127 protein-coding genes and 1 tRNA gene (1 of these 128 running past the window's edge) are annotated in these 115343 nt (G+C 46.6%); 82 read left to right on the top strand and 46 right to left on the bottom strand.

The annotated features are described in order from the left end of the window. Positions 1-353, bottom strand: partial view of an NAD+ synthase gene (locus NWE92_00640; GenBank protein ID MCW4028143.1) — the 5' portion only. 463 nt of this gene lie to the left of the window's left edge; 353 of the gene's 816 nt are visible here — the first part of the coding sequence; the start codon lies at positions 351-353; its stop codon lies beyond the left edge, outside the window. Positions 354-478: 125 nt separating this feature from the next. Here NWE92_00640 and NWE92_00635 point away from each other — a divergent pair, with 125 nt between their 5' ends. The 4 genes from NWE92_00635 (at position 479) to NWE92_00620 (ending at position 5323) form a co-directional block, all read left to right on the top strand. Continuing rightward, the gene (locus NWE92_00635; protein ID MCW4028142.1) at positions 479-745 is read left to right on the top strand and encodes a hypothetical protein; all 267 of its coding nucleotides are present in this window, start codon (positions 479-481) and stop codon (positions 743-745) included. A 14-nt stretch (positions 746-759) separates the two neighbouring features. Beyond that, positions 760-1512 (top strand): geranylgeranylglyceryl/heptaprenylglyceryl phosphate synthase, encoded by a 753-nt coding sequence (locus NWE92_00630; GenBank protein MCW4028141.1) that lies wholly within the window; start codon positions 760-762, stop codon positions 1510-1512. Positions 1513-1590: 78 nt separating this feature from the next. After that, positions 1591-5013 carry a DNA polymerase II large subunit gene (locus NWE92_00625; protein ID MCW4028140.1) on the top strand — a complete coding sequence of 1141 codons (3423 nt, stop codon included), beginning with the start codon at positions 1591-1593 and terminating at the stop codon, positions 5011-5013. 133 nt (positions 5014-5146) lie between these two features. After that, positions 5147-5323, top strand: a complete 177-nt coding sequence (locus tag NWE92_00620; protein MCW4028139.1) for a hypothetical protein — start codon at positions 5147-5149, stop codon at positions 5321-5323. Here NWE92_00620 and NWE92_00615 read toward each other — a convergent pair. Next, positions 5320-5607: a nucleotide pyrophosphohydrolase gene (locus NWE92_00615; GenBank protein MCW4028138.1), complete on the bottom strand. Its 288-nt coding sequence runs from the start codon at positions 5605-5607 to the stop codon at positions 5320-5322. The two genes, NWE92_00620 and NWE92_00615, sit on opposite strands and share 4 nt — an antisense overlap. Before the next feature lie 191 nt (positions 5608-5798). Between NWE92_00615 and NWE92_00610 the strand changes: the two genes are divergently transcribed. After that, positions 5799-5969 carry a preprotein translocase subunit Sec61beta gene (locus tag NWE92_00610; protein MCW4028137.1) on the top strand — a complete coding sequence of 57 codons (171 nt, stop codon included), beginning with the start codon at positions 5799-5801 and terminating at the stop codon, positions 5967-5969. 26 nt (positions 5970-5995) lie between these two features. On the opposite strand, the gene NWE92_00605 is transcribed toward NWE92_00610, so the two are convergent. After that, the gene (locus tag NWE92_00605) at positions 5996-6295 is read right to left on the bottom strand and encodes a hypothetical protein (GenBank protein ID MCW4028136.1); all 300 of its coding nucleotides are present in this window, start codon (positions 6293-6295) and stop codon (positions 5996-5998) included. Between the two features lie 246 nt (positions 6296-6541). Between NWE92_00605 and NWE92_00600 the strand changes: the two genes are divergently transcribed. Next, complete coding sequence (locus NWE92_00600; protein MCW4028135.1) at positions 6542-8350, top strand: DUF2070 family protein; 1809 nt, start codon at positions 6542-6544, stop codon at positions 8348-8350. 1 nt (position 8351) lies between these two features. Here NWE92_00600 and NWE92_00595 read toward each other — a convergent pair whose 3' ends face one another. Together NWE92_00595 and NWE92_00590 are read right to left on the bottom strand one after the other, a co-directional pair. Continuing rightward, positions 8352-8894 carry a hypothetical protein gene (locus tag NWE92_00595; GenBank protein MCW4028134.1) on the bottom strand — a complete coding sequence of 181 codons (543 nt, stop codon included), beginning with the start codon at positions 8892-8894 and terminating at the stop codon, positions 8352-8354. Beyond that, positions 8891-9730 (bottom strand): NAD(+)/NADH kinase, encoded by an 840-nt coding sequence (locus NWE92_00590; GenBank protein ID MCW4028133.1) that lies wholly within the window; start codon positions 9728-9730, stop codon positions 8891-8893. The genes NWE92_00595 and NWE92_00590 overlap by 4 nt, the downstream gene beginning before the upstream one ends. A gap of 266 nt (positions 9731-9996) precedes the next feature. On the opposite strand from NWE92_00590, the gene NWE92_00585 reads away from it, so the two are divergent. The 10 genes from NWE92_00585 (at position 9997) to NWE92_00540 (ending at position 19413) form a co-directional block, all read left to right on the top strand. Then, positions 9997-12546, top strand: a complete 2550-nt coding sequence (locus tag NWE92_00585; GenBank protein MCW4028132.1) for a PQQ-binding-like beta-propeller repeat protein — start codon at positions 9997-9999, stop codon at positions 12544-12546. A gap of 181 nt (positions 12547-12727) precedes the next feature. Next, positions 12728-13120, top strand: a complete 393-nt coding sequence (locus NWE92_00580) for a translation initiation factor IF-5A (GenBank protein MCW4028131.1) — start codon at positions 12728-12730, stop codon at positions 13118-13120. A gap of 483 nt (positions 13121-13603) precedes the next feature. After that, positions 13604-14956 carry a signal recognition particle protein Srp54 gene (locus NWE92_00575; GenBank protein MCW4028130.1) on the top strand — a complete coding sequence of 451 codons (1353 nt, stop codon included), beginning with the start codon at positions 13604-13606 and terminating at the stop codon, positions 14954-14956. A 12-nt stretch (positions 14957-14968) separates the two neighbouring features. Beyond that, positions 14969-16300, top strand: coding sequence for a tRNA pseudouridine(54/55) synthase Pus10 (locus NWE92_00570; GenBank protein ID MCW4028129.1), 1332 nt, complete (start codon positions 14969-14971; stop codon positions 16298-16300). 15 nt (positions 16301-16315) lie between these two features. Further along, positions 16316-16612: a 50S ribosomal protein L21e gene (locus NWE92_00565; protein MCW4028128.1), complete on the top strand. Its 297-nt coding sequence runs from the start codon at positions 16316-16318 to the stop codon at positions 16610-16612. An 8-nt stretch (positions 16613-16620) separates the two neighbouring features. Continuing rightward, the gene (locus NWE92_00560; GenBank protein ID MCW4028127.1) at positions 16621-16959 is read left to right on the top strand and encodes an RNA polymerase Rpb4; all 339 of its coding nucleotides are present in this window, start codon (positions 16621-16623) and stop codon (positions 16957-16959) included. 77 nt (positions 16960-17036) lie between these two features. Next, positions 17037-17603: a DUF655 domain-containing protein gene (locus NWE92_00555; GenBank protein MCW4028126.1), complete on the top strand. Its 567-nt coding sequence runs from the start codon at positions 17037-17039 to the stop codon at positions 17601-17603. Positions 17604-17615: 12 nt separating this feature from the next. After that, positions 17616-18434, top strand: coding sequence for a 16S rRNA (adenine(1518)-N(6)/adenine(1519)-N(6))-dimethyltransferase RsmA (rsmA, locus tag NWE92_00550; protein ID MCW4028125.1), 819 nt, complete (start codon positions 17616-17618; stop codon positions 18432-18434). Beyond that, positions 18418-19035, top strand: a complete 618-nt coding sequence (locus NWE92_00545; protein MCW4028124.1) for a class I SAM-dependent methyltransferase — start codon at positions 18418-18420, stop codon at positions 19033-19035. The genes rsmA and NWE92_00545 overlap by 17 nt, the downstream gene beginning before the upstream one ends. Before the next feature lie 48 nt (positions 19036-19083). After that, positions 19084-19413, top strand: a complete 330-nt coding sequence (locus tag NWE92_00540) for a hypothetical protein (protein ID MCW4028123.1) — start codon at positions 19084-19086, stop codon at positions 19411-19413. 83 nt (positions 19414-19496) lie between these two features. Here NWE92_00540 and NWE92_00535 read toward each other — a convergent pair whose 3' ends face one another. Beyond that, the gene (locus tag NWE92_00535) at positions 19497-19991 is read right to left on the bottom strand and encodes a cytidine/deoxycytidylate deaminase family protein (GenBank protein MCW4028122.1); all 495 of its coding nucleotides are present in this window, start codon (positions 19989-19991) and stop codon (positions 19497-19499) included. A gap of 64 nt (positions 19992-20055) precedes the next feature. Further along, positions 20056-21351, bottom strand: a complete 1296-nt coding sequence (locus NWE92_00530) for a methyltransferase domain-containing protein (protein MCW4028121.1) — start codon at positions 21349-21351, stop codon at positions 20056-20058. 170 nt (positions 21352-21521) lie between these two features. Here NWE92_00530 and NWE92_00525 point away from each other — a divergent pair, with 170 nt between their 5' ends. The 9 genes from NWE92_00525 to NWE92_00485 all read left to right on the top strand — a co-directional run bounded on the left by NWE92_00525 (position 21522) and on the right by NWE92_00485 (position 29870). Next, complete coding sequence (locus NWE92_00525) at positions 21522-22064, top strand: 50S ribosomal protein L16 (GenBank protein MCW4028120.1); 543 nt, start codon at positions 21522-21524, stop codon at positions 22062-22064. Continuing rightward, positions 22061-24490 (top strand): phosphoenolpyruvate synthase, encoded by a 2430-nt coding sequence (ppsA, locus tag NWE92_00520; GenBank protein MCW4028119.1) that lies wholly within the window; start codon positions 22061-22063, stop codon positions 24488-24490. Before NWE92_00525 ends, ppsA begins: the two co-directional genes overlap by 4 nt. A 57-nt stretch (positions 24491-24547) precedes the next feature. Further along, positions 24548-25549, top strand: a complete 1002-nt coding sequence (gene dph2, locus NWE92_00515; protein ID MCW4028118.1) for a diphthamide biosynthesis enzyme Dph2 — start codon at positions 24548-24550, stop codon at positions 25547-25549. Then, positions 25510-26211 (top strand): METTL5 family protein, encoded by a 702-nt coding sequence (locus NWE92_00510; protein ID MCW4028117.1) that lies wholly within the window; start codon positions 25510-25512, stop codon positions 26209-26211. The genes dph2 and NWE92_00510 overlap by 40 nt, the downstream gene beginning before the upstream one ends. A gap of 123 nt (positions 26212-26334) precedes the next feature. Next, on the top strand, positions 26335-26916 hold the full coding sequence (locus NWE92_00505; protein MCW4028116.1) for an exosome complex RNA-binding protein Csl4: 582 nt from the start codon (positions 26335-26337) through the stop codon (positions 26914-26916). 11 nt (positions 26917-26927) lie between these two features. Further along, on the top strand, positions 26928-27209 hold the full coding sequence (locus NWE92_00500) for a DNA-directed RNA polymerase subunit L (protein MCW4028115.1): 282 nt from the start codon (positions 26928-26930) through the stop codon (positions 27207-27209). A 281-nt stretch (positions 27210-27490) separates the two neighbouring features. Next, entirely contained in the window at positions 27491-28072 is a 582-nt protein-coding gene (locus NWE92_00495) for a DUF99 family protein (protein MCW4028114.1), read from the top strand. 73 nt (positions 28073-28145) lie between these two features. Beyond that, the gene (locus NWE92_00490; protein MCW4028113.1) at positions 28146-28499 is read left to right on the top strand and encodes a transcription factor S; all 354 of its coding nucleotides are present in this window, start codon (positions 28146-28148) and stop codon (positions 28497-28499) included. A 168-nt stretch (positions 28500-28667) separates the two neighbouring features. Next, entirely contained in the window at positions 28668-29870 is a 1203-nt protein-coding gene (locus NWE92_00485; protein MCW4028112.1) for a hypothetical protein, read from the top strand. Between the two features lie 57 nt (positions 29871-29927). Here NWE92_00485 and NWE92_00480 read toward each other — a convergent pair whose 3' ends face one another. Then, positions 29928-30566, bottom strand: a complete 639-nt coding sequence (locus tag NWE92_00480) for a hypothetical protein (GenBank protein ID MCW4028111.1) — start codon at positions 30564-30566, stop codon at positions 29928-29930. A 447-nt stretch (positions 30567-31013) separates the two neighbouring features. On the opposite strand from NWE92_00480, the gene pcn reads away from it, so the two are divergent. From pcn to NWE92_00445, 7 genes are all read left to right on the top strand, one after another. Beyond that, a complete protein-coding gene (gene pcn, locus NWE92_00475) occupies positions 31014-31769 on the top strand; it encodes a proliferating cell nuclear antigen (pcna) (GenBank protein MCW4028110.1) in 756 nt (251 codons plus the stop codon). Between the two features lie 11 nt (positions 31770-31780). Next, complete coding sequence (locus tag NWE92_00470) at positions 31781-32809, top strand: DNA primase large subunit PriL (GenBank protein MCW4028109.1); 1029 nt, start codon at positions 31781-31783, stop codon at positions 32807-32809. 55 nt (positions 32810-32864) lie between these two features. Continuing rightward, positions 32865-33608, top strand: a complete 744-nt coding sequence (locus tag NWE92_00465; GenBank protein ID MCW4028108.1) for a polyprenol monophosphomannose synthase — start codon at positions 32865-32867, stop codon at positions 33606-33608. 72 nt (positions 33609-33680) lie between these two features. After that, positions 33681-35492, top strand: coding sequence for a hypothetical protein (locus NWE92_00460; protein ID MCW4028107.1), 1812 nt, complete (start codon positions 33681-33683; stop codon positions 35490-35492). A 79-nt stretch (positions 35493-35571) separates the two neighbouring features. Further along, on the top strand, positions 35572-36801 hold the full coding sequence (locus NWE92_00455; GenBank protein ID MCW4028106.1) for a hypothetical protein: 1230 nt from the start codon (positions 35572-35574) through the stop codon (positions 36799-36801). Continuing rightward, the gene (locus NWE92_00450; GenBank protein ID MCW4028105.1) at positions 36801-37442 is read left to right on the top strand and encodes a hypothetical protein; all 642 of its coding nucleotides are present in this window, start codon (positions 36801-36803) and stop codon (positions 37440-37442) included. Before NWE92_00455 ends, NWE92_00450 begins: the two co-directional genes overlap by 1 nt. A gap of 79 nt (positions 37443-37521) precedes the next feature. Further along, complete coding sequence (locus tag NWE92_00445; protein ID MCW4028104.1) at positions 37522-38625, top strand: right-handed parallel beta-helix repeat-containing protein; 1104 nt, start codon at positions 37522-37524, stop codon at positions 38623-38625. On the opposite strand, the gene NWE92_00440 is transcribed toward NWE92_00445, so the two are convergent. Together NWE92_00440 and NWE92_00435 are read right to left on the bottom strand one after the other, a co-directional pair. Beyond that, the gene (locus NWE92_00440) at positions 38597-39640 is read right to left on the bottom strand and encodes an archaeosortase/exosortase family protein (protein MCW4028103.1); all 1044 of its coding nucleotides are present in this window, start codon (positions 39638-39640) and stop codon (positions 38597-38599) included. The two genes, NWE92_00445 and NWE92_00440, sit on opposite strands and share 29 nt — an antisense overlap. 64 nt (positions 39641-39704) lie before the next feature. Then, on the bottom strand, positions 39705-40577 hold the full coding sequence (locus NWE92_00435) for a hypothetical protein (GenBank protein MCW4028102.1): 873 nt from the start codon (positions 40575-40577) through the stop codon (positions 39705-39707). Positions 40578-40707: 130 nt separating this feature from the next. Between NWE92_00435 and NWE92_00430 the strand changes: the two genes are divergently transcribed. From NWE92_00430 to NWE92_00400, 7 genes are all read left to right on the top strand, one after another. Further along, positions 40708-43212 (top strand): PQQ-binding-like beta-propeller repeat protein, encoded by a 2505-nt coding sequence (locus NWE92_00430; GenBank protein ID MCW4028101.1) that lies wholly within the window; start codon positions 40708-40710, stop codon positions 43210-43212. 32 nt (positions 43213-43244) lie between these two features. Beyond that, positions 43245-43409 carry a hypothetical protein gene (locus tag NWE92_00425; protein MCW4028100.1) on the top strand — a complete coding sequence of 55 codons (165 nt, stop codon included), beginning with the start codon at positions 43245-43247 and terminating at the stop codon, positions 43407-43409. A gap of 170 nt (positions 43410-43579) precedes the next feature. After that, a complete protein-coding gene (locus NWE92_00420; GenBank protein MCW4028099.1) occupies positions 43580-43855 on the top strand; it encodes a 50S ribosomal protein L44e in 276 nt (91 codons plus the stop codon). A 21-nt stretch (positions 43856-43876) separates the two neighbouring features. Then, positions 43877-44074 carry a 30S ribosomal protein S27e gene (locus tag NWE92_00415; GenBank protein ID MCW4028098.1) on the top strand — a complete coding sequence of 66 codons (198 nt, stop codon included), beginning with the start codon at positions 43877-43879 and terminating at the stop codon, positions 44072-44074. A 4-nt stretch (positions 44075-44078) separates the two neighbouring features. Beyond that, on the top strand, positions 44079-44876 hold the full coding sequence (locus tag NWE92_00410; GenBank protein MCW4028097.1) for a translation initiation factor IF-2 subunit alpha: 798 nt from the start codon (positions 44079-44081) through the stop codon (positions 44874-44876). Further along, the gene (locus tag NWE92_00405) at positions 44877-45044 is read left to right on the top strand and encodes an RNA-protein complex protein Nop10 (GenBank protein MCW4028096.1); all 168 of its coding nucleotides are present in this window, start codon (positions 44877-44879) and stop codon (positions 45042-45044) included. Beyond that, on the top strand, positions 45041-45811 hold the full coding sequence (locus NWE92_00400; GenBank protein MCW4028095.1) for a PAC2 family protein: 771 nt from the start codon (positions 45041-45043) through the stop codon (positions 45809-45811). The genes NWE92_00405 and NWE92_00400 overlap by 4 nt, the downstream gene beginning before the upstream one ends. Here NWE92_00400 and wecB read toward each other — a convergent pair. The 5 genes from wecB to NWE92_00375 form a co-directional block, all read right to left on the bottom strand. Then, a complete protein-coding gene (gene wecB, locus NWE92_00395) occupies positions 45808-46896 on the bottom strand; it encodes a UDP-N-acetylglucosamine 2-epimerase (non-hydrolyzing) (GenBank protein ID MCW4028094.1) in 1089 nt (362 codons plus the stop codon). The two genes, NWE92_00400 and wecB, sit on opposite strands and share 4 nt — an antisense overlap. A gap of 14 nt (positions 46897-46910) precedes the next feature. Then, positions 46911-48947 carry a minichromosome maintenance protein MCM gene (locus NWE92_00390; GenBank protein ID MCW4028093.1) on the bottom strand — a complete coding sequence of 679 codons (2037 nt, stop codon included), beginning with the start codon at positions 48945-48947 and terminating at the stop codon, positions 46911-46913. Next, positions 48940-49506 (bottom strand): hypothetical protein, encoded by a 567-nt coding sequence (locus NWE92_00385; protein ID MCW4028092.1) that lies wholly within the window; start codon positions 49504-49506, stop codon positions 48940-48942. Before NWE92_00385 ends, NWE92_00390 begins: the two co-directional genes overlap by 8 nt. A gap of 159 nt (positions 49507-49665) precedes the next feature. Beyond that, entirely contained in the window at positions 49666-50460 is a 795-nt protein-coding gene (locus NWE92_00380; protein ID MCW4028091.1) for a cohesin domain-containing protein, read from the bottom strand. A 4-nt stretch (positions 50461-50464) separates the two neighbouring features. Continuing rightward, positions 50465-51358 (bottom strand): hypothetical protein, encoded by an 894-nt coding sequence (locus NWE92_00375; GenBank protein ID MCW4028090.1) that lies wholly within the window; start codon positions 51356-51358, stop codon positions 50465-50467. A gap of 224 nt (positions 51359-51582) precedes the next feature. Here NWE92_00375 and NWE92_00370 point away from each other — a divergent pair, with 224 nt between their 5' ends. Then, entirely contained in the window at positions 51583-52350 is a 768-nt protein-coding gene (locus NWE92_00370; protein MCW4028089.1) for a hypothetical protein, read from the top strand. A gap of 176 nt (positions 52351-52526) precedes the next feature. Further along, positions 52527-53861: a glycosyltransferase family 39 protein gene (locus NWE92_00365; protein ID MCW4028088.1), complete on the top strand. Its 1335-nt coding sequence runs from the start codon at positions 52527-52529 to the stop codon at positions 53859-53861. Positions 53862-53922: 61 nt separating this feature from the next. Here the strand turns inward: NWE92_00365 and NWE92_00360 are convergent, their stop codons facing one another. The 8 genes from NWE92_00360 to twy1 form a co-directional block, all read right to left on the bottom strand. Continuing rightward, entirely contained in the window at positions 53923-55533 is a 1611-nt protein-coding gene (locus NWE92_00360) for a glutamate synthase-related protein (GenBank protein ID MCW4028087.1), read from the bottom strand. Positions 55534-56051: 518 nt separating this feature from the next. Continuing rightward, complete coding sequence (locus NWE92_00355) at positions 56052-57290, bottom strand: replication factor C large subunit (protein MCW4028086.1); 1239 nt, start codon at positions 57288-57290, stop codon at positions 56052-56054. After that, complete coding sequence (locus NWE92_00350; GenBank protein ID MCW4028085.1) at positions 57277-58287, bottom strand: replication factor C small subunit; 1011 nt, start codon at positions 58285-58287, stop codon at positions 57277-57279. The genes NWE92_00355 and NWE92_00350 overlap by 14 nt, the downstream gene beginning before the upstream one ends. A gap of 90 nt (positions 58288-58377) precedes the next feature. Next, positions 58378-58716: a methionine--tRNA ligase subunit beta gene (gene metG / locus NWE92_00345; protein MCW4028084.1), complete on the bottom strand. Its 339-nt coding sequence runs from the start codon at positions 58714-58716 to the stop codon at positions 58378-58380. Positions 58717-58750: 34 nt separating this feature from the next. Then, positions 58751-59422, bottom strand: coding sequence for an endonuclease V (locus tag NWE92_00340; GenBank protein MCW4028083.1), 672 nt, complete (start codon positions 59420-59422; stop codon positions 58751-58753). Positions 59423-59428: 6 nt separating this feature from the next. After that, entirely contained in the window at positions 59429-60076 is a 648-nt protein-coding gene (locus NWE92_00335; protein ID MCW4028082.1) for a hypothetical protein, read from the bottom strand. Positions 60077-60128: 52 nt separating this feature from the next. Beyond that, the gene (locus tag NWE92_00330; GenBank protein MCW4028081.1) at positions 60129-60320 is read right to left on the bottom strand and encodes a hypothetical protein; all 192 of its coding nucleotides are present in this window, start codon (positions 60318-60320) and stop codon (positions 60129-60131) included. A gap of 134 nt (positions 60321-60454) precedes the next feature. Next, positions 60455-61420: a 4-demethylwyosine synthase TYW1 gene (twy1, locus tag NWE92_00325; GenBank protein MCW4028080.1), complete on the bottom strand. Its 966-nt coding sequence runs from the start codon at positions 61418-61420 to the stop codon at positions 60455-60457. 196 nt (positions 61421-61616) lie between these two features. Between twy1 and NWE92_00320 the strand changes: the two genes are divergently transcribed. Together NWE92_00320 and NWE92_00315 are read left to right on the top strand one after the other, a co-directional pair. Then, positions 61617-63701, top strand: a complete 2085-nt coding sequence (locus NWE92_00320; GenBank protein MCW4028079.1) for a carboxypeptidase regulatory-like domain-containing protein — start codon at positions 61617-61619, stop codon at positions 63699-63701. A gap of 106 nt (positions 63702-63807) precedes the next feature. Beyond that, positions 63808-64101 (top strand): hypothetical protein, encoded by a 294-nt coding sequence (locus NWE92_00315; GenBank protein MCW4028078.1) that lies wholly within the window; start codon positions 63808-63810, stop codon positions 64099-64101. Positions 64102-64151: 50 nt separating this feature from the next. Here NWE92_00315 and NWE92_00310 read toward each other — a convergent pair whose 3' ends face one another. Next, entirely contained in the window at positions 64152-64313 is a 162-nt protein-coding gene (locus tag NWE92_00310) for a hypothetical protein (GenBank protein MCW4028077.1), read from the bottom strand. A 79-nt stretch (positions 64314-64392) separates the two neighbouring features. Between NWE92_00310 and NWE92_00305 the strand changes: the two genes are divergently transcribed. Together NWE92_00305 and NWE92_00300 are read left to right on the top strand one after the other, a co-directional pair. Next, entirely contained in the window at positions 64393-65235 is an 843-nt protein-coding gene (locus NWE92_00305; GenBank protein ID MCW4028076.1) for a class I SAM-dependent methyltransferase family protein, read from the top strand. Between the two features lie 55 nt (positions 65236-65290). Beyond that, positions 65291-65560 carry a Trm112 family protein gene (locus NWE92_00300; GenBank protein ID MCW4028075.1) on the top strand — a complete coding sequence of 90 codons (270 nt, stop codon included), beginning with the start codon at positions 65291-65293 and terminating at the stop codon, positions 65558-65560. 2 nt (positions 65561-65562) lie between these two features. Here the strand turns inward: NWE92_00300 and NWE92_00295 are convergent, their stop codons facing one another. From NWE92_00295 to NWE92_00280, 4 genes are read right to left on the bottom strand one after another with little or no spacing between them, the layout of a single operon-like run. After that, positions 65563-66513 (bottom strand): Gfo/Idh/MocA family oxidoreductase, encoded by a 951-nt coding sequence (locus tag NWE92_00295; protein MCW4028074.1) that lies wholly within the window; start codon positions 66511-66513, stop codon positions 65563-65565. A gap of 2 nt (positions 66514-66515) precedes the next feature. Continuing rightward, on the bottom strand, positions 66516-67817 hold the full coding sequence (locus NWE92_00290) for a nucleotide sugar dehydrogenase (protein MCW4028073.1): 1302 nt from the start codon (positions 67815-67817) through the stop codon (positions 66516-66518). Between the two features lie 30 nt (positions 67818-67847). Continuing rightward, a complete protein-coding gene (gene glmM, locus NWE92_00285) occupies positions 67848-69218 on the bottom strand; it encodes a phosphoglucosamine mutase (protein ID MCW4028072.1) in 1371 nt (456 codons plus the stop codon). 18 nt (positions 69219-69236) lie between these two features. Beyond that, positions 69237-70346 (bottom strand): NDP-sugar synthase, encoded by a 1110-nt coding sequence (locus NWE92_00280; protein MCW4028071.1) that lies wholly within the window; start codon positions 70344-70346, stop codon positions 69237-69239. A gap of 403 nt (positions 70347-70749) precedes the next feature. Between NWE92_00280 and NWE92_00275 the strand changes: the two genes are divergently transcribed. After that, entirely contained in the window at positions 70750-71376 is a 627-nt protein-coding gene (locus tag NWE92_00275) for a 4Fe-4S dicluster domain-containing protein (GenBank protein ID MCW4028070.1), read from the top strand. A 9-nt stretch (positions 71377-71385) separates the two neighbouring features. Here NWE92_00275 and NWE92_00270 read toward each other — a convergent pair whose 3' ends face one another. After that, positions 71386-72234 carry a histone deacetylase gene (locus NWE92_00270; GenBank protein MCW4028069.1) on the bottom strand — a complete coding sequence of 283 codons (849 nt, stop codon included), beginning with the start codon at positions 72232-72234 and terminating at the stop codon, positions 71386-71388. Positions 72235-72308: 74 nt separating this feature from the next. On the opposite strand from NWE92_00270, the gene NWE92_00265 reads away from it, so the two are divergent. The 12 genes from NWE92_00265 (at position 72309) to NWE92_00210 (ending at position 80223) form a co-directional block, all read left to right on the top strand. After that, on the top strand, positions 72309-74276 hold the full coding sequence (locus NWE92_00265) for an arginine--tRNA ligase (protein MCW4028068.1): 1968 nt from the start codon (positions 72309-72311) through the stop codon (positions 74274-74276). A gap of 307 nt (positions 74277-74583) precedes the next feature. Further along, positions 74584-75321 (top strand): hypothetical protein, encoded by a 738-nt coding sequence (locus NWE92_00260; GenBank protein ID MCW4028067.1) that lies wholly within the window; start codon positions 74584-74586, stop codon positions 75319-75321. 81 nt (positions 75322-75402) lie between these two features. Then, positions 75403-75885: a hypothetical protein gene (locus NWE92_00255; protein ID MCW4028066.1), complete on the top strand. Its 483-nt coding sequence runs from the start codon at positions 75403-75405 to the stop codon at positions 75883-75885. Next, positions 75882-76724, top strand: coding sequence for a hypothetical protein (locus tag NWE92_00250; protein MCW4028065.1), 843 nt, complete (start codon positions 75882-75884; stop codon positions 76722-76724). Before NWE92_00255 ends, NWE92_00250 begins: the two co-directional genes overlap by 4 nt. Then, the gene (locus NWE92_00245; GenBank protein MCW4028064.1) at positions 76721-77005 is read left to right on the top strand and encodes a hypothetical protein; all 285 of its coding nucleotides are present in this window, start codon (positions 76721-76723) and stop codon (positions 77003-77005) included. The genes NWE92_00250 and NWE92_00245 overlap by 4 nt, the downstream gene beginning before the upstream one ends. 11 nt (positions 77006-77016) lie before the next feature. After that, the gene (locus NWE92_00240; GenBank protein ID MCW4028063.1) at positions 77017-77646 is read left to right on the top strand and encodes a hypothetical protein; all 630 of its coding nucleotides are present in this window, start codon (positions 77017-77019) and stop codon (positions 77644-77646) included. Between the two features lie 2 nt (positions 77647-77648). Further along, entirely contained in the window at positions 77649-77990 is a 342-nt protein-coding gene (locus tag NWE92_00235; protein MCW4028062.1) for a hypothetical protein, read from the top strand. Then, the gene (locus NWE92_00230) at positions 77981-78502 is read left to right on the top strand and encodes a hypothetical protein (GenBank protein ID MCW4028061.1); all 522 of its coding nucleotides are present in this window, start codon (positions 77981-77983) and stop codon (positions 78500-78502) included. Before NWE92_00235 ends, NWE92_00230 begins: the two co-directional genes overlap by 10 nt. Next, positions 78499-79002, top strand: a complete 504-nt coding sequence (locus NWE92_00225) for a hypothetical protein (protein MCW4028060.1) — start codon at positions 78499-78501, stop codon at positions 79000-79002. Before NWE92_00230 ends, NWE92_00225 begins: the two co-directional genes overlap by 4 nt. Beyond that, positions 79003-79332 carry a hypothetical protein gene (locus NWE92_00220; protein MCW4028059.1) on the top strand — a complete coding sequence of 110 codons (330 nt, stop codon included), beginning with the start codon at positions 79003-79005 and terminating at the stop codon, positions 79330-79332. Next, positions 79307-79612 (top strand): hypothetical protein, encoded by a 306-nt coding sequence (locus tag NWE92_00215; protein MCW4028058.1) that lies wholly within the window; start codon positions 79307-79309, stop codon positions 79610-79612. The genes NWE92_00220 and NWE92_00215 overlap by 26 nt, the downstream gene beginning before the upstream one ends. Then, a complete protein-coding gene (locus NWE92_00210) occupies positions 79609-80223 on the top strand; it encodes a hypothetical protein (GenBank protein MCW4028057.1) in 615 nt (204 codons plus the stop codon). Before NWE92_00215 ends, NWE92_00210 begins: the two co-directional genes overlap by 4 nt. 76 nt (positions 80224-80299) lie before the next feature. Here NWE92_00210 and NWE92_00205 read toward each other — a convergent pair whose 3' ends face one another. From NWE92_00205 to NWE92_00190, 4 genes are all read right to left on the bottom strand, one after another. Next, entirely contained in the window at positions 80300-80758 is a 459-nt protein-coding gene (locus NWE92_00205) for a hypothetical protein (protein ID MCW4028056.1), read from the bottom strand. Between the two features lie 495 nt (positions 80759-81253). After that, on the bottom strand, positions 81254-81586 hold the full coding sequence (locus NWE92_00200; protein MCW4028055.1) for a hypothetical protein: 333 nt from the start codon (positions 81584-81586) through the stop codon (positions 81254-81256). A gap of 26 nt (positions 81587-81612) precedes the next feature. Then, a complete protein-coding gene (gene gdhA, locus NWE92_00195; protein MCW4028054.1) occupies positions 81613-82953 on the bottom strand; it encodes an NADP-specific glutamate dehydrogenase in 1341 nt (446 codons plus the stop codon). Positions 82954-82973: 20 nt separating this feature from the next. Next, positions 82974-83285, bottom strand: coding sequence for a hypothetical protein (locus NWE92_00190; GenBank protein MCW4028053.1), 312 nt, complete (start codon positions 83283-83285; stop codon positions 82974-82976). A 205-nt stretch (positions 83286-83490) separates the two neighbouring features. Between NWE92_00190 and NWE92_00185 the strand changes: the two genes are divergently transcribed. Both NWE92_00185 and NWE92_00180 read left to right on the top strand, forming a co-directional pair. Beyond that, on the top strand, positions 83491-83967 hold the full coding sequence (locus NWE92_00185) for an Lrp/AsnC family transcriptional regulator (protein MCW4028052.1): 477 nt from the start codon (positions 83491-83493) through the stop codon (positions 83965-83967). A gap of 1 nt (position 83968) precedes the next feature. Continuing rightward, entirely contained in the window at positions 83969-84433 is a 465-nt protein-coding gene (locus NWE92_00180) for an Lrp/AsnC family transcriptional regulator (protein ID MCW4028051.1), read from the top strand. 106 nt (positions 84434-84539) lie between these two features. Here NWE92_00180 and NWE92_00175 read toward each other — a convergent pair. Beyond that, positions 84540-84627 (bottom strand) — tRNA-Leu (locus NWE92_00175). Between the two features lie 137 nt (positions 84628-84764). On the opposite strand from NWE92_00175, the gene cysK reads away from it, so the two are divergent. The 3 genes from cysK (at position 84765) to NWE92_00160 (ending at position 87237) form a co-directional block, all read left to right on the top strand. Beyond that, positions 84765-85703, top strand: a complete 939-nt coding sequence (gene cysK / locus NWE92_00170; protein MCW4028050.1) for a cysteine synthase A — start codon at positions 84765-84767, stop codon at positions 85701-85703. Positions 85704-85758: 55 nt separating this feature from the next. Further along, positions 85759-86823 carry a serine acetyltransferase gene (locus NWE92_00165; GenBank protein ID MCW4028049.1) on the top strand — a complete coding sequence of 355 codons (1065 nt, stop codon included), beginning with the start codon at positions 85759-85761 and terminating at the stop codon, positions 86821-86823. Between the two features lie 99 nt (positions 86824-86922). Then, positions 86923-87237, top strand: a complete 315-nt coding sequence (locus tag NWE92_00160) for a hypothetical protein (protein MCW4028048.1) — start codon at positions 86923-86925, stop codon at positions 87235-87237. Positions 87238-87352: 115 nt separating this feature from the next. On the opposite strand, the gene NWE92_00155 is transcribed toward NWE92_00160, so the two are convergent. Beyond that, positions 87353-87796 carry an Lrp/AsnC family transcriptional regulator gene (locus NWE92_00155; GenBank protein ID MCW4028047.1) on the bottom strand — a complete coding sequence of 148 codons (444 nt, stop codon included), beginning with the start codon at positions 87794-87796 and terminating at the stop codon, positions 87353-87355. A gap of 210 nt (positions 87797-88006) precedes the next feature. Between NWE92_00155 and guaA the strand changes: the two genes are divergently transcribed. Then, a complete protein-coding gene (gene guaA, locus NWE92_00150; GenBank protein MCW4028046.1) occupies positions 88007-89557 on the top strand; it encodes a glutamine-hydrolyzing GMP synthase in 1551 nt (516 codons plus the stop codon). 229 nt (positions 89558-89786) lie between these two features. Continuing rightward, positions 89787-90467 carry a hypothetical protein gene (locus NWE92_00145; protein ID MCW4028045.1) on the top strand — a complete coding sequence of 227 codons (681 nt, stop codon included), beginning with the start codon at positions 89787-89789 and terminating at the stop codon, positions 90465-90467. On the opposite strand, the gene NWE92_00140 is transcribed toward NWE92_00145, so the two are convergent. After that, on the bottom strand, positions 90464-92008 hold the full coding sequence (locus tag NWE92_00140; protein MCW4028044.1) for a PQQ-binding-like beta-propeller repeat protein: 1545 nt from the start codon (positions 92006-92008) through the stop codon (positions 90464-90466). The genes NWE92_00145 and NWE92_00140 overlap by 4 nt on opposite strands. Positions 92009-92157: 149 nt before the next feature. Here NWE92_00140 and NWE92_00135 point away from each other — a divergent pair, with 149 nt between their 5' ends. Continuing rightward, a complete protein-coding gene (locus tag NWE92_00135; protein MCW4028043.1) occupies positions 92158-93234 on the top strand; it encodes a deoxyhypusine synthase in 1077 nt (358 codons plus the stop codon). Positions 93235-93283: 49 nt separating this feature from the next. Here NWE92_00135 and NWE92_00130 read toward each other — a convergent pair whose 3' ends face one another. From NWE92_00130 to NWE92_00115, 4 genes are all read right to left on the bottom strand, one after another. Further along, complete coding sequence (locus NWE92_00130) at positions 93284-93850, bottom strand: helix-turn-helix domain-containing protein (protein MCW4028042.1); 567 nt, start codon at positions 93848-93850, stop codon at positions 93284-93286. Positions 93851-93925: 75 nt separating this feature from the next. Then, on the bottom strand, positions 93926-94903 hold the full coding sequence (locus NWE92_00125; GenBank protein MCW4028041.1) for a deoxyhypusine synthase: 978 nt from the start codon (positions 94901-94903) through the stop codon (positions 93926-93928). 66 nt (positions 94904-94969) lie between these two features. Then, positions 94970-95848: a RimK family alpha-L-glutamate ligase gene (locus NWE92_00120; GenBank protein MCW4028040.1), complete on the bottom strand. Its 879-nt coding sequence runs from the start codon at positions 95846-95848 to the stop codon at positions 94970-94972. Next, positions 95841-96536: a RimK-like ATPgrasp N-terminal domain-containing protein gene (locus NWE92_00115; protein MCW4028039.1), complete on the bottom strand. Its 696-nt coding sequence runs from the start codon at positions 96534-96536 to the stop codon at positions 95841-95843. The genes NWE92_00120 and NWE92_00115 overlap by 8 nt, the downstream gene beginning before the upstream one ends. Before the next feature lie 216 nt (positions 96537-96752). Here NWE92_00115 and NWE92_00110 point away from each other — a divergent pair, with 216 nt between their 5' ends. The 3 genes from NWE92_00110 (at position 96753) to NWE92_00100 (ending at position 99756) form a co-directional block, all read left to right on the top strand. Then, positions 96753-97961 (top strand): cation:proton antiporter, encoded by a 1209-nt coding sequence (locus NWE92_00110; protein MCW4028038.1) that lies wholly within the window; start codon positions 96753-96755, stop codon positions 97959-97961. 173 nt (positions 97962-98134) lie between these two features. Then, a complete protein-coding gene (locus NWE92_00105; protein MCW4028037.1) occupies positions 98135-99199 on the top strand; it encodes a glutamate-cysteine ligase family protein in 1065 nt (354 codons plus the stop codon). A 14-nt stretch (positions 99200-99213) separates the two neighbouring features. After that, complete coding sequence (locus tag NWE92_00100) at positions 99214-99756, top strand: YkgJ family cysteine cluster protein (protein ID MCW4028036.1); 543 nt, start codon at positions 99214-99216, stop codon at positions 99754-99756. Here NWE92_00100 and NWE92_00095 read toward each other — a convergent pair. The 4 genes from NWE92_00095 to NWE92_00080 form a co-directional block, all read right to left on the bottom strand. Then, complete coding sequence (locus NWE92_00095; protein ID MCW4028035.1) at positions 99751-100080, bottom strand: SCP2 sterol-binding domain-containing protein; 330 nt, start codon at positions 100078-100080, stop codon at positions 99751-99753. The two genes, NWE92_00100 and NWE92_00095, sit on opposite strands and share 6 nt — an antisense overlap. A 71-nt stretch (positions 100081-100151) precedes the next feature. Beyond that, the gene (locus tag NWE92_00090; GenBank protein ID MCW4028034.1) at positions 100152-100937 is read right to left on the bottom strand and encodes a coenzyme F420-0:L-glutamate ligase; all 786 of its coding nucleotides are present in this window, start codon (positions 100935-100937) and stop codon (positions 100152-100154) included. 76 nt (positions 100938-101013) lie between these two features. Continuing rightward, complete coding sequence (locus tag NWE92_00085; protein MCW4028033.1) at positions 101014-101739, bottom strand: hypothetical protein; 726 nt, start codon at positions 101737-101739, stop codon at positions 101014-101016. 102 nt (positions 101740-101841) lie between these two features. After that, a complete protein-coding gene (locus NWE92_00080) occupies positions 101842-102708 on the bottom strand; it encodes a Coenzyme F420 hydrogenase/dehydrogenase, beta subunit C-terminal domain (GenBank protein MCW4028032.1) in 867 nt (288 codons plus the stop codon). Positions 102709-102770: 62 nt separating this feature from the next. Between NWE92_00080 and NWE92_00075 the strand changes: the two genes are divergently transcribed. The 6 genes from NWE92_00075 (at position 102771) to NWE92_00050 (ending at position 106091) form a co-directional block, all read left to right on the top strand. Further along, on the top strand, positions 102771-103277 hold the full coding sequence (locus NWE92_00075) for a GNAT family N-acetyltransferase (protein MCW4028031.1): 507 nt from the start codon (positions 102771-102773) through the stop codon (positions 103275-103277). 116 nt (positions 103278-103393) lie between these two features. After that, complete coding sequence (locus tag NWE92_00070; protein MCW4028030.1) at positions 103394-104170, top strand: AAA family ATPase; 777 nt, start codon at positions 103394-103396, stop codon at positions 104168-104170. 197 nt (positions 104171-104367) lie between these two features. Further along, entirely contained in the window at positions 104368-104742 is a 375-nt protein-coding gene (locus NWE92_00065; protein ID MCW4028029.1) for a NifB/NifX family molybdenum-iron cluster-binding protein, read from the top strand. A 15-nt stretch (positions 104743-104757) separates the two neighbouring features. Continuing rightward, positions 104758-105168: an iron-sulfur cluster assembly scaffold protein gene (locus NWE92_00060; GenBank protein ID MCW4028028.1), complete on the top strand. Its 411-nt coding sequence runs from the start codon at positions 104758-104760 to the stop codon at positions 105166-105168. 30 nt (positions 105169-105198) lie between these two features. Further along, entirely contained in the window at positions 105199-105504 is a 306-nt protein-coding gene (locus NWE92_00055) for a 4Fe-4S binding protein (GenBank protein MCW4028027.1), read from the top strand. A gap of 50 nt (positions 105505-105554) precedes the next feature. Next, positions 105555-106091 carry a flavodoxin domain-containing protein gene (locus NWE92_00050; GenBank protein MCW4028026.1) on the top strand — a complete coding sequence of 179 codons (537 nt, stop codon included), beginning with the start codon at positions 105555-105557 and terminating at the stop codon, positions 106089-106091. Here NWE92_00050 and NWE92_00045 read toward each other — a convergent pair whose 3' ends face one another. Both NWE92_00045 and NWE92_00040 read right to left on the bottom strand, forming a co-directional pair. After that, positions 106092-106466, bottom strand: a complete 375-nt coding sequence (locus NWE92_00045; protein ID MCW4028025.1) for a hypothetical protein — start codon at positions 106464-106466, stop codon at positions 106092-106094. It lies immediately after the preceding gene. An 85-nt stretch (positions 106467-106551) separates the two neighbouring features. Beyond that, entirely contained in the window at positions 106552-106836 is a 285-nt protein-coding gene (locus NWE92_00040; protein ID MCW4028024.1) for a hypothetical protein, read from the bottom strand. A gap of 179 nt (positions 106837-107015) precedes the next feature. On the opposite strand from NWE92_00040, the gene NWE92_00035 reads away from it, so the two are divergent. The 7 genes from NWE92_00035 to NWE92_00005 form a co-directional block, all read left to right on the top strand. After that, positions 107016-107780: an AAA family ATPase gene (locus tag NWE92_00035; protein MCW4028023.1), complete on the top strand. Its 765-nt coding sequence runs from the start codon at positions 107016-107018 to the stop codon at positions 107778-107780. Between the two features lie 173 nt (positions 107781-107953). Further along, a complete protein-coding gene (gene cdhA, locus NWE92_00030; protein ID MCW4028022.1) occupies positions 107954-110263 on the top strand; it encodes a CO dehydrogenase/acetyl-CoA synthase complex subunit alpha in 2310 nt (769 codons plus the stop codon). Positions 110264-110276: 13 nt separating this feature from the next. Continuing rightward, complete coding sequence (gene cdhB / locus NWE92_00025) at positions 110277-110822, top strand: CO dehydrogenase/acetyl-CoA synthase complex subunit epsilon (GenBank protein ID MCW4028021.1); 546 nt, start codon at positions 110277-110279, stop codon at positions 110820-110822. A 10-nt stretch (positions 110823-110832) separates the two neighbouring features. Further along, a complete protein-coding gene (gene cdhC, locus NWE92_00020; protein MCW4028020.1) occupies positions 110833-112233 on the top strand; it encodes a CO dehydrogenase/CO-methylating acetyl-CoA synthase complex subunit beta in 1401 nt (466 codons plus the stop codon). A gap of 72 nt (positions 112234-112305) precedes the next feature. Beyond that, positions 112306-113472, top strand: a complete 1167-nt coding sequence (gene cdhD, locus NWE92_00015; GenBank protein ID MCW4028019.1) for a CO dehydrogenase/acetyl-CoA synthase subunit delta — start codon at positions 112306-112308, stop codon at positions 113470-113472. A 6-nt stretch (positions 113473-113478) separates the two neighbouring features. Continuing rightward, positions 113479-114912 carry an acetyl-CoA decarbonylase/synthase complex subunit gamma gene (acsC, locus tag NWE92_00010; GenBank protein ID MCW4028018.1) on the top strand — a complete coding sequence of 478 codons (1434 nt, stop codon included), beginning with the start codon at positions 113479-113481 and terminating at the stop codon, positions 114910-114912. Positions 114913-115112: 200 nt separating this feature from the next. After that, positions 115113-115343, top strand: a 231-nt coding sequence (locus NWE92_00005) for a hypothetical protein (GenBank protein MCW4028017.1), incomplete at its 3' end; no start/stop codon positions are given.

Raw genomic sequence — 115343 nt, 5'->3', positions numbered from 1 at the left:
ATGCGGGTTCGGGCTTTGATGTTTCCTTTGCAGAGCCGATCCGCTGGGTCAAAGATTGGAATTTCGTTGTAGAAGCCGTTTAGGGTTTGGGTCATATCGCAGATTTGGGTAGAAATGTTGAATTGATTTGCGATGGTTTTGGCGTCATCGATGTCTTTTTGGTTAAAATTCTCTTTTTCGGGAAGCATTAAACCCAAAACGTTTTCGCCACCGATAGCTATGCTTGAAAGTGCAGCGATGGTTGTGCTGTCAATTCCGCCAGATAGCCCCAGCACAATTCCTTTGGCGCCAGTGCTTTCGACGTATTCTTTGATGAAGCGGCAGATTCTTTTTTGGGTCTCGGAAAAATCCATTTCTAAAACAGACGGCGTTAGGTTCACTGTTTTTCCACTGCCTCCTCTTGATGGTTAGTAGGCAAGTATTTAAGGACAAGCATAAATATTAATGCACATCACCAAACGAAAAGAAGGTTAATTGTATGGGGCGAAGAAGGAAAAAGGTTGTTCATATTCCAAAGAAACGATTACCAAAGTTCTTCTCTTGCCCTAAATGTGGGAAAGAAACTGTGCGTGTAGAAATCTTCCGCGAAGACAGCCATGCCTTAGCCCAATGCAGCAGTTGTGGTCTTAAAGAAGAATTCCCAATTAAATCCGCACAAAGCGAAGTTGACGTTTACTGCATGTTAACCGACCGCATATACGGCACCCAGAAAAGAACCTCTATAACAAACGCAAAGAATGAGTAACTGAAGGATTGCTAATGGTTGGTCCCATAGAAAAGTACTTGCTGGACAAAATAGCAGCCGAAGGCTCCATCCACCTTACTTTGATTGACCCCGAAAAAGTCACCTCTGCCGACGCTTCTCGAATCGCAGAGAATTCTTACAACAGCGGAACAGCAGCTATAATGATTGGCGGCTCGACCTTTGCTTCCCAAGAGCATCTTGATAACGTGACTAAAGCCATAAAAACCGCAGTAAAGGTACCAACGATTCTTTTTCCAAACAACGTATCTGGCATAACCTCGCATGCAGACGCCATCTGGTTTATGTCCCTGCTGAATTCGGTAGACCCCTACTTTTTGATGGGCGTCCAAATCCTTGGGGCTCCTCTTGTTAAGAAATTCAAGCTCGAACCCATCTCCATGGGCTATATCATCGTAGGCGAAGGTGGAACTGCTGGCATTGTGGGCAAAGCCATTGCGGTGCCTTATAATAAACCTGAACTTGCAGCCGCCCATGCCCTAGCTGGCCAATATCTCGGTATGCGTTTCATCTACCTTGAAGGAGGCTCAGGCGCAGCCCATCCCGTTCCCCCCGAGATGATACGTGCCGTTAAACACTACATCGACATACCCCTCATAGTAGGAGGAGGTATCCGAACCAAAGAGCAAGCCCTAGCAGCTGCTTCTGCAGGCGCAGACATCATAGTCACCGGCAACATTACCGAATCCAGCGACTCCAAACAACGCATATCCGACATAATCTGTGCCATAAAAACAGTTAAGTCCTAATTTTTCTTGTTGCCTTTAGGTTTTCTTTTAGAAAGCCAAAATAACCCTTGCTTCATATCTTGCCAGTGAGCGGTTATCTTGAAAATTAGCCAGGGCTACCAAAACTACGTTGACTCCATGGAAAACGAACTTAAACACCTCTACGAGATTAGCGACAGCGCTCGCTCTAGAGGACTCGACCCCGCCCTCAAAACTGAATGCATCGTAGCCCAAGACATCGCCGACCTAGTGGAAGGTCTCGTTGGACCCAAAGGCGTTGCACTTAGCATCCGCGACCTAAGCGCTAAGATACCCCGCGAAGAAGTTGCCTTCAAAGTAGCACAGCAGGTTGCTCAAGGTAAATTCCTCAAACCCGACGAAGAACAGGGACCCGAGCAGCTAGCTGAGCAGGCGATTCGAACAGCGCTTGCCATCTTCACAGAAGGGTTAACTGCCGCTCCCATCCAGGGCATCGCTCAGGTTAAAATAAAAAAGAACGCAGACCAAACCCGCTACCTCGCCGTTTACTTCGCAGGACCCATCCGTTCTGCCGGCGGCACCGACCAAGCCCTAACCTTAGTCGTAGGCGACTATGTACGCCGCGAACTAAACTTAGACACGTACAAGCCCACTGAAGAAGAAGTATCGCGGTTTGTAGAGGAGTTGCGGCTCTATGAACGCTCCGTTGGGCGCTTCCAATATCACATTCCCGACGAGGAGCTTCGGAAAGCGCTAAATCTTATTCCCGTTGAATGCACGGGGACCGAGTCTGATCCTGTGGAGGTCTCCTCTTACCGCAACTTGGAACGCGTCGAAACCAACCGTGTCCGCGGTGGAGCACTTCGTGTGGTTAATGACGGCATTGTAGGGCGTGCCCAAAAAGTCTATGTTATCATTGATAAATTGGGTTTTTCGGGTTGGGAGTGGCTCAAAAACTTTAAGAAGAAATCGGAGAAGAAATCGGGCGGCTTCATGGACGACGTCATCGCTGGACGGCCCATCTTTGCTTTCCCCTCCACAAAAGGCGGCTTTAGACTGCGTTACGGTCGCTCACGAAACACCGGGCTCTCAGCTGTAGGTATCCATCCTGCCACTATGCTTGTCGTGGAGAGTTTTCTTGCTGCAGGTACCCAGATGCGTTTAGAGTTGCCCGGCAAGGGCGGTGTGACTCTGCCTGTGGATAGTATTGAGCAGCCTGTGGTTTTGCTTAAGGATAACTCCGTGGTTAGGGTCTCGCTTCAGAACTTCCCCGACGTACAGGGGAAAATCCAAAAAATCCTATTCTTAGGCGACATGCTCATTGACTTCGGTGATTTCCTCTACAGCAACAAAGCTCTGCCGCCCTCAGGCTACGTGGAGGAATGGTGGTCCAAAGACCTTCAGAACGCAATCCTCTCAAAATTTGGCGCCGACACCAAAAAAGCCGCCGAAGCCTGCAACCTAACCCCCCAGAAAATTGACGACTTCATACTTGACCCCTTCAAAAACAAACCCACCACCCAAGAAGCAATCGCACTCAGCCACCTTTTGGATGTGCCGCTAGCCGCTAACTGCATCTTCTATTGGACGGGCTTGTGTACCGTTCAAGAAGTCGAGTCCCTGCGAAAATGGCTGGCAAGCAGTGAAGTAACCTTGACGGATGGTGTTGCATCAAAAATCACAGGACCCCCAACTGAGGACGCAATTAAGGCACTTCGAAAAATCTTTGCGCCCCACCGAATGATTGAAGGTAAAGTCGTGTTAAGCGGCGAGGAGGCGGCTGCGTTTGCCTTCACCTTGGGCTATGGTACTTCGCGGCAGACGGCTTCTTTGCAGGCGGCGTCGGTTCTTGAATTGTTAAGCCTGCTCTCAGGTGTGCAGATTAAAGATAAAGCCCCAACCTATGTGGGTGGACGTATGGGTCGCCCCGAGAAGGCAAAGCACCGTGAAATGAAACCCCTCGTCCACGTACTTTTCCCCGTCAGCTTAGCAGGCGGTTCACATCGAGACCTTATGGAAGCCGCCAAACAAGACCACGTCTTCGTAGAGCTAGCCCGACGCAAATGCCCCACCTGCAAAACCTACACGCTAAAAATCAGATGCGATACATGCGGTTGCGAAACAGTCCCTGAGAAGAGTTGCCCCCGTTGCGGTAGAGCCGTTAAGGATGCTGGCTGCGCAACCTGCAAAACCGATGGGGTTCTCTATCAGCGTCAATCTTTAAACTTCCGCGACCTTGTCAACAACGCCTGCGCTACACTAGGTTATCAGGCTCCCAAGATGCTCCGCGGCGTCAAAGGTCTCACAAACCTTGACAAGACCCCAGAAATCATTGAAAAAGGCATCTTGCGCGCTAAGCATGGCTTATCTGTGTATAAGGATGGCACCATCCGCTTTGACGCTACCAATGCCCCCCTAACCCATATCACACCAGCCGAAATCGGAGTCTCCATTGAGAAGATGCATCAAATGGGTTATCTAGCCGATACGCATGGTTTGCCCTTAACCGACCCTAATCAAGTCTGTGAACTGAAACTCCAAGATGTCGTTATTCCCTGGACGGCTGGGGAGTACTTTGTGCAAATCGCTAACTTTATCGACGATATGCTTACTCGCGTCTACAAGCTGCACCCCTACTATAACGTCAAGAAAGCCGAGGATATGGTCGGGCAGCTAATCTTTGGCTTGGCGCCGCACACTTGCGCTTGTATCTTGGGTCGGGTTGTCGGCTTCACTGATCGTAACGTAATTTATGCCCATCCAGTTTGGCACAGCGCGAAACGACGTGACTGCGACGGCGACGAAGACGCCATAATGCTTGGTCTCGATACGCTGCTTAATTTTTCGCGTGTGTATCTTCCCGCACAAATCGGCGGTATCATGGACGCCCCCATCCTGCTCATCCCCTTCGTTAATACCAAAGAGGTGCAGCGGCAATTCCATGATTTCGACGTCAGCTCCACCTATCCACTAGAGTTCTACAAGAAAACTCAAGAAAAATTTGATGCCCGGCCCGCCAGCGCTATAATGGATGTCATCAGCCATCGTCTCGGTACCGAAGCCCAGTTTGAAGGCTTCCAATTCACCACACCCTGCACAAGCATCAACCTTGGTAACGCCAACAGCAGCTACAAAGAATTCAAATCCATGATAGACAAGCTTCACATGCAGCTAGAGCTTGGTGAGAAAATCGATGCTGTCGACGCCCGCCGGGTAGCTCTCAAGGTGCTTAACACTCACTTCATGCGTGACATCGCTGGGAACATGCGCGCTTTCTCCACGCAGGGGTTCCGATGTAAATCCTGCAATCGTAAATTCCGACGTTTACCCCTCAAAGGTAACTGCCCCTCATGCGGCGGAAAACTAACCCTCACCGTTTACCGAGGCGGAATCGAGAAGTATCTGGTGGCAGCCCAACAGTTGGTTGACAAATACGGTTTACCCGCCTATTACACGCAGCGGATGGATTTAATTAAAGAAGAACTCGCCGTTATGTTTGATAACAAAAAACCCAAACAAGCCACTCTCTTTGACTTCAAGTAAGCGAAAGCTTTTGAACCAAAACTGCCCCTTGATTGTTTGGTGATAAATCATCAAGGATTCCTGGCATCCCAATGCTTACCTTAAAAAAATCAAAAACGTACACAACGGGCTAGCTGCACGAACCAAAATACTCTTGGAACTTGATAAGCAAGGGTTTAGCGCCGCCAAACTTGCCACCCAAGCGGGATTATCCTATAATGTCGTGATGTATCATCTGCGTCTGCTCAAGGCTGAGGGTACCGTGGAACGTAAAGGTGTCCGTCGCTATGTTTGGTTAGCGACGGGGTTGGGGCAGAAGCGTCTTGGTTAAAAGGTGCATTGGCAGGGTGCGCTTTGACATTTGGGGCACTTGTGCGGATACTTAGCCAACGCGGCAGCTTCAAGGTCGATGCCCATTATGTTGGCAAGAGATGCTAGCCAGGCGATGACGTCGGCGAATTCTTTTTCTGTTGCTTCTCTGTCGGACCCTTTGAGTTCCGCGCCTAACTCTTGCACTTCATCCACTAACCAGTTAAACGTGCCCTCGATGCCTCTTTCGTTGTCTCTTTTGAAGTAGAGTTGTTTCATCATTTCTTGGAATTCACGGATATGCATAAAGTTCCCTGTTCTTCTTGTTTTGGGCATTATTAATTTGCTTTGGCTGTGTTTTGTTGATGCTTTTGTATACCGCGCAGGGTTGATGCATCCGTCTGGTTTGTTGGATTCTCTGAAGCCGCGAAGTTCGGCGATAGATTAATTAGGTCAAAAAAAGACTAGACCCTACAATCTCAAAAAAGTGATGTTTGATGAGTGGACGCAGAAGAAAGAAAGAGTCAGGTCCAATGCCTGCTGCTAGTGCAGGTTTGCTTAGGTTCTTTGAGGAAGAAACGGAAGGCATCAAAGTCCGCCCAGAACTGCTTGTGGCTCTTTCTATTACTTTGATTGTTGTTTCGGTTCTAGCAAAAATCTTCTTCTAAACTTTCAATTATTATTTTTTAGGTTTTTATCGGCTACTGCTTCTTGGTTGGGTAGGCGGCAGGATTTCTAATCGTTGAATGGATGCCAGATTGAGGTATAAGTCGCCTCTTTCTTCTCGACTTGCCACCTGTGGAATTGGCTGGGCGATTGTGGATCTTAGAACTATGGCGTCTGCGTCGGATAGCCAGATGGCTGAGGGTTCCCGTGTTACTGCGGCTAGGGTTCCCTCAAACCCATAGGCGGGGTCGATGATTATTCTGATTTTTTTGCCCACGTTTCTTTCCAGCATCAGGAAGATGGAGGGGGGCAAATCTTGCTCTGGCATATACTTCGCAAACTGATATGATTGTGAGTTTAAACATAAAACGGTATCTCCTCTGCGGCATGTTGTTTTTGGCTGTTGAATTGGCAAAATAGCCCTTTTTAACCCTTTGACTTAAACATGTAACTGTCAAAACAAGCTTGCGATGGCTGGTTGTTATAGAAAAAAATGTAATTCGTGTCTAGCAAACCCTGCCCAAAAGTTAGCTAAATATTAATAGGGCTAACCAATTCCTAAATGCGGATAGAAATGGAGCCTAACTCTTCTCTTAATCACTCAATGGACAGCGCCACAAAACACTATTCATCCATGTTCCTCCTTCCCTCACTCAAAAAAGCGCTCCTCGCCGTCGCAGTCATTTGCATAGCCGCAATCACCCTTTGCACCTACGCCATATTTCCATCCATAAACAGCTTCTTCCTCGGAATCGCCCTATTCGCCGCAACCCTCACCGGTGACACCCTAATCAGCAAAGTTCTCTTACGTGACGACCCCATCTTCCTTATACGCCGAACCCTCGCGTTGTCGTTTGTATGCTGGATAATCTGGCTCCTCTTCATAATTATCGGCGTTGGCTTAAGTGTAGCCTTTGGCTGGCTACTCTGGGTTAAACTTTGTCTCTTGGGCTTCGCAGCAATAATAACCCTAAGGCTGCTTGTGTTTAATGCGGTGTCCTCTGCCGCCCTTTGGCGACGATTGGTATCTACTTTACTTGGACCCCTTCTCTGTATAGCCCTCTTTACCACCTTTTGGGTCACCTTAACAGGAATCACCCTTCTGCAAATTTTGGTCTTCATAATAATATCCCCCGTAATAGGGTATGTAGCCGTACACCTCTTGCTCTCCGCAATTGACCATTTAGGCCAAAAAAGCTACTCCCTCCCTGCGATGCCTCTCTTTAGGGCGTTTCTACTCAACTGGGTAACAAACCTAAACGAACCTTTAGAAAAATACTTAGAAACCATGGGCCAAAATTCAAACATAGACGTCACATACATCAAGTTCGATGCCCAAAAAACCAAAGCCGCAATAATTGTGCCCCAAGTGCATCCGGGTCCCTTCAAAAACATCGGCAGCAGCCTCCTGCCCTCTTTGCTCAAATTCCGATTTGACAGCGAATTTGGCTGTAACTCCTGCATACCCTTAGGTATATTGGGGCATGAACTGGATTTAGCCTCCCAACCCCAAAACCACAAAATTATCGCCGAAATCATTGCATCCGCAAAGTTTACAGCACAGCAATCTTTGGCGTCTCCCTTGGTTCGAGAAATAGATGGCGCAGCAATTGCTTCCTGCCAAATCTTTGGCGATACCGCGTTTTTGTCTTTTTCTTTAGCGCCTCAAACAACCGAAGACCTCCCTCAAGAGCTAGGTCAAGCGGTAAGTGAGGAAGCCAAAAAATACGGGTTGAAAAACGCCTTAGTCGTTAACACCCATAACAGTCTAACCGACGTAATTGATACTGCAGAGCATCTGGATGAGTTGCAGCGTGCTGCCTCCAAATGTCTCCAGAAAGCAGTTGCCCAACCTACAAAGCCGTTTAAGGTGGGCTCCGCAACGGTTTATCCTACAGAATTCAGCCTCAAAGCAGGCATGGGCACTGGCGGCATAACTGCTATAGCGGTGGAAGTGGAAAAACAAAAAACCGCATACATAGTCATTGACGGCAACAATATGGTTCCAGGGCTGCGAGAAAAAATTCTTGCTTCCCTCTCTGGCTTAGGCTTTGATGTTAGTGAGGTCTTCACAACAGACACACATGCTGTAAGTGCCTTGGTCACAGGCGAGCGGGGTTATCATCCAGTGGGAGAGGTCATGGACCAAACACTCCTAATCCAATACATCACTGAAGTTGCGAAGAAAGCTTTGGAGAATCTTGAAGTTTGCGCAGCCGCTTGCCGCCACATAGTTGTGCCAGACATTAGAGTCATCGGTGAAGAGCACTTAAAATCCGTTACAACGCTTGTTGACAAGGCTATTGTGTTAGCAAAACGTTTGGTGTTGCCTCTTTTTGGCGGCGAAGGTTTGCTGCTGCTCTTGCTTTTGCTGCTGCTCTAACCTATTTTTGGGGTTGTCGGCGGGGTTTACGTTTGAGTTCGGTGCCGCAAACTTGGCAATCCCCAAATTTGGCGTTCGCAGGATATTCGCGGTGGCACGCTGGACAATACCTAACCCATTCCAGTACCCGTTTAATTCCAAACGTTGCCAAAGCCACAAACTCCACACCCATCCGTTTTGCAACGTTTTGAATTGAGTAGTCATCTGTCATAATCTGCGGAGCATAACCAGCTTCTTTGAGTTCTAAAGCTACCGATAATAGCTGTAGATCTGTTTCTGAGAGTTTGAATACGTCGCCTGCTTGGCTAGCAAACGCGTTGACTTTGCTGGTTGCGTCTGGGGAGGGTGCCTGTACTTTTAGTTTGCCGCTTTCAATGGCTGCTTCGAGTCGGGTCTTGGTCATGGAGCTGCGCCTAATTTCTTCCTCAACCTTAGGTACTGTGACTTGCTGTTCGGGCATCGCAAAAGGGTCAAATCCCGCTACAAACGCGGAGGTATCTAAAACGATTACGCGTTTGCCTTTGGAGTTGTCTTGGGGATTCATTCTGTTCCCTTAAAGAGCAATCGGTTTCGCAGTCTATCATAGAATTCGGTTTCAAACCGAATAAAGGAGGTGACGTTATTTGATTTGGTGATTTTGAGTTTGGGTTGGTCGGCGCTGATGATTTTTCGGAAGTTACCATCAATCAGAATCAGCACTTCACGAGGCATGATAACCTCAAAGGTTATTGTGGAATCCGTGGGGAAAACCAACGAATGAAACACGGATAAGGGGCAAATCGGCGTCAACAGGAAAGCATCTGCGTCGCTGTCAAGAACGGGACCGCCTGCAGATAGCGAATAGCCCGTGGAGCCCGTTTGGGTTGCCACGATTAAGCCGTCGGCTTGGCATTTGAGGATGGGTTTGCCGTTTTTGCATATTTGGGTATAAAGGATTTTGGCGGGTTCTCCAGTGGAGATAACAACATCGTTTAGGGCGTCGGGAAGTTCTTGGCCGCCTGCGGACACGGCGAGTTTGCCGCATTTTTCTAGTTTGTATTCGCCTCCAAGGACGCGTTCAACAGCGGTGCAGGCGTCTTTGGGTTCGACTTCCGTCAAGAAGCCTCTTAAGCCCATGTTGATGGATAAGATGGGCGGTTCAGGTTTAGGCACGTTGATGCATGTGCGGAGGATGGTGCCGTCGCCGCCAATGGTTATGATGAAATCTACCTTCATTTTGGCGAGCGGAACGAAGGTTGCTTTAGCGGTGATTTTGTCGGATAGGGACTCTTCGATGTAAACCTCTATGCCTTTGTTTTGGAGGTAGAAGGTTAATTCTTCGGTGAGTGCTAGAGCTGCTTTTTTGTCGTAACGGGACACTAAACCTACCGTTTTGAACACTAAATCCACCGCTAAGTAATGATGGGTTAACTTAATCTATATTAACGTTAGTGGTGAGTTAGCTGCGTTTCTTGGGCTGTTGAGCCGCCTGCTATGGGCAAGAAAAAAAGGTTCCTTTTTCATTAGCTTTTTGATTATCTATGTTTTTCCTGTTTAGTTGATTGAATGAAACGTATGTGCCATGGGTTTTTTGCACTCACGATAGGTGAGTGAGTCTTATTAGCACTATCTTTTTGATTGCTTGCTACCATTAAAGGCGAAAAAATATGAAATCACTAAAAATTAAAAGCTATCACGTATTAATTGTGTTGTTTCTTATTCTGACAATGTCTGCTTCAATTCTCGCTATACCAAGTTCCAATGCACATGTTCCGCCCTGGAAAATACCCACCTATGCATACATCACTGCAACCCCTAGCCTCGTTGGCGTTGGTCAACAGGTTACTTTGGCTTATTGGCTCGATAAACTTCCTCCCACAGCCGCTGGCAATGCTGGTGACAGATGGCAAGATTTCAAAGTAGAGATTACTAAACCCGGCGGTTCCGTAGACGTAATCGGTCCCGTTGACTCTGACTCCGTTGGCTGCGGCTATACGCTGTATACTCCAACAGAAATTGGCAATTACACACTTCTCTTTACCTTCCCCGGACAAGTGCTCTCCAGAACTGGCGCAACAGGGATAACTGGAAGCGCAAGTGATTATGAGAACGATACATATCTGTCCAGCAATGCAACAGCAACATTTACCGTACAAGCAGATGCAATATCGCAGCCGCCTAACTATCCGCTTCCTCAAGAATACTGGTGTCGACCTATAGAAGGACAGAACAACGGCTGGTATCAGGTTGCATCAAATTGGTTAGCTGGTGCGCATATAGTTCAGAAGGTCCAACCGGTCGGTACAGCACCAAATACGGCACACATTATGTGGACAAGACCCATGAGGGACGGCGGTGTTGTTGGAGGTACAAACACACGCGAAAATGGCACCACTTACTATGACGGAACACAATACGAGACGCAACTACAGAATCCCGTTGCAATGTACGGGAGACTTTACTATACAGTTCCCCTCGGTAGCGCTTCCGCAAGCGGTGGATACGTCTGTGTTGATATTCGAACTGGCAAAACAATATGGTCAAGCGATACTTTAGGTAGCACTGTTACTGCCCCCACATTCGGACAACTTTACGCATACGATTCCATGAACCAACATGGAGTGATCCCTAACGGATACCTCTGGACAGCAAACTTCGCTAATGCATACGATCCGTTGACAGGAAAATTACTGTTCAATATGACCAGCGTCCCTACAGGCACTGAAGTATACGGTCCCAACGGAGAAATCCTAAGATATGTACTAAACGTTTCAGGTAAATGGTTGGCTATGTGGAACAACACGGCAGGCCATAGTCTGACCGGTTCGACAAATGCCACTGACTTCACAAGCACAAGCTATAATCAATGGCGACCAATAGGCAAAAACGTTAATATGAGTGATGCTTACTCGTGGAACGTCTCAATACCCACTCTCTCGTCAACAACGACAGTTCGCCAAGCCATCTATGACGATGTATTACTATGTAGTTCAGGCACGTTCGGCGGAGTCAACGAACTCAACGCCGGCTACACCATGTATGCGATAAGCCTAAAACCGGAATCAAGAGGAACTTTGCTTTGGACAAAGACATATGCAGCGCCAGAAGGAAACGTCACAAGAAGTTTTCGATTCATCGATACTTCAAACAGGGTTTTCATATTCTGGGATAAAGAAACAATATCTTATTCAGCGTACGACTTAGATAATGGCAACTACTTGTGGACTACATCCTCAGAAAATCCATGGAATATCTATGCAGGCGGCGGTGGTTCTATCTGGACACAAACCGTTGCTTATGGGAAACTTTACTCAACTGGCTACTCAGGCGTAGTCTACTGCTACGACACTAAAACCGGCGAACAACTATGGAACTATAGTACCGCGACTATGGCAGGGCTTGCTACCCCCTACGGTGGCTATCCTCTCGGCATATGCGCTGTAGCTGATGGAAAAATCTATTTCCACACCAATGAGCATTCCTCAAACGCACCTTACTGGAAAGGGTCACCCATGATTTGCCTCAATGCCACCACAGGAGAAGAACTATGGACCATACCCTTCCATGGTTCATCAGGTTATGTGCCTTGGGGCTACGTTGTTGCAGACGGTTACCTTGTAGGTCTCAACCTCTTTGACGAACAATTATACTGCTTCGGTAAGGGTCCAACAGCCACCAACATAAATGCACCCGATACTTCAATTGAACTGGGAAGATCCCTTGTCATTAAAGGCTCCGTGACCGACATTGCTGCGGGTACAGTGCAATCTGAACAGGCTTCGCGTTTTCCAAACGGCGTGGCAGCAGTTTCTGACGATAGCATGAGCACTTGGATGCAATACGTTTACCAGCAAAAACCGAGACCAACAAACACAACTGGCGTGCAGGTAAAATTAACAGCTATAGACTCCAACGGCAATTACAGGGACCTAGGAACAGTAACAAGCGATGACGACGGATTCTTTACGCTAAACTATACTCCTGACATTCCAGGACTCTACACAGTCACGGCATCCTTTGAAGGAAGCGACTCGTATTGGCCATCACATGCTGTAACCTCTTTTGCGGTTGATGAAGCATCTGCAACTCCGTCACCATACCCCCAAGTGACCTTCCCGCCTACTGAAACATACATTTTAGCAGCCAGTTCAGCAATCATAGTTGCCATCGCAATTGGATTTGCGGTAACAATATTGGTGCTTCGTAAAAGACCATAAACCTCTCTTCCTTTCCTTTTTTGTCTCCAAATTTTGAAGTTTAACTATGTTTACAAAGGCTTAATGTCAAACCCTCAACTGCGTTAACTTGCTATACCCTTTGTTTGACGGCGGTACTTCAACCTTAATCTATATATGGGTGTTGTTGTGAATGCTTGAGTAGAATATAAGGTGTTAATGTATGAGCAAACCAGTTGATGTCGGAGAATTACGCGTTGGCGGCTACATGATGATCGAAGGCGAACCTTGCCGAATCGTCGACATCGCAAAATCTAAACCTGGAAAACACGGTGCAGCCAAAGCAAGAATCGTAGCAATCGGCATCTTTGACAACCAGAAACGTCAATTTGTCAAACCCGTCGATGCTGGCGCAGAAGTTCCCATTATTGACAAACGACCCGGTCAAGTCTTCGCAGTGAGCCCAACCGGCGTCCAAATTATGGACCTTGAAACTTACGAGTATCTCGATGCTCCTTTCCCAGAGGAAGAAGACCTCAAAGCTAAGCTAGTTGCTGGCGTAGAAATCGAGTACTGGAAGATTCTTGGTAAAATCAAGATTGTACGAGCAAAGTAACGTAACGCTCTTTCTTTTATTTTCTTTTCCTCACCTGTTTATTTGCTAAGCTGATTCTGTCTAAGAGTGAGTTCTGGTTGCGCTTGGCTGCTTAAGTCTGCGAGAAACCACTAGCGTTGTTATTGCTGCTCCTTGTTTGCAAAGTAATTCAATAGTTTGGATTTCATATTTGGATCCTATTAGTTAATCTATGCAGAAACGATAGAGGGGGGTCTATGGGGCAAAGAAACAACAGACTTTACCTGTCTGGTTTTGTTTAGTTTTTTGTTAAGGTTATTATTCTAGCTTGGCGTTTTTGCCTTGAAGCCAATGATGCATGAAGAGCCGTCTGAATTGTGAAGAATGCTTAAATGGGGAATTATTTACTGAGGCTTCACCCACAAAAAGCCCTAAAATCTGGAGTTTTTAGGGTGAGACAACTCTTTATTTGTGTAATCTTTATCTGACAGAAAAGGAAACTCATACTGTTTAGGTTGGAGACTCATGGCACTTGACAAACTCAGTTCTTCATTAACCGATGCAATAAAGAAACTCTTCAAAGCCGGCGTAGTCGACGAAGCAGCAGTGAAGGAACTCGTACGCGACATCCAACGCGCCCTGCTCCAAGCCGACGTCAACGTGCAGCTTGTGCTCGAAATTTCTAAACGCATCGAAGAACGCGCCCTCAAAGAAAAAGTGCCCCCCGGAATCTCCAGACGTGAACACGTCATCAAAGTGGTTTATGAGGAATTAACGCGATTCGTCGGTGACCAACCCGTCCCGCTAAGAGTTGAGCCGGGCAAAAAGAAAACCATAATGCTAGTTGGAATTCAAGGCTCAGGCAAAACCACCCACGCAGCTAAACTTTCTCGATACTTTCAGAAACGTGGCATTAAAGTCGGTTTAATCGCGGCAGACACTTATCGTCCAGGAGCCTTCGCCCAACTTCAGCAGTTAGCCACAAGAATTAACGTCCCGATCTATGGACAAGCCAACGCTAAGGACCCTGTGAAGGTGGCAAAGGAAGGCTTCAAACAATTCGGCGACCGCGACCTCATCATTGTGGACACCGCGGGGCGTCATAAGGAAGAAAAAGACCTCATCAAAGAAATGAAAGACTTAGAAAAAAATCTTCACCCCGACGAAGTCATCATGGTAATTGACGGCACCATCGGTCAACAAGCCCTGATTCAAGCAAAAACGTTCCATGAAGCCACCCCCATCGGCGCCATCATCGTAACCAAACTCGACGGTTCCTCTCGAGGCGGCGGCGCCCTCTCCGCAGTTGCAGCTACTGGTGCGCCCATCAAATTCATTGGCACAGGCGAAAAAATCGAGGACATCGAGGCGTTTATTCCTTCCCGCTTCGTAGGCCGCCTGCTGGGTATGGGTGACCTTGAAACGCTCCTTGAGAAGGTTCATGACGCAGAAATCAAGGTGCCCCAGAAGAAAGCAAAGGAAATCATGAGTGGCAACTTTACCTTAACTGACATGTATGAGCAGTTCCAAGCCGTCAAGAAGATGGGTCCCTTTGGCAAAGTAATGAAGATGATTCCGGGGCTCTCATCGGCTAATGTGCCCGACGAAATGCTAAACACCGCAGAAGGGCGGCTAGATAAATGGGGCGTAATCATTCAGTCTATGACGCCTGCTGAAAAAGAAAACCCCAAACTGCTCAACTCCTCGCGTGCTCGACGCATCGCTCGCGGGTCTGGAACAACCGAAAAAGACGTTAAAGAACTCGTCAAGCAGTACTTTATGATGCGAAAGATGCTCAAGATGTTTAAGCGCAAAAAGAAGTTGCCCTTTGGTTTAGGCGGAAAGGGTAATATGGGCATGGGTATGCCTGGCATGTAGTGGGAATCAACGATGGATGTACTGGAGAAAGCTTTTGAAGTTCTTAGTAAATACCCGCTTTGCGACCACTGTTTAGGTAGGCAGTTTGCGCTTTTAGGCTACAGCATGGAAAACAACATCCGCGGGCAAGCCCTAAAAGTGGCTTTAACCCTGCAAGCCAACGACGCTGTCAACGAGAAAAACCTCGACGGCATCGATCGACTCAAAGTTTTAGCCTCCAATGGTTTTTCACATCAAGCACAAGAAACATTAGGGCACCTAAAGAAGCGTCCCCCCAAAACCGACTCTGAACAGAAATGTTACCTGTGCGAAGGCAAATTCACCCTTGTTGAGGGCTTAATCGAGAAAGCCTTGCAAGCGCTGGATGGTTATGAGTTTTCCACTTTTTTGGTAGGCATAGAGTTACCTCTGCCCGTGGAGGAGCGTGAGGACGAGTTTAAAGCCGCCAACAGCATCACCTATGGCGAAAACCTACGGCACGAATTCGGTCGCGTACTAGGCAAAGCCCTCGCACTTCGCACAGAAAAAGAAGCAGAGTATCTTACGCCTGAAATGGTCGTGGTGTTTAACCCTTTTCTCGAGCAGGTACGCATTCAGCCTAACCCCTTGTTTATCTCTGGCAGATACCGAAAACTCGCTCGTGATATTCCTCAGTCAAAATGGTTCTGCCGCAACTGCCACGGCAAAGGCTGCCCCAAATGTGGCGGAACAGGCAAAATGTATCCCGAATCTGTCGAGGAACTATCAGCAACACAAATGCTTGAAGCCGCCGGTGGCGAAGCTGAATTCTTTCATGCTTCAGGACGCGAAGACGTTGACGCCCGCATGTTAGGGTCTGGGCGGCCGTTTGTGGTTGAGATTTCTAAGCCTAAGCGGCGCAACATTGATTTGGCGCAGATTCAAGTTGCCGTTAACAGTGCCGCTGCAGGTAAGGTTGAAATTTCTGATTTAGCGTTCACAACCAAAGATGTCGTGCGTCACCTCAAGAAGGGCGAAAATGCCCAAAAGGAATATGCGTTATTGGCTGAATTTGAGCATGAACTCTCGGATTCTGATCTGCGCTTAATTGAAGAAAACTTTTCTGAAGTTACAATAAAACAGCAGACTCCGCAGCGCGTTTTGCATCGAAGGGCCGATCTTGTTCGAGAAAGGTACATATATAAGGTTAAAGTTAAGAAGGTGTCGCTTAAGAGAGCTCTCCTGGAAATTCGTTGCCAAGGTGGGCTCTACGTGAAAGAATTGGTGTCTGGAGATGAAGGACGTACAGTACCTAACGTGTCGGATTTGCTTGGAAACCCAGCGAAGACGCTTAAGCTTGACGTTCTCAACGTGATAATGGAATAAACAGGTGAAAATAGAATGAGAGGTTCAAAAGGCTATTACTCGGGTACTCGCAGTTTACTGCGTAAAACCACTCGTGCAAAAGGCAAGCCCCACATTGGAAAGCTACTTCAAGAATACGCTCCCGGTTCACAGGTAATTATCAAGATGGATTCCAGCGTACAGAAAAGCATGCCTCATAAACGGTTCCACGGCAAAATCGGTACCGTCCAAGAGAAACGTGGACGCGCCTATGTTGTTAGTGTTCCTCAAGGCGAAAGCGTAAAAGCAATAACCGTCCGCTCTGATCATCTTGAGCCTTACACGGGTAGCTGAGATAGAAAATGAGTGAGCATGAAATTAGCGAGCACCGCTTAACCCTCCCAGAAGTCAAAAAGGTACTGGAAAGCATCGGCGAAGAAAACCTCGACCAATTCCAACGTCGTACACTAGACTACGTCAATAAATTCTCTAAAACAGAAGCTGATAAAGCTGAAGAGCTTCTTCAACGGCTAATCAAAGAATACGAAATCGACGAAGCCGAAGCCGTACAGATTATCAATTGCATGCCCGAAACCGTGGATGAGTTAAGAGTCTTCTTGGCTGGTGGTCGCAAAATTATCGAAACACAAAAACTCAACACCATTGTTGAGCTTTTGAATGAAAATCGAACGCTCAAGTAGCGGGAAACGGCTAAGTATTTTTAAGCAGAGAGCGCGAATACACTAGACAGAATACAGTAGAGGACTCGGTGATTGTTATGGAAAAGCGGTACGAAGAGTATGCTTACGTAATAGACTTCTTGCCCCACGGTAAACCAGGATTTCGTCCTACGGGACGCGCGGGATACCGAGCGGGAGCTTTGATTCAGTGTGTCGGTGAAGAATTTTTCACCGTTTTAGAGGCTTTAGTTAAGGAAGGCTTAATGCTTAAACCCGGCGACCGCGTCTATGTGGGCAAAGACAGCCGCGAAGAAGTCACCTACATAATCGGCCGCATCGGCTTTGAGGAATTGACTGCCGCCGCAAAAGCAGAGTTGTCTACTGTAGTTAACAAAATAGTTGCTAACCGCGAGAAATGGTTTGTTCACTTCTTCAACACCGCCCAAGCCATCACGCCCCGCATGCACGCGCTTGAGTTGGTGCCTGGCATTGGCAAAAAATACATGTGGCAAGTAATCAATGAACGCCAACGCAAACCTTTCGAAAGCTTCGAAGACCTCCAAAAACGCACCGAACTCCCCAACCCCACTAAACTCATCACCAAACGTGTGATGGAAGAGTTGGAAGGGGACAGCAAGTACAGGCTGTTCACGCGGGCACAGTAAGGCATATGACGCATGAGCCTTGAGCAAATCCAGCAGCTACTCCGAAGCAATCACATCGCACCCAACAAGGTGCTAGGCCAAAACTTCATGATTGAACCCGCATTTTACCCCAAACTTGCTGCCTATGCTGAAGTAGGTGACTCCGATGTTGTATTGGATGCAGGTGCAGGCTTTGGCTTTCTCACCCGCTTTTTAGCAGACAAATGCCGCTCAGTGATAGCCGTGGAAAAAGACCCCCAAGTTGCAGACGCTTTGCGCCATCAACTGCGTGGCTTGAGCAATTTGGTTGTGATTGAAGGCGACGTTTTAAAAGCTGATTTGCCTTCTTTTAACAAAGTGGTCGCGATTCCGCCCTACTATTTGTCCTCTCATCTGGTCCTGTGGCTTTTGGCGCAAAAAATCGATTGCGCAACCATGATTGTGCAAAAAGAGTTTGCTCAGCGTTTAATCGCAGAAGTCGGAAGCGAAGACTATAGTTGGTTAACAGTTGTCACATATCAGTGTGCGGCAGCTGCGCTCTTGGATTCGGTGCCTAAAAACATGTTTTACCCTGAACCCGAAGTAGACTCAGTTATTCTGCGACTCAAACCTTGGTGTTCGCCGCCTTTTATTGTTAAAGATCACGCATTATTTGTGCAACTAACAAAGTGGCTCTTTACCCAACGCAACAAAAAAATAGCCAAAGCCCTCGCACCCTTCTTGCGCAGCCACTACAAACTAAGCAAACCTGACGCAGAAAAACTTGCGCAAACCCTCCCCAACCCAGAGCGGCGAGTCCGCGAGCTTTCTCCCAAAGACTTCGGAGACCTAACCAATGGGCTACCCAACTAAACGCATCCGCTTCGGCGACTGCACTTTTGATGTTTTTGAGGCTGTGTATGAGCCTGCTGAGGACTCTTTTCTGTTTGCAGAAAACCTAAACGTACCCATTGGGGCAACAGTGTTAGATTTAGGTACCGGTTGTGGTATCCTTGCGGTATCCTCAGCAAAGATAGCTAGCCGCGTTATTGCAGTGGACCTAAACCCCTACGCCATCCGCTGTGCACAACTAAACGCTAAACGTAACGGCCTTCGTCATAAAATGGATTTTATCCAAGCTGACCTCTTCACCGCCTTAAACCCTGATGCTGCCTTTGATTTGGTGCTGTTTAATGCGCCGTATTTGCCCTCTGAAGCCGGAGAAGAGGCGTCATGGATTGGGCGTGCTTGGGCAGGCGGCGTGGATGGTCGCCAAGTGGTAGACCGCTTCATCTCCGAGGTACCCAAACATCTAAAGGAGGCTGGTAGGGTGCTGTTGATGCAATCCACCTTAACAGGTGTTGAGGCGACCATTAGCAAATTCAAAATTGCAGGGTTACATGCTGAGGTGAATGCGACGCAGCAGTTGCCATTCTTTGAAACTCTCACGCTCATAGAAGCAAAATATGGTTAAACGAAACGATTTAAGGCACTAACGCGCCATATCTATTTGGCGTTTGTTATGACAATATGGTTTTACGTTAAGACTAATGATGACCCTAAAGTGGTTGGCGACGTCGTTTGCGCCTATAACTACACTGAGGGCAAGCATCCCGGCGACGAGTACTCTTGGATAATGCAGGTGGGCCGTGATGAACCGGGGTACTGGGAAATCCGTGGCAAATATGCAAAGTTAAAAGACCTAACAGAAATCGGGATTGTTTATCGGATTGGCGACACGGTTGTTTTTGCCGAAATTGATGATGACTTAGCTCCCGACTTCTTAGACCCGCTCATAACCAAGTATGGGTTTGATAATGTGAAGTGGATTGTGGTTTCCCCCAAAAAATAGTGTAAATAGCTTATCAAAAATCCGCTAATATTCCATTTTTAAATAAGGAAGGGGTAGTACTTCTTTACAGTTACCAACTGAACTTACTGTTTGTCGTATTTCATGACTTCGTTGTTCATTATTGTGAGTTCAATACCTGCCTGCTTAAACATCTCGATGGTGTCGACGTCGGCATGGTACCGTTTCTCGCAGACCACCCGTTTAATGCCCGCGTTTATTATCATCATGGCGCAGGTGCGGCAGGGCGTCATTTTGCAAAAGAGGGTGGCGCCTTCTAGTGGTATGCCAAATCGGGCTGCTTGAAGGATGGCGTTTTGTTCTGCATGTAATGTCCGGACGCAGTGTTGGGTGACTTCACCGTTGCCGTTGGTGACTTTGCGTAGGTCGTGTCCTGCTTCGTCGCAGTGGGGCAAACCCGCGGGGGCACCGACGTAACCTGTGGTCATGATGCGTTTGTCTTTAACGATAACGGCGCCGCATTTTCCTCGGTCACATGTTGCACGTGCGGCTACTGCTTCACATAGGTCAAGGAAGTATCGGTCCCAATTAGGTCTTGAATGATTAGTGTCAGTTGACAAGTTTCTCCGCCTCAGATTAGAAACAGACGTCAAGGAATTAATTAATTGTTTTGGGGCTCGGCTGCTACTTTTCGAGTATGTGAATTTCTCTTCCGATTTTATGTCTCTCATCCATCTCAATTAGGGTTGGAGACGCCACCAACCGGGCAACGTCTAGGTTCTCCAAAAACATATCCCTGCTAAAGGCGTGTATGCGTTTGAACCCAACTTCTTGGAACCTATCCGCGATTGGCATAGTAACTGCCTCGTTGGATCGCGTTTTAATGTAGGGCGTAACCAGCACCAATCGTCCTTGCGGCTTGAGTACCTGATAGGCTTGCTCAACAAAATCAAAGAATAGCGGCTCAAGCTTCTCGATGATCTTTTGGGCATAAGGACCTGTGGGCACCTCTCTTAGAGCGGGGCCTAGATCTGGTTCACAAACCACACAATCCACTGAATCCACACCGATCTTTTGCGTCATTTGGTCTACGTCGCCTTGGATAACCCGAAAATCCATGCTTCCAAGTTCATATTCTTCAGCTAGCCACTGAAGATTTTCTTCTGAAGCTTTCACACACCAAGAATTGACATCCATTCCCACAACTACTGCTTGCTCTAAAAGAGCCTCTTGTAGTATGGTGCCGACGCCGCAGAAGGGGTCCAGCAAAACTTTGCCTTTTTTGCATGCGGATAAATTTACCATCATACGTGCTAAGCGGGGTGGCATGGCAAAGATTACGCGTTGGTTAGGTTTGTAGACGTCTCTTTTTTGGAATTCAAATGGGTTATGCACCGCTATTGTGGTTGCGACCCAGGTTTGAGTTTTGCCGATGCAGAAGAGGATTTCAGCGTGGTTCTCTACGAGGTTCTTTTTTAGAACTTCAACATGGCTTAGTTGGGCTTGTTTGCGGTCGTCTGAATAACCCATAAAACTTGACTTTTTACCCTGCTCCGCCAACTCATCTTTTAGGGCGCTACCGATAAACCGCTGCATACGTCCAGCAAAGGGGTGAAAAGCGTTGTCGGTGAAGTATACGCTTACGCCAAACAGCAGTTTTCCGGATGCGCCAGTTATGCCTTGGGCGATGCCGCTTTGGGCTAAGATTTGGCTGATTTGTTTTTGGGCGGACTTGTTTTTTTCTAAGAAGGCTTCTTTGATGGTTTGGGTGGGGATGATTGTTTTTGGGTTGCCGATTTTTATGGTGCCGCCTAAATCTTTGATGGTTTCGGCGTCAAGTGTCTGTTCTGTGTTTATTGCGAAGAATTCTCGGCAGAAGTACTCAACTTTACAGTTTATGTTTCTGGTTTTGAAGTACGCTGTGAGCTCTGCTAGAGAAAGTATCCAGTTTTTTCCCGAGATGAATAGTGAAGTAGGCATTGCGCAGAAACAAAGTAAACTAAGTATATAAGTAATTGATTGTTATTCAGTATAAATTCGGGACTTAGCGTAAAGAAGTCCAACTTCGACTTTGCAGGGACGCATTGTCGATTCTTGACAAATCGTTTAAATATCGCTAATTGTGTGAGTATGCTACGCAGGGACGTTGTATGCACGCGAGAAACTACAGACCCGTGAAAAACCGAGCGTACACAAGGAAAGAATACGCTAGAGGTTTTCCGCCACCAAAAATAGTCAAATTCACAATGGGCGATACCAAAGGAACCTTCGATGTGGAAGCTCAACTTTTAGCTACTGAACGTGTTCAGATACGCCACAGTGCCCTTGAAGCTGCACGTGTCGCCACCAACCGTGTTCTCATGGATAAACTCATAAACGATTATCTCATGGTTGTTCACCCCTACCCACATATCATCCTTCGAGAGAACAAGATGATCTTCGGTGCTCACGCTGACCGACTTCAACAAGGCATGAGGCGCAGCTTTGGCGCAGCTATCGGAACCGCTGCAAAAGTCGAAGTAGACCAACCCATAATGACCGTTAAAGTCAAGGCAGCCGCAGCTGAAACCGCTAAAGAATCTCTCAAACGCGGCAGCGCAAAACTCCCAATCGCTTGCAAAATAGTTATCTCCAAGATCAGCACTCCTTCTACCCAAGCAGAGAAGGCCCAACCGGAGACGGAGACAGCTTGAGTGTAAATGCAAAAGAGCAAGCGCTTGTTTTATGGTTTGATGTTTTAAGAAATAATGATGTGTCGATCGTTGGCGGCAAAAACGCCAGCCTCGGCGAAATGATTCATGCGGGGTTACCTGTTCCTTTCGGTTTCGCAGTTTCGGCGTATTCCTACGAACGTTTTATTGTAGAGAAAAAAATTGCCGAACAAATCTACAAAATCATCAAAGAAACCGTCACAAACCCCAATGATCCCAAACAGTATGATGCGGCATCCAAGAAAATCCGTGAACTCATGGAAAAAACTCCTATGCCTCAAGACATCGAAACCGCCATCCGAGAAGCTTATGAGAAATTAAACAAACGTTTCAGCTTAAAAGACACCTTCGTAGCGGTACGTTCAAGCGCAACCGCCGAAGACCTCCCAGACGCATCCTTTGCGGGGCAACAAGAAACCTACCTCAACGTAAAAGGTGCCGACGATCTCATCGAGAAAGTTGTCAAATGCTGGAGCAGCCTCTTTACTCCCCGCGCAATCTTTTACCGAAATGAAAAAGGTTTCCCCCACGAGAAAGTCTTCATCAGCGTTGGCGTGCAGAAAATGGTTAACAGCCGCGCTGCAGGTGTCATGTTCACGATAAACCCCGTTACAGGTAACCGTGACGAAATTGTCATCGAAGGCAACTTTGGCTTAGGCGAAACCGTGGTATCAGGCGCAGTTAATCCTGATGACTTCGTCTTAGACAAAGGCTCTCTAATCATTAAGGAGCGCCGTATTGCCCGCAAAACCGTCAAGTACATACGGGACCCCAAAACAGGAAAAACAATCCACCTTGACATCCCCGAAGCGGAACAAAAAATCGTCTGCGTTAGCGACCAAGAAATACACGCCTTAGGCGAACTCGCAAAACGCATCGAGAAGCACTACGGTAAACCAATGGATATTGAGTGGGCAATCGATCAAGACCTGAAATTCCCCGAGAACATCAACTTGGTTCAAGCAAGACCTGAAACTGTTTTCGGTTCCAAATCATCAACGGATGAGGCAAAAATGGCAGAAAGTACAGCTCAAGACCTAAAAGTAGTCGTTCGAGGAATCTCCGCTGGTCGCAGAGGCTACGGTGTAGGTAAAGCCACAGTAGTTCTCAAACCTGAAGACGCGAACCGCGACATGAAGAAAGGAGATATCCTCGTAACCGGCATGACTGACCCTGACTTTGTTCCCTTTATGAAAATGGCAAGCGCCATCGTCACTGACAAAGGTGGAATCACCAGCCATGCAGCAATCGTGAGCCGCGAACTCAACATCCCCTGCGTTGTAGGAACCGAAGTTGGAACACAAATCATGAAGACTGGGCAAGACTACACCGTGGACAGCCGAAACGGCATCATCTACGAAGGTATCCTCGCCCAAGCAGTTCAACCCATCACAGCCAATAACGGCGGAGCAGCAGTCCAAACCGCTGAAGCAACTCCAATTACCGCTACAAAAATCTACATGAACCTCGGCACACCCGAGATGATTGAGCGATACAAGAACCTGCCGTTTGAAGGCATAGGTTTGATGCGCACCGAATTCATCTTAGCCAGCGCAATCGGTAAGCACCCTATGGCGTTTGTTGAGGAAGGTAAAAGCCAAGAATTCGTTGACAAACTCGCTGAGGGTGTAGCAACAGTTGCAAGGGCTATCCAACCTAAACCTGTTGTCGTGCGTTTAAGTGACTTTAAGACCAATGAGTACCGCGGACTCAAAGGCGGCGAAAAATACGAAATCGTAGAAGAAAACCCAATGTTAGGCTGGAGAGGCTGTAGCCGCTACATAAGCAAATGGTACGACAAAGCCTTCCGATTGGAATGTCAAGCCATCAAGAAATGCCGAAGCGAATGGGCGCTCAAAAACGTCTACGTAATGCTCCCGATGGTTCGAACACTCTGGGAAGCCAAAGCAGTACTTCAAATCATGAAAGAAGAAGGTCTGGAGCGCAACAAAGACTTCAAAATCTGGTTCATGGCAGAAACCCCCTCAATTGCAATCATGGCAGACGAATTCAGCAAACTAGTCGACGGCTTTAGCATCGGCAGCAACGACATGACCCAAGGCGTCCTTATGATTGATCGCGATTCTGAACGTTTAGGCCAAATGGGCTACTTTGACGAACGCGACCCCGCAGTCAAACGCATAATCGCTCACCTCATAACAGTTGCCCACGAAAACGGCTGCACTGTTAGTATATGCGGTGAAGGACCCAGCAATCTACCTGACTTCGCAGAATTCCTCATACGCGTAGGCATCGACAGCTTATCCGTCAACAACGACGCCGTCGTCAACACCCGCAAACTCGTCGCAAGCGTTGAGCAAAAAATCATTCTTGAACGCCTAGCCGAGCAGGCAGCCCTCGCAGCGGGTCGACCCCTCAAGAAGCCAACCCCCGACTGGGAATGGTAGTCTAAGCACTTTTGTGCTTTCCTTTTTTGTTTATCTTTACTTGTTAGTGGATACCCCATGGATAGTTTTGATTTTGAAATAGAAAAAATCAAACAAGAAATTGCACGGCTCCATGCTAAACGTGTTCTGCTGCAGATGCCTCAAGGTCTAAAACCCTACGCCACCACCATCGCCCACTCCTTATCAGATGTGGGTGTGTTGCCGATTATTTCGGTTGACCCCTGCTATGGTGCCTGTGACTTGGCATTATCAGAGGCGGAGAGTTTGGCTGTGGATTTGATTGTGCATTTTGGGCACGCAAAAATGGTAAACCAAACACGCATTCCGACACTTTATGTGGAGACCCACGCCGACATAGACATCGACGCCGCAGTCAACAGTGCCCTTTCGCTTTTGCAGGGTTACCGAAAAATTGGGTTAACCACGTCTGTGCAGCATCTCCAAACCTTAAGCCACGCCAAAGAACTCTTAACCTCAGCAGGCAAAACCGTGCTGATTGGCGATGCAGCGAATTTGGGGTATGCGGGTCAGGTTACGGGCTGCAACTACAGCAACGCCCAAGCCATAGCGGACAAGGTGGAGGCGTTTTTGTTTGTCGGCGGCGGCATATTCCACGCGCTCGGCATCGCTCTGAGCACAGGTAAACCAACCATTATAGCTGACCCCTACGACAACCGCGCCTACAACATCGCAAACGACGCTCAACGCATCATAAAACAACGCTTCGCCAGCATCCAGCAAGCCAAAACCGCCAAAACCATTGGTATCCTGCTTGGGTTAAAACCTGGGCAAAAACATCTTGACGCCGCGTTAAACGTCAAGTTGCTGGCGGAGAAGCATGGGTTGGCAGCGTTTTTGTTAGCGGGCAGGGAATTGACTCCTGAGGTGCTTTTGGAGTTTCCCAGTGTGGATGCCTATGTGAATACGGCGTGTCCCCGCATTTCGTTGGATGCGCCTGGAAAGTTTCAAAAGCCCGTGTTGACGGTTAATGAGTTTAGGGTTGTCCTCGGCGAGTTGTCATGGGAGAATTTACTCAAAGGCGGCTTATTCGAAAACTAGAGCTGGAGCGCCTCCTGTCTGGGGTTGCGCCTCAGCCCACGCCCCAAGCGCGTCTGGAACAGTACACTTCCTCTGAGGCGATAGCTGCAAATTTGCTCTACCTCGCTGCCTACACATACGGCGACATAGTGGGCAAATCCGTGTTGGACTTGGGTTGCGGCACGGGGCGGTTGGGGTTGGGTGCGGCTTTTTTGGGTGCTGATTACGTTGTGGGGGTAGATGTGGACCGTTTAGCCATCAAAACCGCCCAACAAAACACTCTGCAAACTGGTTTAGCCGATAAGGTGCAGTGGGTGTTAGCTGACGTTTCCGCTGTGGGGGGTGCGTTTGACACGGTGGTAATGAATCCGCCGTTTGGGGTCCAGAACCGTGAGGCTGACCGAGCTTTTTTGGTTAAAGCGCTTGAAGTCGCCGATAACGTCTATTCGTTTCATAATCACCCTGAGGTTGATGAGCGGCTGATTAAATTATTAAAATCCAGCCAAGGCTTTGTACAGGTACATCCCTCGCCCTTTCTGGAACGTTTCATCAACAAATATGGCGGTTCTGTATCAGCTGTTTATGCGATGCTTATGACGATTCCGCGTATGTTTGAGTTCCACACCAAGCTTCGTCATGACTTCGTTATTGATCTCTATGTCATCAAAAAGGTGGCTCCCTGAGGGTTGTTTTGCTGAAGGGTTTATTTGGTTTGGTTAACAAAAGGTTTATTGCGGTGAGTGGAAACTAAGCATATGCATTTGTCTAATTCAAGCTTATATTTACGTGTATAAGGGAAAAAACGCATGACTCTAAAAGCTCCTGAACAAAAAAGCGGTCATTTAGTCTTGCCTGGTGAACGCTTGGGCGTAATTGAAGAATTTATTCCAGACTCAGGCACCTACGTTAAAGACGGTAGCATCTACTCAAAAATTGTTGGACGCGCACTTGTCGACTTACAGAACAGGCGTGTCTCTGTTTATCCAGTTCAGGAAGGAGTTGTTTTTCCTAAGCTTGGAACCGTCATCATTGGACAAATCGGAAATGCCCAATCCGACAACGTTTTGGTGCGCATCTTTAAAGTTGGCAAAAAACAGGTCAGCGGCAACTTCGGCGGCATCCTTCACGTTTCAGATGTCTCTGACCGCTACGTGAACTCCATGGCTGATGTTTGCAAACCTGGCGATATTGTCCGAGCTAAAGTTATCAGCGAAAAAAACCAGATCTTCCACTTATCCACCAATGACAAAAACCTGGGTATCCTCTACGCGTTCTGTTCAAACGATGGTACCCTGCTCAACCAAGACCGCTATGATCTTAAGTGCCCCAAATGCGGTAGCATTGAACGTCGAAAGATGGCTCCTGATTACGGCAAAGAAAACGTATAGGAAAGATTGTTATGAAAGTTAACGTCCTCAAAAAATCCGGAAACGAACTCAAAATTGAACTTCAAGGTTCCAGCCACGGCCTTTGCAACTTGATTCAGAAGAGGCTGCTTGAAGATGAAGAAGTTGATTTTGCAGGCTACGATGTACCGCACCCCTTAGCGTCTAGCCCCATAATTTATGTTCGCATGAAAGGCGACGCAAATCCAGTTGATGCGTTGTTGCGGGCGGTGGCGAAGGTTCGGGAAGTAAACGATGCTTTCGGTACCGAGCTTGAAGCCGTTTTAAACGCTTAATTTTCTTTTTTGTGTTTTTTCTTTTGCAGTTGAGATGTCCCTTAATTGTTAAGTAGAATAGGCATGGGGATTTCTACTGGTTTTCAACATGTTAATGGGCTGGTTTTGGGTCAATAGTGACCTACCCCTCTTAGGTTTCTGCATAGAACCACTAATAGGATCCAAATATGCCCGCCTAGCCCCTCCCCCTCTATCGTTTCAGCATACCTTGGCTATTAGGATCCAAATAGGCTGCAAATAGGTTTTAAATCAACCCCCTCGTAGTAACATTAGGCGGTTTTGTGAGCTCCAAAAAAGTTTTCCGAGTCATCAAACCCGAAATACGCGTGCTAGGCATAGACGACGGCCAATTCATCCCCCACACCACAGGCTCAGTCATTGTGGTGGGTGTGGTGTTTCGTGGAGGCAGCTTTCTTGATGGCGTCATGCATACCAAAGTGGCTATTGACGGGTTGGATGCCACCCAAAAATTGGCTGAAATGATTAAGGCTTCCCCGCATCGTCGGCAACTGCGTTTGGTTATGTTAAACGGCGTGACGTTAGGCGGGTTTAACCTTGTCGATATTGGGCGGCTGCATGATTTGACTGGGCTCCCTGTAGTGGCTTTGACCCGTGATAAACCCGATTTAGCCTCAATCCGTGAAGCCCTAAAAAATCTACCTGACTTCGAAGAGCGCTGGCGTATTGTGCTTTCCGCTGGAGAAATCCATGAGTTGACGTGTCGGGGTTGTAAACTCTACCTTGAACTCGCCGGAATCGGCTTAGCCGAGGCTCAGCAGATTGTGGAGTTGACTTCAACTAGGAGTTGTTTTCCTGAACCGCTTCGGGTTGCACATCTTGTGGCTTCGGGAATCACGCCTTAGCAGAAGTGGATATAGAAAAACTTTAAATGGTTTGATGCTAAGGGTTTCCCCCAAACGCGTGGAGTAACAAAGTATGGAATTCTGCCCAAAATGCGGTTCTCGTCTTGAGCCAAAAAAATCCAAGAATGGTAAAGAAGCAACCCTTGTTCTTGCTTGCCCCAAATGCGGTTACAAGAAACCGGAAGCTGAAGAGAATGTCGAGCCCAAAGTGGCAAAAGTAATCCAGCATAATCCGCAGCAGTTTGTAGCCGTAATCGGAAAAGAAGAACAGAAACTAAACACTTTGCCGACTGCTAGGATTGAATGTCCCAAATGCGGCAATAACACAGCGTATGTATGGCAGGTGCAAACCCGTGGCGCAGATGAATCCTCCACCCAATTCATGCGCTGCACAAAATGCAACTACACCTTCCGAGAATACAGCTAAACCACCCAATTAGATAGAAGGGGTCTCTTTGAAGCGACCCCCATCTCCTTATATGAAGGCAAATTCGGTTAGTCAAGAAATCTTGACTATCGCAGAGAAGCATTTAGTCAAGAAAGTTTGACGAAAAGAAATTTTATCTGAAACAATAAACCTAATTCGGAGAACTAAATGAAAAAAACCTTCATGCTACCTTTTGTTTTATCGCTTTTGTTTTCCTTCTTGTTTTTAGCAATTCCTGTTGATTTGGTAGCAGCCAACCCCCCCATTCATTTCATCGTTTTTCCCACAATCATTATTGCCGCCGACGGAAGCGTAACGCCTCCAACCGCACCCATAATCCGCAACGGACGCACCTACACCCTGACCGCAGATATCAAATACGCCCTTGTAATTGCCTGCAACAACATCGTATTCGACGGTGCAGGACACTCCATAAACATTACCCAGGGCTCAAATTCTGGTTTGACTATGGAAGGTGTTCGGAGCGTTACCGTTAAGAACCTCAAAATATTCGGGGGTTATACCAGCAGCGTTAAAATGGACTGTTCTAACTGCGTAATCACTAATTTAAAAGCCGACCACTGGATCAACATAAACGGCGCTTATAGCCATAACAATATCATCACTGACTCTGAAGTATCTATCAATTTAGAAGGGTCGTTATGGGGCAGCCCCAAAAGTGGGGTTTCATTTTCAGGCTTCCGCGGAATGCATGTAATACAATCCACCAGCTATATTGGTCCAAGCGGCAATTTGATAAAAAGAAATAACATATCCAGCCTGTACTCACTAAATTCAGGTTCAAATATGTTTATTCAGAACAACTTTTTGGGTGGTGAATCTGCATTTCGTGAGATTTATGACAATCAAATTTGGGATAATGGTTTGTATGGGAACTATTGGAGTGACTATTCAGCAAAATGTCCAAACGCTTCGGAAGTCGGTAATACAGGCATAGGCAACACACCATATGCTGTAAAAGGTATCGTTGATCACTTTCCAATGCTTTATCCTTGGGGAACACCCAATTTGATGGTTCTTGAAGCGGAAAACACAACGAATACGCAGGATTATCCTTTGAACTTTACAATAGATAAACCATCGCTGTGGATGGGTTATAGTTTAGACGGGGAAACAAACGTAACACTGACTGGCAACACAACTCTGGCTGGTTTAGCGCCGGGTTTGCACAATTTGGTGGTCTATGCCACTGATATTTACGGTGTTGATGGTGCATCACAAACGGTTTTCTTCACTGTCATTGAGCCTTTTCCAGTCGCTTGGGTAATAGCGGTTTCTTTCATATCAATTGTGGGAGTTGCTGTGTGCCTGTTTTATTACAGAAAACGTCGTGCTTACCCATCGGTTTAGTCAAGAAACCTCGATTGCGCTTTGGGAGTGTTTTAGTCAAGAAAGCTTGACAAACGATTATGAACTCGTGAATAACGAATTGCAACTATGCTTGTGTTCTTTTTCTTTCAAAACTTTGACGCCCGCAAGGGCAACGGCTAAGGTAATTAAAGCTAAAAGGACGATGCTGCTGGATGAAGAAAACTCTGGAGTTGTTGGCACATCAGTAGTTGGACTTGGCACATAAGTGGTTGAACCTGAGCCTACCGCGAAATTAATTGACACGGTTTTATTGTAAGTAAACACGTATCTTGGGTAATCACTGGTTTTATTTGTGTAATAACCGTCAGCGCGCCCTGTGATGTTTAGGGTATGCCACCCATCAGGTATTTCGCTAAGCTCAAGGTTGAATTGCAAGACGCGTGGTGCAATGGATTGATTTGCGAGGCAGTATCTGGTTTGATTCATCCAATCGCCTTTGTATGCAGAGGCTTTGAGATCCATTAATACTGAATCAGGGGTGCCAACTGTCACGTTAAAACACAAGTTAATTGTATCCCTGGGGTAGATTTTGCCTTCTATGGGCGACTGGATTTCAATAATTAGATCGACATTGTTGGGGGCAGGTACACCTATGAAAAAAGGGTCAGCCGATACAGGGGTGAAGATTGATCCGGCGAGAGTGAGAACCAATAGCAGCATCAAAGACTTGCGCATTCTTGAGCCTCGGATAATTAATCTCTTTACTAGCTATTATTTTTTTTATTGAAATTTGATAATTATATTATTTTTTGGTGTTTAGTTGGTTAAATATCATATTATGGAAGTTAAAAATTAGTTATTTGAATTAACATTGAATGGGCGTTATCATTGAATGTAGCTCTTCTCAACAACACGAGTTCCTGCTGACAACAAGCAGACTTGTTTGGGTCAATATCTCAAACCAAATTAATGCTAGTGTAAAGCTCTTTTCCGCTTTTTTCTCTCTTCTTAACGTAATTTTTAGCAGTAAACCTACACTTTCTCGGGTACCCAAAGATAAAAGTGTGTTGACACACTATCAACGCTCAATCTCTATTGGATAGCGCAATTCTTTTATTTAGTTAGGGGTTAATGAGTAAGCTAATATAACTCCTAGCGTATGCTTAGTGCGAGGAAGAGAGAATGTTTAAGCTTAAAGTGTCTGATGCTAAACTCTTACGTGACATGGCAACCGCCATATCCATCCTAGTTGACGAAGCCACCTTCAAAATTGACCCCGAAGGCTTAAAACTCCGCGCCATGGATCCCTCCCGCGTAGCCATGATAGATTTTGAATGGCCAAAAACCGTATTTGCAGAATACGTCGCCAACGAACCCGTCAAGATCTGCTTAAACATAAGCGAACTCCTCAAACTCTTAAAACGCGCCGGCAAAGACGAAGCCGTCGAATTAGCCACCGACGAAAAAACCGGACGCCTCCAAGTAACCATAACCGGCAAATACAGCCGCCACTTCACCATGCCCACACTCGAAGCCTCCGACGAAGAAGTCCCCACCCCCAAGATTACCTTCAACGTCAAAGCCAAAACCACCACCTCTGGATTAAGCCAAGCAATCGAGGATGCACAACTAGTCAGCGACCACGTTCGTATAGAAGCGGAACCAGAAAAAATGACGCTAAGCGCTTCAGGTGACCTTATGGGTGCAACCATCACACTGCTAAAGGGCAGCGATGCACTCTTGGATTTGGAAGTTAAAGAAAACGCCAAAGCCACCTTCAGCCTCAGCTACCTTGCCGAAATCATCAAAGCCGCCTCCGCCACCAGCGAAATCGCCACCTTAGAATTCTCCAGTGACATGCCTGTCAAGATTGATTTCCAGCAAACCAAAGAGGGAAAACTAACCTTCTTCCTGGCGCCAAGGATTGAAACTGAATAAAGTGAGGGGCTTTGCAGTTAGAATCGGCATTATCTTCTGAAGATTTTGCCAAATACCCCTTCTTGAAACAGGCCTCCAAACAAATCGAGGACCTCCAGTTCACCATAAGCAGCTTAACGTCTGAGAAGACCATTTTTGACCGCGCCAAAAACCGCGTCGAAAAAGCAATATCTGAACTAAACACTGGCGAGATGCTGCGTGACAATCGGGCAGAGATTTCTTCTTTTGCCGCCGCCCTCATTTTAGTTATAGCTACCAAAAACTCTTGGATAAAAAAACGATACGCCCTAGCAGTCGCCAAAACCGCGCATGCCCAAATGCTCTCGCCTGCCACGTCGAAAGAAAAAGTCGTTGCCATCGCGCGGGATTTCGGCTGGGACATCACTGAGGGAGCACCTTACAAGGACTTTCAAGTGAGCTTCACCGTTTATCTAAATAACGCGGCACACTTCCATGGTTCAGAATGGAAACTTGTCAACCAGCTCCTTGACCATGGCATGGTTTATCTAAACAAGGACAAAGCGGTCCGCTTACTAGAAGAGGAGGTTAAGAACCGAGTTGAGAAGCGACTTGAGGTTGCGGAGCTTAAGAATTTGCCTGAGGAAATTAACATAATCGCCAGCGGCTTCATTCAGTTAGCTCAAGACCAAATCGGGGAAGAAATGGATGACATGCCCAAAGTGGTTGTTCAAGCTGCTTTTCCACCCTGCATAAACGCGCTGTACGCAGATGCCGCTCAGAGCCGCCACCTCTCCCACATTGGACGATTCACCCTCACTTCTTTTATGGTTAACATTGGTATGACTCCCGAGAAGGTTAATGACCTCTTCAAAAGCTTCTCCGACTACAACGAACGCTTAACCCGCTACCAAATCGAACACATCGCTGGCGAACGCGGCTCTGGAACCCGCTACACTTGCCCCCAATGCTCTGTGCTTCAAACCCATGGTGTATGTAAAAACCGCGACAACCTCTGCCGACGTATCTATCATCCCCTTAAGTATTATAAGCTAAAACAGGCATCGGTGAATACAGGCTGACACTCATGTTAAGATTTATTAGTTTTCTACACAGCTATGTAGGTGAGCATCTTTTATGAGCTACCAGTCTGTGGCAAATAGTCTCGGTTCTTCTGAGGTCGGAGTTATTCTGCCAACTTATGGCGAAGCCGACAACATTGGCCACTTAATCGACGATATAGAAAACCTCAATTTAGACGCATCTATTCTTGTTATCGACGATTCCAGCCCTGACCAAACCGCAGAGATAGTGACGGAAAAACAGGGCAAATACGCAAACATTACGCTTTTTGTGCGTCCAAAAAAATCGGGGTTAGGCACAGCCATTACTGATGGCTTCAAGATTTTTCTAGCCGCCAAAGAGCCGCCGAAGTATGTTTTCACCATGGACGCCGATTATTCCCACAACCCCCAAGACATTCCCCAATTATTGTCCTCCATGAAGGAAACCGAATGCGGCATCGTCATAGGCAGCCGATACGTTAAAGGCGGACAAACCTCTGGCTGGCCGTTTACCCGAAAAATAATCAGCAAAACCGCCAACTTCATCGCCCGCGCCTCGCTAGGGCTTAAACTCAAGGACTGCACCAGCGGCTATCGATGTTACTCTATGAATTTTCTGCGGGAAGTCATCGGCAACCTGCATAGCCACACCTACGAAATCCAGATTGAAACCGTGCGGCAGGCGTCGTTGAGGAAGTTTGTGGTCAAAGAGTCTCCGGTGCTGTTTGTTAATCGCAAACGTGGAAAATCCAAGCTTTCTTGGGGCGAAATCAAAAGTTACCTCTCCTACACCCTCAAGGCAATTTGCCGTTCATAGGCGTCTGCGTTGGAATTCGCGGCACGATAAATATTTGTACAACTTATTTTTATCTGAGAAAGGGCAGGCTTCATGCATAGGTTTGGTAGAGGTAACTTAGCATTCTTAGCGGTTGTTGTTCTCTTAGTGCTAAGTGTTGTTTTAGCGGTAACAAGCCTCTACTCCCAACCCGTAGCTGGTACCCAGTCAAGTTTGCTCATCAACGACACCTTCACACTGCATCCAGGTGAAATTCGCCGCCAAGGTTTAGGAGCCTTCCACGGAAGCGACAACACTACGGGGCGACTGGGCGAGAACATTACTTTGCAGGTTAATGCCCAAGATGCAGTTATCGAAGAATTCAGCATCGTCACCTACAATGGGACGCTGAGCTCCAATGAAACCCTCTACGCTTGGAAATCCACCAATCATGTCACCTGCAACTTTACCGCAGGCGCAGACTACTACGAAGCCATCTTTAACTCCAGCAGCCCCCGTTCTAGCGTAGTCCACTTCGAAGTTTTAGAACAAAAACCCGCCGCAACCCAACCGCTTGCCGCCTTGACTCTGCCAGCCAGAATTCTATTCTTAACCAGCATCGGCTTAGGTATGGTGCTGCTCATAAAACATCAACTAACCAAACAGCCCCCAACCGATGGCGATTCTTTATCGCGTCTGAGCAAAAAAAGCCGCCGCATCCTGCAGGCGCTTATAGTTTTGTCTTTGATTTTTTGGTTGCTCCTCTTAGCCTTAAACACTAATCCTTTGGGAACTTTTGAGAACTGGTACACCGACCACGCACGCCACCCCTACACCGCGAGCCTCTTTCTAAAAGACGGCTTTAACGTGTTTAGTCAACCCCTCGATACGTTAGCGTCACAGGATAGTTCACGTTACCAGTTTGTTACGTGGCCTGAAATGCCCCACCTCTATCCCTTGGGGAGCATTCTGCTGTTTTTGCCCTTCGGAGTGCTGCTTCAAAACGGCTTTGGTCCTCTGCTGGTGTATAAGCTCGAGATTGCAGTGTTTTTGGTATTCGCCCACGCCTGCCTCTACCTGTTCTTATGCCTATATTGTCGGCAGCCGCTTTCGCGTCCCCAAAACTTCCAACAATGGAAACAAGACATGGTACAACTATTCGGCTGGGGCAACTGGAACCAAAAGAAGCCGCTTTTTGAAGCACACGGCTATCTGTTTCTAAAAATCATCGGCGTCTACGTAATTTATACGACACTGATATTTTTTGCCGCTGACGGCATGTTCGACTCTGTCGCATTGCTGTTTTCGCTGTTAGGGTTAACTGCGTTTTTAACTAAACGCTATGACCTGTTCTTTTTGTTTTTTGGGGTAGCCCTGTTTTTTAAGTATCAAACAGGCATTTTCCTATTGCCATTTGTGGTCGCTGCCATAGCGAGTCTGCTGTCGCAGAACAAACTGCGCCGGTTGGTGAGCAACTGGAAAATAATTCTGGCATTGTGCTTCATTGTTCTAAGTTTCTTCACTGCGGTTCTTAGTGCACGCTACCTTATGGCGACTCGACCTGAGCTAGTAATGAATGGTATCAACGCGTTTACGCCGCATGCCCAAATATCGTGGAATCTCCAAACTTTCTCGGTGCTGCTGACTTTAACGGCGACTCTGGTGTATGCGACCTACATGATTGGCCGGAACCGTTTTCTCTCGCTGTCTGCGTTGTTTTTGTTAGTGCCCAGTTTCATGTTGCCTTACTTCCAAAACTGGTACTTGCCCTTCCTTTTCCTCTACGCTTTGGTCCCTCAGCGACGCGACGAGACGGTGGCGACGATTGTTTGGCTGATTTTCTTGATGGTTATGCTTTCATTTGGCGGTTCAGCGTTTAATCCGATGGTGATATCTAACAACTTTAAAATTCTGATTAACGGGTAATGATGGCTATGCGGCTGTTTTGTCGGTTATAGTTAAAAGCCAGAAAAAACAATATCCACTCAAAATGGCGGTGGCATGCATGGAGGCTTCTAGAGAGTTTGTTTACCAAAAATTCAGCGAATACTATCGCGACCCAGCCACCAAACTCCCTTCGCCCATACATCCTGAACAGCGTGAATTCGGTTACCTCATGTTTAAAGAACGTTTCATGGTCCGCCACCGCCGCTTCAACAACATAGAAAACTTCCACGCCGTCCTAGCCGACGTGGTGCCCTCTGATGTTTACCACTCTTGCGCCTACTATGATAACCCCGATTATGATATGGACAAAAAGGGCTGGGTAGGCAGCGACGTAGTCTTTGACATAGACGCCGACCACATCCCCACCAGCTGCAACAAAATCCACGACGAATTTCGATGCGTCAAATGCGGCTTCGAAGGACGCGGCATCACTCCCGATGTGTGTCCTTGTTGTGAAGCTTCAAAGTTTGAAACCAAAATCTGGGCTTGCGATTTATGCATTCAATCCGCCCGTGATGAAGTGGTTAAGCTGCTGGATATGTTGGAGAACGATTTTGGTTTCTCCCCGCGTGAGGTGCGGGTGTTTTTTTCGGGTCACCGCGGCTATCACGTTCACCTTGAAGCTGAAGCGGTGCGGTCGCTGGACGCGATGGCACGTAAAGAGATTGTGGATTACGTCACGGGATTAGGTTTATCAGTTTTAGATACTGAAAAATCAGAGAAGCGAAGTAAACGTCGCGAATCTAAGACCAAGCGGTTTAGCCTAAATGATTTCGGCTGGAACCGCCGCCTAAAAGTGGGCATGGAACGGTTTCTCCAAACCGCCACCCCAGAAATCCTAAAAGAGGCTGGCATACGAAACAAAGCGCTCCTAGACAGCAAAGACACCGTGATTCGACGCGCCATAAATGAGGGTCGATGGGACAGCGTCAACGGCGTTAGCGTTGCAACTTGGCTTAAACTCGCTGAATCCGTGCGTGAAGCCGAGGCTGCTAAAATCGACACTGTCGTCACTACTGATGTGCACCGTCTCATCCGCATGAACGGCACCTTACATGGTAAAACAGGTCTGCTAAAAGTAGAGTTTCCCAGTCATGAATTGTTGTCGTTTGACCCGTTTGTGGGAGCGGTAGCTTTTAAAAAGGGCGAAGTTAAAGTGTTGGTGTCGGATGCGCCAGAGTTCCGATTGGGTGGCAAAACATTGGGGCCATATAAGAATCAGACCTTGGAGTTGCCAGTTGCTGCGGCAGTATTGCTTATCTGTAAGAAGCGGGCGGTGCTTGTGTAATGTATAGTGAACTCTTTGAGGCTTGGCGCAGAGAAGTCACTGATTCCTCCCTTGGAGCGTTGCCCCCAGACTTTTACACTAAAATTGGGGCGTACCTTAAACGTATCAAAGAAGAGAATCGTCCCGACCAAAAATCCATAAAACTAAACCTTCTGGTACGGGAAGCCGAAAACGTGGACGCCATGCTCCAAGAGCTCCTCTCCTTGCGGTACCGAAAAATCATCAAAGCAACCACCAAAACCCAACGCATCCCAACAGAGCTCCTAACCACTGAAGAAGCCAAAATGGCTGAATCCTTTGTCGGGTTCGCCGAGGCTTACCAGAAATTTTCCCAGAACCTCCTCCAAGGGGAAACCACCAAAATCGCGGCACCTATTGAACCCCTCAAAGTAGTAATCCGAACCGAAACTCCCCCAGCCACAACAACGCCGCCCCAAACGCAAGCTTCACTGGTTACTCCCCAAGTGCATGTAACCCACAAACGCCTCACCCTGCGCTTCACCAAGGCTATCCCAGCCATTATGGGCGCCGACATGAAATCCTACGGTCCCTTCCAACCCGAAGATGTCGCATCGCTACCTGAGTTGAATGCCAAGATTTTGGTTAAGCAGGGGTTGGCGGTGTTGGTTGAAGTTTCTTAACTCTTGAATTCTGCAAAACAGTTTAGTCAAGAAATTTTGACGATAATCCTTTTATCCGCTTGACTGTGACTGAAAGTTGATGGTTACCGTGAAAGTTGTACCGGCTTTGTTACTTGTCTCATGGCTTGTAATAATAGCATTGTCTATGCCGGAATTTTGTTTAGCGAATCCAAATATGATGTATCGGGTTGAAATGGTGCCGATTGAGCATGCCTATATTAGAAGTAACGGTGAGGTTGACCCGCCATCGATGCCTATCCAAAGGGAAGGCGACACTTACTTCTTTACGGATAACATTGTAAATTGTAGCATCGAAATCCAAAAGGACAATGTAACGCTTGACGGAAACGGTTTTTCCTTAACTCTACCTCCAAGCATTAAAATAACTCCATTAATGGACAGCCTAAAAAGTGGAGACCCCTTACTCCAAATATCAAACAGAACCAGCATAACCATCATGAATGTAACCTCTAACAATTACTTTGTAGGCATCCGCATAATTGGCTCTTCAAATATTGTGCTTCTTGAAAATACCTTACGGGATGGACGCTCGGGTATTTTGGTCGTCTCAAGTTATAATTGCAGTATTGTGGGCAATAAGCTATCCGAGAATTTACAAAGTGGAATAGAGGTACAGCATTCAAAATTCCTAAATATTCAATATAATAATTTTTCAAAAAACCAGTATGATGGATTACAGGGCTATTACCTTAGCTACTCAAATATCAGTAGAAATAATTTTTTTGATAATGAACAATCGGGCATTTATCTTTTCGTTGCCGAATCGAATCGCATTTATGCGAATAATATCATGAAAAACGAGATTGGCCTCTTCTACAACAGGTTTTGTTCCCACAACAACAATACTGTGTTTAACAATTATTGGGATAACTATGGACTGCAGATAGACAATTCTACGACTGATACTGTCAGCGGCATGGACCAGTCGCCACTCGCCGAACCCATTACCCTCTCATTTGACCCTTCTCTATTCTTTCCAGAAATCGCAGACAGCAGTTCACAAGAACCTTTTCCAGCAACATTGGTTATTGGGACTTTTGCTGTAGTAATCATAGCTGTTGCTGTTTCTGCATTTATATTAAAAAAAAGTATACACCCTACAAAGCAAAAACAGAGCAGTTTTATCCTATCAGTCAAGCCGCGTCTGGCAGTTCTGGATTAGTTTTCATAGCTTCTGCTGCTTTTTTAGTTTTGATTTTTTGCCAAAGCGCCTGTATCGCTAACAGTACGAGGGGATAGGCGACTATCCATGTCATGGCGTAGAGGGGTCCGTAGATGAAGTGGAACATGTCGACTTCGTGGCTATTGACGCCGTACTGCATGCCAATTATGAAGATGTTGGCGATACGAAGAACGTTGATGAAGTAGGTTACGCCAGCGCCAAAGATGAATAAGCCGACTTTGGCTTTCCAGTCAATATGCATTCGTTTTAAGAAAAGCAACGCGACGGCGGTGAATATGAGTAGGCTCTCGATGCCTGCACAGGGCCAAGCAATAGCAAACTTAGCAGTTCCCAAAGGACCCGTTACTTCAAGAGTAGGCATGGCGGACGCGGCATCGGTGCCTGAAACAACACCATACCCCATCAACGTCAACACGCCCGCAGCAAGCGACGCAGTAGTCGGCACCAACAATTCAAAGGGGGTAAACGTGCCATAGGGGAACACGTTGTCAATGGTGTAGAGGACGCCGACCAAAGCCACAAACAACGTGGGTAGGGCAAATCCAACGATGCCTTTTTTGCCAAAAAACAGCACCGCCGTCAAAGCAAACAGCAAAGCAAACACAAGATATTCTATCGCAAGCGGCATTGAATCATAAAATGCAACTCCGCTGCTCTGTGACCAACCGGCAACGGCGCCGTTAAGCCCCGCGTAATTCTCCAAAAGAACATACACTGTGGGCAGCGCCAAAGCTACCGCAGCCGATAGGAGCCGTAACTTGTTCTGTTTGCTTAACTGGGGCGTGATGGTTTCCCAACTCAAAATGTACTCTAACGCGATGAGCCACACGAAGAATAGCAGAAATGTGCGGCCTTTCCACATGAAGTTAAAGGAGTCTTGCCCTGAGAGGTTGAGGTAGGGGTCGGCGGGGTTTAGCAGGTACAGCAACGCCAAGGGCACCACAAACGCTAGTAGCGGTAGCAGCTTGAAGACGGCTTCCTCAATTTTCGGCAAACTCAGCATATACTAAATAACTATTCATCCATTTTAAAAAATAATCGTAACTTGCTTCTTCTATTTAGTTAACATTGGTCGGAGCTAATTGCTGCCTATTTTTGTTTGGTTTGGTTGTATTCTTTCGCCAGCAAGGCGTTGCAGATCGCCATTTTAGGTCAAAATAGTCCTGTAGTAACTTCACTAAGGCAGGGTTATCTGACCGTAAAACCTCAATTCCACTCAAATCACCGCTTGCAAAAGTAATTATGTGGGCGGTTTTCTTATCCAGTATCTCTATGCCTGCTTCGGGTTCTTCTGAAACGGTTTTTATTTCAAAATGGCCTGTTTGCTTAAGAACTTGGATGATTGTTGGGATTTCTTCGCCTTCCGGTATATAGGTGATGCATCGCATTTTTACGCCTCTCTCTAAGGCGTCCTTAAACCTTTCAAAATGCCTATTAATTCCAACCAATCGGACTCTCCAACTGAGAATCACATCTGAACTCGTTTTAATTTTGGACATTTCTTTATCAAATTCACGCGCTTCGCCTATTGTCCCAACAGTGAGACGATAACGCGTCTCTTCTACGCTTAGTTCTTCTCGAATGAGCTCTTTAAATTCTTTAATGAACTGTTCTGCTTCGGCTTGAAGTTGCTTATTTTTTTCAGCGTTTTGCTGTAACAAGATAGCGACCGCCTCATTAATTGGCGTCGCCTTAAACGTTATGGGGTTTGTAACGTACCGTTGGACTAAACCAATTTTTTCAAGTTTGATTAGTGCCCGATAAATTTCTGCTCGATCTGCGGGGATGTTTTTTGCGATTGTTTTAACTGTTTGCCCCTTTTTCCAGTCGGCGACGGCTAAGTAAACTTGTGCTTGTCGCGTGGTTAGGCCTAGCTTAGTAAATATGCCCAGATCGACATTTTTTGGATTGAGGCATTTGTCCGTGGACATTTTTAAAAGCTTTAACAAATTGTGCTTTTAACTTTTTCCATGTTAACATGCGCGTAAACTGTGAGGATGAGGAGTACTCACCATTATTAATTAACTGTATACTGGACAGTTGCGAGTACAAGGTGAAAAATTGACTAAAAAAATAAACCAATATTTGACAATCATTGCTATTCTGTTGATTTCTGTTTCATTATTTGCGTTACCAACCAGCGATGCACACGACCCCAAATGGCAAATCCCAACCTACTGCTATGTCCATGTTGGACCAAATCCTGTCGGCGTTGGACAAACTGCCTCAGTAATCTTTTGGATCAACATATACCCGCCATCTGCAGCAGGATCCGCTGGCGACCGATGGACATTCTACATAGACATAACTGATCCCGACGGAAAAACAACCTCTCAAGGTCCCTTGACATCTGACCCTGTAGGCGGTTCATACCTACAATTCTCACCCGAACAAACAGGCACATACACTATCACCTGCCGATTCCCTAATCAAACATTAACTGGAAGCGCAGGTACAGGCATATACAATTACAATGCCTACATTAACGACACTTATTTAGAAAGTTCTGCAACCACCACTCTTACCGTCCAAGAAGAACCAATTGTACATGAAGCCGAAAACCCCTTGCCAACAGAGTACTGGACAAGACCCATCAACGGACAAAACAACGAATGGTACAGTATCTCCTCTAACTGGCTTGCCGGCGCACAAATCCTAAACAGGTATCAAGCCGATGGCAGCGCACCCAATAGTGCCCACGTAATGTGGTCCAAAGAATTCTCGTTTGGCGGCGTTGTCGGCGGAACAAACACTGGCAGAGACGGCATGACCTACTATTCAGGAACTGCTTATGAAGGCAAAATGGGCAGCGCAGTAATAATGCAGGGCAGACTCTACTATGCTTTACCAAAAAGCGATAGCCCCTCTGGAGAAGGATATGTCTGTGTTGACTTACTTACTGGCGAGACACTGTTCTGGCAAAATATGACTTTCCCCTCATTTGGACAACTATACTGGTATGACTCAATGAACCAGCACGGTGTGGTTCCAAACGGCTACCTGTGGGCAAGCAACTTCGCAAATGCATACGACCCCATATCAGGTGACTGGATATTTAGCTTAACCAACGTACCTTCCGGCACTGAAGCTTACACCGAAAAAGGCGAAATAGTCCGCTACGTAATCAACGCAACGGGGAAATACATCGGTTTATGGAACAACACTGCAGTCCATGATTTAACCGGTTCAACATCAGCCACTGATTACACAAGCAGCAGCTATAACCAATGGCGACCCGTAGGAAAAACCCTTGACGCTTCAAAAGCATTCTCCTGGAACATCTCAGTACCTTGGATTCCCGCTGGCGCAACAATTGTCGGCGTAATTCAAGAAGACCTGCTTCTCGGCAGAAACGGTTCAATGCCCAGCTTAACCAGCTCTTCGCCATATACGGTGTGGGCTATGAGTTTAAAGCCTGAATCAAGAGGCCAACTCTTGTGGATGAAAAACTATGACGCGCCCGCAGGAAACCTGAGCAGAAGCATACGAGTCATCGACCCAGAAACCCGCATCTTTATCACATATGACCAAGAAACAATGCAGTGGCGAGGATTCAGTATGGATGATGGTTCTTTGCTGTGGGGTCCAACAGACTCTGAAGAAGCCTTAAACTTCTACGCACTCACAACAGGCGCATTTGGTGTCGGCTCATATTCAGTGGCCTACGGTAATCTCTACTCAACTGGCTACTCCGGTATACTCTACTGCTACAGCCAAGAAACCGGCGACTTACTATGGAATTACACTGCATATGCAGGTCTTGATGCTCCTGCTGGCGTTTACTCCACTTTGATAGGCGCAATCGCTGATGACAAAGTATACATGTACAGCTATGAACACTCCGCCGATGCACCCCACTGGAAGAATTCAAAAACTCGATGCATAAACGCAACAACAGGAGAAGAAATCTGGACTATCGATGGCTGGTCAGCATACAACAGCATGTTCGTCGCAGACGGCTATCTGGTTTCATTAAACCTCTATGACATGCAAATCTACTGTTATGGCAAAGGTGCAAGCGCAACAACTGTTACAAACCAAAATGACGTAATAACAGACGGCAACAAAGTACTAATCAAAGGCACCGTAACCGACATTGCAGCAGGTACTAAACAAGATGAACAGGCAGCACGTTTTCCAAACGGTGTACCAGTGGTCTCTGACGCAAGCATGAGCGACTGGATGGAATACGTTTACATGCAACAACCCCAACCAACAGACGTCACTGGAGTCACAGTTTCTCTGTCCGTTATAGATGCTAATGGCAACTATCGACCCATCGGAGAAACAACCACGGATGCTGATGGCTTCTATAGCTACGATTGGCAACCTGATATACCTGGAAAATACACAGTTATCGCAAACTTTGACGGCACAGAATCATACTACCCCTCCCATGCAGAAACCGCGTTCGTTGTGCAAGAAGTAACGCCAACAGAAACTCCGACTGCTGCTCCGCAATCTGTCGCTGACCTGTACTTTGTACCCTCAATCGCAGGCATATTCGTTCTAATCATCATTGTGCTTGCTCTATTAGTGGTATTGCTGTTAAGGAAGCGACCGTAAGAACATAAAACAAAACTTCCCTTTCCCTTTTTTTGGTTATAAACGTAAAAGCAAAGAAGGGGCTGAGAAGGCTCTGGATACTAACTGTGATTAGCGTAGCCCGGAGATTACCCCTTATCTCCATAAAGCACTGGAGCCTCAGCAAACCCTACTTTGTGGCACGAGGCGGTATGATTGTTTCCGTTGGACGCTCGTGATGGGGTATCATATGGTAGTACCCTTTTCCGTTTTATCGCTTTTTTATAAGCATGGCTGAAGATTTGTCTAAAAAGAAGTTCCTAATCCACTGTTAGTCGCTTGTTTTTGCTTTATAAGTCATAAAGTATAAGAAGCTGTGTGTTTCTTTAATGCAAAGCTGGTAGTCAAAGTGAACGTTCCCAAAGAAATCAATACATACTGTCCAAAATGTAAAGCTCACACTGCGCATGCGGTAACCTTATACAAAGCCGGCAAACGCCGAGCACTCGCACGCGGTGAACGCCACCACGAACGCGAAAAGGAAGGTTACGGTGGACAAAAATATCCTCTGCAGCATGAATTTGCTAAAACAACCAAAAAGCAAACTCTGCGCTTAAAATGCAAAAAATGCAACTACATGTACCATAAAGATGGTATACGGCTAAGAAAATTAGTCATACAATAATCAAATTAGGAGAATAGAGAAATGTCTGAATGGAATAAACTCATCCCTAAACCCCGAAGCGTATTTCTACGCGTTAAATGCCAGAAATGCGGCAACGAACAGCTCATCTTCAGCAATGCAGTCAACAAAATCACCTGCAACGTATGCGGCGAAACGTTGGCTCAACCCACTGGCGGAAGAGCAGAAATCAACGGCGAAGTTATAGCGGTCCTCGAGTAAGGGGATGACTAACCAAATGGCTGAGCGTAAGCCCCAATGGCCCGAAGCTGGCGACCTAGTCATTGCCACAATCGAAACCGTTACCGACTATGGCGCTTACGCTAAGCTCGATGAATTCGATAAGCGTGGCTTACTTCACGTTTCTGAGATTTCTTCCTCATGGATACGTAACATACGTGACTTTGTACGGGAAGGCCAAAAAGTTGTCCTCAAGGTTCTCCGCGTCGACCTTGAAAAAGGCCACATCGACCTCTCATTACGCCGTGTCACTAAACGGGAACGCATCGAAAAAGTTCTTTCGTGGAAAAAAGAACGCAAAGCCGAAGCTCTTTTGCGTGGTGTCGCAGAGAAACTTGGCTTAACAAGCGATGAAGTCTACCAGAAAGCTGGCGCTCAGGTAGAAGAAAAATACGGCTTATATGACGGGTTCGAAAAAGCAGCTATTGAAGGCCCCGACGCCTTAACCGAAATCGGCATACCCGAAGAATTCGCCAAAGCGTTCTCTGAAGTTGCCCAAGAGCGCATCCACGTAAAGATGGTTAAAGTCCGCGGCGTACTCGAAATCCGCTGTATGAAACCCAACGGCGTCAAAGTCATCAAAGAAGTCTTCCATAAAGCCAAATCAGAAAAAATCAAAGACGCAAACGTCTCCTTCTACGTTATTGCCGCACCAAAATACAGCATCGAAGTCCAAGCGGAAAACTGGAAACGCGCCGAGGATGTCTTGCAGAAAACCGCCGACAATGTTGTGACCGCAATTACTAAAGCGGGCGGGCAAGGCAGTTTTAGAAGGGAAAAATAGTTGGTTTGGCAACTGCGCAAATGCGTAAAATGCGAGCGGTACACTCTTAACAAGAGCACGTGCCCAACATGCGGAGGCGCCGTGCATATTCCTCATCCAGCAAAGTTTTCTCCTGATGATAAATACCTCAAATACCGCATGGCTATGAAAAGGAGCCAAGAACAATGAAAGAAACTTACATCAAAGAATTCGCTCAAATCCAACCTAACAATCCTGTTCTCATTGAAGGTCTCCCTGGCTTGGGGTTAGTCGGCAAAATAGCTTTACGCTACCTCGTTAAACAACTCAAAGCCAAAAAATTCGCTTACCTTTACTCGCCTCACTTCCCCTACTTCGTACTCGTTAACAAGAAAGGCAACGTGCGGCTTCTCCGCGGCTCCTTCTACTATTACCAGAACCCCAAAGGAAACGACATAATCCTTTTCACCGGCGATAGCCAAAGTCAAACCATTGAGGGTCAATACGAAATTGCCGATTGTATGCTAGACTTTTCTGAAAAGCACAGTGTCAAAACCATCGCCACCATTGGTGGCTACCGTATGGAACCCAAAGAAAAACCCAAAGTCTACATAGCCGCAACCAACCAAGACATAATCCACAAAGCCCTCGACGCAGGCGCAACACTAAGCGCATCAGGCAGTCCCATCGTTGGCACAGCAGGCTTAATCCTTGGATTGGCGAAATTCAAAAAAGTCGAAGCTCTCTGTCTGCTTGGCGAAACACGCGGCTACTTACCTGACCCCTTAGCAGCCAAAAGTGTGCTAGAAGTCCTCGCGTCAACCTTTAACTTTGACTTAGACCTGACAGGACTCAATGACGAAATATCCCGCGCCGAATCCATGGTCGCACGCCTTCAGCAAATCGAAGAGAAACGTGCCGTACAAGCTGAAGAAACCCGCAAACAGGAAGACAAGAAAACTACCTATATTTCTTAAACCAAACTTTCCTTTATTATCGCAACAGTTTTTTCGGCGGCTTTGCCGTCCCCAAATGGCGAAGTAGAGGACAGCATCTCTTTAGTTTCTATGGTTTGCTGTATTGCCTCTAAAATCTTGGCTTTATCTGTTCCAACCACCCGAGCAAACCCTGCTTCCACGGCTTCCTGACGCTCCGTAGACAACCGAATTACCAACACAGGTTTTCTAATGCTTGGCGCGGTGGCTTCCTCTTGAATGCCGCCAGAATCCGTAATGATCAAACGGCTGTGTTTCATTAAAACCAGAAAATCCAAGTAGCCCAGCGGCGGCAAAATCAGCACGTTCTTCATTGCTGTGATTTTAGCAAGCAGGTTATTTTCTTGGAGGCGTTTTCGGGTACGTGGATGCATGGGGTAAACGATTGGAAGCGGGGACTTCTCAAATACTTCCATAAATGACTCCAATACGTTGAGGTCATCGACGTTTTCTGCTCGATGCGCCGTTGCCAACGCGTAAGTTCTGAATGGGATCTGCTGCATCATAGTTGATTTTTTTTCTGCTAGGGGGAGGTGTTGGGTTACAGCGTCGATGGCGGTGTTTCCTGTAAGGTGAATTTTGCCCCAAACATTCTCTGAAACCAAATTTGACTTTGCTCTCTCCGTTGGCGCAAATAAAAACTCAGAGATATGGTCGGTTAAGCGGCGGTTATGTTCCTCGGGCATACGCAAATCAAAACTGCGCAGACCCGCTTCTATATGCCCAATAGGTATGCTGCGCTTGTTGGCAGCTAATGCAGCGGCCAAGACGGTGTTGGTGTCGCCTTCCACAAGCACAATTGCAGGATCAACTTTTCCTATAAGCTCATCCATTTTGGCCATTATTTCTGACGTTTGAGCTCCAGGCGAGGAACCTTCAATTTTTATCCAGCAATCAGGGGCAGTTAGTTCAAGGTTTTCTATAAATTGCTGCGCCATACTGTAGTCGTAATGTTGCCCACAATGAACAAACACGCTGGGTAACCCTGCAGTTTTAAGGGCGCGCAGGATTGGTGCCATCTTTATGATTTCTGGTCTGGTTCCCGTGACAACTACAATAGGCTTCACATTGTTTTCCTCTTTTAAGTTTTCTTTAGGCATCCTTCACGCGGCTCATAAATGGTGCCTTCACGCAGCAACTGGCTGACCATACGTTCCACTTCGCCCCTTGGAATCTTATGCTTAGTCTCTAACTCGGCAACTAGCTTATCTTTCTCCACGATGCCGGTGACTTTCTCCATCTCCATAATCGTTGAGATGACAACGCCTAAGCGGTCGCGGATGCTCTTGGGGCGACCCGTCATGATTAAGTCAATATCCATCTTGTAAGATGACAAGTCGATGCCGACTTCTTCAAGCGATCGCTTCATGATAGTGATAGCTGCGGCGGCGTCTTCTGCAGTTACAGTGGGGCGCAAAGCTACCCGTGCACGTGCCTCCGCAATACGCACAAGCGATTCTAACTGTCGGGCGGTGATGGCGACGGGTGAGCCCTCGGTTTCGCTGGCTGAACGCATAGCTAAGTAAAAGTCGCTAAGTGCCTTGAGGGATTCTTCGCTTAGTTCAGGTTTAACCATTTTGGCGTAGCTGACGTATTTGCGCAGTAACTCGGCGTCTACGGGTGCTTCAGTGGGTGTTATGCCTCGGCGGTGGATTTCTAGTATGTGCCGTGACATTTTGCCGTCTGCTTCCTTGTTGGGCACGTCTCGTAAGACGAATATGAGGTCAAAACGGGAGAGGATTGTGACGGGTAAGGGAACGTTCTCTGCTACGGTACGGTTAGGCTCATATCTGCCCAGTGAGGGGTTGGCGGCTGCCAGCACGGCGGTGCGGGCGTTGAGGGTTGCGACGATGCCTCCTTTGGCGACGGAGACTGTGTGCTGTTCCATGGCTTCGTGGATGGCAACTCGGTCTTCGGGACGCATTTTGTCCATTTCGTCGATGCAGGCGATTCCCTTGTCGGCTAAGACGAGTGCGCCTGCTTCCAGTGACATTGAGCCGCCTTTTTCGCGGACAACGGCGGCGGTTAAGCCTGCGGCGGTGGTTCCTCTGCCTGAGGTGTAGAGCCCTCGGGGTGCAATACGGGAAACGTATTGAAGCATCTGTGATTTGGCGGTACCTGGGTCACCGATGATAAGGGCGTTCATTTCGCCTCTGATAGTCATGTCGGGTAGACTTCTTGAGACGCCGCCGAACAGCAGGTACATGACGGCTTCTTTTAGGTGTTCATTACCAAAGATAGATGGTGCAATGGAGTTTCGGATTTTCTTGTGCACTTCGGGGTCTCGGGCTAATTCGAGGATCTTTGCTTCTTCTTCAGGTGTAGGCGGAGAGGTTTCGGGTTCTTTGCCTAAAACCTCGATGGAGTTAGCGTCGAGTTGTAGGATGAATGTTCGGAGTTTGCCTAGCCCCATCATTGACGGCGCAAACGCGCGGACGATGCCAACAAGCGACACGTGGTCGCCGGGGCGGGCTTGATCCACAATTTCGTCTCCTATCAGCTTCACCGCTAGTGTTCGGGGAAGTTGTCCTGGGGGGAGGTCTTCGGGTTTTTCCTGCAAACGCAAATCTTGGCTGTCGATGAAGGTGGATTCTTCTTGAGCAAACTCAAACGGGCCGTCTCTGCCGCAGTCGGGTGCCATGCATATTGCGGGAGCTTTGAGGAACTGACCTGTTTGTTCAACTTGGTTCATGGTGCCGCAGCGCTTGCATTTGAAGGCTGCAATCTGCACCATGGGCCGCACGGGTGTGGCGCGGACCACGATGCCTTCAACCATGACGAGTTTAGCCATGTTTTTGGAGCCGAGTCTGCGTAGTTGCTCTTTACCCAGTAACGCCACAATGCGGACGATGACTTTCTCGATTTTCTCCGCGTACTCAACATCTTCAATGCGTAGCTGCTCATAGGCGCCTTTACCTGCATGCAAGAGGTATTCTTCGGGTTTGTTTAGGAGTTGTTCAGCTAAGGCTTGGTCAAACCCGTAGAGCTCCTCAAAATCAATAGTCACGGAACCCTTGCCTGTGATGGCTAACTGGGCGATGCGTTGGCGGTACTTCTCTTTTTTGAAAAATTCCTGAAACCGTTGTTGAGGGTCAATAGTTAGCTGAGCGTTAGCCAAGTTGTTTCTCCCCGTTTTCTAAGATTTTAGCTTTCCACTCAGCTATGATTTTGACAAGTTGTTCATAGACGATTTTTTCTTCGTGGGTCATCCTTTTGAGGAATTGATCGGTTTGGGCTGGCGCTGCGGAGAGTGAGACGATTTTTTTAAGCCGCGAGTTAGTGATGTCGCGAGCGAGTTGTTTGGCTCGGTCATATTCTTGGTATTTCTCTGACTGCTGAGATTGGGCAGCTTGCTCTTTTAGGTCTCGGAGGAATCGGCGGAGTTTAGGGTAGAAGTCTTCTGGTAACTCGTTGATTTGCCCGGGGATTTGGACACCTTCTTTCCATTGTGCCTTAAAGAGTTTGGTGGCGTCGAGGATGTCTTCTTCGCGGAAATGCACCATGCCTGCTTCGGCGAGGATTTTGGCTATCCAGAAGTAGGCTTCGTATTCGTTGCCTTCGTCATAGGGTCCAACGTTTAAGCCGGCAAGTTTTATTTCGGGGCAGTTGCGGTTAGCGACAATTTTAACCATGCTGTTCTCGTAGCAGAAGTCCAGAGTGCTAATTTTTGTTGCCAACGCTTGCTCCCTCCCAATCCCTTTTCTTTTTGTGGGGTTCAACAAGTATAGCAGAAGAGCTTTTTTAGGGTTTGCTAGTGATAACCCAACGAAAGAGCCCTCAACCATACCCTAAATATACCTGAGACTTGCCCCTTTTGCGACCTTCAAGCAACACGACTAATGCGCCCTGTTCCTTCTGTGCATCAAAAACACGCCAACGACGATTAACAGCACAACCAAAACAATCAACACCAACATGACTTCTGGAGTGCCAATTTTTATGCTGTCTTGATTTTGGGGCTCAACAGTTGTCATCGGATTGCTGCTTGTAGGCGTTGGTGCAGTTGATGTTGGAGATGCATTAGTCGGCGATGGGGTGTTAGCGGCTGATGTGGGTGCGTTTGTTTGGGTAACGCCATTGTTTTCTGTTACGGTCACAGCTGAGTCTTGATGGGTGTGGTCAATCGCCATCGATATTCGGGGGTCTCTGTCTGAGGGGGGATAATCGTAGAGTTCGCTTTGCACGTCAAGGTTTGAACTTCCTAAGCTAATTGGTTTGAAGGTTATTTTGGCGATGGTGCCGCTTCCGCTGAAGGCTTGTGCAGGTGCGGTGGAAGTGACAACCAATCTGTATTCGCCTTCGCTTTGGGTGAGGTTGTTTTGGGCGATGAATATTGGCGGCGAATTTGAGGATTCATGTAAAACGCCGTCTGCAAAAGATTCTACGCCAACGTGGGCTTCAACGTTTGTTGCTTCTAAAACGCTGGAATCCCAGTTGAGATTTATCTCTAGCCCGTAGAGGTTCTGCACGTTGTTTAGGGTTATGGTGACTGTGAAGGGTTGTCCTAGTGTCGGCGATGTGGTTGAAGGTTCAACTTTTACAACCGTGGCGGGCTGGGAGAATCCAACCTGGATGAAGAAGCTTGATGTTAGAAGTATTAGAAACATTAAACGTACCATAGTTTTTTTCATTAGCTCACCCTTTATTTTGAAGGTAAACTAGTTTGTTTTTTCCTTTTTTGTCTCTTTTAATTTGGTTATTCTTTTCCATCTCTGTTAAGAGTAAACTTGTTTTGGCTCTTGAAAACTTGAGTTCAGTGCAGATTTGTGACTGTTTAATTCTGCCGCCTGACGTTTTTAGAAGTCGTAGAATTTGTTCTTGGTTGCTTGGTGTTTCCTTCCATACTGGCTCAACTTTTTGATTGACTGCTTTTCTTTGTTTTCTATAATTAAATGTAAAAGCGCCTACTGCTATAGCAGCAGACGTTACACCAATGACTCCCCACAGGGCTGTTATGGATAGACTGATGCTTGGGTTGTTTTTTGCAAGTTCGATGTTTGGCTCCGTGGTTGGAAGGTCTTGAGTTCGGTACCAATGCAATGTTTGGATTGCATTGTTTTCTTCGTCGGGAGGCGATGATGTAGCGTAAACGCTGTACTCTTGTGGGTAGGTTATGTATAATTCGCCGTTTCCATACAAGCCCAAAAAGAAGTCGTCCGTAAGGACATCGCCGAATATAATTTTGTTTTCTTTGATGATGCTAAAGTTTACCCATCGGAAAATGTACTGCACTGTTTGGGAAGAGGTCTCCCAATGTAAGTCTGTTTTCATCTCTAGTGAAGATAAATCTAAACTCATACTTCGGGCGGTGACCTCTTTTGATGAGTCAACGATGTCGAGAAGTCTTTGCTGGAACTGGTCTATGCCGTCGATGGAGGTGTTTATGTCGGTTACTTGGATTATTTTCCACGTTGCTGAACCGTCACCATATAACCGGATGTTGTATTCAAGGTGGTCCGAGGCGTTGTGCGTTTGGGCTGGGAGAATCAAAATAGCCAATACCATGACGCAAGCAAGCACTTGATTCATTTTGTTCCGTTATAGGTTGCTTGATTTGGTTATTTAAGACTTTTATGAAAATCAAAAAACTCTTTTTCGCCATTTTAAGCGGCTTGAATCGATGTTAAAAATGAAAAATAAACAAAACTAAACAATAATATGACAAAATAAACATAAATTGAGGTTTTACTGAAGTTTTGGCGGTAGTTAATGCTTTATTGATGAATCGACTACAGAGGGGCAGGCGAAATGAAATGCGAAAAATGTTAGCTACAATAATTATCACGATTTTGGCCGCCAGCTGTTTTTCGACACTAATTTCTCAAGCGCTTGCACAAAATACTGAGACTTCCACTCCCCCGCCACTTATCGTACGTTGGATGCGGTATCATGGTGCAGTTACCCAATGGGGAACTGACAATTATAGAGGTTCTATAACTGTTAACGCAAAAACCGCTAACGTGCCCCCTCCCGTGTTTAAACCCTGGGTTACCGTTGATGCAACCTGGTCAAACCAGCCGCCGTTTCCAGCTACCAAACCCACCGGAGAAGGACAATATAGCTTTGTCAGCTACAATGCACGGCTTGTAATGTTGCTTTCCATTAGACGGCAAGATGATGCCATTGTAAATGTTACTGGGCTTTGGAACATCAAAAAAGTCGAAATCACAACCGAATTTAACCAAAACGGCGCTCCAATAAACACCGTTCGAGAAGTCACACCAATAGTAACAAGAGCCAACGGTCAACTATGCATAACCCCCGATTGGAAACAATTCACATTAACCATTGACGGCGTCGATGTGTTGCAGGGGGTTGAAACCTCTATGACAACATCCACTAACCAAATTAGTCCCTTCAGTTTCACCGCGTCTCCACACCCAACCCTCGCTGATTTAATGCATGTCTTTGGTTGTTTCCGGTCTTTCCCAGGCTTGGGCAACTACAACCCTGAACTAGACTACAACAATGACGCAAAGATTGATTTGGCAGACTTAACAACAGTTGCAGCCAACATGTAAGGACCCTTTCCTTACCTTCTTTTTTATTCTACTCTACACGGCAAGTCTTTGTTTTTATAGTTTTGTGGGTTTGGTTGATGCTTTTGTATACGGATGCCCTGTGCTGAATCATTTGGGCGGTTTTTAACGAAAAGTTTTATCCACCTAACCGTATCAAAAGCTAGTTATGGGTCTCTATGTTTAGCAGAGCCAACCTAAAAAAACTGCTAATCGAAGACTACCCCCTCCTAAGCCTTCTAGTCGGAACTGTGCTTATCTACCTCTCCATCGGACCCCTCTACAACGGCGACACCCAATGGGAATTCCAAGCCGCGGTAGGCGTACTAAAATGGGGCATGCCCTACACCAACAGCTTCGGCACTCTCATCAACCAAATGCCTTTAGGCTTCTACTTTGAGGCTGTGTTTTTAAGCCTCTTCGGTCAAACCCCAAACGTAGGCGTTATACTAATAACCCTGTTAGCGCTCGGAAGTACTCTGATAGTTTGTCTAATCGGCACACATTTTTATGGCAAACCAACTGGGCTACTTGCAGCTTCCCTATTTGCTCTGAGTCCTTGGGAACTAGTGTTTTCCCGAAGCTTCCTCATAGATGTCCAATGCCTATTTTTGAGCCTACTCTGCCTCTACATCGGAATTCTAGCCATCCATAAAAACTCAGACAAATACTTCTTTTTAACTGGCATCTTCTTTGCAGCCGCACTTTTCACAAAAGCCTTCGCAATCTTCATCATTATACCCCTGCTGCTTTTCTACATATATTCTAAACCAAAAAACTACAAACACATCCTGACTCAACTCGTCCTCTTCCTCTTGCCAGTGTTGTTATCTTTTTTATTTTGGTTTGAAGCTGTGTTGGGTCAAAGCGTGTTTTCCGTTTTCGGTCATAGCGATTTTAGCGACCCCAATTACAGTGGCATTGTTCCCTCTTACTTTTTTGTGGGCACTTTTCTGTGGAACTACGGCTTAGGCGTTTTCTTCAGCATCGCTGTGGCTCTTTCGTTGCTTGTAACTTTTTCTTTTAGAAAGGACCTGTCAAAGGTTGAGGTTTTCGACTTATTCTGTTTGGCGATGATTTTGCCCATAGTGTTAATTGATACTGTTTTGGGGGCTGGCTTGAACCTTAAGGCGCCCTACAACAACGCCATAAAATACACTTACCTCTCGCTGCCGTTTTTCTGTTTAATAGCCGCTTCGTTGGTTAGTAAAAGTGTGGCTCTAAAGGCAAACGTAGTAACTGAGCGGACAAAGAAAATCGTTTTTGCCCTAACAGTTCTCTCGGTCATTTTGTTTGCAGCTGTGGTGCTGGTTGATTTTGGTTACGCCCAAGCCATTGCTTCAAACAATTACCTACTGTTCCAAGTCGAAATCGGTCAACCCGTAGGCTACACCCTCTTCAACACACCCACAAATCACGACCCGCTTTTGATGGGTGTTCAATATCTGGGATTTGCAATTGTACTCTCAGGACTCTTATGGAACACCAAAACAAGTTTGTTAAGCAAAAGCTAGCAAAAAATGCTTTAGCGCCTAGATGAAATTAGAAATAAAAAAGAAAGAGAAGGATGGGGATTTAGTAGTCGAGGATTTTTTTGACTGCGTCGTTTTCGACTTCATGCGCTAATGGGATGCCTGTGACTTGCGTGGCAATGGTGCTCAGGCTCATGAGGTCGCCTCTGTTGAGCAGGCCAAGGTTCCATTTGCGGTTACCCGCCATTAGCTGCTTTAGTCCCACGCCGACTCTGTCGGTTAGATAAGTATAGACGCCGATGCTTTCTAGCGGAATATCTCCAAATCGACTGCCATATTTTGCTTTGAGTTCTGGTGCGGCGATGAAGAATTTGTCTGGTGTTGAGCCGAATTTGTCGGTGAAGTTTTTGGGTAGTTTGCCTTCTGCGGCGAGTTTTTTGAAGTAGGCAGCTTTCATGGCTGCGGTAATTGGTGAGCGCCCCATAAGTACTGCTTTGACAAGGGGGCCGTCTCCGAAGTTGCTAAGAGCGATGGTTTTGAATATGCTAGTTTCTTCGATAAAGCCGCCTGCCATAACTAAGTCGGGAACGTATTTGCCTTTGGCTTTGAGGATTTGGGCGCACTGTAATACGAGGGCTTGTAGGTATAGGGTTGGGATGCTCATTTCATCCATCATGGGTACGGGGCTCATGCCTGTTCCGCCGCCTGCTCCGTCAAAGCTTAAAGCGTCGATTTTTGCTTCGGATGCCCATTTCATTGTGTATGCGACTGCGCTGGGTCGGTATGCTCCTGTTTTTAGGAACACTTTTTTTGCGCCTTGTTTGCGTAGCCATTCAATGTCTTCTAAGAAGCTTTTTTCTTTGGGGATGCCGACTCTGCTGTGGCGTTCAAACGTGTGGAACACGCCATCTTTAAACGCCTGTTGGACCACGGGGTCTTCGGGGTCGGGGATGACGATGTAGCCGCGTTTTTTGAGCAGGATTGCTTTCTCAAGGTTTTTCAGCCGGACTTCGCCGCCGATGGCTTTTGCGCCTTGTCCCCATTTGCGTTCGATTATGTTGACTTCCAGTTTGGACAGTGCATAGGTGTCTATGCCTAGTCTTTGGTCTTCTACGTTAGTTTGGATGATGACGTCGCCGTATTTTTGGTCCCAGAACTTACGGAAAGAGTCTACTCGGCGTTTAAGTTCTGGTGAATGAGTAACTTTACCATCAGTTAATGTGGCTTGGGTATCCATTCCTGCGATGTTTTCTCCGATAGTCACGGATACTCCTGCGAGTGCTGCTCCGATGGCTAATCCATCCCAGTTTACTCGGGCAACCTCTGTGGATCCAAATGCGCCTGTTAATATGGGGAGCTTGAGGGGCATGCCGCCGATTACGGTTTCTGTGTTTGCGTTGGGGAATATTGCTGCTTCAGAAGTTTCAGCAACGCCTTGGGCTTCAAAGAGTCCGGCTTGGATGTTGAAGTGTGACCAGTCTAAGCCGAAGTTTTTAAGGGCGCCAGCGGTGCTGGTTCCAAATTGTGCTGGTTCGGGGTAGAGGGCTTCTCGTCCACGAAAAGCTGACAGGCTAATTTCGCATAGTACTGGGCAATCGTGGATGCAGATTGGGCACATGCCGCTGATTGTGCTCGTGTCTTTTACGCGTGTGTTAGTTCCTACGGTGGATTTTCCGTTGAGGTAGGAACTGTTTTTGTGTACTCGTTCACTCATTTGTCCAATTCTCCAACTTTTTATGGTGGTGAATTGGGTTTCATTGCGTTTGTTTAGTATTTAATACTATTCAATATCTTCTATATGAAAAAAATTGCGATTATACGAAATAAATGAAACAGCCGTTCAACACTAGACATGAATTAATAAACAAAAAAAACTCCAAAACACCTGAACAAATGTCTAAAACTTAAGATAAGAATCAGCCTGCTTGCGGTCCCGCAGACACTGTGGGCACACACAGCTAAATGGCAAATTTTTCGTCGTACACAACTCCTCGTAGCTACAACTGTTACACGCAAAGTCTTTGCCGCATCGGATGCAACTCTGTTGAAACACCACTGGACACCCCAAAATGGCACTTATTGCTTCCATGAGCTTCTCGATGTTATTGTAGCTTTTAATAGAAAACATACCGCGCATCTGGTCATATTCGAGCCCTAATCGAATCAAATTGACGAATTTCTCCCTATCTACCCGCGGCAACTTAAACGACTTAGCATTCAAAACAACCATAACTAGTACCTACCCATGGTTACTAAATACGTAACTTCTTCAGGTGTAAACTTGAACCACTCAACCAACGGGCTGGCCTTCTTCTTCTGCAGCATAAGCTTAACGTAGGGGACAAAGTTGTGTTTGGCGATTTCATGCGAGACGTGGCATTGGGCTCCGATTTTGCCGCATATGGCATCTAGCATGGTTCGTTTGCTTTTGGTCCAGAATAGGGTGATGATGCGTATGGGTGGGGCGATGAATTCAAAGGGCTTGAAGGATTCTGGGTTGACGGCTGCGGCTTGGGCAAGTTCATTAAAGAAATATTTAAGCAAATGCCAGTTCTCAGTGCCGATTCTGCCCCTAAACATATCCGCGCGTGAAACATAATCATACGCTGCCGCAAGCTCATCTGCATCAGTGTATCGGCGAGGCAAATTATCACTCACCGCGAGTAGAAAGTCATCGTAATCTACGTTGGAGAAGCTAAGCAGGCCGGAGGCTTCCGCGATGGATTTAGCGGCAAACACGCCCCGCAGCGTCTCGTCCATGCTGGTGTCTTTGTTGCGGACACTTAGCATTGCGGTGTCTTGCAGCGTTAGGATGTGGTCTTCTTCGCTTAGGCTCTGCAGGTCGTTGATGGCTGAGCGTACGTCGCCGCGGCTGTTCTGTGCAATGCGTTCAAGCGCTTCGAACTCTGCATCAACATGCTCCAGCCTACAAATCTTCTGTAACAGTGCAATGATTAGGGGGATGCGGACTTGATGGAACCGCACTAGCAAGCACACTTTTTTGAGGGGTCTTAGTTTTTCAATATCGGGGTCGTTTGCCGCCATGATTACGGGCACAAGCGATTCCTCGATGATTTTGAGGATGGCGTTGACGCCGCCTCGGTCCTCGTTACCTGCGATGCCGTCTACTTCGTCAAGGAACAACATGTTGCCCCGGGTTTTGACGCCGCCTGAAAAGTTGTCTAGTGCCATATATGAGGTGGCTGGTTTAGCGACGGCGTTTACGGCTTTTTCTGAGCGGGTGTCGCTGGCGTTCATTTCGATAATTGTGAAGTTAAATTCTCTGGCGGCTGCGTTCACGAGCGCGGTTTTGCCGACGCCCGGAGAACCGTAGAGGAGTACTGCTTTTTTGGTGTGGCGCTTGTTTTTGAGCCACTCCACAAACAGCTCTTTAGCTTCTTCGTTGCCTACTATGTCCTCGATTTTTTTGGGGCGGTACTTCTCCACCCACAACAAATCATTCCGCAGCATATGTTTCCTCTATGCGTTTCCCAAACTTGGCAAACTGCGCCAGAAGCGCGCTGAGTTGGATGTCACTGTTGGCGCCTTGTGTGAGGCGATAGTCATATTCGCCGATGACTTCAGAGAGGTCGGCTTTCTGTTGAGCAGTCAAATCTGACATCTTGTAGATTTCCCGCTGGATTTGACGTATGATTTCGGAGCCTGAAAAGCCAAAGGAACCCATAATGTCATACATGGTTTTTCGAGCTTCCGTGAAGTCACCATAGAGTGCTTTGCGAATCATCTTTTGTACCAGCATGGGGCTAGCTTCCCCGATGACTAATGAGACGGTTTTTTCGTCAACAACCCCGCCTTCCCGATATGCTGACGCTGTTTGCAGAGCGTTTATGGCGTGGCGTAGGTCGCCTTCAGAGTAGTCCACTATGCGGTCTGCGGCTTCAGGCATCAGCGTGACATTTTCTTTTTTGGCGATGAACAGCAGATGCTCCTTCATAGCTTGACGCTCTAAACGTGAGAAGCGAAATATTGCGCATCGGCTCTGGATGGGTTCAATTATTTTGCTGGACTGGTTACAGATTAGAATGAAGCGTGAGGTGCGCGACCCGATTTCCATAATGCGCCTTAGCGCAGTTTGGGCGGGGCCAGTCATTTGGTCGCATTCGTCAAGGATGATTAAGGCGAAGGGTATGTCGCCAAAGCCTGAGCGGCTGTAGCGGCTGAAGTCTTTTATGCGGTCCCGCACAGTGTCTATGCCTCTTTCGTCGGAGGCGTTGAGTTCGAGGGTGAAGTTTTTCCAGTTTGCTCCATATAATTCGTGGGCTATGCATAGTGCGATGGTGGTTTTGCCTGTGCCGGGGATGCCTGCGAGCATGAGGTGGGGCATGGTTTTGGGGTTACGCATGAATGCTTTTAGGCTTTCTCGGATGTCTACTAGGTCGACGACGTCGTCGAGGGTTTTGGGGCGGTACTTCTCGACCCACATAAGTGCTTCTTCAGATGCTGCCATAAATTGACCTCACAATAAATTACTACAATAACCCCTGACAATTATTAATTTACTTTTCCGTAACTATTCTTCGGGCAGGGGAAAGGGGGGTTACCCTATTTTGCTGCCTTCCAAGATGTCTTTTTCAGGTTGCAGAACCGAAACAGTTCCTGCGGCGTCTTCGGCAGCTAAAACCATACACTGCGACTCAAGCCCAGCAATCATGCGACGTTGCAGGTTGGTGAGGAAGACGCATTTTTTGCCCACTAACTCTTCGGGTTTGTAGTATTTGAGTAGACCTGCAATGCATTGGCGCTTCTCTTCTCCGAAGTCGACTTGCATTTTGATGAGTTTCTTTGACTCGGGAACTGTGGTTGCTTCGATTATTTTTCCGATGCGGAAATCGAATTTTTCAAAGTCAGCAAACGACACTTCTTGGGGTTCTGCCATATCTTTAACGCTCAAGGGCTACTATTCTGCGTTTTTAGATATTTACTTTGCTTTCCGCAGCCAATCGGTTTCGCTCTTTAGTGGCAAGTTTGTGTGCTTGTAGCGTCGGTTCGGGGATGCGGTTTTTGGAGCAGTGCCTAACAATTGCCACCGCTGTTTCAAGCAACACCTTGTTGCCGATGCTTACGTAGATGGGTTTGCACCCGGCTTTGGTTGTGACGACTTCTCCGATGACTTCGCCCTTATCGAGCAAAACCGTTCTGCCTTCGCAAGGCGCTTCTTGACCGATGAGGCGGCTCTTTGCGGCGCCAATTGTGGGTTTGCTGAGGGCTAAACCGAGGTGGGTCGCAAACCCGCATCGATAGGGATGTGCCCAGCCCTGAGCATCCACGAGTAAAACATCGGGTTGTTGCTTTAGTTTTCGGATGGCTGCCATTACGGGTGGGAGTTCCCGAAACGACAGCAACGTGGGAATGTAGGGCATGTTGACTTGGCAGGTTGCTACCGCCGACTCTAAAACTGCAAGTGAATCATAATCAAGAACAACCACAGCGCCGATGCCTAAGTCACCCACATAAGCAACGTCTACGCCGCCTACGGTGCTGATTTTTTGGGGTAAGCAGTCTGTTCGGATAACTTTTTTTGAGAGGCAAAGCTGGGTTTGGTGGGCTTTTTGCACCGAAAAATATTTGCTTAACTTGGGCATGCACCCTTACTCTTTCTTGGTTTTTCGTGCGCGTTTGGGTATCTGGAACTGTTTTAGTTGGTCTTCGAGGGCTTTTCTGCGGACCTCTATGGTTATGTCTCCTCGGGTGCTTTCGATGATTCGGCGTGCAATATCGGATTTGTGGCGTAGTCCAGGGACAAGAACGTAGGCTTCATCTAACGCTAAGAGCTCAATGAAGATGTCATCCATGACTTTGAGGCATTCTTCGCCCCGCTCCACGTTACCTTCACGTAGATTATCCAGCGCCAAACGCCTATACTCTCCGATGACATCCGCTAAACCCAGAACATAATCGATTGAGGGTACGCCGATTTCGGCTGGAGTTACAAACCGCGCTTCTTTGACTAAGGTTAAAAGGATGTTGGCTTCGGCGTATTCTTGGAATGCCGCGCTCAGCATGCCGCCGTAGATGATTTCAGGGTATTGTTCAGCGAGTTTTTTTAGGTCAGTTATTCTTTCTTTAGCGTTAGTCATCATTTCTTCTGCGTCGGTTAAGCGTTTTTGGTGGATGCGTAGGATGGCTTGTTTGGAGAGGCTTGTGGCTTTACGTATGGATTGGTGTGTGTCTTCGCGTATTTGGTTTTTTGCCATAAGCTCTTTTTTTATGTCTTGGAGGACTGTTTTTAGAGACACAGTAGCACCGCTAAGACCTATGCGTGGAGGGGTTTATTTTGGTTTCCCGCGGTTAAGGTTCTTGGGGGCTTGACCATTTTTCAACTAAAAGTTTACTGTCGCCAAGAGCGAAGCTAACTTTGACAAATATAGTGTCTCCGCCTTTGAAGGGGAACATGCTGTCTTCTGCTAAGTCTTTAGGTAGATAAACTAAGTATTTACCGTCTTTCCTTTTGAATAGTCTTCCTCTTCCTTCGCTTACCATAGGCAGTGACCGCTCGCTTGACCTTTTTTATCATAGGCAAAAGAATACTATTTAAATTTATCCAACCTTCTGCTTTATTGTTTAAAATAACAACTGGCAAAAACGTTTTTCTTTAAATCGCCATACTGCACTTATCAGACGCCGCTTCCCACTTTCACAGGTTTCTCCAGTCGACTCAAAAGGACTACTCGGCTCTCTGGTGCTTCATCAATAACTTTGTAACCCGTTTTCTCCGCTAACTGTGCCGCGAACGCCTTAACCTCGTCATACATGGGCATGTGGTCAAAGCCCAACCGCAACCCTGAGAAACCGATATGCATGTATGCTTTGGCTTCAATGTAGGTGGGGTTAGCTTTCTCCACCAACTTTGCGTATTCCTCAACTGCGCTCATGTTGTGTTCCCGAACCAACGTCATCCGCAAAACAGTTCGGCAACGGAAACTCTGCAGCATCTCAAGGCTTTCGTTGACTTTTTCCCATGCAGTGGGAAACTGTGGTCGACAGACGCGCCGATAAACTACTTTGTTGGGTGCGCACAGTGAAACGTAGAGTTGGGAGGGTTCATTGCTTATCTTGCCTAGCTTGGAGGGTAGCGTGCCATTTGAAACCAAAAACGTGCTGCAACCCCTCTGCCGAAAAGCCCCTATTAGCTCGCCTAACGGGTCGTAGAGAGTGGGTTCGCCTGTGAGGCTGATGGCAACTTGATTAGGCCGGAGGGCTTCTTGGAATTTACGCCAATCCGTCTTCTCGTTACCTTTGTATCCGCTTATAATCTTTTCTTGTGCACGAAAACAACCCGCAACGATTTCTTCAGGTGTGTCTCGGTTGGGATTGTGCATCTCGTCCCATTTGACTTCCAAGTCCCCGCTCTGCGCTCGCCAACAGAACAGGCACTGCTGCGTGCAATAATACAGCGACGGCGTCATTTGGATGCAGCGGTGGCTTTGGATGCCGTAGAATTTCTGTTTATAGCAGGGTCGGTTATGTACAATGGATTCGTAGAGCCATTTGCAGCGTTTTACGGCGGCGTGGTTGCCTACTAAGTGATATTTCTGTTTTTTTAGCGCCGCGGAAAGCGTATTAACCGTATTTCTCTCCAAGGTTCCACCATAATTCTAAACCAAACAAATGAAACCGCCCTTTAAAAATCACCCCATCAGAAGGTTTCTGGGCGTGAATTCACGTTTAAGCTGCTTCTTGGAGGGTTTTTGTATTAAACGGCAAAGTTTAAAATCCTCCCTTAGTTAAACATGAGCATCAAGTAGATGGTTACTTGAGTTTCCGGAGAGACGAGGGTTGAATAACAAACTTGTTACAGTTGTGGTCTTAATCATTTTGGCGTTCTCAGCTGTACTTGTTCCCTTAGCTAATTCGGCGGAATTATCCGACGGAGACGTATACATAAGCCAGATTACTCCAGAATCCTCAACCGGTACCGTGGGCAGCCGCGTAAACGTTGTGGGACACACATTTAGCCCAAATGGCAGCTACCAGATTATATTTGCAAAAACCGTTGTGGCCACAGGCAAAGCTGAAGGTCACTATGTAAATGCAAACTTTACCGTTCCCGAAATGGCAGCTGGCTCCTACGGCTTAATTTTTCGAGATACCGCTATTAACATTAACTATTCATCCCAATTCGCTATTCAAACTGGTTATGCAATAAACGCGGTGCCTTCTTCGGTGCAGGAAGGAAGCACAGTACAATTCAACATAACCGTAACGGGAGGCGCAATGGGCGTTTCCTACTTCGCTAACATAGGTGTGGCTCTTCCAGGCGAGTATTCAGCGAAATATTCAAAGATTGTTCCTTTAGGACTCGCCAACCCCAAAGGAACAACAAACGTCATAGTCAGCTTCCCTGACAGCAGCTTCACACCCACACCTGACAGCTCAGCCCTAAATTACCCTGGAACCTACACCATCTACTTTAACCAGTCCCAATCCTTAGCCCAAAACGACTTCTCCGTAAACATACTTGATTCCGCCACTTACCACCGCGGCGACACCGTAAGCATAAGAGCCATGGGCTATCAACCAAACCAAGCCGCCACAATAACGGTAACTAGCACCTCAGGCGGAACCGTTGGGACAACCTCAGTAGCGGCTTCTTCCGATGGCACAATAACTGCCTCATGGGTTGTTCCCTCTGATGTTCCCATTGGAGATTACACCCTAAAAATCACTCCCGAAGGAACTGCCAAACAACTCCCAGACTTCCAACGTTTCACTGTCCCGGGATATGCTGTTAAAGTGCAAACCACTAACCTTGCGGGAGTTGCGGCTTCGGGTCTTTTAGTTCAAGCAAAAGATGTCGCAACGAGTTCAGTTTACAGCAGTACAAACGATGTTGACGGTATTGCGAATCTTAAACTCGAAAAAGGCGGTCACTCTATAACTGTAATAATGAATGACCTCGTTGTTGGTCATGCCAACATAACTGTGAATGAAGACTCTACCTTCATTGTTCAATGCGAATTAACAGATCTCAAAGTTACCGTCAGGAACTCTCATGGTATAGCCATTCCCTTTGTCACAGTAAATATTGAACTCAAAGCTGGATCAAAGACAACAACCGCAACTGACACGACAAGCCCTCAAGGTAGCTGCATCTTTAACTCTACTCTGCTATCCGCAACATACACAATTGAAGCATCCATGTATGGTAAAGCCTTCAACAGCGGCAACACCACTGTTAGCAATCTTCCCTCACAGGCAATCAATGAAGTAGTGATCCTTTGCCCCGACAAAAACGTGTCACTTACCGTTGTCGGTTACGGCCACGGTGCGATTCCTAACGCTCGTGTAGAACTTGTTGAAGTTACAAATGGGCTGTTTTATTCGGCTAACACGGATGGCAACGGCGAATTAAACAGCTTAGTAACCTTTGGCACTTATCGTGTCAGAATCTACAAAGAAAACGTCTTAGTCAACGAAACCACCCTGCAGATATTTAACTCCGTCCAACAACAAATACGCTGCACCTTATACGGCATTAAAGTTGATGTTACAGTGGTGGATTTCTTCGGCATCCCTGTATCCAACGCTGAAGTAACCCTAAATGGTCCTCAAACCGAAAGCCTCATGATTCGTACCAAAAGCGATGGAGTCGCGACATTTGATAACATAATTGGTGGCAACATGCAGATAATTGCACAAGCTCAAGGTGTCCCAGAGAGTTATCAAGCTTATACTTTAACAGTTAACCAACCCACCACTGTGCAGGTTAAACTTGAAAAATATGTTACGTTAGGTTCACTTCTAGTTCCCGCGGCTACCCTGTTAACTATCATAATCGTGTTAGTGGCGGTTATACTGTTTGCTCTATTAGAGCTCTTTCTTAAGAGACGAAACAAACCAAAAACTACTCCTGTCTCTTGACAAGTTTTTTACCCTCAAGTAGAAAAAGATTTATATGGTATCTAGAGGACATAAAGAAAATACAAGGACAAAACAGTAGTTTTATTTGACAGTTGAGGTGTATCTGTTGGCTCAATCAAAAGCTTGTTCACCAACATGCCAATCTTTTAAATGCGCCAAAAACTCCATGTATTTCCGCGGACGCAACTCTGTTTGGTGCAGAATGACCGAAGAACCATGCAACGTAGCGAACTGTACCTTTTCGATGTGTATGAAGCGTCGTTTGCTGCCTCAAGGTATCTGCGGTGAAACAGTGCGGCGGCAAACCGTTGAAAAAGAACTCGACGATGACTTCTTTGGAGAATCGGTGAAGCTTAAAGGAAAGGCACTGCGTAAACTCGGCGACCAAAACTATTACTAAAATATTATAAACAAAAATTACACTCGTGTAAATAAACACGAGTTCCCTTTCTATTTTGAACGTACTCGTTTTACTACTGGCGGCTTAACTTTTTTTAGAATTCGATAGCCGCAGATGATGCATTTGGTTTCGCCGCCCCGAAGTTCTAACTCTTCAGAAGGTACACGAGATCCGCATCTCATACATTCGTAAACAATTCCTGTTCTTTCCATTAGAAACGCCTCTTCTACAAAGAAAGGTATTTTGCTTTTAAACATTTCCAATACCTTGCCCCCTAAAGAGGATATATCGGTGAGAAAACGTCTCCGAGAGAAACTCCAAAACTCGTTGTTCCCTCAAGATCTGAGTAGCGTCTACAATTCCTTTGACATAATCGGAGACGTAGCCATAATAAAGACGCCTAACCCAAAAAACGCTGAAATTGTAGCCCACCAAATAATGAATATTCACAAAAAACTCAGAGCCGTCTATTCTCAAACCAGCGCTGTTCAGGGCAGTTTTCGTGTTCGAGAACTGAAACTTTTAGCGGGCGAAAACAAACCTGAAGTTACCTACAAAGAGAACGGTTGCATCTTTAAGGTGAATTTGGAGAAATGCTATTTCTCGCCACGCCTATCCTTTGAACGTAGTCGCATCGCATCTTTGGTGAAATCTGGCGAAGTTGTGGTTAACATGTTTGCTGGCGTCGGGTGCTTTAGTGTCCTTATCGCAAAAACTGTTCCCGACGCTCAAGTTTACTCCATCGACATAAACCCCACAGCATTCCATTATATGCAAGAAAATATCCAACTAAATCATGTCAGCGGCAAGATTACTGCTTTGCTTGGTGACGCAAAAGATCTCATCCAAACCCAACTGCAGGGTGTAGCTGATCGTGTTTTGATGCCGCTGCCTGAATTAGCACTCCAATACCTGCCCTTCGCGGTTTCTGCGCTAAAAAAAGAAGGCGGCACCATTCATTTCCACTCATTTGAGCATGCTGCGGCGGGCGAGGACCCTGTGGAATTAACTAAACAAAAAGTGGCACCGCAACTTACCCGCTTATGTGTCACCTATCAGTTTGTGGGGGCGCGGCGGGTGAGGAGTACAGGTCCAAATTGGTGGCAAACAGTTTTAGACATAGAGGTAGCTTAGATGTTTAGCAAGTTTTAATAACTCAACTGGCAACAACTATCCCCTGTGGACGCTTATGAAACGTAAGCTTATGGAAATTCTTGCCTGCCCAATTGACAAACATCACCCACTCGAACTCTACGTTTTCGAGGAAAAAGACGAAATCGTCGAAGGCTTAATTGTCTGCCCAAAATGTCAACGCTGGTACCCTATCCGCGACGAAATCCCCGAAATGCTCCCCGACGAGCTGCGAAAAGAAGCTGACGATTTGCCTTTCTTAAAGAAATGGAAAGAGAAAGCGCCTGCCCAAACGGTTTCGGAAGGCAAGCCCTTCAACCTAAAATAACCCTACCTTTCTAATTGTATCGCCCTGTTTTTGGCAGAAGACTCTATGGCTGCCGTGGCAACTTTTAGTGCGTCTACGCCATCTTGCCCAGTGATTATGGGTTTCTTTTTCTCCACAATGCAGTCCACGAAATGCTGTAGCTCGGCTTTTAAGGGCTCTTGGAATGTCACGCGTGGCTGCACCGTCTGAGTCTGCATCTCGATGGATAGGTCTTGGGTTATGTAGTCGAGTTTCATGATGGCGTCGCTGCCTGTGACTGTTAATTGGCGAGTCTTATAGGGGGTTAGCCAGTTGGTTTCGATAAACATGGTTTTGCCGTCTTTATAGTTGAGCATGATTTGTGCGTAGTCTTCAAATTTTTTGATACGCATGCTACCCATCTTGGCGTAAACCGAAACAGGCTGCTCACCTGAAATATAATGCATAACGTCTATGTCATGGATGGCGGTGTCTTTAACTACGCCGACGTCGCCAATACGTTCAGGCCACTGTGAGACGCGCTTGGCAGTTGCGCAGACTAATTCGCCGATTTTTTTGTCTTCCACGGACTGCCGAATCTGTTGCAACCCGGGGATGAAACGCATCAAAAACCCAACCGTTAAGTGAAGGCCATTTTGTTCTGCGGTCTCAACAAGTTGCTGGGCTTGCTGGGGGGTTGTTGCCATCGGTTTTTCTACGAGGACGTGTTTGCCTGCGTTGAGCACTTTTAGAGCTTCCTGTGCCAGGATGGTGGACCAGGTGCATACGTTTACTGCTTCAATGCTTTTGTCTTTGAGCATCTCGGCGCTGTCCGAGTAGGCTTTCACTCCATGCTGAGCTGCCATAGCCTTTGCTCGCTCCTCATTAACGTCACATATTGCTACAAGTTCGGTTGAGGGGAGTTCTTTGTAGACGCGGGCATGGTTTTTGCCCCATTGCCCCGTTCCGATTACTGCTACGCCAATTTTGCGCATACTTATCTTGTTTCTTTTCCAAGCCCACGGTATATGAACCCTTCTGTTTCTACCTCTTGGGGCTCAAATTTGCCTGCCAAATCCACAATGACTGGCGGTGACTTCATGAGCGCTTTGATCTTTTTGAGGTTCAAATTGCCCACTTGATCCTGTCTTGACAGTAGAATTATGCAGTCTGCGCCTTCTAAGGCGTCATTTAAGTTGGCTTTGGCTGCTGTGACGTTTTGAGGCTTTTTCTTCGCATTTGGGTCAAATACGTTAACTTTGGCGCCTTTTGCTGTGAGCATCCTAACAAGTTGCCCCTCAGATTCTTGGGTGCCTAAACCCAAAACGGCTATACGCGATCTACGCAACGTTTTTTCGCCGCGCCGCAATGCATCCTGAGTCAAGTTGAGCGCGTGTTTAACCATATCCTCGTTTATCTGCCTAGCCAACGTTGGCAATCGAAGTTTAACGTTTAGGTTTTCGGCGACGTCTAAGAGCAAATACGATTCATCGCCCCCTTCTTCTTCAACAATCGCGGGGTAGAATTCTGCCTCGTTAAATCCGAGCGTTTTTGCGGTTTTATAATAATCGAGATTTGCTTGTTCACAGAAAACTGCAAGTTCGTTAGCTAACGCTCTGTTTACATCCCGTTTTGTGATTGCGAAAAGTGTTGCTATCTCCGCGGTTTTTACGTCTTGGATTTGGGTGAGGTTTTTGGCGATGGTTTTTAGAATTGTGGTGGCTGCTTCTAGGCTGGTTTTGTCGCCTGCGGTAACTGTTGTATTTTCTTTTGCAAAAAGAGGATTGTAGGCTAAACCGAAATCTACGCCTACTTTGAGTCCTGAGGTGTTCTGCAGGGTTTCTTTTAAGATTCCCTCAAAGAAGCCAAATCCTCCTATTCCCCCATAAATTACCAGAACTCCAGATTTCAGCGCTGCTCCAACTTGTTTGCAGGCACTAAGGATTTGTGAGCCGTCGGTTTGTTTCTTTTCATCGACTTTTGTGCCAACCGCTATAATGATGATGTCGCTTTGGGTGACGGCTTTTTTGCGGTCGCCGCTCACACTTATCTGACCAGCGGTTATGTGGCATTTTAGTTCGGCTTCCGCTTGGGGTTCTGAGCGGGTTGTTTTGCCTCGAGTGACTTTTTTGGTTACGCTGGGATCCGCGTCGGTGCAGATAACTTGGAAACCTGCCTGCGCGAATGCGTTAGCGTAAAAAATGCCTTTGTGCCCACAACCGATAATGCCCACTGTATAGTTGGCGCGTTTCTGTGGCGAATCCACATCTTGTGGGTTTAGGCGTAAAACATTGGGCATTGACTGTTCTCCAAAGCTTGCCGCTTCCTACTATAACATTTGTAGGATTTTTTCAAGCGATGAAGTGTAGTCTGCCACTAGCTTTAATGCTTTTTCTTGGCTTTTGGCCTCAGCGTATAGCCGGAACACTGGCTCGGTGCCGCTGGGACGAATTAAAATCGCGCTTTTGTCACTGAACCAGATTTTGACGCCGTCAAGTGTGCTGATGTTTTCACCCTTTACTTGCTCGCTGATTTTTTGAAGAACCACTTCTTTCTTTTCATCTGGGCATTCGATTTTGCCTTTCTCAAGGAAGTACTGAGGCTCCTCAGCGACTAATTCTGCAAGTGACTTGCCTGTGTCTGCCATTATGTTTAGCAGCAATGCGGTTGTCATAGCTCCGTCACGGACTGCTTGGTGAGGTCCATAAAAGATGCCGCCGTTTTCTTCTCCGCCCAACTTGGCGCCCAGTTCCTTCATCTTCTGTGATACTGTTACGCTGCCCACTTTTGTCCAGACCAATTCGCCTTTGAATGCTTCTACGGTGTCTTTGATAAGTGTAGAGGAACTTACGGGTGTAACGATTGTTGCGCCCTTGTTTTTGAGTAGATACTGTTTAATGACGACTGCAAACGTTTTGTCGCCCCAATAAATCGCGCCATTAGCATCAACAAAGATGGATCGGTCAGCATCACCATCAAACGCAACGCCCATGTCGGCACCTAAGATTTTTACTGTAGCAGCCAACTCGCCAAGACTTTCGGGTCGAGGCTCTGGTTGTCTGCCTGGGAAAGTACCGTCAATGTTGGCGTTGAGGGTTGTAACTTTGCAGCCTAACTCCCGAAGAAGCGGCGGCGCAGTAAGTCCACCAACGCTGTTAGCACCATCAACAACGACATGGTAGTGTTTTGTCGCGATTTTTGCAGGGTTAACATGGGTTTTCATGGCTTGGACGTATTCGTTGTTTACTGCTGGCAAATCTACTTTTGCGCCCATATGGTCCCATGGTGCATAAACGATTTTGTTATCAAAATAGATGTTTTCTATCTCGGTTTCTTGTTCATGGCTGGTTTCGATGCCGTCGCTCCAAATGACTTTGATGCCGTTATATTGAGGTGGGTTATGAGACGCAGTGATTATGACTCCGCCGTCGAATTTGTGGTTTTTAACGGCGAATTGCAACGAGGGCGTCGGCGCCATACCTGCTAAGTACACGTTGCATCCTGTTGCGGTTAAGCCTGAAATGACTGCTTTTGCAAACATGGGTCCGCTGGTTCGGGCATCAAAGCCTACAAGCAAATTTTTGCCTGCGCCAAAAAATGTACCGATACATGCCCCAACTTTTGCTGCCATCTCAGGAGTTAATTCTATATTAACAAGTCCTCGAATACCGTTCGTTCCAAAAAGCTTTCGTGCGCTCATAACTGTTTCAACTCAAGACTATTTTACAATCGCTTTTGGGTTTAAAATGTTTTCAGCGACTTCTTTACCCTGACAAACCGCGCATTCTTCTGCCACATGGACTCCGTCTTTGATTTTAGCTCGGTCTGCGATGATGACGCCTTCACTGAGTTTAACGCTTTTTCCTATGTATGCGCCTTCTCCAATGATTACTTGGTTTAAGACTGCATTATCATCTATGACTGCGTCGGCGAATATGACAGAGTGAGATATTTGCACATTTTTACCTACCTTTACGTTTTTGCCTATAATCGCGTAGGGACCAATAACAGAGTCTTGCCCCACTGATACCTCGGCATCAAGGGCAACGGGATTGTTAACTACAAAATTGCCGGTGCAGTCCCGCTTAGCGGAGAGTGAATCCAAAATTTCTTTGTTGGCTTCCAAGTATTCTGTAGGTTTGCCTATATCCATCCAGCGACCATCAATGCAGCAACCAAACAGCTTGCCTTCCGCTGCTAACTTGGGAAATACTTCTCGCTCAATAGAAACAGCCCTGCCGGCTGGGATATACTCAAAAACTTTGGGACTCAAAACGTAGGCTCCAGCGTTTATTAGGTTGCTTGGTGCTGTGCCCTTAGGTGGTTTTTCAATGAAGCGTTTAATGCAGGTACCGTTGACCATTTCTGCTACGCCAAAGCTCGAAGGATCCTCGACGGTGCATAATGCTATGGTTGCAAGAGCATTTTTGGATTTGTGGGTGTCTATGAGTTTTTTGTAATCTATATCTGCAAAGATGTCGCCGTTGAGAACTATGAAGGGTTCATCGTGCCCTATGAGTTGCTCGGCTTTTTTGATGGGACCCGCAGTTCCAAGCGGCATCTTGGGTGGGTCGATGGAGAACTTTATTTTTAAGCCGCATTTGGGTGGGCGATACTGCCGGATGTAGAATTGTGTAATCGCGTTTACTGCTAGTATGGCTTCGTCGACTCCGCTTTCGGCTAAGCGTTCAAATATCCACGTTAGCAGTGGTTTGTTGACGATTGGAAAGAGAGTTTTAGGTCTAGTGCAACTTAACGGTCTAAGTCTTGTAGCAAAGCCGCCTGCTAAAATCAATGCTTTCAGAGCAATCCACCTTGCGTATCCCACTAGACTTGCTCATTTATTTAAACTGTTTTGGCATCAGCATCTTTATTTTGAGTTCAGATTTCCACCATTAAATCAGCAAATATGTAACTAAATGGCTGCTCAAAGTCGTCTCTAAACGTTAGAATGGTTTGTTTTCTACCGAATTTTTGCCATTTTATATTTTAAATGTGGGTGGAGGGTGGGTCTTTAAGGTGGATGGTTAGCGTTGGCTGCTGGTTCAAGTATTCGGTAGGTGTTGGTTATTGGCTTATCAAATGTAACAAACGATAGCTAAAAGTGAAATTTCCTTGTTATTTTGTTTATACAACCTCTCTTCCATCAAAAAACTGTTTTTCTTGGGTAACGGTTAAAAGCCAATGATGCACAGAGATACTCTAACATCACCAAAGGTTTGGTAACTACAATGGCCGCTAAAATTCAATCAAGGAAATTTGTTTCAGTTGACCCAAGCAAATGCATTGGATGCGGAATGTGCGAGTACGCCTGCACCGTAGAAAAAGGCGAAGGTATATGGAATCCTATTCATTCCAGAATTCGCGTTGTCCGCATGGCACCCGTATTTAACTTTGCACTCAGCTGCCGCGGATGCGTTGACGCTAAATGTGTGAAAGCCTGCCCCGAACGCGCCATAACTCAGTCACAAACCACTGGTTTACTCATTATTGATGATGAGAAATGCAAGGGATGCGACTGGTGTGTCCAAGCCTGTGACCACGGTGGAATAACTATCCATGCTGAAACTGGCAAAGCTATTGCGTGCAATCTGTGTAATGGTGACCCGCAATGTGTAAAAACTTGCCCTGAAGAAGCTCTTGAAATTGTTGAATCTGACGAAGAAGCTGACAAACGCTTCAATGACGCTTTAGCAACGCTTCCACAGCAAGCTCAACAGTTAACCTCGGTCGTTAACAAGAAAGACTGGCGACCCTTGCTCTCCGTTGCGGAAGCGCGTTCTGAGCGAATAACCGAAAAACTTGAAGCCCTCAACAAGAAGGCTCAAGAAAAGAAACTACAAAAGCAAGAACAGTAGTTTCTTTTTCTATTTGTTTTCTTCAAACCCCCTCAGAAAAGAGTCTATGTCAGCGGCTAATTTTTCACCCATGTAGCCGCCTTCTAACACAAAAAACGTTGGTTTACCCAACAGGGCTATTTTTTTGCCTATTTCAAAATAGTCCTCTTCCACCAGACCTAAGGATGCTAAATCCCCTAAATGGGTATCAAACCCTGCCGAGACTGCAATCGCTTCAAACTTGCTTAAGTCAACATCTTTGAGTGCAGCGTTTAGGGTTTCGAAGTATTTTTTTCTGCCAACATTGGGCGGCAAGCTGTAATTTATGCAGTTGGCTTCGCTTGCGCCGCCTGTGCCGGGATAATTGGGCGATTGATGAATTGATAAGTAGGAGACTTTAGCGTCGCCCAAAAAAACCTCTTGGGTGCCGTTTCCGTGATGCCCGTCAATGTCTATAATTAGGGTGCGTTTGTTGGATTCTTTTACAGCTATAGCGATGTTGTTTAGATAACAGAACCCCCGTGTGTAAACGCCTAGGGCGGCTCCGTAGCGTCCAACGTGATGCCCTGGTGGACGCATAAGTGCGAACCCGCAGGTTTGGCTGGCTAAAAGTGCGCCGCCAGCGGAGAGTCGGGCGAACTCGAAGATGTTATCGTAGGCGGGGCTGTCGGAGTCTTCAACTAATCCCTTCTTTAGGTTCCAGAGGTAATCCATGTCATGAACCGATAGAAGGGCGTCTTCGCTTGCAGGGGTGGGCTCCAAGAACTCGTACCCTTTTTGGGCGAGGAATTCTTGGGCGATTCTTATGCGTTGAGGGCCTTCAACATGCCATGTGCCGTAGCCTAAGCATTTTTGTGAAAAGACTATCTTGGTCTTCATCGTTAAATTCCATTAGACACATAAAGGCGCTTTCACATTAAAAATGTAACCCAAAAATCAACAAATCGCCATCTATGTCTGAAGTGAGCAGCATGGTTTCACAGAACCCCTTTGACCAATTTCGACAAGAATGCCGAACTGTCCTAGCCGAGGCGTTGAAAAAGACGCTGCCAGAAATCAAACAACCCCAAATAAACTTAAACAAAACCCCCAACATCGACCTTGGCCAGTTGGCTTCGTCTCTTTGTTTTGAGTTGGCAAAGAAACTCAACCAAAAACCGCTTGCTTTAGCCCAGCATCTGGTTGCCGCCATTGACCCCGCGGGGTTTGACCTCATCGAGAAGGTGACCACCGCAGGTGCAGGCTACATCAATTTCCACCTTAATTTCCCTAAATTCTCTGAGTTAACTCTGCAATCCATAAAACAACTCCACCAGCAATACGGCTTCGTAAAAACTTCTGCGCCCCAAAAAATGATTGTGGAGCACACAAGCGTTAACCCTCTGCATCCTATCCATATTGGGCAAGCCCGAAACCCCATGATAGGTGACGCCCTCGCCCGCATCCTAGCCTACCGCGGTCATATGGTGTCGCGGCATTACTATATTGATGATGTGGGGCGGCAGTCTTCGGTGGTTGCTTATGGTTATGAAAAGCTGGGCAGACCTAAGCCTACTGAGAAGGCGGATTTGTTTGTGGGCAAAATCTACACTGTCACCTGTTGCGTGGTTGAGATTAATCGGCTTAAGCGTGCCCGCGATTTAGCCATAACGGTGCATTCATCCGATGACTTAGTCAAGTGCAACAAGGAAATCGATGAGTGGATGTCCATAGCTGCGGAACTCAAAGAAAAGTTCCCTGTGCTGTTTGAGGCTTTGCTGACTAAAATTAGTGAAGATGAAAACCCTGAGGAAATCATCAGTCGCCTTAACCGCAACTATGAAGACAATGAACCCAACGCCAAGCAGCTTATTCGCGAAGTCAGCGACCTCTGTCTAGAAGGCTTCCGTCAAACGATGGCACGTGTCGGGGTCACGTATGATTCGTGGGATTGGGAGAGCGATTTTGTGTGGAGCAGCCAAGTCAGCGAGGTGCTTTCTCGGCTAAAAGCTACGCCGTTTGTGTTTAGCAAGGAAGGTGTGCTTGAGTTTGATGCGGATAAGGTTGCTAAAGTTTTAGAGTTAAAACCCAAGTTGGGGATAAGTGAAGCTAACGAGGTTCCGCCCTTGACGCTTGTACGCGCCGACGGCACCACCCTCTACACTACCCGCGACATCGCCTACACGATTTGGAAATTCAAAAACGCCCAACGCGTCATCAACGTCATAGGCATGGAACAGTCTTTGGCGCAGTTGCAGCTCAAGTTGGCGGTTTACGCCCTTGGGTATGGTGAGCAGGCAGAGAGTCTGGTGCATTTCGCCTACAACCTCGTCACGCTACCCGGTTATAAGATGAGTAGTCGACGTGGGCACTACATTACCTTTGATGAGGTGCAAGAGGAAGCGGTGCGCCGCGCCTATGAGGAAGTCTCTAAACGTTCCCCTATGCTTTCCGAGGAGGAGAAGCACAAAATCGCCGAGTTCGTCGGGTTAGGCGCTGTCCGTTACGCGCTTGTTGATGTGGACCCGGGTAAGCCTGTGATGTTTACTTGGGAACGTGTGCTTAACTTTGAGACCAACAGCGCCCCCTATGTGCAGTACACTCATGCTCGCGCCTGTAGCATTCTGCGTAAAGCTGCTCGGGAGCCCGAGAACCCCGCCTATGGGTTGCTTGCTGAGAAGTTGGAGAAGGAACTTATCCTTAACCTTGCAGGTTTCCCTGACATGTTTATCGAAGCTACCGAGTACCTAAAACCCAACATGATAGCTGACTACGCCAACGCTCTTGCCGACAAATTCAACACCTTCTATAACGCCTACCCGGTCATAAAAGCCGATTCACCTGAACTAAGCGACGCCCGCATAGCCCTAACCGAGGCAATCCGAATAGTGATGAGTAATGCGTTGAATTTGATTGGGGTTGTTGCGCCCGAAAAAATGTAGATAGCCTCTGGAGACCTCAGAGACATATTCTCTTCCCTCATTTCTACTGGGTTTCAATATGTCTTTGAGCTTGTTTTCTGTCAATACGACCTACCCCTCTTAGGCAAATAGACCCCCCTATAGGTTTCTGCATAGAACCACTAATAGGATCCTAATAGACAGCAAATAGGTTCGTTGACCGAAAAAGAAAGCAATGAACGACAATGCCGCCGTTTTCCGTTAACCCGACATTGAAAGCCTCAATAGTGCGCTAAGCGTCAAAGCGTAAATTTTATTATATTATTTTACAGGTATTTCATGGGCAACAATGGCAAACGCAAAATTTATTGTAACAACACTTTTGATTCTATTGATGTTTGGTTCTGTAGTTTGCGAAAGCGTTTTTGTTGCTGCCAATCCTGTTCCTTGGCCGACCACTCCTAACCGGGAAAAACCTGTTCTTGCCTTTCAATCCCCCACAGATTATGCCACATATAAAACTGAAGTTCCTGTCGATTTTACTGTGACCGCACCTGAATCATGGGCTACGTACGCTATGCAATTGGTATTCCCTTGTTACTATGTTGGAGAAATGAAGTATGTTGAGGTTTACTTGGATTCCAACCTTCTCATTAATTATACTGCGGGCAGCGTCCAGTCATATTTTAACGGAAACCGGACGCTCTATCCTATTCGCGGATTTGATGGTGAAAGTACTCATTATTTATTTGAGTTGAATCAGACGACTACGGGTAGCCATACGCTAAATGTTACTGTTTTCTCTTTTACCTATGCGGACGGAGACCCTCTTGATGATACCGCCATTGCTTTCAGAACTGGTTATATTGACGCTGAACCCATTTACGCGTATAAGTATCCTAATGTTGTTTCTGAAGTGGTTCACTTTACGGTAGAGGAAGGGAATGTGCCTTTGCCTACGGCGACGCCTGTGCCTTCTGCGCCTGAGTTTTCTGGGTGGGTGGTTTTGCCGTTGCTGGTTGCGGGTGCGGTTGTTGCATTGGTGTGGGTTAGAAAGGGGCGCGGTGCCCAAATTCTTCTAAATTGAGCGTGTTTTTGGCGGTTTGGTGGGTGTTCTCGGCAGCCTTAAATACTTGTAAATAGATAGTTGTTTACAGAGGTTTAATGTATGCCGCCAAACTGCTCCGTCTCCTCACCCCTCAGCCAAAGCCAAAAAGACATCTGGGCACTCCTAAGCCGAGGCCTTTCCGTGAGCAATATCGCCGAAAAACTCAAAACCACCCGCCAATACGTCAACCAAACCCGCCTAACCACCGAAGCCAAACTCCAAACCACGCTCCTTGACGTCGCCGCCGTCAACGACCTCCAAGTCACCAAACTCTACCCCAAACAAGCCATCCTCCTAGGCTACCACCCAGGACTAAAAAAGAAAGCCATCATCACCTATACCACCAGCCACGGACTAAAAGTCTGGTACTGGCACGACGCACCCGAAGAAGTCACCGACCCAATCTTTCTCAACCAAACCCGACAATACCTAATCGACATCGCTAAAGAGCGGGGCATAGAAATCCCAGACGCCCAAAATATCCATCCTGCAAAGCTGGCACACATGATTTTTTGCCAACTCGTTCCGGAGTTAAAGGCATGACCCTGAAAAACAAACTTGAAGCGCGTCTAAGAGGCTGGTTTCCACAAGACCCCTATACCTTAGACAAGCAGATGCAGCTTCAACTTAATACAAACCCCCTAAAACTCAAACACATCCGGGAAAAATTTACAATCAATGTGGCACAACTGGTCGCTGTGGTTTTATCTATATGCCTGATACTGGGCGGCTTGTATCTAACCTCAGCGTCTACAACCAAGGGCTCCTACTCTTTGCCTATAAACAGCGTAACTTATCATGAGCCCGTCCAAATTGACGGAACCAACTATAATTCTTCTATTCACCTCTTCATTTCGCCGCCTCTACAAGAAAGTATTCTTGGTCCTGCCAACAGGGTAAACATGCTCTATGTGTATCTTAACGAACCTGGAAACATCAGTTCTGGAGCATATGTTACCACGTTAAAGTACGTCCGCTTCAACACCACACTAAATGCGTATACGCCAGAAGAATTCAATCAAACAGGTACATTTGTGCCCGATGAGGCAAAAAAACCAGGCTTGCTCTTTAGCGCAGTAGACTTGAAACCTCCGTTTGAACCTAGTTCGGCAGGTTTAGAACCGCTAGTTTCAGAGGTTGTTTTCACGTTATACTGTAACGCCAGTAACGCGGGTGCGTCTTCATTTACAATAGAGACCCCTATTAATGGGGCTCAAAGCGGCTATATCATAAGTTACCCCTACAGAGACAGCGGTAACATCATTCTCGCTGCTGGGATATTCAGTTTGCTGGGTGTTCTTGTCATTTCATTAGTCAGTTTAGGTAGAAGTCAAGCGTCATCTAGCTTAAAGAAAATGCCGTATCAGGAGCTGAAAGCATGAGCCTAAAGAAAGGGTTGAACAAAATTAAAGGCTGGTTCCCCGCAGATCCCATGTTGAACGCAAACAACCGTCAACCTAAACCCTTCTTGCCAAACAAGCCGTCCAGCTTTAGAGAACGTTTAGTGGGCGGTTTAGGTGCTGTCGGCGTAGGCTTTACTCTCTTAGGCGGATTCTTTTATTTTGTGCCTTTTTACCCCAAACAAGTTGTTGCTGTGCTGCTGATTGCGGGTGTTCCCTTGCTTGTGGCAGCATTTCTCGTTTGGAGGACATACAAACACTGAGGCTGAAATCGATGGAAACCAAAGAAACCCTAAAAAAACTCCGAGGCTGGTTCCCCAAAGAGTACAGCTCAACCATCCGACAAACAAGGATAATCAGCGAAAATCATCAACCGCCTCGGGTTATTCCAGCAGATTATAAATTGAGCGCAACCAAAACCTTTGGTGCTTTTGCGGTCTTTTACATATTTCTGGTCTCATTCAATATTTCTCTTGCGCTTAGATCTGAAATCCACACTATGCCAGTGTTCCAAATTATGGTTTGGATAATTATAGGGGCAGCGGTTGGTCTTGTTGCATGCGGGATCTTTACTAGAAACCAACTTAATCGACTTTCCAAAGAGTACATAATCGGGCCAAATGGTAAGGACATGCTTCTGTTGATTGCTCCAACAATGTTGTTCCTTATTTTGGTAAGTCTCTTTGTTTTGGTAAGTTTATTTGTCCAATTCAACACCTTTAGCTTTGCCCTCCAAGGGTTTTTTTTCTCGACGTATAGCTTGATGTTATCGCTGATATTAGCGCGAGTTGTCCTGTTTGCTGCTTTTGAGAAGAAGAAAAACATGCGAATAATGCAATCTTGGTTCGGATTGGAATTTGTTCTCATGCCAAAAGCGCCCAACCACAGCAAAGGAGCCGACTAAAAATGAAGGTAAAACGAAGCCTAAAGTCACACATCAGAGGCTGGTTCCCACAAGAACCCCTATCAAAGAGCCTGCAGACCTACCACCCAACAAAGCCCGAAACTAAGACCGCGCTGGACAAAAAAGCGTTTAAGGTCGCCAGCATAGCCAACGCCCTATTAGTCAACGTCTTTTTAGGCATCAATTTCTTGGTTCTGCGACCAATCTATCACTATTACTTGACTTTGGAGATGTCGCTTTTGGCTTTCGGAACCTTTGCGGCCGCGCTGGTTTCGGTTAATGTGGTGATTTATCGCCACTACAAACAGCGTCTGCTACCTAAAGGAGGGCTACGATGGGGTTAAAGCAGCGTTCAAAACAATTCCTAAGAGGTTGGCTACCACAAGACGCAAACATCCCAAACAACACCCTAAACCTCAACGGCGCAGGCCCCGCAGAGGCAAAATTCCAATTCAACAGGCGCTTCTGGATGGGACTGGCTTTCTCGTATGCGCTTTTTGGTCTCTTGGTCGTGGTGCCTTTTCTGCTCGGCTACATAGACGCTACCATAGTGGGTTATGGCTTGACAGGTATTGGTTGGAGCCTCGCATGCATGGCAGTTGTATACCTACTCAACCGCAGACCTGACCTAAGAAAAAGAGTCGGCTACCTTGTTGGCGGCGTCTGGATAGGGTTTGCAGTCTTCGACCTGATTGCCCTTGTGCTATTCCCACGCCAATTCCTTGCCGCAGGTTCAGCAGCTATAATTTTGTCGCTAACGGCAGCACCAGCGGTCGGCGGCGCAATCGGCTACTTGGTGGGCAAAAGAAAGTACCCAAACGGCAGTGGCATCACTGGATTGGAGGCGCAAAATTGAGTAACCCAAAAGCCTTCCTGAATCGGATTCGCGGTTGGCTACCCAAAGACCCCGCCCTGTCCAGTACAGTTACAGCGCAAGCAAACCCAAATATCCGCCATCGCCTCACCCTAAAGAATTGCCTAGCAATTTTCATCATACCCTTCGCCACAGTCCTCATCATGATGGCATTAATGCATGGGTTAGGTCTGGGGAATAACTACGCAACCTCCGCGGCAGTAGGGATAGGCATCTTGGCTACTGTGGCTGTGAGCGTCTTGTTCAGGGAACCCATCCAAAATCAACCCTTAACAAAGGAGGGACGGCGGGTGGCTACGATAATCGGGGTGGTCAACGTTGGTATGATCGGCGTATTTTTGGGAACATATCTTTGGATAAACCCAAACCTCGCGAGTGAGATAACTTTGGGCTTGTGGATTGCCCTATTGGCTGCGTTCTTCTTAGTTAACAATTTACTGTACAGAAACCTCAAAAAACAAATCAACATGGAGAGTGTGTAAATGACTTTTAAGAATCGCTTAGAGCATAGACTCAGAGGCTGGTTACCACAGGAACCCACCTTAATCATTCACCAGAAGCAGCCTGAACACAAAATCCCCTATATGGTTCCATGGTTTGCGATGGCTATCTTAGTTGGTGCGGCTACGGCGGCTGGGCTTGTGCTTTTAGGAGACTTTTTTAGGTTCACGGTGGGCTACGGCGCCTATTTCTGGTATGCGGCAGTTGCTGCTGGAGCTTGGGTCTGCGCCGCGTTTGTTGCTATTTACGGTTACTCCAAAAAACATCCCCCGGAGGCGGAGAAGAGTGAACAAGAAAAAGTCGCTGAATAATCATGTTCAGGGCTGGCTCCCCAAAGAGTTTGCCGCCTCAAAACCCCAAAAACCCGCTGACAAGTATACGCCTATGGTTCGATGGACTGCAAGAGCCCTTGTTGCTGGCGTGGGAGTAAGCGCGGCGCTTTTAGTTCTCGGCGATATTGCAGGTTTAACCCAAGGCGTAGGCGGTTATCTTTGGTATGCTGTTGTTGCATTCGTCGTCTGGGGTGGGGTGGCGGCGGTTCCTTTTCTGGTTAAACACAAAACCTCTCCGCAAAGGAAACCCCGAACATGAATGCGTTAAAATCTCTACAACACCGCATCCGAGGTTGGTTCCCCAAAGACCCCTCTATTCCAACAATAATTTCCCCGCCGCATAGTTTTCCAAACACTGCAAATCCGTCTCCTCCGTCCCGACAATTCTATTATGCAGTGCCAGACTACAAAATCATTCAGAACACTTGGTATCTAAAAGGCGCTGGATATGTGGGTATAATGGTTGGGTTATTCGGCGCTTTAGAATCCTATTTCTTTTATGAACAAGAAAGGGTACTTTTAAGATTTGGAGACATACCTGCGGACAATCCGCTGTTTACTGCTCTTCCTGTTTGGATTGCTACTTTTGCGATACTTGGTTTTTCAGGTGCCATCGCAGCACTGATTGGTTTTTTAATTGACAAAAAACAAAGCGCCCGCGAATTCTTCTTCGGGGTTAAACCCCATCGTTGCTTCGGGAACTACATGTTTAAGGGAGGTTTAGCTTTCAGTATGTCTTCCTTGCTTTGGTTCTTCAACTACTTGGTCAATCCATATTGGCTCGGGTTGTGGACTACTGCAATATTTGCGTCAGTCGGCATCGGTTCTTTGGTTATTGGCATATTAACGCTAAGGAAGAAACGGGTCTGATAAAAAACAACTCCAACGATTCATCCGCAGTTGATTCCCAAGCAACCCCAACTCTGCCCAAACCAATTCCGAACTTTCATCTCTTTTTAAGCTCTTTTTCCATCGCCGCCGCTAGTAGCTTCCATGCTTGAGCATCAGCCTCACATAACTCCTCGGAGAGGGCTGCGGGGTCTGCGTCTTTATCATATTCAATATGGGCGGCAGTAAAAGTCAACATTGAGGTGTCTTTGCTTAGGGGTGTTATTTGGTAGAGGAACTGCGAATGCCTATGTGGACCCGAGAGGTGGGTGGAGACCCAAAAGAGACTCTGAGGGTAGAGGGTGACGAGTTTCTGCTTAACAATCGCTCCTGCCGAGGTGGTAAAGGTGTCGGTGAGGAGGATCACGCCGTCGGCAACTTTTATGATCTCACGTTTAGCATCTGTATCACCCATCAACGTGTTGTCGGCTGCGTCGAAGTTTGTGCACCAGTCAAACGCCTCTTTAGCGGAGACAGAAAAAACCTGCGTAAACTGGTACCGAATCGTTTGAGGCAAACAAGTCACAGCTTCTAAGAATGTTTAGAACAGTATTTTATTTTTGTGATAGACTTTTTGGTCTCTGGTTTTCATTTTTTTGAAAAGAGGCCCCGTTGGCGGGGTGAAGGAGACTTGCGGTCTAGCTGATTAACGTTGAATTTCTGCTTTGTAGCAGTTTAAACATAGTTGCCTATCGTCAAGTAAATATTCGGGATTATTTGTGCCACAACAAGCACATTCCTCGCCTGTGGCTTTACTCGATTGAATGTTCATTCTTATTGCCGAATTTTTTCTTGTCATACGATTACAACCTAATACAATTATCGAATATTTTACTAAAAAATCTATTGAAAATTAAATATGTGTACATATGAGCTGCTATATGAAACATTTATCAACTCACAAGGCTAACCGACCATAGATATTTTAAAATAAGCAAAAACTGGGATTTTTCGACATTCATTCTACTATATTAAACTATTAAACAAAAATAATAGAAGGGTAAAAACCCATCTATCCCTCTGCAATAGATTCGGAAACAGGTTGTTGCCCTTGGATTGGCTTCTCATTTTGATTTTGTGAGCAATCCTCACAGGTTGGAGGTTCAGATAAATCCAGTTGATGTTCTATCGTGCATCTGCACTGGTTACCGTTTTCTTCTTTAACTAAGCTACCCTTTGCTGCTAGTCTTGTGTCATAAACGGGTCCATAAATTGGGTGAATGAGTTTTTTTGGGTAAGATTCACCTAATTTGATAGTCCACGTGTAGCCATCTAGTGCCTTGCATATGGGGCAGACTTGCGTGTCTTTTTGTGTTCGCCAAATCACTTTAGCAGAGAGATTCATGGTCAATTTTCCTGTTCTTCAGCTAGTTAGACGATACCTTGGTCTATCATTGCGTCTGCTACTTTCACGAAACCGCCAATGTTTGCTCCCTTGACATAGTTGATGTGGTCGCCTTCTTTGCCGTATCGAACGCATGTTTGATGGATGCTTCTCATGATGGCGCGGAGTCTTGCGTCTACTTCCTCACGTGTCCACGATAGACGCATACTGTTTTGAGACATTTCCAGTCCTGAAGTTGCTACGCCGCCTGCATTTGCCGCTTTACCTGGACCATAAAGGATTTCATTTTCTACAAATAATTTGACGCCTTTGGGTTCAGTTGGCATGTTGGCGCCTTCACTTACGCATAGACAGCCATTATTGATGAGACATTTAGCTTCATCTGCGCTGATTTCGTTTTGAGTGGCGCAGGGCAGTACAACTTGGCATTCAATCTCCCAGGGTCGTTTACCTTCCCAGTATTCCGCGTTTTTATATTTGCTAGCATACTCTTTGATGCGGCAACGTTTGTTGTTTTTTAAATCCATCACATAGGCTAGTTTTGACCCTGAAATGCCCTCACTATCATAAATTGTTCCATCGCTGTCTGATAAGGTTACGACTTTACCTCCGAGCTCACTGACTTTTTCTACCGCATATTGAGCAACATTACCCGAGCCGGAGATTGCAACAGTCTTGCCTTCGAAGCTCTCGCCTTTTGCCTTGAGCATTTCTTCAGCAAAGTAAGTAGCACCATAGCCCGTTGCTTCAGGACGAATCAAGCTGCCGCCCCAATTAAGACCTTTACCCGTCAGTACGCCGGTGAATTCGTTTTGGAGTTTCTTATACATGCCAAATAGGTAGCCGATTTCTCGTCCTCCAACGCCGATGTCTCCTGCTGGAACATCAGTGTTTTGTCCTACATGGCGATTGAGTTCTATCATGAAGTTTTGGCAGAAGCGCATTACTTCAGCGTCGCTTTTACCTTTAGGGTCGAAGTCAGAGCCGCCTTTAGCGCCGCCCATTGGTAGGGTGGTTAATGAATTTTTGAAGACCTGTTCGAATGCCAAAAACTTCAAAACGCTCAGGTTAACGCTTGGATGGAAACGTAATCCGCCCTTGTATGGGCCTATAGCGCTGTTCATCTGGATTCTGTAGCCTTTGTTAACTTTGGTTTCACCTTTATCGTTAACCCAGGTTACCCTAAACATGATTGTTCGTTCGGGTTCGATTATTCTCTCCAAGATGTTTGCAGATTGGTATTTCGGGTTTTCTTCAATAACAGACCAAATAGAACCTATCACTTCATCGACTGCTTGGTGAAATTCAGGTTGATTTGGGTTTTTGTCTTTTACATATTCCATAAAGTCTTTAGGCGATTTATACATGGTCTTGTCACGTCTTTTGTTTAGCTTTTGCTGACTATGCGTATACGGTCAAAGCTCAGTGGCGTATCTTGGGTGTCATCTGAGGGAAAAGTAATCTCGTAGACATCAGTAGAGTGGCAAGCTGGGCATGATTGTGTTCTGAATTTGCAATGTTGACACACTTCAGATTCTGGACTTGCCTGTATGTAGATGTCTTCTTGTCCCTCTTTTTTCTTTGAAAATAAGCCCTTCAATTCGACCCAAGTTTTACCGCAATGGGCACAAGTAAATCTCTTTCTTAGAACCTGTTCAAAGTTGCGCTCGGTTTTATTAAATACTTCTTCCAATCGCATGACAGCCCCAAGAGCTAAGATGATTGAGGCAATATTTAAGATTTTTTAGACTTATTAACCAATAAAAGTCTACAAAATAAGCTAAAAAAGGTTTTTTTATCGGAATTGAAGAATAAAGGTCTAAAAACCCGAACAGATCAGATTAAACACACGTTACCTTATTATTCAATCAACTACTAACATAGAGCAATTACAGGGAAGACACATGAGTACAAAACTAGACAAAATAGACATAGCCATAATAAGAGCACTTCAAAAAGACGCACGAGCTAGCTTCGCTACAATCGCTAAAGAATGCCAAGTTTCCATTGACACAATCAGCAAAAGATTCAAAAAAATAGAACGATCAGGCATAGCAAGAGGAACAAGCGTTTTACTAAATCCTAAAAGCTTTGGCTGTGAATGCGTTGCCAGTTTTGGAATACGTGCCGACTTCTCCCATATCGAACCATTATTACAATTTATAAAAAAAATTCCCGATATAGTTTTCTCTGCGCAAACGATGGGCAAAAACAGTATCTTTGCTCTTGCTCTGGTCAAAAATGTGGCAACACTAAACCAAGTAAAAGAGGTAATAAAAGCGCATCCTATGGTACGCGAGATTAGTACAAGCATATGGGTTGGCGATATACTTCTGTGCCCTGAAAACTTTGATCTACAAGCAATAACGGGGGAATACTAAATTGGACAATATAGACCTCTGCATTATTGAAGCGCTTATTGCCGATGCCCGTACGCCATTCCGTCAGATAGCAATTAAACTAAATGTTTCCCCCGATACGATAATTGACCGCTATAATGCGCTTCAAGCGAAAGGAGTCATACGAGGGTCGACTATTGTTCTTAATCCCAAAATGATAGGTTATAGTGCGATGGCTGTTTTCATGGTGGATGTTTCACCCATAAGCGATGAAACAAATCAGGTTGATTCTTCTGAGATTTTAAAGGAATTGATCCGCTTAAAGGACATCATAGTAGCCTCAAAAACTGTGGGCGACCATGATTTGATGGCTATCGGTGTTGTTAAGGATTTCAAGCATTTGTTTGCTATAAGAAAAGAGATAGCTGCCATTCCGGGCGTTAAAGACATGGATGTATCCTTCTGGAGTGAAATAACAGAACTTTCACCCAAATACTTCGTCATATAGGTGCCAGAATCTTGAAGGACATTAAAGGTATCTCGCGCTCCGCTTTCTATTCTTCACACGCAAAGTTTTAGCTGCTCGGAAGGTTCGCCCCACTGAAGAAATAAGTTGGTGCGGAGGGTGGGATTTGAACCCACGAACCCCTGCGGGATAGGAGCCTCAGTCCTACGCCTTTGGCCATGCTGGGCGACCTCCGCGAAACTGTTGCGGAGATATAGTGTTGCAGGGCTCATTTAAAGGCTTTACCTTGCGCTGGGTGTTGTTGGTGAGGGGTTGGGGGAAGGTTTATAGCACCAACCACACATAACACTGTTATATTATTTAGGTGGTTGACATGAACATCCACACCAACGTCCTAGAAACCATAGGCAACACACCCCTCATAAAACTCACCAAACTCACAGAGGGCATAAACGCCACCATTGTAGGTAAACAAGAATCCCGCAATCCAGGCGGCAGCGTCAAGGATCGCATATGCTTAAGTATGATCCAAGAAGCCGAAAAAAGAGGTCTCCTAAAACCCGGCGCAACCCTTATCGAGCCCACCAGCGGCAACACCGGCATCGGCTTAGCTATGGTTGCAGCTGTCAAAGGCTACAAACTCGTCCTCACTATGCCTGAAACCATGAGCATCGAACGTCGCAACCTGCTTAAAGCCTACGGCGCGCAGTTGGTTTTGACGCCTGGGTCTGACGGCATGGGCGGAGCCATAAATAAAGCCGAAGAACTTCTCGCCAGCACTCCTGGCAGTTTTATGCCTCAGCAATTCAAGAACTTCGATAACCCCAAAGTCCATCGTGAAACGACGGGTCCCGAAATCTGGCAGGACACCGACGGACAAGTCGACTTCGTAGTCGCTGGCGTGGGTACAGGCGGAACCATAACTGGAATCGCCCAATACATTAAACCCCAAAAATCCAGCTTCAAAGCTATCGCTGTCGAACCCGCAGGTTCACCCGTGCTAAGCGGCGGACAGAAGGGTCCTCACAGAATCCAAGGCATAGGCGCAGGCTTCAAACCTGACATCCTTCAACTGGATTTAGTGGATGAGATTTTCAAAGTTACCGATGAACAAGCCATGCAAACAGCTCGTCAACTCGTCCAAAAAGAGGGCTTGCTAGTCGGTATCTCCGCTGGAGCCGCAACTTACGCTGCACTTGAGATTGCCAAGCGTCCCGAAAACAAAGGCAAACTCTTTGTCGTCATCTTGCCCGATACAGGCGAGCGGTATCTCAGTACGCCGCTGTTCACTGATCCCTCCTGCAATAGTTAAAACAAAACCAACGCTTTTATTCTCCCCTGACAATAGTCAAAGAAAGGCAATTAAAATGAGCACAGCCCCTGACCAGTCTGTACCTAAAAAATGTGCGGAATGCAGAGAAAAAAACCTTGACGTCGACTGCTGGAATCCAGATCGCATGATAGATGCCCTGATGAGTAACAATGACAAGGTGGAGCAGGACTGGCTGGAGAAAGGGTTACCTATACTTGTAGATGACATCATGTCAAGCTATACGCAGTTCGGCGGCATGGACCATCTTGAGGGCCGCGACTTGCCCAGCAAAAAAGTCGTAATCGAAGTGCTCGAAGACCTCTTCACTATTCTTTTCCCCGGTTACTTGGGTGACTCAGAAATCACCAAAGCCAACATCAAATATCACCTCGGCAACAAACTCACCCACGTTTACACACGCTTGACTGGCGAAATCGAAAAGAGCCTCAAATATATCTGCCGAAAAATCAGCGAATGCCCCCAAGACGTATGCCAAAAACGGGCGCATGTCGTCGGTAAAGAGTTTCTCGAAAAGCTGCCCGAGATTCGGTCCTCGCTTAGCGGCGACGTGCAAGCTGCGTTTTGCGGTGACCCTGCAGCTGTGAGCACTGAAGAAGTCATCCTCAGTTACCCGTGCGTTCTTGCTATAACCACCTACCGGATTGCCCATGAACTCTACCTTCGCGGGGTACCTTTGATTCCTCGTATCATGAGTGAACACATGCATTCCGTAACTGGCATCGACATTCATCCTGGAGCAAAAATCGGTAAAAACTTCTTCATTGACCACGGCACCGGCGTCGTTATTGGTGAAACCGCGGAAATCGGCGACAACGTCAAACTCTACCAAGGCGTTACCTTGGGTGCTTTGAGTTTTCCCAAAGATGAGAAAGGCAACATCATTAAGGGACGCAAACGCCATCCCACAATCGGTAACAATGTTGTCATTTACTCTGGCGCAACCCTGTTAGGTCCAGATGCGGTCATCGGAGATAATGTCGTTATTGGCGGTAACGTTTGGGTGACGAGTCCAGTGGCGTCAGGAACAAAAATTACCTTGGCTTTGCCTGAACTCAAATATAAAACGGAAAATCATCAGACAGAAAAACCCAAAGCCTAACCCCAAACGATAGTTGTGGGCTGTGCAAAAAGTCGAACAGGCTGTTCTAAAACATCGCATTAAGTACCACTAACCCCTATGAGGTACAGAGGCGGTACAATGAAGCTGTCAGTCAACCAAAAGTTTCTCTTTATTGTTTTTGGAGTTGTTGCGGTTTCGGTTTTGTTTTCTTGGGCGTTTGTTTCCCAAAACCCCGTTGTTTACAACTGTGTTAATCCCCAAGCGCTCCGTTCTGATGATACAACCTATATGGTCCCTACTGTTTTGCTTGTTCCCGCACCCTGCGGCTCCACCGTGGTTCTCTACCCGACTGGAGAAATCTTTTTCATACAACCTGTGCCAGAAAACGGATTGCTTATGCCCGCTAATGTAGTCATTGCCCAAAACCTAACGACCAGATCAGTCATTGGATGAAACGTTTGGTCTGCTTCGGGTTTGCGCTTGCAGCCATTATCGAAACATGTTTGATACTGTTGTGTGCTGATAAAGAGTCTGAACAGTAAAAAATAAATGAAAAATTGTTTGGTTTTTAGAGTAGACGGAAGTTTTCCTTAACCGTGGATAAAACGACGTGGGTGTTGGTGCGTTCAATGTAGGGTAAGGCGAGGAGTCTTTTTGTGAATGCGCCGAGGTCTTCTCGGTTCTTGAATTTCGCCACGATTATGGCATCTGTTAAGCCAGTGACGTCGTAGACTCCGCAGACATTGGGGATTTTTGCGATTTCGGTTTCGGTTTCGACGAGTCGTCCTTTGGAGACGGTGATTTCGGTCACGACGGTAAGTTGGAAACCAAGTTTTTCATGGTCCAAAATTACGGAGTAGCCTTTGATTAGGCCATCGTCTTCCATCTTTTTTATTCTAGATAGAACGGTGCCTACTGAGACGCCGACGTTTTTAGCGATTTGTCTACTTGAGAATCTTGCGTCCTCTAAGAGGCCTTTTAGTATTTTTTGGTCAGTTTCGTTCAGTTCCATAACCATCCGGTTCCTGCACGTTCTTTCAAAGGAGACTGCCTTTTTGGAACATCCTTTTGATAATCATACGATTATGTTTATAAAAGTTTAGTTTAAACTCGCTGGTAATGAATGCTATTTTAAAGGTCGGCGGCGTCGAAACGGTGGTTTAGGCTTTTTTGGATAGGAATATTAAATTAGGTGCGGAAACCCCAATAGTTCTGAGCCTAAATGTCAAGCAAATATGACACTATCTTAGTTCTTGATTTCGGCGGCCAATATTGCCACCTAATCAGTCGCAGAATCCGCGAGCACGGCGTCTACTCCGAAATAGTACCCCACGACATTTCCCCCCAAGAAGTAGCTGACCTCTCCGAAAAATTCAACGTCAAAGGCTTAATCCTTTCAGGCGGACCCTCAAGCGTCTATGAACCCAACGCACCTAAACTTCACCCAAACATCCTATCCGTTAATCTCCCCGTTTTGGGCTTATGTTATGGGCATCAGCTTTTAGCCCAACTTACCAGCGGCAAAGTTGAACCCGCAATCTGCAAGGAATACGGCATCGCCCAAGTCGCCATCGACAAGCCTGTAGGCGTCTTGGAAGGCTTAACTGAATCCGAGAAGGTTTGGATGAGCCACGGCGACACAGTGGTTGTTCCGCCCCCTGGATTTGAAGCCTTAGCTCACACCGAAAACTGCCCCGTCGCAGCGTTCCGCCACAAAACCAAACCCATCTATGGTCTACAGTGGCATCCTGAAGTTATCCACACCGAGAAAGGTGCGCGTATGCTTCAAAACTTCATCTTCCAAGTGTGCAAATGCCAAGCAAACTGGCAAATGGAAGACCTCATCAGTAAAATGGTAACAGAACTCCAAGTTGAAACCAGCGGCGGCAGAGCCATCATCGGGTTAAGCGGTGGTATCGACAGTAGCGTTGCTACCGCGTTGGCGGCTAAAGCGTTAGGCGACAAACTCACCGCAGTTTATGTGGATCATGGTTTTATGCGGGAAGGAGAAACCGAAGCGATTCGCGCCACCTTCGAAAAATACCCCATACGCTTCATCGTAGCTAACGCGCAGGAACGATTCATGGCTAAACTCAAAGGCGTAACCGAACCTGAGACTAAACGCAAAATCATGGGCGAAGAATTCATCCGCGTCTTTGAGGAAATCGCCGTCCAATCTGGCGCAGAATACCTCATTCAAGGCACCATCTACCCCGACCGTATCGAATCTGGCTTCCGCAAAAACAGCGACAAAATCAAAAGCCACCACAACGTTGCAGGGTTGCCTGAGAAAATTAGATTCAAAAAAATCCTCGAACCCCTGCGCGACCTCTACAAAGACGAAGTCCGCAAAGTCGCGCGCATGATGGATTTGCCTAAAGAACTTGTAAACCGCCAGCCCTTCCCAGGTCCCGGTTTAGCTGTTCGTATTATCGGCATTTTAAGTGAAGAAAAAGTCCGCATAGCCAAGCGTGCCGACAAGATTGTCCGCGAAGAAATCGAGAAAAATCCGTTTTGTGAGGATCTTTGGCAATACTTCGCTGTAGTCACTGACACGAAAGCCACTGGCGTTAAAGGTGATGCTCGTGCTTATGGTTATGTGGTTGCGGTGCGTGCGATGGAGAGTCGTGAAGCTATGACGGCGAGTTTTGCAAAAATCCCCTATGAGGTGCTGGAGAAGATTTCTACCCGCATCACTAACGAGATTCCGCAGGTGACTCGCGTGGTTTATGATGTGACGCATAAGCCGCCGGCAACCATCGAGTGGGAATAATTCCCCCTCTTTTCTACATGTTAATGCGCTTGTTTTGAGTCAATAGTGACTACCCCTCTTTAGGTTTATGCATAGAGTTTCTAATATGCCCCAAATATGAGGCTGCATCTCTCCCCTCTCTATCGTTTCTGCATATCTTGGCTATTAGGCTCCAAATAGGCTGATAGTTACGTTTAGTTAAGGTAGATTTTTTAGATAACGCGCGGTACCAATAGACGGGCAGCTGTTCATGGGCAGAGCTAGGACAATAATTAAAAAAATATTTAGTGTATCGTTAGTTTTCAACGCGCTGCTAACCATCGGCTGCGTCGTCAGTATTCTTGGCGGCGTCTACTGGACTTACCCCGGCTGGAAACCCTTCGCGCCCTACCTCGTAAACGGCAACATATTCTGGCTCGCAATAGCCGCAGCCATCTTCAACATCTATCCCAGCGCCAGCCTTGGGCGTAGTCTGCACACTGGCCGATTCCTCTTTCACCATTACCTCTACGGCTTCATCGTCATAGCCCTAACAATCGCCTACGTGGTTCTGTTAGTGCCCGGAGTCACTCTATTCAACATATTCATTGTGGATAGCACAAGCGTCGCGGTTAACTTGGGCAGGTTCTTTATTTTGGGCGGAGTCGCCTTGGTTTTAGATGATTTCACTGATGTGAATAAGCACCTAGAACGGGGTCTAAACTGGATGAAAATAAAAGCGGGACAAGTAGGCGGTTTTGTGACAGCGTTGCATCTTATCTTGGGTGCAGCTTCTGTCTACGTCTTTGTAGCCGTTGCGCTGTCCGTAAGCACCAACGTCCAATGGTTTACTTTGGCAAACGCGATATTGCTGGGTACCCTTTTCATTACAAGTTTGACCTCATTTATTTTCGTGAAAAGAAGGTTCTGGCAAAACATCTCCAGCGACTAACTTGGTGAGCCTTTTTGCAGTGGAATTTTTCTCAACCTATTCACCCTCTTAACTAAGACAATTGCCACAAACGTCACAAATAGAAGAGAAGCAGCTATCAAGAGCAGCGTTTGGTCTATAGGTTCTGCATTTAGTGGAGATTCAATTTTTGACGTAGCTGACGGAGTAGTTGAGGGCTGTTCGCTCCAAGGGACACTAAGCGCATGAATTGTGTTGTTTGCTTTAAAGAAGGCGACGCCTTGGGTGACTGTTTTAAAAGTCATATCGCTATCGACTGAAACGTTGCCGAGGCTATTGCCGTTTGCCGCATCTAGGGCGTAGAGCCTGTTATTTGAACAATAGTAGAAGACGCCATCGACAAGCGTAGAGGATGCATTTGTGTTTGTGTTGATGCTCCATAATTGTGTACCGTCAACTGCGTTTAGGGCTTTGAAGGTTCCGTTTTCAGAAAAATAAACAATGCCGTCTCTTAGGGTAAGCGGGGTAAAGTCTACATTGGCAGAGTAAGTCCATATTGGGCTACCGCTGGAGGCATCTAATGCGTAAATGCTGCTGTTGCCCCACTCGAAGCGCCACGCATCTGTTTTCTTATAGGCGCCCTCCCTGCCCACCGCATAAACAACGTCTCCATCAACAATGGGCGTGCCAGTGCTACTGTAGCCAATCGGGAGTTTCCAGAGGGCACCGCCGTTTTGAGTGTTTAAAGCGTTGAGGTAGGTAACGGTAGGGGCGTCGTAGGTTTGGCCTAAGGTGCTCGAATAGAAATAGACGGCACTATCACTGAATGCTGAATCAGCGACTCTTCCGTTGACATCTGAACTCCAGAGTTCGTTGCCGTCCTTTATGCTGATGGCGTAGTATTGGTAGGGTTTGTAGGTTGTGCCCAAATAGATTGCGTCGTCTCCGATTGCGGGACTGGGAAGACCCGGATTATATGAGGTAGTCCATTTCCAAAGCTGATGACCACTTGCAGCGTCAAGGGCATAGACTAGTTGCTGGGTGGTTTCAACGGTGAGGTAAACAATGCCGCCGCTAACCACATACCACCTAATGTAACCGTCACTGGTGAAATTCCATTTTTGAGCGCCAGTGGCGCCGTCTAATGCATATAAGCCAGAGTCGTCTGAGAGGTAGACTTTGTCGTCAACTACCTTGCGGGCGTCATCGGTGTACGAGAAACCTCCAGTAAAATTCCATATCTCTTCACCACTGGATAAGTTCAAAGCGTGAACGCATACTAATCTGTGCACTGGGGGACCAAACCCAAAGTGGTCATGATATTTTTCGCCAGGTATGGTGTAGCCCTCGGTTGAACGAACGTAGGCTAATCCGTTGGCGACTTTGGGGGTTCCCACAGTCAAGTCCTGTGTGTGCTCGGTTGTGTTAAAAACCGTAAAATTCCACAGCCATTTCGAAGAAGCCGCCTCATCATTTGTAGCCGCAGCAATAACTGGGGCAGGTGCATCATTGCAAGAAAACACGAGCAAGTTTGAAAGCAAAAAAACACTTGCTATAGCTACCGCCAAAATAGCCTTACGCATACCCTAAACTCCTTTTTCTATTCAGATGGGATTAGGTATAAAGTTTACTTGTTTGTTTTTCTTGGGCTAGAAATAATTAGTTGCATCTTTTCACAATGACAAATTTCAAATATAAGACCCCTAACAGTAAAACGAGGTGCATAATAATAATGAGTAACGATTCATACTTCCAAAAGAAACTCGAACCAATCAAAGTCACCAAACAGAAACCTATCTCACAATTACTAAAAGAAATGGGTAAAACCGCCTATCAAGGCCGCAAACTAGGCGAAGCTGTCGACGTCTGGGAAAACATGATTAAAGAAAAAGACATAGTCATCGCTATGGGCTTCGCTGGCTCCATGTCTACTGCGGGGCAATGGACCATAATTAACTGGCTTATTGAGAACCGCTTCATCGACGTCTTAGTCTCAACAGGCGCCAACGTGTCTGAGGACATCGTGGACGCTATGGGTTTTGGCTACTATCAAGGCAGCCACATGGTTAACGACGAGCAACTCCTCCACGACGACGTTAACCGCTACTATGACGTTTACGGCAAAGAAACCGACTACCGCAAGATGGAAGAAGTCGTCACTGACTTCGTTATGACCTGCAACCAAGACTACCAATACACCAGCGCCGAATTCCTCCACGGACTCGGCAAGTATTTGGGCAAAAAGAAAATCCCCGCCATAACCGCAACCGCAGCAGCCCACGGCGTACCCATCTTTAGCCCCGCTATGGTTGACAGCGCCTACGGCGAAACCTTCCTGCTCGCCAAAAACCAAGGCCACAACGTCCACATTGACTCTGTGAAAGAATTTGACCAATTCATCCAGATCGGAACCAAAACCAAAGAAGTCGGCGTCATCTACATCGGCGGCGGCGTCCCCAAAGACCTCACTCAGCTTATCGCCATATCCGTGTCGCCTATGACTAAAGATGAAGGCGTCAAAGGACGAAACGGCGGTCTACGCAAAGGGCTTCAGGAATATTATTACCCCCACAAATACGCCATCCAAATCACCACTGATTCTCCACAATGGGGCGGATTATCGGGTTGTACACTTGAAGAGGCGATTAGCTGGGGTAAAATCAACAGCAAAGAAGGCACCCGCGCCGTCTGCTACTGTGACGCCACCATCGCATTGCCGCTGATTTGCCACGCCCTATCCGAACGCGTCCCAGAAAAACGGAAAGGTCCAGACCTAAGCTGGATCTTCAAAGACATGCCAAAGGCATAAACGCCTTTTTTCTTTTTTGTTTTCATAGCAAACGCTGATTTTTGGCAGTTTAGCTTGTTTCTATGACCTTTTTTTCCAAACGTCGAAGCCATGGAGGTATATTTCTGAGCGCACGAATAAGTACTATAGCAACGCCAACTTCGATAGCCATAAAAATTGGCAGAATTACCCATAAAAACAATGGGGCTGCTCCCTCCGAATAAGCTCCGTAGGCAATAACACCCATTAATACGATGACCGCGATGGAGCCAAACACACATATCCGCAGAAATCCTTTCAGCATGGGCTCGAGACTTCCTCTGCGACTTTGCTCAGCGATACTGAGGAACTTCATGTCCTCGTTTGTAACCTCTGCTTTGAGTTGGTTTAGCTGGTTGAGCGCCTTTACGCCCAAAGACGTCAAAACATATCGGTTTTCTTCATTTTTCAAGATTAAACCTTCCAGCTGCTCAATGTGATAATTCATTTTCCCAGTTGGCAAGCCTAACTCGGTAATTAACTCTGTATAAAGCAGACCCTTGGTGTTGCCTCCCAGAATAGTGATTATTGTGCGCCGCATTGGGTGAGCAAGCGCTTGGAAGATGACTGTTTCGATTTCTCCGTTGGATTTAGCCATTTTAATCCCTGATTGCATCAGGGGCTTCTGCGCTTAAATCACTTCTTGACTAAGAAAACTTGACAAGAATTGTTTTCAAGCTTTCTTAGTTTGCTTCTTGTTTAAGCGGTCAATTAGGGCGCTTGTCATTATGGGCATCACCATGGTGGCGTCGCCTTCAATCATGATGCGTTTGGCTTTTTCGTTGATTTTGCCCCATGACACGGCTTCGCGTGGTCGGGCGCCGCTGAGGCTTCCGTCCCATTCGTCTGCGGTGGTTATGTAGATGACGTAGTCAAGTCCGTCTTTGAATTGGTTCCACCAAATTGTGTGGTGTTTGCTGATGCCGCCGCCGACTATGAGTGCACCCGATTTTTTAGAGTCAAAGACGAGGTTGTTTAGGTACTCTTCATCTTTTAGAATATTTATACGGAAGTCACGGTGGTCTTGGCTAAAAAACCAAAGCTGGTAACCTACGGAGCCATCGGTTGGACCCGGCACAATGATAGGTATGTCGTTTTTGGCTGCCCAATACGCAATGCTGGTTTCGTCGCAGCACCGCAAACCGATTTCGCGGTTAAGCTCTGCTGTTGAGAGTTCTTTTTTGCCTTCTTTGTAGAGTTCTTCGAGGAGCGCGATGATTTTCTTTTCAATAACTATGCCATAGCTGTCGTTGGGGACCAATACGTTGCCAAGTCGGTTTACGCCTTCCTTGTGGAGTTTGCTGTCGCTCATAATGAAGCTGCCCTTGTAGTAGTCCTTTGTGCAGCGGGCAACGTCATGGTCTAGGGTTCCGCAAGTAGTGATTATGACGTCGACGAGTTTGCGTTTGACCAGTTCGCGTATTACGCCTCGGGTTCCAGTAGCTATGATGTCGGCGGTGAAGCTGAGGAATTTGACGCATTTTTTGTCCTCTATCATGGCTTGCATGATGTTGACGCCTGTCGCCAGCTTGCCAGCGGTGAAACCCCATGCCGCCTCCATCTGTTTAACAAGCTCATCTACCGTCATGTTTTCTGTGAACTCGTAATCTTTCACTGCCACTTTATGTGCTTTAGGTGATGCTTTAGGCATAAGTCCAAACTCCGTTATGCACAGGTTAAATAAATAAGGAAATAAAAGGGTGTCGAAAGCATCAGGCTAATCGGATAGGTAGGCGATGATACGTTTGTAGATGTCGGGGGCCATTTGGTCCTCGTAGCCCGCGTAGATGCTGGGGTTATCGTTAACCTCCACCACCACGTAATCTCCGTTGACTTCTTTTAGGTCCACGCCGTAGAGGCCTTTGCCGATGACGCTGCAGGCTTTCAAAGCCACTTCCCGCAGACGCGGCGGCATATCCTTCTTCTCCAAACTAACAGTGCGCCCCCACACGACGGTGGGTTTGCCGCGGAGTTTAGCACCATGCTTCCATTTACCCTTAGGAATCATGTATTTGCAGACGTAGAGGACATCGTCGCCTAAGACGCCGACACGCCAATCAAACGCGGTAGGCGTAAATTTCTGGATGGCAAGCACATCGGATTTTTTGAAGAACCGTTTAGCGACATCTCGAAAGCTAGTTTCACACGCGGCTTTTTCGACGTAGCGGCTAAAGCTTGTGTAAGGCGCTTTGATGACGACGGGTTTGCCGAGTTCGCTAAAGATTTCGTTGATTTTTTTGTGGTGTAACTCGTCTTTGCTTAAAAAGACGGTTGGGATGCGGGGGATGTCATGTTTTTCGAAGAGTTCGTATTGGTAGATTTTGTTAGCGCAGATTTTGATGGATTGGGGGTCGTCGATGACTTTTAAGCCGAGTTCATAGGCGGTTTTGGAGACGATGTAGGCGGTGAAGAGGGGGTCAGTGGTGGCGCGTATGAAGACGGCGTCATAGTTGGGTATTGTTTGGATGTCTTCTCGGAAGAGGAAATTGAATTGTGACCCTGCTTGTTCAGCTGCATTTTTGAAGTTTTGAAGTGCAGCTTGTTCTCTGGGGTCAGTGAAATTGTATTTTTCGACAAAGCATGCGATTTTAGACACTGAGGTGTTCATCCTGCTGAGAAATCAGCCTCGTAATCTCCTTGGAGATTACCTCTAAGTCATTCTTTGCCAACTCAGATTCTTTGATGGGCTCTAATCCACAGAGAAACGCTTGGTCCTGTGTTTTTTGGATGTGCAGTTTGCAAAGTGGCACCCTAAAGAGTTGGAAAACTTGTTCGGCGATACCCTGAATTTGTTCGTCGACGGTTTGGCATTTCCCAAAAACAGTTTTAACCGTCAACATTCGACCTACTAGGGGTTGAGCGCATACGGTGAATTTGTAGTTCATGCCTAAGCTCTTCATTGCACGATATAGTGCGCTTTTGTTTTGGGCGGTTTCGTAGCCTTCGTAGATGAAGGGGTTAACTGCAAAAACCACCACGGGCAGATGAATTTCGTCGATGATTTTTTTGACTGAATCGGTAACGAGAAACGGCAAGGTTGGGATGTTGGCGCGTGCTGCACGTAACAGTAGAATTGGGGTGCGGCTGGAGTCGATGATGTTTTCGCATGATGGGATAACGGTGCTGCCTAAGACTTCTGCATGTAGCGACACGTAGTAGCCTGATTTGAGGTAACGATAATTTGTGCTAATGTTGATGGTAGTGTCTTTGATTGATGATTCAAGAAACGCTGAAGGTTTTAGCGCATGTAAATCATCTGATAGGCCGACATTTGAGACGACCAACACTCATGGTACACCAGTTTACTTGATTTGGCTTATTCGTGAGTTGTATTTAAAATTAACTGTGAATACAACCGCATTGCAAGTTGATATTCACAAAAAAAGTCTCGTAAAATCGGTCCTTTTCCCAAAAAAACGCCAGCAAAGCTTTCTCTGCTGGTGACCTACCTTACATTCGCTTGCTAACCTTATAATCTTCAGTGACATAGTACTCTGTGCATGAGCTTTGAGCTTCAAATCATCACTGACCTTGCTGTCCTAATGGTTATCGCTTCAGTGGTTGCATTCATATTCTACAAGCTAAAACAACCCCTCGTCATCGGTTACCTAATCGCAGGCATAATCATTGGGCCTTACTCGCCGCCATTTAGCTTCGTCAACAACATCGACTTCCTAAACGTGTTTGCTGAAATTGGCGTAATTTTGCTACTTTTCACTGTTGGCTTAGAATTTCCCATACAGAAACTCCGCTCCATCGGGCGCGTAGTAATCGGGGTCTCTGCCATAGAAATAACCGCTATGCTTCTGATAAGCTACGCCGTTGGCGCCTCTTTGCATTGGGGCATGTATGACACATTGTTTTTGGGCGCCGCTCTCGCCAGCAGCAGCACCACCATCATCGCCAAAGTTCTAAGCGACTCAGGACACATGAAAGAAATCTCATCCACCATCATGCTAGGCATCCTAGTTGTCGAAGACGTTGTCGTGGTGATTATTTTAGCGATGCTTCAAAACTTTGCAGTAGCCAACGTCATCTCCGTAACCGACACTATGTGGTTAGTGGCGAAACTGGTGATTTTCATAGGAGGAACCTTAGTTATCGGCAGCCTTTTCTTACCCAAAGTCACCAACCGCATAGCCAAAGTGCAAAACCAAGAATTACTCTACATCTTTATGTTAGGCATCTGCTTTGCCTTTGCAATCCTAGCGACCCAAATCGGCTTCTCAGCAGCCATCGGCGCCTTCATAATCGGCGTAGTATTTGCCCGCTCAAGAGTACGCGAAGAAATTAACCGCGAAATTGGGCCTTTCAAAATCGTGTTTGGAGCCATTTTCTTCGTCTCCATGGGCGCTTTGATGGATATTACCCTAATCACCTCCTATTGGTTTCCAGCAATCGTCATAACCATCGCGGTGGTGTTGACAAAACTCGTAAGTTGCGGCTTTGGAACCCGCATGTTTGGCTACGACAAAAAAACATCCATGCGCGTCGGGTTAGGGATGGCTCAAATCGGCGAATTCGCCTTCATAATCGTAAAGGCAGGTCAGGACTTAGGCGTGATAAGTGACTTTCTGCTGCCCATAATCGGGGTCGCCACCATGATTACCGCTTTCTTAACTCCCTATCTTATCAAATTCTCGTTTAGAAGTGAACCCAAAACGAAATCTGTTTGGCCAGATTGGGACGATAATCATAGTCAGCTTTAAACCAGACTCCAACATAACGCATAAGAGAAAACCCAAAACGAGGAAATCTTACGTATAAACCGCTCGAAGTCATAGGACCCGAACACGAATACTCTCTGGTAGGCGCAGACCTAAAACCTCTGCCTATCGCAGACAAAATCATCAAAGCCTACGGCGGACGAATAATCAACTTCATAGAATGCCCACAATTCACGTTCGGCAAAGAGCTTCAGTTGCACGTTATGGAAATCAAAGCTAACGAGCCGTTCAAGTCGCCAGTTGATTTCGAGCAAACCATGCAAGCCGCCGTCACAACACTAGCCGGCATTGTGGAGAAGCATGGGGCTAAATTGCTGGGTACCGGTATGCATCCCTTGCTTAGACTTCACGAGACAGCCATCTGGCCTCACTACCACCGCCAAATCTACGATGCGTATGGAAAAATCTTCAACCTCAACCAGCACGGCTGGCTAAACATCCAAAGCTTCCACCTCAATTTGCCCTTCCAAACCGAAACCGACGCCATAAAAACCCACAACCTGCTCACCAACCTCTGCGTTTATCTCCCCGCCATCGCTGCTTCTTCGCCCATGTATGAGGGGAAACCCGGCGGCGATATTGATAATCGCCTTCAATTCTACAAACTTAGCCAAAAACAAGTCCCCTCCATAACAGGTGACGTTATCCCCGAATATGCGTCCTCTTTAAGCCAGTACAAGCATGACATCATTGGTGGATACAGCAGAGATTTGGCAGCGAAGGGTGCGGATAAGATTCTGCTGAATCGGGAATGGGTAAACTCCCGGGGCGTGATTTTCCGTTTCGACCGTTCCGCGCTGGAGGTCCGAGTGATGGATGAGCAGGAATGCATAAAATCTGATGTTGCGTTGGCTTGTTTTGTGCGAGCCGCCCTAAGGGGGCTGCTTGAATGCGAGACAGAACTATTACCCCATAATGTTTTGGTCAGCGACTTCAACGCCATAATCAAACATGGCTTATCCGCCTCAGTTGCTAATCCGCATGGAAAAATCGCGCGGCAAGTCTGCCAATACTACCTAAAAATCGCTCAACAACACGCCACACCCGACGAAAAACCCTATCTTCCCCTGATTGCGCGCCGAATCGAATCAGGCAGCCTCTCCGACACAATACGCGCCAATATCCTGCGTCGCGCAGAAAAAACCAGTTTCCACGAAGCAATCCTAGACGTGTATCCAACCCTTATTAAGTGCCTATATGATAATGAACCCTTCTTCTAAAGGTGAAACCAAAAATGCCAGAAGATAACAAAGGAAAAACCTATTCCTACGATGTTTGCAGTGAATGCGGCATTATCTGTTGCATAGACGCAAAGCCCCCTTTGACAGAGAACCGCAAAAAAATCATCAAACAATACCTAAAAGAAAACAGCATCACTGTCTCGATGCCTTTTACAACCAAAGAATACTCCTACCCTTCAGTCGATGAGGCTTCACGTTGCGTCTTCAACGACAAAACCACCAAACGTTGCATGATCCACCCAGTTAAACCCGAAACCTGCGTTGCGGGGCCCATAACTTTTGACATTAACTTTGCCACCAAAAAAGTGCAGTTTTTCCTTAAAAAATCCAACATCTGCGCCTACGCAGGGGACCTATACAAAGACCAAACGACCCTACAGACGCATTTTGAAGTCGCCAAAAAACAAATCTTGGTCCTCGTTAAGGAGCTTAGCGCCAATGAACTCCGTGAACTCAACAAGATAGATGAGCCTGAAACCTTCAAAATAAGCGAAGAGGAATTACCCAAAGAGGTAACCGAAAAGCTGGGCTTATAGAAAGCCCGCGTCTTTTAGTTTAAGCGCAACGGCGATGTTGCCTTTAAATTGCACTCGCCCCGTGAAGAAGGCTTTCTCGGCACTCAGCTTCCCGTTAACCATTGACATAAAGTCAACGTCGCTCATCTTCAACGTTAATGCAGCTGCGGAGTCGGTGCCCTCGGTTATGATGAGTTTTTGGTCTTTAACGGTAACTGTCCAGTTGCCGCCTTCCATACCTGTTAAGTTAATCTGTGCTACCACATCGATGCCCTTTGCTTTTTCAGCTTTAAATTGTGCTGGTGCTTGTTTTTCGAAAAATTCTTTGGGGGTTTGTGCTTCCATCTTTTTGTCCTTCTATTTTCTGCTATTTTAGACATTGAGGTTTTTGAACTTTGTTAAGAAAACCGCTCATGTCAGCGGAATAGGTCTTTCTCTTTGGCCCTAGTTAAACTTGTAGCTGAGGATTCTTCGCTTGGCAGATAATGGTATCCTCGAATAATCGCAACTGGGATGCCCTCGTTGGCTTGCCCAATAACGAGTTCCGCGGCGGAAGCCAACTCGTCTGCAACCGCCGTCTGCTTAATTCTTAGAACATACCCAAACAGGTCTTTTTCGCCTCGACGGTCTCGAATAGGCTTAAACCCTGATGTGCCCACGGCAATGTTGATTTCGCCCATCCGAAACGGTCGCCCATGAGTGTCCGAAACAATAACTGCCACATCCACTCCCGCTGCACGTTTAATTTCACTTCGAATGTGTTGAGCGGATGCATTTGGGTTTTCGGGCAACGGTACCACGTTTCGGTCGCCAGAAACGTTTGAGCGGTCTACTCCCGCGTTGGCGCAGATTATGCCGCTTTTAGTTTCTGTTATGATGCTGTTTTGTCCTATGCGTACGATTTCTTTGGTTTCGTTTAGAATAACTTGGACTAGGGCAGGGTCCTTTTTGGTTTGCGCCGCGATTTCTTGGGCTCGCTCAGAGGGATTTACGGTGTCTAAGTTGATGACGTTTCCCTCAGCTTTTGAAACCACCACATGCGTAACTACCACCACATCGTTTGATTGAAGTGGCGTACCCTGTTTCTCTGCCGCTTCTACGATGAGTTTTCCTAAATTGTTTCCTTTTTGTATTAATGGTAAGCCTTCGACTGCAATGACTTGAACCGAATTCATGAAGATGCCTAAAGTGCATATTAGCAATTAGAACTTAAGCTTATCTTGTCTTAAATAAAGAAATTAAAATTATAAGGGGGAGACCGTAAAGGTCTCAAAGGATTTAGTCGCGGAATTTCTGGAGTTTCTGGAGCATCATTTTGTCGCCTTCAGCGTCACCTGCACAGGTTGCGATGATGCCGTCGACGAGGCCGACAAGTTTTGATGCTTTCTCTTCTACTGTTTCCATGGTTGCGGCAGTTGGCCAACCGATCAGTTTGACTGTTTCGGTATTTTTGGATGTTCCAACCAGGAAGTATGCGAAGAGTGGCTTGTTGAGTTTTTTGCATTCCGCAGATACTGCTTTGAGTGCCTCAAGGGAGTCATCGTTGAGCCTCATGAAGTACACGAAGTCCCATGGCTCACGTACGCGGGCAAGAGTTTCTTCAATTGAGCGTCTTGCGGTTAGTAAGCAGCCGAGCTTGAGGTTCTTTGTTTTGACGGTGTTGCGGATGAAGTCGCGTGCTTCTTCAGAGTTTTTGAGCATTTTGATGGCTTCGCCGTAGCGTGGGTTGTCGCCCATGGTTACTGCTAAACCGTCAAGTCCAATGACGTCGGATGCGAGGGCTAATCCTCCGACTTCAACGGGGCCTTTGTAGTGGAGAATGAAGATGGGACAGACGTATTTTTCTGGGTACTTGTATTTGAGCAAGCAGCTGACTACGACGCCGCTTGGTGCGGGGAAACCGGCTGCGCCGTCAGTTACGTTCCAGCCGTCTACTAAGTCTTTGAGCTCATCTGCAAGCTTTAGAAATTTACGTGTTGGGACAAACTCGTTAAGGATTTTCATGGAGTTTTCATCTCAGCTAAAAGGGATAAGTGGTTTGACTAAAAAACTTTTGCGTGCATAAGCCACAGTTTGTTAATCAAGATTTTTCTCTTGCAGTGTTGACTATACGCGTTGCATATCTGGGTTTTGTAAGGCTGCAAAGGCTTTTTTGGCGCGTTCCGCCTTGAACCTGACCAATTTAGCGATATCTTCCTTATCCACCGACTCCAGGGTGCAATCCAATCCTTTGATTAGTTTTTCCCCAACATCCGAGCGTACAATAACCGTTGAGAACCCCCTCTTGCTACCCGCCGAACCCACCGAAATATCCGCAAACCGCGAAACAAAATCCCCACAAAACCCACACGCCTTCTCAGCAGCGCAGTCCAACTCCTTCACTTTACAGGCATACTCTTTGCCTTCAACCTGCATTGTAAATTTACCCTGCCTAATCTCTGTTTTTTCAGCACTATTCACGTCCACGTTCAGTCGCATTTTTATCTGTTCTCTTAGTTGATTGGCGTTGAAGGTTTCAAAGCAAAAGAGCCCCACAATCACTATTTCGGCTTTATCCTCAAGGGCTTGCTGGATTTTCCGCATGACCCTACCTTCACAGGGTGTGCAAACAACGGCTAAGCGGGTTTTACCTTGCTTTATGAGTTCTTTGGCTTTTTTAGCAACGTTAACTTTGAGGTACTTAGAACCTTTTGCCTCCTCAATTTCTTCTGATGTCTGCGCTACCGCTGCCTCAGCAGTATACCCCTCCATGCGCTTAACCACAATGGCTGCATCAAACAAGCCCTCCCTCAGCCCTTTAATCAGCAAAGCCGTTACCACGCCGCCATCCTGCCCTCTAAAGTTGCATCGCGCCGAAAACAGGTTGGAGTGGACGCCGAGTTCGGGGTCTTTGGTTCCTTTAAGGAATTGCTGTTCAATTTCAGCGTCCTCTTTTGCTCTGGAATTTTGGGGTTCACTTTTGTTGTTTGACATAAAAGCGTGACCTGTTTTCTGTAGATTTAGGTGTGTTTTAGCAAATAAAGCTTTAAACTCAGATGACAGACTTGTGCTTCGGCGAGACCTTGACTGATAAACCCAAAATCCGCTACACCCAAGGAAACCACGATGTCCTTGACCAAATCGAGTCGCTCTGGATAGACCTAAACCAATACCACTGCCAGCGGTCCCTCAACTTCAAAGACCACTATAATGATATGACTTTTGAGAAACGCAAAGCTTACCTCCTAAAGAAGGCTCAACGTGGCGTTTTACATGTTGATTTGGCTTTTGATGAAGCCACAGGCGAGACGGTAGGTTACTTGGTCAGCAGTGTAGTTGAAAAAACTGGTGAAATTGAGTCAGTTTTTGTCCGTGCCAAATACCGCAATATGGGTGTTGGCGGTTCCTTGATGCAGAATGCGTTGGCTTGGATGGAACAACAGGGTGCAACATCAAAAATTGTTGAGGTCAGCGTAGGCAATGAGGGCGCTTTCGACTTCTATGGTCGGTTTGGTTTTCTACCCAGAAAAACCGTGCTGCAACAACCCGTAAAGCCTATTTAGAAAAAACCTCTGTCTTAAAACAGCGTTAATCTGCTTTTCAACTGCACGGTTAATTTTTCTGAGCTTTTAGGAAATCTAAATTAATCTGGCTGGAAGCTTGTAAGTTTGTGATTGTTATGAAGATTGCTGTTTCTGGTAAAGGTGGCGTTGGTAAAACTCTCCTCGCAGGCGGTTTAGCTTATGGCTTTTCTCAGCGTGGATTAAAGACCATGGCGATTGATGCAGATTCTTCGCCTAATCTGGGTTTAACTCTTGGTTTATCGCCTGAACAAACCCGAAAAATCGTCCCTATCTCCGAGAACAAGGAACTCGTTGACTCCAAAACCAGCACAGGCTACTCAGGCGTCTACAACCTAAACTTCACTGTAGACGACATCGTCAAACAATATGCAGTTCCCACACCTTTAGGCGTCAGCCTCATTGTTATGGGTACTGTGCAGTCTATGGGTGCTGGGTGTATGTGTGCACCAAACGCCGTTATACGCGCTTTGATGCGGCACCTCGTGGTGGAACGCAACGAAGCCGTCGTCTTAGACCTTGAAGCTGGCGTGGAACACATCGGCAGAGGAACCGCAAGACAAGTCGATGCACTCTTAATCGTGGCGGATTCTAACCTTAAATCTCTTGAAATCGCAAAACACATCCATGACATGGCATCTCAGGCAGGCATGAAACAGCTCTTTTTAGTGGCTAACCGAGTGATGAATGACGCTCAGAAGGAAGCTGTGCAGAGTTTTGCTGACAAAAATGGTATTGCGTTGCTTTCGTTTGTGCCCTTTGACCAAAAAGTCATTGAAGCAGACATGATGGGTCAGACGCCGTTGCGGAATAAGGATATGGCGGCGATTAAGGCTATTGATGAGATCTGTGACCTTTTGATGAAAAAGGCATAGTTCAGTCAGCTTTCTTTTTGTTTTCTTTTGTGTTATTTTTGTTTCTTTTTTTTCATTAGAAGTTTGGTCAAAATGTTACTGTAGTTTGGTTATTGTGTCCCAGTAAATGCGAGTTTATTTTCTAAACAGAACGTATTAATATGATTTAGTAATTAAACAAATGCTAACCTTGAAGCTCCCCCACGAGGTGAAACAGAATGACTGACAAAATCATCATACCCACAGAAACCCAAGATGGCTTAGCTGCCCCCGTTGCAGAACATTTTGGCAGAGCCCCCTTCTTTACCATAATTGAACTCGACGACAACGCAATCCTAAACATAACCCACGTCGCAAACGTCAGCGAACACTTAGGCGGCATCGGTTCCCCACACGACCATCTAACCAAACTCCAACCCAAAGCAATGCTAGTCCATGGCATGGGACCCCGCGGAATCATGGCCTTCAACAGTTCAGGCATAGAAGTTCTAAAAACCACCGCAACCACCGTCAAAGAAGCAGTTGAAGCCTACACTCAGGGCAAACTTGATGCATTATCTGAAGGCTGCTCCCACGCTCACCACCATCATTAAACCATGGTAAACTCTATGACTGAAAAAATAACTGAAGCCCAACAACTCGCCGAATTAGGCTACACCACCCGATCCATCGAACTGTACCAAAGCAAAGTTAACGTTGGCACCATCGACAACGCCGATGTCAGCAGCGTCTTTTTAGGTTTCAGCGGCGACTTAATCCGCCTCTACCTAAAACTCAATGGTGACATAGTTGAAGACGCAAAATTCCTCTGTTACGGATGCCCTGGCACCTTATCTGCGATGTCTGCACTGACTATTCTGGTTAAAGGTAAACCACTTATCCACGCAAAACGACTCTCCGAAGATGACGTCTTAGAAGCAATAGGCGGATTGCCCCCCTCAAAACAAGAATGCGCTGAATTCACCATAAAAACCCTCAAGAAGGCACTTGCTGAGTACGAAGAATCCCATGCCCCATAATTTCTGGTATTTGAATTGTAGGTGAAAGAAGTGATTGTGGCGAATGCTAGCGGCAAAGGAGGCACAGGCAAAACCTCTCTAGCTGTGAACCTAGCTCTTTCAGTAGGCGACGTTCAATTCTTAGACTGCGACGTAGAAGAACCTAATGCCCACGTTCTTCTGCATCCTAACCCCTTCAGAACTGAACCCGTCTACACAGCAATCCCAAAAATAAATGAAACGCTCTGCGTTCACTGCGGAGACTGCTCTAAATTCTGCCGATACAACGCGCTCTTCACTTTAAAACACCAATTTCTTGAGCCTACGCCCTTTTGTTTATCTCTAAACCACCAATGACCCAGAACCTAATATATCATAATTCGATAAATTTCTAGGAGTTTTAAGAAATGAAAAGTGCATTGATAATTTATTGGTCCAAAACTGGCAACACACAAAAAGTCGCCAACTCCATAAAACAAGGCCTAGAAGAAGCCGACATCCAAGTAACAATCAAAACCCCCGAAGAAGCCGAAACCATAGATTACTTTGACTACGACCTCGTCTGCGTAGGTTGCCCCTCATATTCTTGGCATCCACCTGAGCCGATGACTGCTTTTTTGAAGAAAAAATTTGCTTATTACCGCCAAAACGGTCAGATAAAGCCTTCAGCGCCAAAAGTCCCCGGAAAAAACGCCCTAATCTTTGTAACTTATTCAGGACCCCACACAGGAATAGATGAAGCCACCCCCGTGGGGAAGGATATTGGGCAATATTTCGAGCACATCGGTTTTAGAGTCATAGACGAATGGTATGTCCTTAGTGAATTTCACGGTTCACTTGAACATAGCACCTTGGGTAGACTAGGTGATATTCGTGGAAAACCCACTGTAGAGCAACTCAAAGTCATCCAAGACGACGCTAAACGCATCGGCAAAATGCTCTAACTATTTTTCCCATTTCGTTAAGTAAACTTTGCCGTCTTCTCCCCGAAAAGCGCGGACTAATTCGCAGTGCCTAAAGAAAGCCATCTGCTGTTCAAGCTCTTCGAGTTTTAGGCAGGTTATTTTTAATAGTTCTTCTCTTGTGATTTTGCCGTGTTCTATGATGGTGTTGTAGATTATTTGTTGTTGCTCGGTTAAGCCTGCGCTGCCTGTTTGACCGAGTTGTTTACGTATCGAGAGCGCCGAAGAAACCGCCATTGGGTCACATCCTTTAGGCGGGTTGGTTTCATACATGTAGCAGTCTTCACAGAGAATTTTGCCGTGGAGCTCGTAGGATTCTCCTTCTTGGAGGGTTAGTTTGCAACGTTTACACTCCATGTTTTGCACCGTGGATAGGTTGCTTTTGTTGTTTATGTGGTTTTTTGTGGAGTTTGCCTGTTTATTCCTTGCCTTTTACCCTGTTCTATAGTGTTTTTGCGACTTCACTTAGTGGTTTAACTGGTCGGATTTCAACGGTCATTGGTCCAAAGAAGTTTTTTATAGCCTCTGGGTTTGGAGCTTCGATGGTGAAAAAGCCTTTGTGGTCTGCACCTGTGTCTTGGGGGCAACTCATGTAGGCGGCGACTATTTTGACTCCTGCTTTTTTTATGTTCTCTTCTGAGAAAAGTTGTTTAATCATTGCTTTACCTTGGGGCATAAGCAAGGGGCATTGTGCTGCTGGATGCGTATGAATTGCTTCAAATAGCATTTATTCACCTCCCTAAAAACAAAAAATCATCAGTAAATGCCAAAGGTTCTGTCGCCTATAAAAGTTGTTCACTTTCTTTTTTGCCTGTGTTTGCATCAAGAAAAAGCCGCCATTTAAACCATAGAAAATATATTGAACTTTGATTAATGAAAAAGGCGTAAACGTTTGAGGTTTATTATATGACAACTCTTGTTACGGTTGGTCGTGGTGGAACAGGTAAATCCAGTTTCACTGCTCTTATGGCTAAATGTTTTGTTGAAGCTGGTACAGCACCGATTTTGTTGGTTGATGCTGACCCAGACCAGAACCTCGCTGAAATGCTAGGCGTTGACCTCAAAGAAGCAGGTAAATCCACCATTGCTGAACTCATTGTAAGCACCTTTATTGAGAAAGGCGGCACCACAATCGGGGTTCCCCCAACAGAGCGCATTGAAAGCAGAATTTGGGAAAACGGCCTCTATGAAAGCAAAAGCTTTGATTTCATGGCTGTTGGCACCAAATGGGTCGAGGGCTGCTACTGTATGCCTAACTCTGCCCTAAAAGGCGCTTTGGAGTCTTTGACCAAAAATTACAAGTATATACTCATTGATTCTCCAGCGGGACTAGAAAATCTTAATCGCCGAATCACTTCAGATGTAAATGACATATTTGACATTTTAGATCACTCTAAAAAATCTCAAGACCACGTTCGCCGTGCTATTAGAATCGCCAAAGAAGTGGACATGAAATTTGAGAATTTCTACCTCGTCGGCGGCTACCGTTTCCCCGAAGAGAGAGGTAAACAGGCAGAAGCTGACTTGAACCTCAAATATCTCGGCAAAATCGCTGCTGACGAAGAGCTTGATGAGGCTGTTTTGGACGGAAAATCCCTGCTTGATTTGCCAAACACCAACAAAGCCTATTTGTCCGTTCAGAAGATTCTGAAATCTTTGGGATATCTCTAATCCCAAGTTTTTTTTGCGTTTTTTTTGTTAACCTTGCATATCTATATCTACACCGTGACTTTTGTATAACAAATCTGGAAAGGTTTAAAAACAATGTCAGAAAGGTAACAGGTAAACCTTTACAGAGGTTCTCCAATTTGACTAGTAAAAACGTCCATGTAAAAATCGACGAAATGAAGACCAATGTTGGTCAAATAAAAAATTTGGAATTATCCATTGGCAAGGTTATTAACGACAATTATGCTGAGCCGATGGGTCCAACTCCAATGCCCTCCGTAACTGCTCTGCGCGATTGGGACATGAAGCTTCTCACCAAATACAAGCCCTTTTACATGCCCGACTGCGACAGCTGCTGTCTATGTACTTTTGGCAAATGTGATTTGACTGCCGGAAAACGCGGCGCATGCGGCTTAGACATCGCAGCCCAATCATCACGTATTGTCATGATTGCTTGTGCAATCGGTTCGGCGTGCCACTCAGCCCATTCAAGGCACTTAGTTCACCACTTAATTGAGAAATATGGCCGCAGGTACCCCTTGGATGTCGGAGGATTAAACGTTAAAGTCGAAGCGCCAGTCACACGTCTTGTAACTGGTATAAAACCAGAAACTCTTGGCGACTTAGACGATGCATTAGCATATGTAGAAGAACAAATCACACAAATTCTTGCAACAGCCCATACAGGTCAAGAAGCATGCAACCTTGACTTCGAATCTAAAGCATTCCACGTTGGTATGTGTGACCACGTCGGTATGGAAATTGGCGACATTGCTCAGATTTCAGCTCTCGGTTATCCAAAAGCTGACCCCGAAGCCCCACTAGTAAAGTTAGGTATCGGAAGCGTCGACAGAACCAAACCAGTTGTCATGTGCATTGGCCACAACGTCGTTCCATCAGTCAGCATCATTGATTATGCAAAAGAAAAGAAAGTTGACGATAAAATCGAAGTGGTTGGCTTATGCTGTACCGCCCACGACATGACACGATATTACACACGTGCAAGAATCGTTGGCCCAATCAGTTGGGAACTCAGATTCATCCGTGCCGGTTTAGCAGACGTAGTCGTTCTCGATGAACAATGCATCAGAACTGACGTAGCTGACGAAGCAGCAAAAGTTGGCGCACCAGTTATTGCAGCCTCAGAGAAGAACTGCGTTGGCTTTAAGAACCGCACAGACGACTCAGTAGACGCAATCGTCGAAGACCTCGTTAGCGGCAAAGTTAACGGTGTACTAGTTCTTGACCCCGAAAAAGTCGGCGAAATCGCGGTTCGCGTTGCACAAACAGTTGCTCCAGTGCGCAAACGCAAGAGCGTTCTTCCGTCAGCTGAAGAAGTTGTTGCGATCGCAAAGACTTGCACACAATGTAAAGCTTGTCAACGTAACTGTCCACAAGACTACGCAATTCCGCCAGCCATGAAAGCTGCAGCAGCCGGTGACCTCTCCCTTCTAACAGACCTCTACGAAGTCTGTATCGGATGTGGAAGATGCGAACAAGCATGCCCCCAGAAAATCATGATCCACAGCCTCATCGTCAAAGCAGGCGAAAAATCGATGGAATGCGAAGACAACCTATGCCGAAGCGGCAGAGGTGCAGTCTCAGACGTCGAAATCCGCAACGTCGGCAGCCCAATCGTACTTGGCGAAATTCCAGGTATCGTTGCAATCGTTGGCTGCAGCAACTATCCAAAAGGCGGCAAAGACGTCTACGACATAGCCCGAGAATTCGCAAGCAGACGATACATCGTTGTCCTCTCCGGATGCAGCGCTATGTCAGCAGGCAGCTACCGCAACAGCGAAGGCAAGACCCTCTACGAAGAATTCCCAGGCGGATTCGAAGCAGGAGGAGTCAGCAACGTCGGTTCATGCGTTGCAAACAGCCACATTGCAGGTGCAGCCATCAAAGTAGCAAACATCTTCGCAAAACGCCCACTCAGAGGCAACTACGAAGAAATCGCAGACTACATCCACAACAGACTCGGCGCAGTCGGCTTAGCTTGGGGCGCATACTCACAGAAAGCAGCCGCAATCGGCGCAGGCTTCTGGCGCTTAGGCATACCAGTCGTCGTCGGCCCACACGGCAGCAAATACAGACGAACACTCCAAGGCAGAAAAGAAGACCCATCCAACTGGAATGTCCTTGATGCACGTACAGGCGAAACAGTCAACGTCGGTCCAGCACCAGAACACCTCTTCGCAATCGCAGAAACAAAAGAAGAATGCATCGTTCAAATCGCAAAATTATGCTTTAGACCAAACGACACATGGAAGGGACGCGCAGGCAAACTTAGCCACTACATCGACTTACACAAACGCTACCTGGGTGTTATGCCAAACGATGTTCACCTCTACGTCAGAACAATGGCTGATGTTCCAATCACAATGAAAGATGAAATAACCAAGCTCCTTGAAGCTAACAACTGGAAAGAAACAACAATTCCGGACCCAACATTGCTTCCAAGAATGGTCCGGAAGATGAAGTAGGAGGAGAAAAACTATGTCCTGTGAACCATGGCAATGTGCAGAAATTGCAGCAACTAAAAAAGCAAACCCAATCCAAAAACCCGAGATAGCCGTAGCAATGATCAAAAAAGCCCAACGCCCCCTTCTTATTGTGGGCAGCAACGTAACTGAACGTTGGATGGAGGGCAAACAAGCTATCGAATACATCATTGATTTAGCAAACGCAAGCAAAGTCCCAGTTGTCGCAACCGCCCATATGGTCGGCGAATTCGTAAAACGCGGCTACACTCCAGCAGCATTCTGGAATGCAATGGAAATTAGCCAACGCGTCTGCGACCCAACCTGGATGGGACTAGACGGCAAAGGACACCCAGACCTAGTCATGTACGTCGGTATGCCCTACTATATGGAAGCACTCATCCTTAGCGGTCTAAAGCACTTCGCACCAACTCTCAAAACTATGACTCTGGACAACATGTATCATGTACACGCAAGTTGGTCTTTCCCCAACGCAAGCCTAGAAGAATGGGCTGCGAACCTCAAAGTCATGACCTCAAAATTTAAAGAAGGAGGAAACTAAGAAAATGTCAATGTTTAAAGATATCCCCGTAGAAGTTGGCGTCATCTACGAAGGTGAACGTATCCGACGAAACGACATGCAAGTCGAACTCGGCGGTCCAACAGTCAAACAAAAGTTTGAACTGGCAAAAGTAAAACCCATGAATGAAGTCGACGATGGCAAAATCACCATCATCGGCCCAGACTTAAAAGACCTCAAAGAAGGCGGCGCATATCCCTTCGGTGTTCTCATTGAAGCGGCAGGCGCAAAACTCGATGCAGGTCTTGAAGGTGTCCTTGAAAGGCGCATTCATGGCTATCTTAACTACATCGAAGGCTTCATGCACCTAAACCAGCGCTATGACATCTGGATACGCATCGGCAAAAAATCCTTCCAAAAAGGCCTCAACAGCTTTGAACCCATCGGCAAAGTTCTCTACCGCCTCTTCAAGAGCGAATTACCCATCGTAGAGAAACTACAAGTTACCTTCATCACAGACCCAGCAAAACTCGACGAAATGACCCCCGCAGCAATCCAAGCATATGAATCACGCGATGCAAAAGCCAGAGGTCTAAAAGACTCTGAAGTAGACACATTCTACGGATGTGCACTTTGTCAATCATTCGCACCAAGCCACGTTTGTGTTATCACACCACAAAGATACAGCAACTGCGGTGCCATCAGCTGGTTTGACGGTAAAGCCTCCGCAAGCATTGACCCCAAGGGTCCAGTCTTCGCAATTCCAAGAGGCGAAATGATCAACGCCGAAAAAGGCGAATTCAGTGGCGTCAACGAAGCAGCAAAGAAACGCAGCATGGGCGAAGTCAACCAAGTCTGGTTATACACAGCCTTTGACCACCCACACACTTCATGCGGATGCTTCGAAGCAGTAACCTTCTACGTCCCCGAAGTTGACGGCTTAGCAGTAGTGCAAAGAAACTTCAAGGGCGCAACCGTAAACGGCTTACCCTTCAGCACTATTGCAGACTCTGCAGCAGGCGGACGCCAAATCGACGGCTTCCACGGCATGTCCATCGAATATATGCGAAGCAGCAAATTCTTCGCAGCAGACGGTGGCTGGAACCGCATCGTTTGGGTACCCAAAGAGGTCAAAGAAAAAGTCAAAGACTTCATCCCCGCAGACGTAGTTGACAAAATCGCCACTGAAGAAGACGCAAAGAACGTTGACGAACTCAAAGCCTTCCTGAAGGCAAAGAACCACCCAGTGGTAGCAAGATGGGCTGAAGAAGCACCCGCAGAAGAAACCGCAGCAGTCACTGTTAACGAAGAAGCAGCAGGCACCATGATGCCAGTTGCAACAGCAGGGTCTTTGCCAATAATGGCCGGCGGATTCAAAATCATCCTCAAAGACGCCAAGATCTACGCCAACAAAGTCATCATCCAAACCGTCAAAGACGATAAGAAGCCATAAACCTGGTGAACTCAAACGACTCACCACAACAACGATCTAAAGAAAAGCGAGGGCCTACAGCTCTCCGATGACTTGCTAGCAGCGCTAGCAAAGTTCAAGCAGATAGAGTTGGAAGACTTCCAACTTGAAGCTAAGGAGCTGGAAATCCTCTTTACCCCTGGCATGGCAGCAACTGTCCTACCAAAGCTCAAGCTTCCCGCAGGCGTCTCAACAGGCAAACCAACAAGTCTACTACAGTCACAATTCAAACTACCAATCGAGAAATACCCCAACAAAATCGCCACAGTCAAACTAGGCGCAACCAAGAGCGATGGCGGCACACGCGGCAAAACAGTCACTATCGGCGGAGAACTCTCTCCTGCTTTCTATTCCTTTGAGAACCCAACACCACACAAACCAATCGTAACTTTAGACGTTTTCGACATGGAAGTTCCCCTGTCCAAGGCCGTCAAGATGCACGTTAAAGACGTCGTCGGCGACCCAGCAGCATGGGCAAAACTTGCAGTCGAAAAGTTCGGCGCAGACATGGTTACAATGCACCTCATCAGCGTTGACCCACTACTCAAAGATGCATCACCAAAAGACGCATGCAAAACCATCGAGAAGGTTCTGCAAGCAGTTGACGTACCCCTCGTAATCGGCGGATGCGGTGACCCAGTAAAAGACACTGCTCTGTTCGAAGAGGTATGTGCACAATTCCCCGGTGAACGCTTCCTAATTAGCTCAGTCACACGCGACATGGATGGCGAAAAATGTGCTAAATTCATCAAGAAAGCTGGCAACGCAGTACTCGCATTCACACCAATGGACCTCAACTTTGCACGCGAACTAAACAGGCGCCTCTTTGACCACCTATCACGCGAAGACATCGTCATGGACTTAACCACCGCAGCCTTAGGTTACGGTTTAGATTACGCATTCACTAACATGGAACGTGCACGCATAGGCGGATTAATGGGCGACATGGAACTCGCACAGCCCATGAGCTCAGGTACAACCAACGCTTGGGCAGCCCGTGAAGCATGGCTAAAGATGTCAGCTGATTGGGAACCACGCGAACTTAGAGGCCCACTTTGGGAAGTCACCACCGCGCTTACCCTGCTCACGGCAGGTGTCGACGTATTCATGATGATGCATCCAGCAGCAGTTAAGACCCTCAAAGACGTCACTAACTACATAACAGCAAACAAAAAAGCAGACCCAACAAAGTTCCTAGACTGGGTCAAAGTAAAGGCTTAAGGAGACATGACTGATATGGCAGACGAGAAAAAAGGCGGAATAAAAGAACTCAGCCCAATTACCATTTACAAGAACCTACCAAAAACTAACTGCAAAGAATGCGGTCAAGACAACTGTATGGCATTCGCCGCAAAGATTGTCAACCGCGAACTAGAACTAGACGCTTGCAAGCCACTCCAAAAACCCGAATACGCAAAACAATATGTTGCTCTAAAAGAGCTCCTCAAACCCGCAGTAAAAGAAATAACCATCGGTGTTGGCGACAAAGCCAAGAAAATCGGCGGCAAACTTGTCATGTACCGCCACGAGCTCACATACAAAAACCCAACCGCAATCGCGATCGACGTTACTGACGAGATGCCTGAGAGCGAAGTGGTTGCCCGCGTACAGAAAACTGAGAACTTCAGTTTTGAATACATCGGCAACACCCTCAAACTCGACATGATCGCAGTTCGATCCACAAGCGACGACGCAGACAAATTCAAAGCATGTGTCAAGAAAGTCTCTGAAACCACCAAGCTACCTATGGTCCTTTGCGCCCTTAACCCACAAGTTATGGAAGCAGGCTTGATGGCAGCACCAAAAGCACGCCCACTCCTCTACGCTGCAACTGCTGAAAACTGGAAAGACATGGCAGAACTCGCAATCATGTATGATGCACCACTTGTTGCATCTGCACCAAACAACCTTGACGGGCTTATGTCAATCGCAAAGACGCTTCAAACCTACGGCGTTAAAGACATCGTCCTAGACCCCGGAACCTTCGGAAACGAAGGCATACAAGACACAATAAACAACTTCACCATGCTACGACGTGCAGCAACAAAAGCCGGCGACGAACTCGCAGGTCTACCCCTACTTGGCATACCCATGGCAGTCTGGGCAAACAAGGGCGAAACAGCAGACGACCTCATCAAATGGCGCGAATCATACCTCGCATCCATGCTGGTTGTCCGTTACGCAGACGCACTCATCCTCCACGGAAACGACGGATGGAGTCTATTACCCCTCGCAGTACTGCGCCAGAACATCTACACTGACCCACGCAAACCAGTCGCAGTCGCACCAGGCCTCAAAGTCTTCGGCACACCTGATGAGAACAGCCCAGTAATGTTCACAAGCAACTTCGCATTGACCTACTACACAGTTGCCTCAGACATCGAATCAAGCAAGACCAACGCCTACCTAATCGTTGTCGACGCAGAAGGCTCAGCTATCGACAGCGGTGTCGCAGGACGCAAACTAACCGCAGAACGCATCGCAGACGCAATCAAAGCAAGCGGTATCGAGGGTAAAGTCAAGCACCGCAAAATCATCAGCCCCGGCAAAGCCTCACGCATCAGCGGAGAAATCGAAGAACTTTCCGGCTGGAAAGTCCTCGTTGGTCCACGCGATAGCAGTGAGATCGCGAAATACATAATTGATAAATGGCAACCATAGCCATTCTTTCTTTTTCTTATTTTTTCCGTTTTAAATATTTTAAACGCTAATAAATTAGCGTCTTTGTGGTTTACTTATGGTTTGCCTTTTTGCCTATTAATCAACCAGTTTGCTGCTTTTAGTACTCACTATGGGTGAGTGAAACTTAAATGACATTAGCTCGGATGTAAGCCCACAAAATTGGAAAAGGTATGCCAAATTTGAATTTTAAAAAACATTTGTCAATCAATCAGAAATTGACCGCAACCGTAATCTCCATGCTTCTGTTACTTTCTATCGCTGCTGCTACTCTTCCGTATGCTTCTGCTGCTACATATACTGTCACACACACCAGCTACATCTACTGTAGTGTTAGCAGTAGTGTTATTGGTGTTGCTCAAGATCAGTTGCTTGTCTATTGGACTGCTGATATGCCCCCTGATACTGGAGAA

The organism is Candidatus Bathyarchaeota archaeon, from assembly GCA_026014745.1.
Classification (GTDB): domain Archaea; phylum Thermoproteota; class Bathyarchaeia; order Bathyarchaeales; family Bathycorpusculaceae; genus Bathycorpusculum.
This window is presented reverse-complemented; position numbering and strand designations above follow the sequence as displayed.

Excerpts from the sequence above, each read along its gene's own strand:
- NWE92_00415 (MCW4028098.1), top strand. The coding sequence starts at position 43,877 with ATGTCTGAATGGAATAAACTCATCCCTAAACCCCGAAGCGTATTTCTA.
- NWE92_00635 (MCW4028142.1), top strand. The coding sequence starts at position 479 with ATGGGGCGAAGAAGGAAAAAGGTTGTTCATATTCCAAAGAAACGATTA.
- NWE92_00480 (MCW4028111.1), bottom strand. The coding sequence starts at position 30,566 with ATGCGCAAGTCTTTGATGCTGCTATTGGTTCTCACTCTCGCCGGATCA.
- NWE92_00275 (MCW4028070.1), top strand. The coding sequence starts at position 70,750 with ATGGCCGCTAAAATTCAATCAAGGAAATTTGTTTCAGTTGACCCAAGC.
- NWE92_00080 (MCW4028032.1), bottom strand. The coding sequence starts at position 102,708 with ATGTCAAACAACAAAAGTGAACCCCAAAATTCCAGAGCAAAAGAGGAC.
- NWE92_00040 (MCW4028024.1), bottom strand. The coding sequence starts at position 106,836 with ATGCTATTTGAAGCAATTCATACGCATCCAGCAGCACAATGCCCCTTG.
- NWE92_00130 (MCW4028042.1), bottom strand. The coding sequence starts at position 93,850 with ATGGCTAAATCCAACGGAGAAATCGAAACAGTCATCTTCCAAGCGCTT.
- NWE92_00330 (MCW4028081.1), bottom strand. The coding sequence starts at position 60,320 with ATGGTAAGCGAAGGAAGAGGAAGACTATTCAAAAGGAAAGACGGTAAA.
- NWE92_00630 (MCW4028141.1), top strand. The coding sequence starts at position 760 with ATGGTTGGTCCCATAGAAAAGTACTTGCTGGACAAAATAGCAGCCGAA.
- NWE92_00505 (MCW4028116.1), top strand. The coding sequence starts at position 26,335 with ATGACTCTAAAAGCTCCTGAACAAAAAAGCGGTCATTTAGTCTTGCCT.
- dph2 (MCW4028118.1), top strand. The coding sequence starts at position 24,548 with ATGGATAGTTTTGATTTTGAAATAGAAAAAATCAAACAAGAAATTGCA.
- rsmA (MCW4028125.1), top strand. The coding sequence starts at position 17,616 with ATGAGCCTTGAGCAAATCCAGCAGCTACTCCGAAGCAATCACATCGCA.
- NWE92_00565 (MCW4028128.1), top strand. The coding sequence starts at position 16,316 with ATGAGAGGTTCAAAAGGCTATTACTCGGGTACTCGCAGTTTACTGCGT.
- NWE92_00560 (MCW4028127.1), top strand. The coding sequence starts at position 16,621 with ATGAGTGAGCATGAAATTAGCGAGCACCGCTTAACCCTCCCAGAAGTC.
- NWE92_00350 (MCW4028085.1), bottom strand. The coding sequence starts at position 58,287 with ATGGCAGCATCTGAAGAAGCACTTATGTGGGTCGAGAAGTACCGCCCC.
- metG (MCW4028084.1), bottom strand. The coding sequence starts at position 58,716 with ATGGCAGAACCCCAAGAAGTGTCGTTTGCTGACTTTGAAAAATTCGAT.
- NWE92_00410 (MCW4028097.1), top strand. The coding sequence starts at position 44,079 with ATGACTAACCAAATGGCTGAGCGTAAGCCCCAATGGCCCGAAGCTGGC.
- gdhA (MCW4028054.1), bottom strand. The coding sequence starts at position 82,953 with ATGTATAAATCGCCTAAAGACTTTATGGAATATGTAAAAGACAAAAAC.
- NWE92_00035 (MCW4028023.1), top strand. The coding sequence starts at position 107,016 with ATGACAACTCTTGTTACGGTTGGTCGTGGTGGAACAGGTAAATCCAGT.
- guaA (MCW4028046.1), top strand. The coding sequence starts at position 88,007 with ATGTCAAGCAAATATGACACTATCTTAGTTCTTGATTTCGGCGGCCAA.
- NWE92_00260 (MCW4028067.1), top strand. The coding sequence starts at position 74,584 with ATGGCAAACGCAAAATTTATTGTAACAACACTTTTGATTCTATTGATG.
- NWE92_00605 (MCW4028136.1), bottom strand. The coding sequence starts at position 6,295 with ATGCCAGAGCAAGATTTGCCCCCCTCCATCTTCCTGATGCTGGAAAGA.
- NWE92_00595 (MCW4028134.1), bottom strand. The coding sequence starts at position 8,894 with ATGAATCCCCAAGACAACTCCAAAGGCAAACGCGTAATCGTTTTAGAT.
- NWE92_00045 (MCW4028025.1), bottom strand. The coding sequence starts at position 106,466 with ATGGAGTGTAAACGTTGCAAACTAACCCTCCAAGAAGGAGAATCCTAC.
- NWE92_00155 (MCW4028047.1), bottom strand. The coding sequence starts at position 87,796 with ATGGAACTGAACGAAACTGACCAAAAAATACTAAAAGGCCTCTTAGAG.
- NWE92_00190 (MCW4028053.1), bottom strand. The coding sequence starts at position 83,285 with ATGCGATTGGAAGAAGTATTTAATAAAACCGAGCGCAACTTTGAACAG.
- NWE92_00240 (MCW4028063.1), top strand. The coding sequence starts at position 77,017 with ATGGAAACCAAAGAAACCCTAAAAAAACTCCGAGGCTGGTTCCCCAAA.
- NWE92_00545 (MCW4028124.1), top strand. The coding sequence starts at position 18,418 with ATGGGCTACCCAACTAAACGCATCCGCTTCGGCGACTGCACTTTTGAT.
- NWE92_00445 (MCW4028104.1), top strand. The coding sequence starts at position 37,522 with ATGGTTACCGTGAAAGTTGTACCGGCTTTGTTACTTGTCTCATGGCTT.
- NWE92_00270 (MCW4028069.1), bottom strand. The coding sequence starts at position 72,234 with ATGAAGACCAAGATAGTCTTTTCACAAAAATGCTTAGGCTACGGCACA.
- NWE92_00530 (MCW4028121.1), bottom strand. The coding sequence starts at position 21,351 with ATGCCTACTTCACTATTCATCTCGGGAAAAAACTGGATACTTTCTCTA.
- NWE92_00585 (MCW4028132.1), top strand. The coding sequence starts at position 9,997 with ATGAAATCACTAAAAATTAAAAGCTATCACGTATTAATTGTGTTGTTT.
- cysK (MCW4028050.1), top strand. The coding sequence starts at position 84,765 with ATGAACATCCACACCAACGTCCTAGAAACCATAGGCAACACACCCCTC.
- NWE92_00210 (MCW4028057.1), top strand. The coding sequence starts at position 79,609 with ATGAATGCGTTAAAATCTCTACAACACCGCATCCGAGGTTGGTTCCCC.
- NWE92_00580 (MCW4028131.1), top strand. The coding sequence starts at position 12,728 with ATGAGCAAACCAGTTGATGTCGGAGAATTACGCGTTGGCGGCTACATG.
- NWE92_00540 (MCW4028123.1), top strand. The coding sequence starts at position 19,084 with ATGACAATATGGTTTTACGTTAAGACTAATGATGACCCTAAAGTGGTT.
- NWE92_00510 (MCW4028117.1), top strand. The coding sequence starts at position 25,510 with ATGGGAGAATTTACTCAAAGGCGGCTTATTCGAAAACTAGAGCTGGAG.
- NWE92_00365 (MCW4028088.1), top strand. The coding sequence starts at position 52,527 with ATGTTTAGCAGAGCCAACCTAAAAAAACTGCTAATCGAAGACTACCCC.
- NWE92_00075 (MCW4028031.1), top strand. The coding sequence starts at position 102,771 with ATGACAGACTTGTGCTTCGGCGAGACCTTGACTGATAAACCCAAAATC.
- NWE92_00230 (MCW4028061.1), top strand. The coding sequence starts at position 77,981 with ATGGGGTTAAAGCAGCGTTCAAAACAATTCCTAAGAGGTTGGCTACCA.
- NWE92_00615 (MCW4028138.1), bottom strand. The coding sequence starts at position 5,607 with ATGCATATCCGTGAATTCCAAGAAATGATGAAACAACTCTACTTCAAA.
- NWE92_00555 (MCW4028126.1), top strand. The coding sequence starts at position 17,037 with ATGGAAAAGCGGTACGAAGAGTATGCTTACGTAATAGACTTCTTGCCC.
- NWE92_00600 (MCW4028135.1), top strand. The coding sequence starts at position 6,542 with ATGGAGCCTAACTCTTCTCTTAATCACTCAATGGACAGCGCCACAAAA.
- NWE92_00455 (MCW4028106.1), top strand. The coding sequence starts at position 35,572 with ATGGAGGCTTCTAGAGAGTTTGTTTACCAAAAATTCAGCGAATACTAT.
- NWE92_00370 (MCW4028089.1), top strand. The coding sequence starts at position 51,583 with ATGCGAAAAATGTTAGCTACAATAATTATCACGATTTTGGCCGCCAGC.
- NWE92_00380 (MCW4028091.1), bottom strand. The coding sequence starts at position 50,460 with ATGAAAAAAACTATGGTACGTTTAATGTTTCTAATACTTCTAACATCA.
- NWE92_00460 (MCW4028107.1), top strand. The coding sequence starts at position 33,681 with ATGCATAGGTTTGGTAGAGGTAACTTAGCATTCTTAGCGGTTGTTGTT.
- NWE92_00500 (MCW4028115.1), top strand. The coding sequence starts at position 26,928 with ATGAAAGTTAACGTCCTCAAAAAATCCGGAAACGAACTCAAAATTGAA.
- pcn (MCW4028110.1), top strand. The coding sequence starts at position 31,014 with ATGTTTAAGCTTAAAGTGTCTGATGCTAAACTCTTACGTGACATGGCA.
- NWE92_00220 (MCW4028059.1), top strand. The coding sequence starts at position 79,003 with ATGACTTTTAAGAATCGCTTAGAGCATAGACTCAGAGGCTGGTTACCA.
- NWE92_00490 (MCW4028113.1), top strand. The coding sequence starts at position 28,146 with ATGGAATTCTGCCCAAAATGCGGTTCTCGTCTTGAGCCAAAAAAATCC.
- NWE92_00050 (MCW4028026.1), top strand. The coding sequence starts at position 105,555 with ATGAAAAGTGCATTGATAATTTATTGGTCCAAAACTGGCAACACACAA.
- NWE92_00375 (MCW4028090.1), bottom strand. The coding sequence starts at position 51,358 with ATGAATCAAGTGCTTGCTTGCGTCATGGTATTGGCTATTTTGATTCTC.
- glmM (MCW4028072.1), bottom strand. The coding sequence starts at position 69,218 with ATGAGCGCACGAAAGCTTTTTGGAACGAACGGTATTCGAGGACTTGTT.
- NWE92_00290 (MCW4028073.1), bottom strand. The coding sequence starts at position 67,817 with ATGCCCAATGTTTTACGCCTAAACCCACAAGATGTGGATTCGCCACAG.
- NWE92_00085 (MCW4028033.1), bottom strand. The coding sequence starts at position 101,739 with ATGAAAATCCTTAACGAGTTTGTCCCAACACGTAAATTTCTAAAGCTT.
- NWE92_00610 (MCW4028137.1), top strand. The coding sequence starts at position 5,799 with ATGAGTGGACGCAGAAGAAAGAAAGAGTCAGGTCCAATGCCTGCTGCT.
- cdhA (MCW4028022.1), top strand. The coding sequence starts at position 107,954 with ATGAAGACCAATGTTGGTCAAATAAAAAATTTGGAATTATCCATTGGC.
- NWE92_00575 (MCW4028130.1), top strand. The coding sequence starts at position 13,604 with ATGGCACTTGACAAACTCAGTTCTTCATTAACCGATGCAATAAAGAAA.
- NWE92_00255 (MCW4028066.1), top strand. The coding sequence starts at position 75,403 with ATGCCGCCAAACTGCTCCGTCTCCTCACCCCTCAGCCAAAGCCAAAAA.
- NWE92_00200 (MCW4028055.1), bottom strand. The coding sequence starts at position 81,586 with ATGAATCTCTCTGCTAAAGTGATTTGGCGAACACAAAAAGACACGCAA.
- NWE92_00265 (MCW4028068.1), top strand. The coding sequence starts at position 72,309 with ATGTCTGAAGTGAGCAGCATGGTTTCACAGAACCCCTTTGACCAATTT.
- NWE92_00355 (MCW4028086.1), bottom strand. The coding sequence starts at position 57,290 with ATGCTGCGGAATGATTTGTTGTGGGTGGAGAAGTACCGCCCCAAAAAA.
- NWE92_00135 (MCW4028043.1), top strand. The coding sequence starts at position 92,158 with ATGAGTAACGATTCATACTTCCAAAAGAAACTCGAACCAATCAAAGTC.
- NWE92_00310 (MCW4028077.1), bottom strand. The coding sequence starts at position 64,313 with ATGGAAAGAACAGGAATTGTTTACGAATGTATGAGATGCGGATCTCGT.
- NWE92_00235 (MCW4028062.1), top strand. The coding sequence starts at position 77,649 with ATGAAGGTAAAACGAAGCCTAAAGTCACACATCAGAGGCTGGTTCCCA.
- NWE92_00110 (MCW4028038.1), top strand. The coding sequence starts at position 96,753 with ATGAGCTTTGAGCTTCAAATCATCACTGACCTTGCTGTCCTAATGGTT.
- NWE92_00435 (MCW4028102.1), bottom strand. The coding sequence starts at position 40,577 with ATGTCCACGGACAAATGCCTCAATCCAAAAAATGTCGATCTGGGCATA.
- NWE92_00060 (MCW4028028.1), top strand. The coding sequence starts at position 104,758 with ATGACTGAAAAAATAACTGAAGCCCAACAACTCGCCGAATTAGGCTAC.
- NWE92_00300 (MCW4028075.1), top strand. The coding sequence starts at position 65,291 with ATGAAACGTAAGCTTATGGAAATTCTTGCCTGCCCAATTGACAAACAT.
- NWE92_00295 (MCW4028074.1), bottom strand. The coding sequence starts at position 66,513 with ATGCGCAAAATTGGCGTAGCAGTAATCGGAACGGGGCAATGGGGCAAA.
- NWE92_00125 (MCW4028041.1), bottom strand. The coding sequence starts at position 94,903 with ATGCCTAAAGCATCACCTAAAGCACATAAAGTGGCAGTGAAAGATTAC.
- NWE92_00165 (MCW4028049.1), top strand. The coding sequence starts at position 85,759 with ATGAGCACAGCCCCTGACCAGTCTGTACCTAAAAAATGTGCGGAATGC.
- NWE92_00340 (MCW4028083.1), bottom strand. The coding sequence starts at position 59,422 with ATGCCCAAGTTAAGCAAATATTTTTCGGTGCAAAAAGCCCACCAAACC.
- acsC (MCW4028018.1), top strand. The coding sequence starts at position 113,479 with ATGACTGATATGGCAGACGAGAAAAAAGGCGGAATAAAAGAACTCAGC.
- NWE92_00245 (MCW4028064.1), top strand. The coding sequence starts at position 76,721 with ATGAGCCTAAAGAAAGGGTTGAACAAAATTAAAGGCTGGTTCCCCGCA.
- NWE92_00400 (MCW4028095.1), top strand. The coding sequence starts at position 45,041 with ATGAAAGAAACTTACATCAAAGAATTCGCTCAAATCCAACCTAACAAT.
- cdhC (MCW4028020.1), top strand. The coding sequence starts at position 110,833 with ATGTTTAAAGATATCCCCGTAGAAGTTGGCGTCATCTACGAAGGTGAA.
- NWE92_00100 (MCW4028036.1), top strand. The coding sequence starts at position 99,214 with ATGCCAGAAGATAACAAAGGAAAAACCTATTCCTACGATGTTTGCAGT.
- NWE92_00525 (MCW4028120.1), top strand. The coding sequence starts at position 21,522 with ATGCACGCGAGAAACTACAGACCCGTGAAAAACCGAGCGTACACAAGG.
- NWE92_00450 (MCW4028105.1), top strand. The coding sequence starts at position 36,801 with ATGTATAGTGAACTCTTTGAGGCTTGGCGCAGAGAAGTCACTGATTCC.
- NWE92_00250 (MCW4028065.1), top strand. The coding sequence starts at position 75,882 with ATGACCCTGAAAAACAAACTTGAAGCGCGTCTAAGAGGCTGGTTTCCA.
- NWE92_00065 (MCW4028029.1), top strand. The coding sequence starts at position 104,368 with ATGACTGACAAAATCATCATACCCACAGAAACCCAAGATGGCTTAGCT.
- NWE92_00145 (MCW4028045.1), top strand. The coding sequence starts at position 89,787 with ATGGGCAGAGCTAGGACAATAATTAAAAAAATATTTAGTGTATCGTTA.
- cdhB (MCW4028021.1), top strand. The coding sequence starts at position 110,277 with ATGTCCTGTGAACCATGGCAATGTGCAGAAATTGCAGCAACTAAAAAA.
- NWE92_00465 (MCW4028108.1), top strand. The coding sequence starts at position 32,865 with ATGAGCTACCAGTCTGTGGCAAATAGTCTCGGTTCTTCTGAGGTCGGA.
- NWE92_00070 (MCW4028030.1), top strand. The coding sequence starts at position 103,394 with ATGAAGATTGCTGTTTCTGGTAAAGGTGGCGTTGGTAAAACTCTCCTC.
- NWE92_00140 (MCW4028044.1), bottom strand. The coding sequence starts at position 92,008 with ATGCGTAAGGCTATTTTGGCGGTAGCTATAGCAAGTGTTTTTTTGCTT.
- NWE92_00360 (MCW4028087.1), bottom strand. The coding sequence starts at position 55,533 with ATGAGTGAACGAGTACACAAAAACAGTTCCTACCTCAACGGAAAATCC.
- NWE92_00485 (MCW4028112.1), top strand. The coding sequence starts at position 28,668 with ATGAAAAAAACCTTCATGCTACCTTTTGTTTTATCGCTTTTGTTTTCC.
- NWE92_00160 (MCW4028048.1), top strand. The coding sequence starts at position 86,923 with ATGAAGCTGTCAGTCAACCAAAAGTTTCTCTTTATTGTTTTTGGAGTT.
- NWE92_00570 (MCW4028129.1), top strand. The coding sequence starts at position 14,969 with ATGGATGTACTGGAGAAAGCTTTTGAAGTTCTTAGTAAATACCCGCTT.
- NWE92_00185 (MCW4028052.1), top strand. The coding sequence starts at position 83,491 with ATGAGTACAAAACTAGACAAAATAGACATAGCCATAATAAGAGCACTT.
- NWE92_00095 (MCW4028035.1), bottom strand. The coding sequence starts at position 100,080 with ATGGAAGCACAAACCCCCAAAGAATTTTTCGAAAAACAAGCACCAGCA.